Source organism: Klebsiella oxytoca NBRC 105695, from assembly GCF_001598695.1.
GTDB classification, from domain to species: domain Bacteria; phylum Pseudomonadota; class Gammaproteobacteria; order Enterobacterales; family Enterobacteriaceae; genus Klebsiella; species Klebsiella oxytoca.
In genome coordinates this window covers 284,636-399,978 of record NZ_BCZK01000003.1, presented here as the reverse complement: position 1 = coordinate 399,978, position 115,343 = coordinate 284,636, and the positions used below count along the sequence as shown (strand labels likewise).

General features: G+C 56.9%; 99 protein-coding genes and 1 riboswitch (2 of these 100 running past the window's edge). Of the genes, 45 read left to right on the top strand and 54 right to left on the bottom strand.

The window, feature by feature from the left end; all coding sequences use genetic code 11:
* The 3 genes in view from KO1_RS07670 to KO1_RS07660 are tightly spaced (at most 33 nt apart) and all read left to right on the top strand, a layout consistent with a single transcriptional unit that may run on beyond the window.
* Positions 1–333, top strand: the 3' end of a protein-coding gene (locus KO1_RS07670) for a dihydrodipicolinate synthase family protein (RefSeq protein ID WP_049593672.1). Its footprint begins 567 nt before the window's first position; 333 of the gene's 900 nt are visible here — the last part of the coding sequence; its start codon lies beyond the left edge, outside the window; the stop codon is at positions 331–333.
* An 18-nt stretch (positions 334–351) separates the two neighbouring features.
* Positions 352–1,662, top strand: coding sequence for an MFS transporter (locus tag KO1_RS07665; RefSeq protein WP_004116060.1), 1,311 nt, complete (start codon positions 352–354; stop codon positions 1,660–1,662).
* 33 nt (positions 1,663–1,695) lie between these two features.
* Complete coding sequence (locus KO1_RS07660) at positions 1,696–3,291, top strand: UxaA family hydrolase (protein ID WP_004116062.1); 1,596 nt, start codon at positions 1,696–1,698, stop codon at positions 3,289–3,291.
* 44 nt (positions 3,292–3,335) lie between these two features.
* Here the strand turns inward: KO1_RS07660 and livF are convergent, their stop codons facing one another.
* The 5 genes from livF to livK are packed head-to-tail and all read right to left on the bottom strand — an operon-like array spanning position 3,336 to position 8,201.
* Positions 3,336–4,049: a high-affinity branched-chain amino acid ABC transporter ATP-binding protein LivF gene (gene livF / locus KO1_RS07655; RefSeq protein ID WP_004126158.1), complete on the bottom strand. Its 714-nt coding sequence runs from the start codon at positions 4,047–4,049 to the stop codon at positions 3,336–3,338.
* 17 nt (positions 4,050–4,066) lie between these two features.
* On the bottom strand, positions 4,067–4,834 hold the full coding sequence (livG, locus tag KO1_RS07650) for a high-affinity branched-chain amino acid ABC transporter ATP-binding protein LivG (RefSeq protein ID WP_004106537.1): 768 nt from the start codon (positions 4,832–4,834) through the stop codon (positions 4,067–4,069).
* Positions 4,831–6,108 carry a branched chain amino acid ABC transporter permease LivM gene (gene livM, locus KO1_RS07645; RefSeq protein ID WP_004106539.1) on the bottom strand — a complete coding sequence of 426 codons (1,278 nt, stop codon included), beginning with the start codon at positions 6,106–6,108 and terminating at the stop codon, positions 4,831–4,833. Before livM ends, livG begins: the two co-directional genes overlap by 4 nt.
* Positions 6,105–7,031, bottom strand: a complete 927-nt coding sequence (gene livH, locus KO1_RS07640) for a high-affinity branched-chain amino acid ABC transporter permease LivH (RefSeq protein ID WP_004106541.1) — start codon at positions 7,029–7,031, stop codon at positions 6,105–6,107. The genes livM and livH overlap by 4 nt, the downstream gene beginning before the upstream one ends.
* Positions 7,032–7,091: 60 nt before the next feature.
* Complete coding sequence (gene livK / locus KO1_RS07635; RefSeq protein WP_023321723.1) at positions 7,092–8,201, bottom strand: high-affinity branched-chain amino acid ABC transporter substrate-binding protein LivK; 1,110 nt, start codon at positions 8,199–8,201, stop codon at positions 7,092–7,094.
* A 421-nt stretch (positions 8,202–8,622) separates the two neighbouring features.
* Here livK and panM point away from each other — a divergent pair, with 421 nt between their 5' ends.
* Positions 8,623–9,009: an aspartate 1-decarboxylase autocleavage activator PanM gene (panM, locus tag KO1_RS07630; RefSeq protein WP_004116081.1), complete on the top strand. Its 387-nt coding sequence runs from the start codon at positions 8,623–8,625 to the stop codon at positions 9,007–9,009.
* A gap of 385 nt (positions 9,010–9,394) precedes the next feature.
* Here the strand turns inward: panM and KO1_RS07625 are convergent, their stop codons facing one another.
* From KO1_RS07625 to KO1_RS07615, 3 genes are all read right to left on the bottom strand, one after another.
* Complete coding sequence (locus tag KO1_RS07625) at positions 9,395–10,498, bottom strand: branched-chain amino acid ABC transporter substrate-binding protein (protein WP_016807580.1); 1,104 nt, start codon at positions 10,496–10,498, stop codon at positions 9,395–9,397.
* A gap of 256 nt (positions 10,499–10,754) precedes the next feature.
* The gene (locus KO1_RS07620) at positions 10,755–11,999 is read right to left on the bottom strand and encodes an aromatic amino acid transport family protein (protein ID WP_004106549.1); all 1,245 of its coding nucleotides are present in this window, start codon (positions 11,997–11,999) and stop codon (positions 10,755–10,757) included.
* Positions 12,000–12,149: 150 nt separating this feature from the next.
* Positions 12,150–13,415: a 4-aminobutyrate--2-oxoglutarate transaminase gene (locus KO1_RS07615; RefSeq protein ID WP_023321726.1), complete on the bottom strand. Its 1,266-nt coding sequence runs from the start codon at positions 13,413–13,415 to the stop codon at positions 12,150–12,152.
* A 117-nt stretch (positions 13,416–13,532) separates the two neighbouring features.
* On the opposite strand from KO1_RS07615, the gene pdxR reads away from it, so the two are divergent.
* Positions 13,533–15,047: a MocR-like pyridoxine biosynthesis transcription factor PdxR gene (gene pdxR / locus KO1_RS07610; protein ID WP_004106553.1), complete on the top strand. Its 1,515-nt coding sequence runs from the start codon at positions 13,533–13,535 to the stop codon at positions 15,045–15,047.
* 32 nt (positions 15,048–15,079) lie between these two features.
* On the opposite strand, the gene rpoH is transcribed toward pdxR, so the two are convergent.
* The 4 genes from rpoH to ftsY all read right to left on the bottom strand — a co-directional run bounded on the left by rpoH (position 15,080) and on the right by ftsY (position 19,433).
* Positions 15,080–15,934 carry an RNA polymerase sigma factor RpoH gene (gene rpoH, locus KO1_RS07605; RefSeq protein WP_004106554.1) on the bottom strand — a complete coding sequence of 285 codons (855 nt, stop codon included), beginning with the start codon at positions 15,932–15,934 and terminating at the stop codon, positions 15,080–15,082.
* 256 nt (positions 15,935–16,190) lie between these two features.
* Positions 16,191–17,249 (bottom strand): permease-like cell division protein FtsX, encoded by a 1,059-nt coding sequence (gene ftsX, locus KO1_RS07600; RefSeq protein WP_024274786.1) that lies wholly within the window; start codon positions 17,247–17,249, stop codon positions 16,191–16,193.
* Positions 17,242–17,910 carry a cell division ATP-binding protein FtsE gene (gene ftsE / locus KO1_RS07595; protein ID WP_004106557.1) on the bottom strand — a complete coding sequence of 223 codons (669 nt, stop codon included), beginning with the start codon at positions 17,908–17,910 and terminating at the stop codon, positions 17,242–17,244. Before ftsE ends, ftsX begins: the two co-directional genes overlap by 8 nt.
* 2 nt (positions 17,911–17,912) lie before the next feature.
* The gene (gene ftsY, locus KO1_RS07590) at positions 17,913–19,433 is read right to left on the bottom strand and encodes a signal recognition particle-docking protein FtsY (RefSeq protein WP_064406866.1); all 1,521 of its coding nucleotides are present in this window, start codon (positions 19,431–19,433) and stop codon (positions 17,913–17,915) included.
* Positions 19,434–19,625: 192 nt separating this feature from the next.
* Between ftsY and rsmD the strand changes: the two genes are divergently transcribed.
* Together rsmD and KO1_RS07580 are read left to right on the top strand one after the other, a co-directional pair.
* A complete protein-coding gene (gene rsmD / locus KO1_RS07585; protein WP_004106572.1) occupies positions 19,626–20,222 on the top strand; it encodes a 16S rRNA (guanine(966)-N(2))-methyltransferase in 597 nt (198 codons plus the stop codon).
* Positions 20,212–20,490, top strand: a complete 279-nt coding sequence (locus tag KO1_RS07580) for a DUF1145 family protein (protein ID WP_004106574.1) — start codon at positions 20,212–20,214, stop codon at positions 20,488–20,490. The genes rsmD and KO1_RS07580 overlap by 11 nt, the downstream gene beginning before the upstream one ends.
* A 15-nt stretch (positions 20,491–20,505) precedes the next feature.
* Here KO1_RS07580 and KO1_RS07575 read toward each other — a convergent pair whose 3' ends face one another.
* Positions 20,506–20,865 (bottom strand): DUF2500 domain-containing protein, encoded by a 360-nt coding sequence (locus KO1_RS07575; RefSeq protein WP_004106576.1) that lies wholly within the window; start codon positions 20,863–20,865, stop codon positions 20,506–20,508.
* Positions 20,866–21,007: 142 nt separating this feature from the next.
* Here KO1_RS07575 and KO1_RS07570 point away from each other — a divergent pair, with 142 nt between their 5' ends.
* Together KO1_RS07570 and zntA are read left to right on the top strand one after the other, a co-directional pair.
* Positions 21,008–21,634: a lysoplasmalogenase gene (locus KO1_RS07570; RefSeq protein ID WP_004106578.1), complete on the top strand. Its 627-nt coding sequence runs from the start codon at positions 21,008–21,010 to the stop codon at positions 21,632–21,634.
* Between the two features lie 78 nt (positions 21,635–21,712).
* Positions 21,713–23,917: a Zn(II)/Cd(II)/Pb(II) translocating P-type ATPase ZntA gene (gene zntA, locus KO1_RS07565; protein WP_032744777.1), complete on the top strand. Its 2,205-nt coding sequence runs from the start codon at positions 21,713–21,715 to the stop codon at positions 23,915–23,917.
* Between the two features lie 111 nt (positions 23,918–24,028).
* Here zntA and tusA read toward each other — a convergent pair whose 3' ends face one another.
* Positions 24,029–24,274, bottom strand: coding sequence for a sulfurtransferase TusA (tusA, locus tag KO1_RS07560; protein ID WP_004106582.1), 246 nt, complete (start codon positions 24,272–24,274; stop codon positions 24,029–24,031).
* Between the two features lie 291 nt (positions 24,275–24,565).
* Between tusA and KO1_RS07555 the strand changes: the two genes are divergently transcribed.
* Both KO1_RS07555 and KO1_RS07550 read left to right on the top strand, forming a co-directional pair.
* Complete coding sequence (locus KO1_RS07555) at positions 24,566–25,231, top strand: 7-cyano-7-deazaguanine/7-aminomethyl-7-deazaguanine transporter (RefSeq protein ID WP_004106584.1); 666 nt, start codon at positions 24,566–24,568, stop codon at positions 25,229–25,231.
* 73 nt (positions 25,232–25,304) lie between these two features.
* Positions 25,305–25,862 carry a DcrB family lipoprotein gene (locus tag KO1_RS07550; protein ID WP_004106586.1) on the top strand — a complete coding sequence of 186 codons (558 nt, stop codon included), beginning with the start codon at positions 25,305–25,307 and terminating at the stop codon, positions 25,860–25,862.
* Here KO1_RS07550 and KO1_RS07545 read toward each other — a convergent pair whose 3' ends face one another.
* Entirely contained in the window at positions 25,863–27,083 is a 1,221-nt protein-coding gene (locus tag KO1_RS07545) for an MFS transporter (RefSeq protein WP_004106588.1), read from the bottom strand.
* Positions 27,084–27,215: 132 nt separating this feature from the next.
* Between KO1_RS07545 and KO1_RS07540 the strand changes: the two genes are divergently transcribed.
* A complete protein-coding gene (locus tag KO1_RS07540; RefSeq protein WP_004106590.1) occupies positions 27,216–28,265 on the top strand; it encodes an AI-2E family transporter in 1,050 nt (349 codons plus the stop codon).
* Here the strand turns inward: KO1_RS07540 and arnF are convergent.
* The 8 genes from arnF to KO1_RS07500 form a co-directional block, all read right to left on the bottom strand.
* Positions 28,262–28,645: a 4-amino-4-deoxy-L-arabinose-phosphoundecaprenol flippase subunit ArnF gene (arnF, locus tag KO1_RS07535; protein WP_004106591.1), complete on the bottom strand. Its 384-nt coding sequence runs from the start codon at positions 28,643–28,645 to the stop codon at positions 28,262–28,264. The two genes, KO1_RS07540 and arnF, sit on opposite strands and share 4 nt — an antisense overlap.
* Positions 28,645–28,983: a 4-amino-4-deoxy-L-arabinose-phosphoundecaprenol flippase subunit ArnE gene (gene arnE / locus KO1_RS07530; protein ID WP_004106593.1), complete on the bottom strand. Its 339-nt coding sequence runs from the start codon at positions 28,981–28,983 to the stop codon at positions 28,645–28,647. The genes arnF and arnE overlap by 1 nt, the downstream gene beginning before the upstream one ends.
* Complete coding sequence (arnT, locus tag KO1_RS07525) at positions 28,980–30,635, bottom strand: lipid IV(A) 4-amino-4-deoxy-L-arabinosyltransferase (protein WP_049591488.1); 1,656 nt, start codon at positions 30,633–30,635, stop codon at positions 28,980–28,982. Before arnT ends, arnE begins: the two co-directional genes overlap by 4 nt.
* Positions 30,635–31,537 (bottom strand): 4-deoxy-4-formamido-L-arabinose-phosphoundecaprenol deformylase, encoded by a 903-nt coding sequence (arnD, locus tag KO1_RS07520; RefSeq protein ID WP_004106597.1) that lies wholly within the window; start codon positions 31,535–31,537, stop codon positions 30,635–30,637. The genes arnT and arnD overlap by 1 nt, the downstream gene beginning before the upstream one ends.
* Positions 31,534–33,519: a bifunctional UDP-4-amino-4-deoxy-L-arabinose formyltransferase/UDP-glucuronic acid oxidase ArnA gene (gene arnA / locus KO1_RS07515; protein ID WP_004106604.1), complete on the bottom strand. Its 1,986-nt coding sequence runs from the start codon at positions 33,517–33,519 to the stop codon at positions 31,534–31,536. The genes arnD and arnA overlap by 4 nt, the downstream gene beginning before the upstream one ends.
* A complete protein-coding gene (gene arnC / locus KO1_RS07510) occupies positions 33,516–34,499 on the bottom strand; it encodes an undecaprenyl-phosphate 4-deoxy-4-formamido-L-arabinose transferase (protein WP_004106606.1) in 984 nt (327 codons plus the stop codon). The genes arnA and arnC overlap by 4 nt, the downstream gene beginning before the upstream one ends.
* 1 nt (position 34,500) lies before the next feature.
* A complete protein-coding gene (gene arnB / locus KO1_RS07505; RefSeq protein WP_016807571.1) occupies positions 34,501–35,640 on the bottom strand; it encodes a UDP-4-amino-4-deoxy-L-arabinose aminotransferase in 1,140 nt (379 codons plus the stop codon).
* A 399-nt stretch (positions 35,641–36,039) separates the two neighbouring features.
* Complete coding sequence (locus KO1_RS07500) at positions 36,040–36,546, bottom strand: phenolic acid decarboxylase (RefSeq protein WP_024274787.1); 507 nt, start codon at positions 36,544–36,546, stop codon at positions 36,040–36,042.
* Between the two features lie 97 nt (positions 36,547–36,643).
* On the opposite strand from KO1_RS07500, the gene KO1_RS07495 reads away from it, so the two are divergent.
* The 8 genes from KO1_RS07495 (at position 36,644) to KO1_RS07460 (ending at position 44,605) form a co-directional block, all read left to right on the top strand.
* On the top strand, positions 36,644–37,504 hold the full coding sequence (locus KO1_RS07495) for a LysR family transcriptional regulator (RefSeq protein WP_004116128.1): 861 nt from the start codon (positions 36,644–36,646) through the stop codon (positions 37,502–37,504).
* A 386-nt stretch (positions 37,505–37,890) separates the two neighbouring features.
* On the top strand, positions 37,891–39,459 hold the full coding sequence (gene nikA, locus KO1_RS07490) for a nickel ABC transporter substrate-binding protein (protein WP_047720540.1): 1,569 nt from the start codon (positions 37,891–37,893) through the stop codon (positions 39,457–39,459).
* On the top strand, positions 39,459–40,403 hold the full coding sequence (gene nikB, locus KO1_RS07485) for a nickel ABC transporter permease subunit NikB (protein WP_016807568.1): 945 nt from the start codon (positions 39,459–39,461) through the stop codon (positions 40,401–40,403). The genes nikA and nikB overlap by 1 nt, the downstream gene beginning before the upstream one ends.
* Positions 40,400–41,233 carry a nickel ABC transporter permease subunit NikC gene (nikC, locus tag KO1_RS07480; RefSeq protein WP_016807567.1) on the top strand — a complete coding sequence of 278 codons (834 nt, stop codon included), beginning with the start codon at positions 40,400–40,402 and terminating at the stop codon, positions 41,231–41,233. The genes nikB and nikC overlap by 4 nt, the downstream gene beginning before the upstream one ends.
* The gene (gene nikD / locus KO1_RS07475; protein WP_047720539.1) at positions 41,233–41,994 is read left to right on the top strand and encodes a nickel import ATP-binding protein NikD; all 762 of its coding nucleotides are present in this window, start codon (positions 41,233–41,235) and stop codon (positions 41,992–41,994) included. The genes nikC and nikD overlap by 1 nt, the downstream gene beginning before the upstream one ends.
* Positions 41,994–42,764 (top strand): nickel import ATP-binding protein NikE, encoded by a 771-nt coding sequence (gene nikE / locus KO1_RS07470; RefSeq protein ID WP_004116149.1) that lies wholly within the window; start codon positions 41,994–41,996, stop codon positions 42,762–42,764. The genes nikD and nikE overlap by 1 nt, the downstream gene beginning before the upstream one ends.
* A gap of 5 nt (positions 42,765–42,769) precedes the next feature.
* Positions 42,770–43,186, top strand: coding sequence for a nickel-responsive transcriptional regulator NikR (nikR, locus tag KO1_RS07465; protein ID WP_004106628.1), 417 nt, complete (start codon positions 42,770–42,772; stop codon positions 43,184–43,186).
* 165 nt (positions 43,187–43,351) lie between these two features.
* A riboswitch (M-box (ykoK) riboswitch) is annotated at positions 43,352–43,535 on the top strand.
* A 56-nt stretch (positions 43,536–43,591) separates the two neighbouring features.
* Positions 43,592–44,605, top strand: coding sequence for a magnesium transporter (locus KO1_RS07460; protein ID WP_017145286.1), 1,014 nt, complete (start codon positions 43,592–43,594; stop codon positions 44,603–44,605).
* Here the strand turns inward: KO1_RS07460 and KO1_RS26940 are convergent.
* The gene (locus tag KO1_RS26940) at positions 44,571–44,903 is read right to left on the bottom strand and encodes a LysR family transcriptional regulator (RefSeq protein WP_071786756.1); all 333 of its coding nucleotides are present in this window, start codon (positions 44,901–44,903) and stop codon (positions 44,571–44,573) included. The genes KO1_RS07460 and KO1_RS26940 overlap by 35 nt on opposite strands.
* A 333-nt stretch (positions 44,904–45,236) precedes the next feature.
* On the opposite strand from KO1_RS26940, the gene KO1_RS07455 reads away from it, so the two are divergent.
* The 5 genes from KO1_RS07455 to KO1_RS07435 all read left to right on the top strand — a co-directional run bounded on the left by KO1_RS07455 (position 45,237) and on the right by KO1_RS07435 (position 51,560).
* The gene (locus KO1_RS07455; RefSeq protein WP_004106636.1) at positions 45,237–46,190 is read left to right on the top strand and encodes a hydroxyacid dehydrogenase; all 954 of its coding nucleotides are present in this window, start codon (positions 45,237–45,239) and stop codon (positions 46,188–46,190) included.
* A 10-nt stretch (positions 46,191–46,200) separates the two neighbouring features.
* Entirely contained in the window at positions 46,201–46,899 is a 699-nt protein-coding gene (locus KO1_RS07450; protein WP_004106638.1) for an RraA family protein, read from the top strand.
* Between the two features lie 66 nt (positions 46,900–46,965).
* The gene (locus tag KO1_RS07445; protein ID WP_024274790.1) at positions 46,966–48,360 is read left to right on the top strand and encodes a DASS family sodium-coupled anion symporter; all 1,395 of its coding nucleotides are present in this window, start codon (positions 46,966–46,968) and stop codon (positions 48,358–48,360) included.
* Between the two features lie 12 nt (positions 48,361–48,372).
* The gene (locus KO1_RS07440; protein ID WP_004116160.1) at positions 48,373–49,536 is read left to right on the top strand and encodes a metallo-dependent hydrolase; all 1,164 of its coding nucleotides are present in this window, start codon (positions 48,373–48,375) and stop codon (positions 49,534–49,536) included.
* Positions 49,537–49,676: 140 nt separating this feature from the next.
* Positions 49,677–51,560, top strand: a complete 1,884-nt coding sequence (locus KO1_RS07435; protein WP_047720537.1) for a sigma-54-dependent Fis family transcriptional regulator — start codon at positions 49,677–49,679, stop codon at positions 51,558–51,560.
* Positions 51,561–51,594: 34 nt separating this feature from the next.
* Here the strand turns inward: KO1_RS07435 and KO1_RS07430 are convergent, their stop codons facing one another.
* Positions 51,595–52,791, bottom strand: a complete 1,197-nt coding sequence (locus KO1_RS07430) for a BaiN/RdsA family NAD(P)/FAD-dependent oxidoreductase (RefSeq protein WP_024274792.1) — start codon at positions 52,789–52,791, stop codon at positions 51,595–51,597.
* 229 nt (positions 52,792–53,020) lie between these two features.
* Here KO1_RS07430 and pitA point away from each other — a divergent pair, with 229 nt between their 5' ends.
* A complete protein-coding gene (gene pitA, locus KO1_RS07425; protein WP_004106648.1) occupies positions 53,021–54,517 on the top strand; it encodes an inorganic phosphate transporter PitA in 1,497 nt (498 codons plus the stop codon).
* A 67-nt stretch (positions 54,518–54,584) separates the two neighbouring features.
* Here the strand turns inward: pitA and uspB are convergent, their stop codons facing one another.
* Positions 54,585–54,920, bottom strand: coding sequence for a universal stress protein UspB (gene uspB / locus KO1_RS07420; protein WP_004106649.1), 336 nt, complete (start codon positions 54,918–54,920; stop codon positions 54,585–54,587).
* A 380-nt stretch (positions 54,921–55,300) separates the two neighbouring features.
* Between uspB and uspA the strand changes: the two genes are divergently transcribed.
* Both uspA and dtpB read left to right on the top strand, forming a co-directional pair.
* Positions 55,301–55,738 carry a universal stress protein UspA gene (gene uspA / locus KO1_RS07415; RefSeq protein ID WP_004106650.1) on the top strand — a complete coding sequence of 146 codons (438 nt, stop codon included), beginning with the start codon at positions 55,301–55,303 and terminating at the stop codon, positions 55,736–55,738.
* A 261-nt stretch (positions 55,739–55,999) separates the two neighbouring features.
* Entirely contained in the window at positions 56,000–57,466 is a 1,467-nt protein-coding gene (gene dtpB / locus KO1_RS07410) for a dipeptide/tripeptide permease DtpB (protein ID WP_024274793.1), read from the top strand.
* 138 nt (positions 57,467–57,604) lie between these two features.
* Here the strand turns inward: dtpB and rsmJ are convergent, their stop codons facing one another.
* The 5 genes from rsmJ to gntX all read right to left on the bottom strand — a co-directional run bounded on the left by rsmJ (position 57,605) and on the right by gntX (position 63,585).
* Positions 57,605–58,369 carry a 16S rRNA (guanine(1516)-N(2))-methyltransferase RsmJ gene (gene rsmJ / locus KO1_RS07405; protein WP_004106654.1) on the bottom strand — a complete coding sequence of 255 codons (765 nt, stop codon included), beginning with the start codon at positions 58,367–58,369 and terminating at the stop codon, positions 57,605–57,607.
* A 7-nt stretch (positions 58,370–58,376) separates the two neighbouring features.
* Positions 58,377–60,419 carry an oligopeptidase A gene (prlC, locus tag KO1_RS07400; RefSeq protein WP_004106656.1) on the bottom strand — a complete coding sequence of 681 codons (2,043 nt, stop codon included), beginning with the start codon at positions 60,417–60,419 and terminating at the stop codon, positions 58,377–58,379.
* Positions 60,420–60,629: 210 nt separating this feature from the next.
* Positions 60,630–61,946: a gluconate transporter gene (gene gntT, locus KO1_RS07395; RefSeq protein WP_004106658.1), complete on the bottom strand. Its 1,317-nt coding sequence runs from the start codon at positions 61,944–61,946 to the stop codon at positions 60,630–60,632.
* Between the two features lie 330 nt (positions 61,947–62,276).
* A complete protein-coding gene (gene nfuA / locus KO1_RS07390; protein WP_004106660.1) occupies positions 62,277–62,852 on the bottom strand; it encodes a Fe-S biogenesis protein NfuA in 576 nt (191 codons plus the stop codon).
* Positions 62,853–62,910: 58 nt separating this feature from the next.
* Positions 62,911–63,585 carry a DNA utilization protein GntX gene (gene gntX, locus KO1_RS07385; RefSeq protein WP_004106662.1) on the bottom strand — a complete coding sequence of 225 codons (675 nt, stop codon included), beginning with the start codon at positions 63,583–63,585 and terminating at the stop codon, positions 62,911–62,913.
* A 37-nt stretch (positions 63,586–63,622) separates the two neighbouring features.
* On the opposite strand from gntX, the gene bioH reads away from it, so the two are divergent.
* Both bioH and KO1_RS07375 read left to right on the top strand, forming a co-directional pair.
* Entirely contained in the window at positions 63,623–64,405 is a 783-nt protein-coding gene (gene bioH / locus KO1_RS07380; RefSeq protein ID WP_004106664.1) for a pimeloyl-ACP methyl ester esterase BioH, read from the top strand.
* Between the two features lie 110 nt (positions 64,406–64,515).
* A complete protein-coding gene (locus tag KO1_RS07375) occupies positions 64,516–64,785 on the top strand; it encodes a YdgH/BhsA/McbA-like domain containing protein (RefSeq protein WP_004106665.1) in 270 nt (89 codons plus the stop codon).
* A gap of 161 nt (positions 64,786–64,946) precedes the next feature.
* Here the strand turns inward: KO1_RS07375 and feoC are convergent, their stop codons facing one another.
* From feoC to greB, 5 genes are all read right to left on the bottom strand, one after another.
* Positions 64,947–65,183, bottom strand: coding sequence for a [Fe-S]-dependent transcriptional repressor FeoC (gene feoC / locus KO1_RS07370; RefSeq protein WP_004106668.1), 237 nt, complete (start codon positions 65,181–65,183; stop codon positions 64,947–64,949).
* A gap of 9 nt (positions 65,184–65,192) precedes the next feature.
* On the bottom strand, positions 65,193–67,511 hold the full coding sequence (feoB, locus tag KO1_RS07365) for a Fe(2+) transporter permease subunit FeoB (RefSeq protein WP_004106670.1): 2,319 nt from the start codon (positions 67,509–67,511) through the stop codon (positions 65,193–65,195).
* A 27-nt stretch (positions 67,512–67,538) separates the two neighbouring features.
* Complete coding sequence (gene feoA / locus KO1_RS07360) at positions 67,539–67,766, bottom strand: ferrous iron transporter A (RefSeq protein ID WP_004106673.1); 228 nt, start codon at positions 67,764–67,766, stop codon at positions 67,539–67,541.
* A gap of 409 nt (positions 67,767–68,175) precedes the next feature.
* Complete coding sequence (locus tag KO1_RS07355) at positions 68,176–70,506, bottom strand: Tex family protein (protein ID WP_024274794.1); 2,331 nt, start codon at positions 70,504–70,506, stop codon at positions 68,176–68,178.
* Positions 70,507–70,607: 101 nt separating this feature from the next.
* The gene (greB, locus tag KO1_RS07350; protein ID WP_004106676.1) at positions 70,608–71,087 is read right to left on the bottom strand and encodes a transcription elongation factor GreB; all 480 of its coding nucleotides are present in this window, start codon (positions 71,085–71,087) and stop codon (positions 70,608–70,610) included.
* Between the two features lie 237 nt (positions 71,088–71,324).
* On the opposite strand from greB, the gene ompR reads away from it, so the two are divergent.
* From ompR to gorA, 4 genes are all read left to right on the top strand, one after another.
* Positions 71,325–72,044: an osmolarity response regulator transcription factor OmpR gene (gene ompR / locus KO1_RS07345; RefSeq protein WP_001157751.1), complete on the top strand. Its 720-nt coding sequence runs from the start codon at positions 71,325–71,327 to the stop codon at positions 72,042–72,044.
* A complete protein-coding gene (gene envZ / locus KO1_RS07340) occupies positions 72,041–73,402 on the top strand; it encodes a two-component system sensor histidine kinase EnvZ (protein ID WP_004106678.1) in 1,362 nt (453 codons plus the stop codon). Before ompR ends, envZ begins: the two co-directional genes overlap by 4 nt.
* Before the next feature lie 183 nt (positions 73,403–73,585).
* On the top strand, positions 73,586–74,428 hold the full coding sequence (locus tag KO1_RS07335; RefSeq protein WP_017145277.1) for a 23S rRNA (adenine(2030)-N(6))-methyltransferase RlmJ: 843 nt from the start codon (positions 73,586–73,588) through the stop codon (positions 74,426–74,428).
* Between the two features lie 74 nt (positions 74,429–74,502).
* A complete protein-coding gene (gene gorA / locus KO1_RS07330) occupies positions 74,503–75,855 on the top strand; it encodes a glutathione-disulfide reductase (protein WP_047720536.1) in 1,353 nt (450 codons plus the stop codon).
* A gap of 51 nt (positions 75,856–75,906) precedes the next feature.
* Here the strand turns inward: gorA and KO1_RS07325 are convergent, their stop codons facing one another.
* Positions 75,907–76,530: a glutathione S-transferase family protein gene (locus KO1_RS07325; protein ID WP_004106681.1), complete on the bottom strand. Its 624-nt coding sequence runs from the start codon at positions 76,528–76,530 to the stop codon at positions 75,907–75,909.
* Positions 76,531–76,651: 121 nt separating this feature from the next.
* On the opposite strand from KO1_RS07325, the gene KO1_RS07320 reads away from it, so the two are divergent.
* The 4 genes from KO1_RS07320 (at position 76,652) to KO1_RS07305 (ending at position 80,816) form a co-directional block, all read left to right on the top strand.
* The gene (locus tag KO1_RS07320; protein WP_047720535.1) at positions 76,652–77,800 is read left to right on the top strand and encodes an iron-containing alcohol dehydrogenase; all 1,149 of its coding nucleotides are present in this window, start codon (positions 76,652–76,654) and stop codon (positions 77,798–77,800) included.
* A 266-nt stretch (positions 77,801–78,066) separates the two neighbouring features.
* Positions 78,067–79,719, top strand: coding sequence for an alpha,alpha-trehalase (locus KO1_RS07315; RefSeq protein ID WP_004106683.1), 1,653 nt, complete (start codon positions 78,067–78,069; stop codon positions 79,717–79,719).
* Between the two features lie 67 nt (positions 79,720–79,786).
* Complete coding sequence (locus KO1_RS07310) at positions 79,787–80,335, top strand: GNAT family N-acetyltransferase (protein WP_004106684.1); 549 nt, start codon at positions 79,787–79,789, stop codon at positions 80,333–80,335.
* Positions 80,336–80,387: 52 nt separating this feature from the next.
* Positions 80,388–80,816, top strand: a complete 429-nt coding sequence (locus KO1_RS07305) for a lysozyme (protein ID WP_004106685.1) — start codon at positions 80,388–80,390, stop codon at positions 80,814–80,816.
* On the opposite strand, the gene KO1_RS07300 is transcribed toward KO1_RS07305, so the two are convergent.
* Together KO1_RS07300 and KO1_RS07295 are read right to left on the bottom strand one after the other, a co-directional pair.
* Positions 80,813–81,421, bottom strand: coding sequence for a response regulator transcription factor (locus KO1_RS07300; protein ID WP_004106686.1), 609 nt, complete (start codon positions 81,419–81,421; stop codon positions 80,813–80,815). The genes KO1_RS07305 and KO1_RS07300 overlap by 4 nt on opposite strands.
* A 359-nt stretch (positions 81,422–81,780) precedes the next feature.
* Positions 81,781–82,539, bottom strand: coding sequence for an SDR family NAD(P)-dependent oxidoreductase (locus KO1_RS07295; protein ID WP_004106687.1), 759 nt, complete (start codon positions 82,537–82,539; stop codon positions 81,781–81,783).
* A gap of 119 nt (positions 82,540–82,658) precedes the next feature.
* Here KO1_RS07295 and KO1_RS07290 point away from each other — a divergent pair, with 119 nt between their 5' ends.
* The 3 genes from KO1_RS07290 (at position 82,659) to KO1_RS07280 (ending at position 86,452) form a co-directional block, all read left to right on the top strand.
* Positions 82,659–83,567 (top strand): LysR family transcriptional regulator, encoded by a 909-nt coding sequence (locus tag KO1_RS07290; protein ID WP_004106688.1) that lies wholly within the window; start codon positions 82,659–82,661, stop codon positions 83,565–83,567.
* Between the two features lie 260 nt (positions 83,568–83,827).
* The gene (yhjD, locus tag KO1_RS07285) at positions 83,828–84,859 is read left to right on the top strand and encodes an inner membrane protein YhjD (protein ID WP_004106689.1); all 1,032 of its coding nucleotides are present in this window, start codon (positions 83,828–83,830) and stop codon (positions 84,857–84,859) included.
* Between the two features lie 270 nt (positions 84,860–85,129).
* Complete coding sequence (locus KO1_RS07280) at positions 85,130–86,452, top strand: MFS transporter (protein ID WP_004106691.1); 1,323 nt, start codon at positions 85,130–85,132, stop codon at positions 86,450–86,452.
* A gap of 49 nt (positions 86,453–86,501) precedes the next feature.
* Here KO1_RS07280 and KO1_RS07275 read toward each other — a convergent pair whose 3' ends face one another.
* Complete coding sequence (locus tag KO1_RS07275) at positions 86,502–88,553, bottom strand: AsmA family protein (RefSeq protein ID WP_004106693.1); 2,052 nt, start codon at positions 88,551–88,553, stop codon at positions 86,502–86,504.
* A 195-nt stretch (positions 88,554–88,748) separates the two neighbouring features.
* Here KO1_RS07275 and kdgK point away from each other — a divergent pair, with 195 nt between their 5' ends.
* Positions 88,749–89,678 (top strand): 2-dehydro-3-deoxygluconokinase, encoded by a 930-nt coding sequence (kdgK, locus tag KO1_RS07270; protein ID WP_004106695.1) that lies wholly within the window; start codon positions 88,749–88,751, stop codon positions 89,676–89,678.
* Between the two features lie 204 nt (positions 89,679–89,882).
* Here kdgK and KO1_RS07265 read toward each other — a convergent pair whose 3' ends face one another.
* The 9 genes from KO1_RS07265 to bcsR all read right to left on the bottom strand — a co-directional run bounded on the left by KO1_RS07265 (position 89,883) and on the right by bcsR (position 106,007).
* On the bottom strand, positions 89,883–91,388 hold the full coding sequence (locus tag KO1_RS07265; protein WP_024274798.1) for a M16 family metallopeptidase: 1,506 nt from the start codon (positions 91,386–91,388) through the stop codon (positions 89,883–89,885).
* A 219-nt stretch (positions 91,389–91,607) separates the two neighbouring features.
* The gene (locus KO1_RS07260; protein ID WP_004106699.1) at positions 91,608–92,894 is read right to left on the bottom strand and encodes a dicarboxylate/amino acid:cation symporter; all 1,287 of its coding nucleotides are present in this window, start codon (positions 92,892–92,894) and stop codon (positions 91,608–91,610) included.
* Between the two features lie 154 nt (positions 92,895–93,048).
* The gene (gene hmsP / locus KO1_RS07255; RefSeq protein ID WP_024274799.1) at positions 93,049–95,055 is read right to left on the bottom strand and encodes a biofilm formation regulator HmsP; all 2,007 of its coding nucleotides are present in this window, start codon (positions 95,053–95,055) and stop codon (positions 93,049–93,051) included.
* A gap of 469 nt (positions 95,056–95,524) precedes the next feature.
* A complete protein-coding gene (gene bcsC / locus KO1_RS07250; protein ID WP_024274800.1) occupies positions 95,525–99,010 on the bottom strand; it encodes a cellulose synthase complex outer membrane protein BcsC in 3,486 nt (1,161 codons plus the stop codon).
* Positions 98,992–100,098 carry a cellulose synthase complex periplasmic endoglucanase BcsZ gene (bcsZ, locus tag KO1_RS07245; RefSeq protein WP_016807547.1) on the bottom strand — a complete coding sequence of 369 codons (1,107 nt, stop codon included), beginning with the start codon at positions 100,096–100,098 and terminating at the stop codon, positions 98,992–98,994. The genes bcsC and bcsZ overlap by 19 nt, the downstream gene beginning before the upstream one ends.
* Positions 100,099–100,104: 6 nt before the next feature.
* Positions 100,105–102,444: a cellulose biosynthesis cyclic di-GMP-binding regulatory protein BcsB gene (gene bcsB, locus KO1_RS07240; RefSeq protein ID WP_004106707.1), complete on the bottom strand. Its 2,340-nt coding sequence runs from the start codon at positions 102,442–102,444 to the stop codon at positions 100,105–100,107.
* A 10-nt stretch (positions 102,445–102,454) separates the two neighbouring features.
* The gene (gene bcsA / locus KO1_RS07235; protein WP_004106709.1) at positions 102,455–105,073 is read right to left on the bottom strand and encodes a UDP-forming cellulose synthase catalytic subunit; all 2,619 of its coding nucleotides are present in this window, start codon (positions 105,071–105,073) and stop codon (positions 102,455–102,457) included.
* The gene (gene bcsQ, locus KO1_RS07230; RefSeq protein ID WP_004106711.1) at positions 105,070–105,807 is read right to left on the bottom strand and encodes a cellulose biosynthesis protein BcsQ; all 738 of its coding nucleotides are present in this window, start codon (positions 105,805–105,807) and stop codon (positions 105,070–105,072) included. Before bcsQ ends, bcsA begins: the two co-directional genes overlap by 4 nt.
* Positions 105,808–105,818: 11 nt before the next feature.
* Positions 105,819–106,007, bottom strand: coding sequence for a cellulose biosynthesis protein BcsR (gene bcsR, locus KO1_RS07225; RefSeq protein ID WP_004106713.1), 189 nt, complete (start codon positions 106,005–106,007; stop codon positions 105,819–105,821).
* A gap of 167 nt (positions 106,008–106,174) precedes the next feature.
* Here bcsR and bcsE point away from each other — a divergent pair, with 167 nt between their 5' ends.
* The 3 genes from bcsE to bcsG are packed head-to-tail and all read left to right on the top strand — an operon-like array spanning position 106,175 to position 109,598.
* Positions 106,175–107,731, top strand: a complete 1,557-nt coding sequence (bcsE, locus tag KO1_RS07220) for a cellulose biosynthesis protein BcsE (protein WP_004106714.1) — start codon at positions 106,175–106,177, stop codon at positions 107,729–107,731.
* The gene (bcsF, locus tag KO1_RS07215) at positions 107,728–107,925 is read left to right on the top strand and encodes a cellulose biosynthesis protein BcsF (RefSeq protein WP_004106715.1); all 198 of its coding nucleotides are present in this window, start codon (positions 107,728–107,730) and stop codon (positions 107,923–107,925) included. The genes bcsE and bcsF overlap by 4 nt, the downstream gene beginning before the upstream one ends.
* Positions 107,922–109,598 (top strand): cellulose biosynthesis protein BcsG, encoded by a 1,677-nt coding sequence (bcsG, locus tag KO1_RS07210; protein ID WP_004106716.1) that lies wholly within the window; start codon positions 107,922–107,924, stop codon positions 109,596–109,598. Before bcsF ends, bcsG begins: the two co-directional genes overlap by 4 nt.
* An 84-nt stretch (positions 109,599–109,682) precedes the next feature.
* Here the strand turns inward: bcsG and KO1_RS07205 are convergent, their stop codons facing one another.
* The 5 genes from KO1_RS07205 to KO1_RS07185 all read right to left on the bottom strand — a co-directional run.
* A complete protein-coding gene (locus KO1_RS07205; RefSeq protein ID WP_032692263.1) occupies positions 109,683–109,790 on the bottom strand; it encodes a type I toxin-antitoxin system toxin Ldr family protein in 108 nt (35 codons plus the stop codon).
* A gap of 369 nt (positions 109,791–110,159) precedes the next feature.
* A complete protein-coding gene (locus KO1_RS07200) occupies positions 110,160–110,267 on the bottom strand; it encodes a type I toxin-antitoxin system toxin Ldr family protein (protein WP_064406865.1) in 108 nt (35 codons plus the stop codon).
* 264 nt (positions 110,268–110,531) lie between these two features.
* The gene (locus KO1_RS07195) at positions 110,532–111,530 is read right to left on the bottom strand and encodes a family 8 glycosyl hydrolase (RefSeq protein WP_016807736.1); all 999 of its coding nucleotides are present in this window, start codon (positions 111,528–111,530) and stop codon (positions 110,532–110,534) included.
* An 11-nt stretch (positions 111,531–111,541) separates the two neighbouring features.
* Positions 111,542–112,018 carry a cellulose biosynthesis protein BcsD gene (gene bcsD / locus KO1_RS07190; protein ID WP_024274803.1) on the bottom strand — a complete coding sequence of 159 codons (477 nt, stop codon included), beginning with the start codon at positions 112,016–112,018 and terminating at the stop codon, positions 111,542–111,544.
* Positions 112,018–115,343: the 3' portion of a cellulose biosynthesis protein BcsC gene (locus tag KO1_RS07185; RefSeq protein WP_004106722.1), read on the bottom strand. 727 nt of this gene lie beyond the right edge of the window; the window shows 3,326 of its 4,053 coding nt (coding positions 728–4,053); the start codon falls outside the window, past its right edge; the stop codon is at positions 112,018–112,020. The genes bcsD and KO1_RS07185 overlap by 1 nt, the downstream gene beginning before the upstream one ends.

Genomic DNA, 115,343 nt, shown 5'->3' with positions numbered 1-115,343 from the left:
TATGACAATAACTTCGCGCACAATGTCCTGGCGGGGGGCGATGGATGTATCGGCGGGTTATCCAATATTTGCCCTGAAATATTCCGCGACTGGATGCTGGCATTTAACGATAACGATTTGCAGCAAATTTCGCGGTATCAGCAAAAAGTGGATGGGTTAATGGATATTTACGCGGTTAACGATCCGTTCATTCCAACATTTAAAAAAGCGCTACAGCTGCGCGGAATTATTCAGTCCGACCGCTGCACGCCACCGTTTAGCTCACTCACAACCGGCCAGACCGAAAGTATTTTGCGGATACTTTCCCGTGCTGGTATTGAAATTAATGCCTGACCCCCACGCGGAGGTATTATGAAAACCATCACAGCTTACGACAATCCGGCCCTCAATTCCGCGATTACGAAATCATGGAAGCGCCTGGTGCCACTGATGTTTATTTTGTACTTCATCGCCTTTATCGACAGGGTGAACGTGGGATTCGCTAAAGAGGCGATGCAGGTGGATATTGGGCTCTCCAATTCCGCCTTCGCCCTCGGGGCAGGGATCTTTTTCGCCGCCTATGCGCTATTTGGCATTCCCGCAAACCTGATCCTGAATAAAATTGGCGCGCAGAAATGGTTAAGCATCACTACTGCGCTGTGGGGCGTTCTCTCTGCCCTCACCGGACTGGTGCAGACGGAAACCCAGTTTATTGTTCTGCGTTTTTTACTGGGATTAGGCGAAGCCGGTTTTTATCCCGGTATTCTGCTGCTGGCCTCCATCTACTTTCCCAATAAAGTTCGCGCATCCGTCGTCGGTATCTTCGTACTCGGCGTACCGCTGGCGCTGACCTTAGGCTCGCCCATCTCCGGCGCGCTGCTGGAAATGCACGGTTTCCTTGGTAAACCCGGCTGGTTCTGGATGTTCTTTATTGAAGGCATTCCGGCGGTCATCATGGGGATCTTCGCCTGGTTCTGGCTCGACGATACGCCGGCCAAAGCGCGCTTCCTGAACGAAGAAGAGAAAAAGGCGCTGATTGCCCAGCTACAGCAGGAGCAGCGGCAGACGGAAACCAGCAGCGTTGGTACCGCGCTGAAAAGCCTTAAAGTCTGGCACCTGGCGCTGATCTACGGCACCATCCAGATCAGCGTGTACGGACTGATGTTCTTCCTGCCTTCGCAAGTCGCCTCGCTAATGGGTTCCACGCTCGGCTTTAAAGAGTCGCTGGTCGCCGCCATTCCGTGGGCCTGCTCCGCCGTCGGCGTCTATTACATTCCGCGTCTGGCGGACAAAATGCCGGCTCGCCGGGTACTGATTTCGGTCATCTGCATGCTGGCTGCGGCGCTGGGGCTGTTTGTTTCTGCCTGGTCCGGCCCGGTGCTCGCCATTGCCGCGCTCTCGCTGTCGGCCATCGGCTTTCTCTCCGTGCAACCCATTTTCTGGACTTTCCCGGCGCAGATTGTGTCAGGCTCGGCGCTGGCCGCCAGTATCGGCTTTTGCACCACCATGGGCGCGTTTTGTAGCTTCCTGGCGCCGCTCATTCGCGTTGAGGTCGATACCTTCTTCGGCAATGATTCGGCGGGCCTGGTCGCACTGTCGCTGATTACCGTCTGCTGTGCGCTGCTGATTGCCGCTCTTGCCGGCAGAAAAGCGACAAACGGCGTTGCGGTTACCCATCACTAAGTCCTGATGCGCTTATAACAAAGGATAAATAACATGCAGACCATCTTAAAGATTGACCCTACTGATAACTTAATCGTTGCGCTGCAGGACTTACGCAAAGAACAGCGGGTTCACTGGAACGATGAGGCCTACGTTCTGCGTAGCGATGTCAAAGCCAAACATAAATTTGCCACCGAGGATATTGCGCCCGGCGATATCGTTTCGCTGTACGGCGTACCGGTCGGTAAAGCGACGCGCCCCATCACCCGGGGCGAAGCCATCACAACGGAGAATATCAAACACTACGCGGCCCCGGTTACGCTTGACGATGTCGCCCCCTATGACTGGCAGCAGCCGGATATTTCCGCCTGGCAGCAGCGGACGTTTAAGGGAATCGTGCGTGAAGATGGCCGGGTCGCCACCGCAAACTACTGGCTGGTCATTCCGCTGGTATTCTGTGAAAACCGCAACGTTCAGCGCGTCACCGATGCGCTAAACGACGCCCTTGGCTACGCCAATAACGGCCTGAAAAATTTTGCTCGCCAGGTGACATCGGCAGGGGCTTTAAACGATACCCGACATCTGCCCTTTCCGCATCTTGACGGTATTCGCTGTATTACCGTTAATTCCGGCTGCGGCGGCGCCACCTCGGACAGCATGACGATGTGCGACGTGCTGGCCGCCTATTCCGATCATCCTAACGTTCTTGGCGTGACGGTCTTCGCCCTCGGCTGTGAAAAAGCGCGAATTGTTGATTTCAACGCCGCGCTGGCGAAGCGCAACCCGAACTTCAGCAAACCGATTATTTACTTCAGGCAGCAGGACTGGAGTAGCGAAGAGAAAATGATGCAGGATGCGTTAACCGAAACTTATAACGCGATCCGCGAAGCCCCCGTCGCCGAGCGGCAGGACGTCCCGCTCTCCCACCTCAAAATCGGCGTGAAGTGCGGCGCTTCTGACGGGTTCTCGGGGATCAGCGCAAACCCGGCGATGGGCGAAGTGTCAGATCGTCTCGTCGCCCTCGGCGGCGCATCGGGGCTGGCGGAATTCCCCGAGCTGTGCGGCGCGGAAGGGGATATCGTTCAGCGCTGCGCGACCCGGGAGCTGAAAGAGAAGTTTTTGTCGCTGATGAAAAACTATGAGCATGTCGCGAACTTCTTCGGCACCACCATCGCCGATAACCCCAGCCCGGGAAACATTGCCGATGGGCTGATCACTGACGCGATAAAATCCGCCGGCGCGGCGAAAAAAGGCGGCAGAGCGCCGGTTAGCGCGGTATGCGACTATGCCGAACCGATGGGAGAAAGCGGCCTTTCGCTGGTCTGCACGCCGGGCAACGATGTGGACGCGGTAACGGGCCTGGTCGCGGCGGGGTGCAACGTGGTGATCTTCTCAACCGGGTTGGGTACGCCGACGGGGAACCCTATCGTTCCGGTTCTCAAAGTTTCAACCAACACCGCGCTCGCAAAAAAGATGCCGGATATTATCGATTATGACTGCGGGCCGATTATCGAAGGCACGCCGCTGGCGGATATCGCCGACGGCCTGTTTGAGAAAATCATCGCTACCGCCAGCGGAACCTGGCGCACCAAAGCGGATGCGCTCGAACAGTATGATTTTATGCTGTGGAAACGCTCTCTGGAGCTGTAGGAGTCAAGTAAAACGCCCGGCAGATGCCGGGCGTTTTGTCTTCACTACCCGCCCAGATAGGCGCTGCGTACCGCTTCATTCGCCAGCAACGCGTCGCCGGTATCCTCAAGCACCACGTGACCGTTTTCCAGCACGTAGCCGCGGTCGGCCAGCTTCAGCGCCTGGTTGGCGTTCTGCTCGACGAGGAAGATAGTCATCCCCTGCTCGCGCAGCTGTTCGATGGTATCGAAGATTTGCTGAATGATAATCGGCGCCAGGCCGAGCGAAGGCTCATCCAGCAGCAGCAGGCGCGGCTGGCTCATCAGCGCGCGCCCGATGGCCAGCATCTGCTGCTCGCCGCCGGACATGGTGCCCGCCCGCTGAACCCGGCGCTCATGCAGGCGCGGAAACAGCTCATACACCCATTTAATACGGGTCTGAAACTGGTCGCGATCGGCAAAAAAACCGCCCATCGCCAGGTTCTCTTCCACCGTCATCCGCGAGAAGACCCGGCGCCCTTCCGGCACGATCGCCACCGCTTCGCGCATGATTTTCGCCGTCTGCCAGTCGGTAATATCTTTACCGTCGAAAACCACGCGGCCGCTGGAGGCGCGCGGGTCGCCGCACAGGGTACCCAGCAGCGTGGTTTTCCCCGCACCGTTGGCACCAATCAGGGTGACAATTTCTCCCTGATTGATATGCAGACTGACGTTGTGCAGCGCCTGGATTTTGCCGTAATGCGCGCTGACGTTGTCAAAAGATAACATCACTTTTTCCATCTTATGCGTCACCACCATTATGCTTCACCTAAATAGGCGCGGATCACGTCCGGGTTGTTGCGGATCGCTTCCGGCGTACCGTTGGCCAGCGGCGTGCCCTGGTTTACCACGTAAATACGGTCGGAAATGCCCATCACCAGCTTCATATCGTGCTCAATCAGCAGGATGGTGGTGTTGTGATGGCTGCGTAGCTCGACGATCAGCTCATCCAGCTCTTTGGTCTCTTTCGGGTTTAGCCCCGCGGCGGGCTCATCCAGCATCAGGATTTCCGGCTGGGTCACCATGCAGCGGGCGATCTCCAGACGGCGCTGGTCGCCGTAGGCCAGGTTACTGGCCTGGCGGTTGGCGTGTTCGAGCAGGCCAATACGCTCAAGCCAGGTCGCGGCGCGATCGAGCGCTTCGCTCTGGGCGCGGCGGAAGGATGGCGTCTTCAGCAGGCCGGAGAAAACCCCGGTTTTCAGCTGCTGATGCTGTGCCACCAGCAGGTTTTCAATCACCGTCATTTCGCGGAACAGACGCACGTGCTGGAACGTTCGCACTACGCCCATGCGGGCAATCTGCTGGCCCGGCAGCCCTTCCAGATGCTGGTCACGCAGCATAATAGTGCCGCCAGTGGGCTTGTAGAAACCGGTCAGACAGTTAAAAACGGTGGTTTTGCCCGCGCCGTTCGGGCCGATAAGCGAGACAATTTCCCGCTCGCGCAGCTCCAGCGACACGTTGTTAACCGCCAGCAGACCGCCGAAACGCATCATCAGACCGTTTACGGATAATAATGGCTGACTCATGCCTGCTCTCCTTTTGCCTGACCGTTTTTCAGCTTCAGCTGCGGACGCGTCATCGGCAGAAGCCCCTGCGGACGCCAGATCATCATCAGTACCATCAGCGCGCCCAGCATCAGCATGCTGTACTCATTGAAATCACGCATCAGCTCGCGCGAGACCACCAGCAGAACCGCCGCCAGGATCACCGCAAACTGAGAGCCCATACCGCCGAGAACCACAATCGCCAGCACAAAGGCCGACTCGGCGAAGGTGAAGGATTCCGGGCTGACGAAGCCCTGACGGGCGGCGAACAGCGTTCCGGCAAAACCGGCAAACGCGGCGCTGATGGTAAAAGCGGTCAGCTTGATGCGCGTCGGGCTGAGGCCCAGCGAGCGACAGGCGATTTCATCTTCGCGCAGCGCTTCCCACGCGCGGCCCAGCGGCATACGCAGCAGACGGTTAATCACGAACAGACTTAACACCACCAGCAGCAGAGCGACCAGGTAGAGAAAAATGACGCGATCGGAGGGGTCGTACTTCACGCCAAAGAAGTTGCTGAACGTATCCCAGCCGCCTTCACGGGCGCTGCGGCTAAATTCAAGGCCGAAGAGCGTCGGTTTTGGGATCTGGCTAATGCCGTTCGGGCCGCCGGTTATTTCGGTGTTGTTAAGCAGCAGGATGCGCACGATTTCGCCGAAGCCGAGCGTGACAATCGCCAGATAGTCGCCGCGCAGACGCAGGACCGGGAAGCCAAGCAGGAAGCCCGCCGCCGCCGAAACCAGCCCCGCCAGCGGCAGGCAGGTCCAGAAGCCCAGGCCGTAATAGTGGTTCAGCAGCGCAAAGGTATAGGCGCCGATGGCATAAAAACCGCCGTAGCCCAGCACCAACAGGCCGGAAAGTCCTACCACCACGTTAAGACCCAGGCCGAGGATGATATAGATCATCGTCAGCGTGGCGATATCCACCGTCCCGCGCGACACCATAAACGGCCACGCCACGGCGATAACCAGCAGGGCGATCAGGAATAGCTTCTGTTTTACCGTCGAACCGTCGATAGCCGGCAGAATAAACTTCGGCCCGGAGACGTTCTTCATGGTTTTCTGAAAAATGGGACGCAGCAGCTGGAAGAAGAAAACCACTGCGGTTCCGATAAAGATCCACTGCCAGCGGATATCGGCGGCGGTATCCACCACCAGCTTCGTGCCGTCAAGCTCCAGCTGCACGCCCATAAAGACGCCCGCCAGGATAAAGAACATAACTGCCGACAGCAGCGCCATCGCAAAATGCATCGGTTTCATACTTTTTCTACCTCCGGACGGCCCAGGATGCCGGTAGGCATCACCAGCAGAACCAGGATCAGCAGCGCGAAGGAGACCACGTCTTTATATTCCGTGCTGAGATAGGCAGAAGAGAGCGCTTCGGCAATACCGAGGATCAGCCCGCCGATCATCGCGCCAGGAATGCTGCCGATGCCGCCCAGAACCGCAGCGGTGAAGGCCTTCATCCCGGCCATAAAGCCGATGTAGGGGTTGATAACGCCGTAAAACTGTCCGAGCAGAACGCCGGCAACCGCCGCCATTGCCGCGCCGATCACAAAGGTCAGCGCAATCACGCGGTCGGTGTTAATCCCGAGCAGGCTGGCCATTTTCAGATCTTCAGCGCAGGCGCGGCAGGCGCGCCCCATGCGGGAATAGCGAATAAACAGCGTCAGCGCCAGCATGGCGATAAACGTCACCACCCAGATCACCAGTTGCATGGTGGTAATGGTCGCGGAGAAGTTGTCGCTACTGCCCACCGTCCACTGGCCGTTAAACAGGCTTGGCAGCGCGACATCGCGCGAGCCTTCCGTCAGGCTGACGTAGTTTTGCAAGAAGATCGACATCCCGATGGCGGAGATCAGCGCAATCAGGCGTTTTGAGCTGCGCACCGGCCGGTAGGCCACGCGCTCGATACTCCAGCCGTAAGCGCTGGCAATCACGATAGCGCCGACGAATCCAGCGGCAACCAGCAGCCAGCTGGTATCAATACCCATCATCATCAGGGCGGCAATGATCATGAAGGAGACGTAGCTGCCAATCATATACACCTCGCCGTGGGCGAAGTTGATCATGCCGATAATGCCGTACACCATGGTATAGCCGATGGCAATCAGCGCATAGGTGCTTCCCAGCGTGACGCCGTTAAACATCTGCTGCAAAAAATAGAGAAACTGCTCGGACATAAGGTAACCTTTTTCAACCCGCCCGCTTTGCACGGGCGGTGGGATAACTTGTCTTATGGCTTATTTCGCGAGGGTGGATGACCCATCCGCGTGCCACTGGAAGACACCAAACTCAAATCCCTTCAAATCGCCTTTTTCGTCCCAATTCAGCGGCCCAATCACGGTTTTCGCGCCGTGAGCTTTCAGATCTTTGATTAAATCCAGCGGCTCCTGGCTTCCGGCCCGGTCCATCGCCTGCGCCAGTGACTGTACGGCGGCGTAGGTGATCCAGACATACGGACCGCTCGGGTCCTTCTTCTCCGCTTTGAGCGCGTCAACGATAGCGCTGTTAGCCGGGTCCTGGTCATAGCGTTTTGGCATCGTGACCAGCATGCCTTCCGCCGCATCGCCCGCGATATTGGACAGCGACGCGTTACCCACGCCTTCCGGGCCCATAAACACGGTTTTCAGCCCTACGGAACGCGCCTGGCGCAGCATCTGACCCATTTCCGGGTAGTAGCCGCCGTAGTAAACGAAGTCGATATTCTCTTTTTTCAGGCGCGCCAGCAGCGCGGAGAAGTCTTTTTCGCCAGCGGTGATGCCGTCGAAGAAGACGATATTCGCGCCGCCTTTTTTCAGGCTCTCCTGAACAGAGCGCGCTAAGCCTTCACCGTACTGCTGTTTATCATGAATGATAGCAATACGCTGCGGTTTGACGGTTTCCATGATGTATTTAGCGGCGGTCGGCCCCTGCGAGGAGTCCAGACCCGCAGTACGCATGATGTACTGATAACCGCGCTGAGTCAGCTCCGGGTTAGTCGCTCCCGGGGAGATCATCAGAATACCTTCATCTTCGTAGATATCGGATGCGGGCTGAGTGGAAGAAGAGCAGAGATGGCCGATAACATACTGGATGCCGTCATTGACGATTTTGTTCGCCACCGCCACGGCCTGTTTCGGGTCACAGGCGTCATCGTACTCTACGCCGACCAGCTTATCGCCCTTAATGCCGCCCTGAGCGTTAATGTCTTTGATTGCCTGGCGCGCGCCGTTAAATTCCATATCGCCCCACTGGGCTACCGGGCCAGACATCGCGCCAACAACGGCGACCTTAATATCTTTGGCAAAAGCCGTCTGGGACATCGCCAGTGCGACTAACCCCGCGATAACCGTTTTCGCGTTCCTTTTCATGCTGCAGAATCCCGTTCGTGATGTGGTGTAAATATTTTGTATTTTTATGGTTAAAAAGCATTCTGTGCTTTTATTAAACAACGCTACTTTTACCATTATCTTTAATGGTTTAGCGAGGTTTTTTGCCTGAATCCAGAGTAAATTCTCTATTTTTCAGGCGATTAAGCAAAGATAATATTCTGTATTTACGGGAAGATAAACAAAAAAAGTCCAGCAAACAGCATAAAATAACGATACATAAGGCGGAATAAAACGCTATATATCAGGTTAAAATTCTGCTTATTTTTCGATCCATGATGAATTGCTCTACCCTGTTCCTTCCAGGAAAACGAATCCCCTGATGACCAGGCAAAAAACGGCGCTCCGCCTGGCGGGGAATTTGGATACACTGACGCATCCGTTTTAACTGGACTCACCGAGCATGAAATTGACCATTATTCGTTTACAACACTTCAGCGATCAGGATCGTATCGACTTAGGGAAAATCTGGCCGTCGCAGGATCTCGCGGCACTGGCGATAGATGAGAGCCATCGTATTTACGCCGCCCGCTTCAACGAGCGTCTGCTGGGAGCGGTACGTATTACGCTGAATGGCGTTGAGGGCGAACTCAGCGCGCTGTGCGTGCGTGAAGTGACCCGCCGTCGCGGCGTCGGGCAATATTTAGTGGAAGAAGCGCTAAAGGATAATCCAGAAATCACCAGTTGGCGGATTGCGGATGCCGGCGTGGAAGACCGCGGCGTGATGGCGGCGTTTATGCAGGCGCTGGGCTTTAGCGCGCAAACGGGCGGTTGGGTAAAAAATCAGTAAATAGACGAAAGAAGGCTGAACATTCCCGGATTGCGGCCGAACGCCTTACCCGGGCGACAAAAAACCAGACCGCACCAGCCTGTAGCCCGGGTAAGCGCAGCGTGACCCGGGAAGAAACCGCACCAATGCATCAACCCCGGTGCATTCCCCGGGTTGCGGCTGACGCCTTACCCGGGCTACCGACTAAAAAAGGCAACTTACGTTGCCTTTTTGCTTTTACCTTTCTCCTCGCCTATGCGAAGAGGCAAGGATCAACTGATTTAACCCTGCATTTCGCGCTGCAGAAAGGCGTCAAGACCCGAAATCCCCGGGAGCTTACATCAGTAAGTGACCGGGGTTGAGGGGCGCAGACAACGCCTCTGCGGCGCGAAAGGCGCAGGTTAAATTATTTGGCGTCGGTCGCTGTGCCATTGGCATGCCAGGTAAACACACCGAATTCGAAGCCTTTCAGGTCGCCCTTCTCGTTCCAGGAGAGCGGCCCCATCACGGTCTCAACCGTTGCCCCTTTCAGGTATTTCGCGATTTCAGCCGGATCGTCAGACTGATTCAGGCCCGCTTCCAGCGACTGCAGCGCGGCATAGGTGGTCCACACGAACGCGCCGCTCGGATCCTGTTTCTTCGCCTTGATCGCATCCACAATCGGTTTGTTCGCCGGAACCTGGTCGTAGTTTTTCGGCTTGGTGACCAGCATACCTTCCGCAGAAGCGCCCGCGATATTAGACAGCGACACGTTGGCGACACCTTCCGGCCCCATAAACTGCGTTTTCAGGCCAGCGGCGCGAGACTGACGCAGGATCTGCCCCATCTCCGGGTGATAGCCGCCGTAGTAAACGAAGTCGATATTCTCTTTTTTCAGACGCGCCACCAGGGTGGAGAAGTCTTTCTCGCCGGCGGTGATGCCATCAAAGAACACCACGTTGGCGCCACCCTTCTTCAGATTATCCTGTACAGCACGGGCCAGGCCTTCGCCGTACTGCTGCTTATCGTGAACAATCGCGATACGCTGTGGTTTCACGCTTTCCAGAATATATTTGGCGGCGGTTGGCCCCTGGTCGGAGTCCAGGCCGGTAGTGCGCAGAATCAGGTGATAGCCGCGAGCTGTCAGCTCCGGCGCGGTGGCCGCCGGGGTGATCATCAGCACGCCTTCATCTTCATAGATATCAGACGCCGGCTGGGTGGAAGAAGAGCACAGGTGGCCGATAACGTATTTGATACCGTCGTTAATCACTTTGTTGGCGACGGCAACCGCTTGTTTCGGGTCACAGGCGTCATCGTACTTTACCATCTGCAGCTTATTGCCTTTGATACCGCCTTTAGCGTTGATATCCGCAATAGCCTGCTCTGCGCCAGTGAACTCCTGGTCGCCGTACTGCGCTACCGGACCGGACATCGCGCCAACAACGGCCACTTTGATATCCTCGGCCATTGCCGCACCGCTCATGATTAAGGCAATACATCCTGCCAGTAACGCTTTACCCTTCATATTCATCCTGAGGCTCCCCATTATTATGGTTTTTGCATTTGTTGTGATGTTGTTTATTAGCGCATTATTCTAATTAGACACATAAGTAAAGCATATGATAGTTAGATTAGGGTCTGCCGCCTGCGCTTTTGCAGCACACTATGCTAAACATACCGTCATTCAGGAGAATTGGAAACGATAAAATTGCGGAGTATGTAACAGATAAGTGACAAATAAAAACCCGCGCCGGAATAAACCGAACGCGGTGGCATGAGCGACGGTACTACCAGCCCGCAGGCAGGTAGCCAAAGGCGGAAGCAATGGCGTAGGCGGCGCTGCAAAGATAGAGCAATACGATGAAGATCTGGATTAAAGGATGCGTAATCAGCGCCGGGCAGGTCCAGCCGGGATTGATATCACCCTGCCTGCGCGAGCCTTTAAGGATCAGGATCGGCATGATAGATAAAATCACCCCGCTAAATACCCCGGCAAAATAGAGCGCATTCACGAAGGATACCATCCCACTGTAGGCCAGAATGAAAGGCGGTACGGCGACCACTAACAGCACCTTAAAGCGTTTCAACGGCTGCTCGTCGTTGCCAAGGCGAAACTGATCGAAGATATTGGTCAGGAAGCTGCCGCCCAGCCCCCAATAGGAGGTCAGCATCGCGCAGAGCGCAAAAAGGTTTGCCGAGAAGAAGGCCCACTCGCCGAGCGCACGGCCCCAGGAAATGGTCGCCACATCAGAAATATTATCCAGCCCGCTTAATGCAATCACCGAGAGCGGGACCAGCGCCAGCAGGCAAAAGGTTAATAACATCCCCACCATAATGGCCTTCGGCAGTTTCTCCGGTTTATCAGCGAAACCGCGCGCCATTTCCGGCACGATATACTGCGCGGAGAAGCAGAACGCGACAACGTTAAATACCGGCACCATATACAGCCAGTTACCATCCAGCAAATAGCCGACGCTGGCGGTCTCTTTCAGCAACGTCGCGGCGACAAGTATGGTTATCATGACGACCATGCCGATACTGATAAATTTCTCGCCCCGGCCAATCGCCTTCAGGCCAAGATAAAGTACCCCGGCCGCCGGAATAAAAAACAGCGCGCTGCCGAGAGCCGGCGAGATACCGAATAACGAATGCAATAATTTACCGCTGCCGGTCATATAGGCCGTCAGCGCGCCGACGCTGTTGACGCAAACAGAGAGGAACATCATCAGCGCGCCAAAGCGGCCAACGTAGCGCTGCGACAGGCCGCTAAGCTGCAGATGCTTGCGCGTGCGCAGCGTCGACTCCGCTACGTAGAGCATGGTAATGGTCGTCAGACTACCGACCACAATCAGCCAAAACAGCAGCGGCAGAAAGCCCGCTTTGCTGGAGGCATAGGCGATGGATAGCACCCCTGCGCCGATATTGGTGCCGACGATCATTGACACGCCTTCAATGAAACTCAGGGATTTTGCAGGTACAGCGGTACGCTCCCGGCTCGTCAGAACCGAAGAAAAGGTGGAGTTGTCAGACATAATATTTTCCGTTTTATTCCGGCAGCGTGCGCTGCCGGAAAAAAGGTGATATCAGGGTGATAAACCACTCACGCTGAGCATGAATAACCAGTCTGCGGCCTCCTGTTTCTGTTCGGCTTCCGTGCCGCCGCAGCCTGACCGGACGAAAAGTTAGCGCTTCAGCACGCGGGCCAGAATATCCAGCGCTTTCGTAAACTGCGCATCCGGAATCGTTAACGGATAGAGGAAGCGAATAACGTTGCCATAGACGCCGCAGCTCAGCAGCAGCAGGCCGTTCTCCTGGGCTTGTTGCTGGATTTGACGGGTGATCTCCGCCGACGGCTCCCCGGTTTGCGGATCGTTAAACTCCACCGCCACCATCGAGCCCTGACCGCGAACGTCAGCAATGGCCGGGCAGCTTTGACGCGCCTGATTCAACACCTCTTTCAGATGGCTGCCTAAGCGCTCAGCGCGCTGGCACAGCTGTTCTTCTTCAATCACGTCCAGCACAGCGTGCGCCGCCGCGACCGCCAGCGGGTTACCGGCATAGGTGCCGCCCAGGCCGCCCGGCGCAGGCGCATCCATCACCTCGGCGCGACCTACCACGCCGGAGAGCGGGAAACCGCCGGCCAGGCTTTTGGCCATCGTCATCAGGTCAGGCTTCACATCATAGTGCTGCATCGCAAATAGCTTACCGGTGCGCGCAAAGCCGGTTTGTACTTCATCGGCAATCAGCAGAATGCCGTGGGTATCGCACAGCGCGCGCAGCGCCTGCATAAAATCAGGCGGGGCAACGTTAAAGCCGCCTTCCCCCTGAATCGGCTCCAGCACAATCGCCGCCACCTGATCGGCCGCGATATCCGCTTTGAAAATGCGCTCCAGGCTCTTCATCGCGTCGGCGGTGGTAATGCCATGGGCGGCGTTAGGGTAGACGGCGTGATAAACCGAGCCCGGGAACGGGCCGAAACCAATCTTGTAAGGCGCCACTTTGCCGGTCAGCGCCATGGTCATAAACGTACGACCGTGGAAGCCGCCGCCGAAGGTAATCAACCCCGGACGGCCGGTATAAGCGCGCGCGATTTTCACCGCGTTTTCAATGGCTTCCGCCCCGGTGGTAAAGAACGCCGTTTTTGCCGGACCGTCAATCGGCGCCAGTTCGTTAATCCGCTCGGCCAGCGTGACATAGCTTTCGTACGGGACAATCTGGTAAGCCGTGTGGGTAAAGGCCTGCAGCTGCTGTTCAACGGCGGCAACGATTTTTGGGTGGCGATGGCCGGTATTCAGCACCGCGATGCCGGCGGCGAAATCGATCACCTCATTCCCTTCAATATCCCACAGCGTAGCGTTCTCCGCTTTCTCAACAAAGTAGCTGCACATCACCCCTACGCCGCGTGGAGTCGCCTGCTGGCGACGCTGATTCAGTTCTGAACTTTTCACCGGGAATCTCCTGTCATGTGTGTCACGTTATCGCAACAAATCCGAAACTATGTCGTTTATTTACACAGGATTTGGCCCTATAATCGAGTACCAATTCAGATTATCTGAGGGATCCAATTGCGTTCGCTTATCGCAGACCTGGTGCTGGTCAGATTGCAGAAAGAAACCGATCCGCTCCTGCACAAGCGCCTTTACAAGGCGATTCGCCACGCCATTCTGGATGGTTCTCTCCCGCCCCATAGCCGACTGCCGCCGTCGCGGGATCTGGCGGGGGAACTAGGAATGTCTCGCAACACAATTTTAACAGTTTACGAACAACTCCTGGCTGAGGGGTACGTTGTGTCCCGTCGCGGCAGCGGCACTTTCGTGGCGAAAACGCTGCCCGATATGTTTCTTCCCGCCAGCAGCGCCAACGAAAGCCATCCCGCGCAGCCCCCCAGCGGGACTCTTTCCCGTCGCGGCCAACATCTGCTGGGGCACATCAGCGCCAGCCCGCGTCAGTGGGGGGCGTTTATCCCCGGCGTACCGGACGTCAATGCATTTCCCCACCCGCTGTTCAGTAAAATTCAGGCACGCATCAGCCGCCGTCCAAAACCCGAACAGCTCAGCTATAGCTGTAACGGCGGTACCGCCGAGCTGCAGCACGCGTTGGTGGACTATCTGAGAGTAGCGCGCGGCGTTCTGTGTCAGGCAGATCAAATTCTTATTACTGAAGGGATCCACCAGGCCATCGACCTGATCACCCGCATGCTGTGCGACCGCGGCGATCTCGCCTGGGTGGAGGAGCCTTCCTACTGGGGCATTCGCCACGTGTTGGCGATGAATGAAGTGCGGGCTGAGCCGATTGTGGTGGATGCCAGCGGCCTGTGCCCGCCCGAAAGCGTAGCCGAAGCGCCGCGGCTGATCTTCGTTACGCCATCCCATCAGTATCCCCTCGGCGCGGTAATGAGCCTTGAACGCCGACAGCGCCTGCTCACCCTGGCCCATCAGCACGGCAGCTGGATTGTGGAAGATGATTACGACAGCGAGTTTCGCTTTTCCGGCCAGCCGATCCCGGCACTACAGGGCTTAGTCCCCGAAGCGCCGGTGGTCTACGTCGGCACGTTCAGTAAAACGCTCTACCCGGGGCTGCGGCTGGGCTACGTCGTGCTGCCTCGACCGCTTGCGGCTGAACTCAAAAACGCCCATGCCGAGCTCTACCGCGGCGGCCATTCGCTTATCCAGCTGGCGCTGGCGGAATTTATCAATGCCGGTCATTACTCGGCGCACATTCGTCGCATGCGCCTGCTCTACAGCCGCCGTCGCGTCTTTTTGACCGAACTGATTCAGCGGCACTGCGGAGCGCATGCGCTGTCGGACTTCAGCGACAATGCCGGACTGCATCTGATTCTGAATTTGCCGGATGAGGCAGATGACGTGACGATTGCCCGCGATGCCAACGCGCGCAATATCTTAGTGCGTCCGCTGTCGCGCTATTACCTGACGGCGCAGCGGAAGAAAGGACTGTTGATGGGGTTTGCTTCGCAGCCGGAAACGCAGATGGAGCCGGCGTTCAACGTGCTGCTTGAGTGTCTGAACAGGCACTGCCCGCAGGCGCTGACGGAGGCAGAAAAACAAAACGCCCCAACGTAATGTGGGGCGTTATCGCGGGACTGGCGCGCAGATTAGGCTTCGATAGCGGCGCGCAGTTTTTTCATGGCGTTCTTTTCAAGCTGCCGTACTCGCTCGGCCGATACGCCGTAGCGATCCGCCAGCTCCTGCAGCGTGGACTTATTGTCTTCGTCCAGCCAGCGGGCGCGGATGATATCCTGACTACGTTCGTCAAGCCCCTGCATTGCGTCGGTCAGCTTGTTCGCCGCCTGCTCTTCCCAGTTATCGTCTTCAATACCGTCGGCAAAGTTAGACGTTTTATCCTGCAGATAGAGCACCGGCGCCATCGGCTGGCTATCGGATTCATCATCCGACGACATGTCGAAGGTCATATCCTGCGCCGCCATACGTGACTCCATCTCACGCACGTCTTTGCTCGATACGCCCAGCTCGCGAGCCACCATTTCGACTTCGTCCTGGTTGAACCAGCCCAGACGCTGCTTAGTTTTACGCAGGTTAAAGAACAGCTTACGCTGCGCTTTCGTGGTCGCGACCTTCACAATACGCCAGTTACGCAGAACGTATTCATGAATCTCCGCTTTGATCCAGTGCACGGCGAAGGAAACCAGACGCACGCCCACTTCCGGGTTAAAACGGCGCACGGCTTTCATCAGGCCAATGTTGCCTTCCTGAATCAGATCCGCCTGCGGCAGGCCATAACCCGAGTAGTTACGAGCAATATGAACAACAAAGCGCAGGTGAGACAGGATCAGCTTTTTCGCTGCTTCCAGATCGCCCTGGTAATGCAGCTTTTCAGCAAGCTCCCGCTCTTCATCAGCCGACAACATCGGCCAAGTGTTAGCAGCCCGGATGTACGATTCCAGGTTACCAACGGGGGCTAAGGCTAAAGTTTGCATATCTTTGGTCATTCAAATCCTCTCAATCGATATCTTCTGGCACCATTCTGTCCTCACAGCGGAGCAACAAACATGCCAGCATTGATGAGCAACGAGAATATCACTCACATTAGTATCAGACAGTGATTTTATCCACAAGTTCCATGCAACGATGTGAATAGATTACGCACAAAATGTGACATGGTTATGAAGTTTAGGGAAGCGTCGACAGGGACTCTTTCCCTGCAGAGAGATATTCAGTGCAGGGAAAGATTATACCAGATTTTTACTACTCGGGAGTAAAGTGACGTAAATGTTGTACGGTTGCCAGCCAGGCGGCGACCCAGCCAATCATTGAGCAAACAATCAGCATCAGCAGGCACTCATCAAAGCCTAAGCCGCTGAGTTCAAACTGCGTGCCGAAGACTTTCGCCACTTCGGTGACCGCCGACGAAAGGCGCATGACCATAATTTCCGACAGGATCAGCGACAGAAACGCGCCGGAGAACCCCAGCAGCGCACCGCCGTAAAGAAAAGGACGCAGAATAAAGCCGTCGGTTGCGCCAATCAGTTTCTGCACGTTAATGGTATCGCGGCGGGCGAAAATGCTCAGACGCACGCTGTTGCCGATCACCAGGAACACCGCCGCCACCATCAGTACGCCGATCATCGCCGACACGCGTCCGACCAGCCCGGTCAGCGACGAGAGGCGCGCAAACCAGCTATCATCCATACGCACTTCATCAACGCCCTGAACGTGACTCACGCGGTCGCGCAGCGTGTTCAGCGCTTCGACACTCTGGAAATCAATTTTCGGCACGACGATCGCCACCGCCGGCAGCGGGTTCTCTTCCAGCATATCCAGCGCGCCGCCGAAGCCTGACCAGTTGCGGAATTCGCCAAGGGCTTCATCGCGCGACAGATAGTTGACCTTCTCGACGCCCTGCTCCGCCTGCAGCTGACCGACTACCCGCGCAGCGGCATCGTCATCCAGCGTTTTCTCCAGATAGACGGTGATTTGCGGCGTGGGATAATACTGCGACGCCGCGGTGCTGACGTTTTTGTAGACCATATAGCACACGCTTGGCAGGGTCAACGAAATGGCGATAACCATCACCGTCAGGAACGTCGCCAGGGGCGTGCTTTTCAGATCCTGCACCGCACCATGCCAGGCATAGCGCACCTGTTCATTGAACACGTTGCTCTTGCGGGAAGCCGGATTCGGCGCCGCCTTAGGCCGCTTCGACGTATTGCGTCCACCGCTGCCGCCCGCTCCGCCCGCATTGCGGAAACGATCGAATCGATTGCCGAACCGGCGAATGTGGTTCATTGCCTCGCGCTTATTCACCGATATGGCCTCCATGCATATGCCCCTCGCTGAGGGACAGAACGCGATACGGACGACTGGAGATAAGCCCCAGATCATGCGTCGCCATCAGCACCGTCACCCCAACGCGGTTAAACTCTTCAAACAGACGTAAGATCCCTTCCGACAACGCTTCGTCGAGGTTACCGGTCGGTTCATCCGCCAGCAGGACCGCTGGTTTGTTGACCACCGCGCGGGCGATACCCACGCGCTGTTGTTCCCCGCCTGAAAGCTGAATCGGCAGGTTTTTCGCTTTGTCCAGCAGCCCGACTTTATCCAGCGCCGCCGACACGCGACGGCGAATGTCATCGCCGCTGGCGCCGGCGATAATCAGCGGGATCGCCACATTATCGTAAACGGTACGGTCCATCAGCAGATGGTGGTCCTGGAAAATCATGCCAATCTGACGGCGCAAAAACGGCACTTCGCGGCTCTTCAGGCGGCTAATGTCATGGCCGCCGAAAAGGATTTTGCCGGCGCTGGGCCGCTCGATACCGCAGATAAGCTTCAGCAGGGTACTTTTCCCCGCGCCGGAATGGCCGGTCAGAAACGCCATCTCACCCGCCTGCAGGTGAAAAGTCACCCCCTGCAGCGCTTGTCTCCCACCGAGATAGGCTTTGCTGACTTGTTCAAAGCGAATCATTTTTAATCCTCTCGGGCAAAAAGTGCCTCAATAAAGTCGCCCGCATTAAACGGACGCAGATCTTCAATACGTTCGCCAACACCGATGTAGCGAATCGGAATACCGAACTGATCGGCAACCGAGAAGATAACCCCGCCCTTGGCGGTACCATCCAGCTTAGTCAAAGTGATACCGGTCAGTCCAACCGCCTCATGGAACAGTTTGGCCTGGCTAATCGCGTTTTGCCCGGTGCTGGCGTCAATGGTCAGCATGACCTCATGCGGCGCATCGACATCCAGTTTTTTCATGACGCGGACAATCTTCTTCAGTTCTTCCATCAGGTGCGATTTATTCTGCAGACGACCCGCAGTATCGGCAATCAGGACGTCAATGTTGCGCGCCTTCGCCGCCTGGATGGCATCGAAAATAACCGATGCCGAATCCGCGCCGGTATGCTGGGCAATCACCGGAATATTGTTGCGTTGACCCCACACCTGAAGCTGCTCTACCGCCGCCGCGCGGAAGGTATCGCCCGCGGCCAGCATCACCGATTTGCCCTGCTGCTCAAACTGACGCGCCAGCTTGCCGATGGTGGTGGTTTTACCGACGCCGTTGACGCCAACCATCAGAATTACAAATGGCGCCTTGCCTTCTACGTTCAGCGGCTCGTCCACCTTCGCCAGAATATCGCCCATCTCTTCTTTCAGCAGGCCGTACAGCGCCTCGGCGTCGCGCAACTGCTTGCGGCTGGCGTCGTTGGTAAGATTAGTGATGATCTTACGGGTGGTTTCCACGCCGACATCGGCAATCAGCAGCTGCTCTTCCAGCTCTTCAAACAGATCATCGTCGATTTTCTTGCCGCGGAACAGACTGATAAATCCGGAACCGAGGTTCTGCTTGGTTTTTATCAGGCTGCGTTTGAGGCGAGCGAAGAACCCTTCTTTGGTGGGTTTTTCCTGCTCTAACGGCGTCACCACGGTTTCGTCCGGCACCACTTCCACGGCATTTTCCGCCGCATCGGCTGCAGCCAGCGCCTGCGCTTCCAGCTCTTCGTCAGTGATTTCGGCTTCTTCTACCGGCTCAACGATTTCCGGCTCTTCAATGACAGCCTCTTTACCCTTTTCAACAACGACAGCTTCCGGTTCGGCAATCACCTCTTCCGGCGTCAGCTCAACTATAGCTTCAGCCACTACCGGCTCGGCGATAGCTTCTTCAACTACAGGCTCAGCGACAATTTCCTCAACCACAGGCGGTTCTGCAATCGTCTCAACTGCCGGGGAGTCGACAACCGCCTGCGGCTGTTCGCTCTCCACAACCTGCCCGGTCACCTCGACCACCTCGGCGGCAAAGGCTTCGGCATCCTGGTGCTCCGTCGCCGGCGCGTCGACCGTTTCCGGCGCAGCCGCAGGCGTTTCGCTTTCCGGAGCCTGTTCTTCAACCTCTTGCTGGGCTTCTACTTTTTGTTCTGCGTCGGTTTCCTGCGCCTGTTCTTTTTGACCAAAGCCCAGCCAGGAAAAGAAGCCACGTTTTTTGTCTTTCGCCATTTGCGACTACACTCCTCGCTGTTAATTCATGGCACAGCTTCGGCCTGTTGATAGCGGAAGCTGAAAAATGATGAAATTAGTCGGATAGTCTACCACTTAACTTAACTCGCATCACCGCCCCCGGATTAAGGTTTCGTCAACCGCTGGCGATCGTTAGAATAGCAGCCCGGAAGTTGAGACTTGAGCAAAGAAATGAAGAAACCAAACCACGCAGGCAGCGGTCAGATCCGTATTATCGGCGGGCAATGGCGAGGCCGTAAATTACCGGTGCCGGAGAGCCCGGGTCTGCGCCCGACCACCGACCGGGTGCGCGAAACGCTATTTAACTGGCTGGCGCCGTCGATCGTTGACGCGAGCTGCCTCGATTGCTTCGCCGGCAGCGGCGCGCTGGGCCTTGAAGCCCTCTCCCGCTACGCGGCTAACGCCACGCTGCTGGAAATGGAACGCGGCGTCGCGCAGCAGTTGCAAAAAAATCTGGCGACTCTCAAAGCCAGCAACGGCAAAGTCGTGAATACCAATACCTTAGCGTTTCTTGCTCAGGCGGGCACGCCGCATCACATCGTGTTTGTCGATCCCCCGTTTCGCAAAGGGCTGCTTGAAGAGACGCTAAAGCTGCTGGAAAACAACGGCTGGCTTAGCGATGAAGCGCTCATCTACATTGAAAGTGAAGTTGAAAACGGGTTACCGCCGGTGCCTGTAAACTGGCATCCGTACCGTGAGAAAGTGGCCGGACAGGTCGCCTACCGTCTCTATCAACGTGAGGCACAAGGAGAAAACCATGCTGATTAACTTTGGCCGCTTGCTGATGCTGTGCGTGTGGGCGTTTTTATTGCTGAATCTGTTCCAACCGTTCCCAAAGCCGCTCAATATCTTTGTTAACGTGGCGCTGATCTTTATGATTCTGATGCACGGCCTGCAGCTCACGCTGCTCAAGGCGACGCAGACGAAAGAGATGCCGCCGCTGGGGCGCTTCGAGCAAATTCGTATTTTCATCTTCGGCGTGTTCGAACTGGTCGCCTGGCAGAAAAAGCTCAAGGCGACCCTGAAGAAGAAATAAGGCCGAATAAAAGGTTCAGGGCTCGGGCGTAAAACCCATAAACCGCGAACCTTTATAGCTCAGTACGCCCTTATCGCCGACGCTTAGCGCATGATACTGCGGCGCCTGCAGACGAAAAACCACTTCCAGCCCGCCGCTTTCCGGCCTGAAGCTTGCTTCATAACGCATTTCGCTGCCGGCAGGCGTCACCGTCTGCTGGCGCGAACGGCGATCGTTAATCACCTTCTCCCGCTTATTGCTCACCACCACCCGTTTTTGCAACAGCGGCGCGGCATCGTTATCCATTTTTTCCCGACGCTGCTGCACATAGCGATACGACGCGGCAACCGCAATGATGGCAACGGCAACCATAAAAAACAGCGGAACTTTACTCATTCACCTTGCCCCCAGGAATTATCAGGAATAAGCATACTGTGGCTTGATTATCATTGTCATCTTCCTCTGCAAACCACTACACTGAGATTCAGTACTGTAAGTACAATCACTTACGTAATGATAACAGATACAGGGACTTACTATGCTTTGGTCATTTATTGCTGTCTGTTTCTCCGCATGGCTTTACGTCGATGCGTCTTATCGTGGGCCTGCCTGGCGTCGCTGGGTGTTTAAACCCGTCACGCTGATCCTGCTTCTGTTACTGGCCTGGCAAGCGCCGATGTTTAACGCCATCAGCTATCTGGTGCTGGCGGGGCTTTGCGCCTCGCTGGTCGGCGACGCGCTGACCCTGCTGCCGCGGCAGCGGGTAATGTACGCCGTGGGGGCATTCTTTCTCTCGCATCTGCTCTACACCATCTGGTTTGCCAGCCAGCTGACGCTATCTTTCTTCTGGCCGCTGCCGCTGGTGCTGCTGATCCTCGGCGCGCTGCTGCTGGCGATTATCTGGACGCGTCTGGAAGAGATGCGGATGCCGGTGTTTACCTTTATCGCGATGACGCTGGTGATGGTCTGGCTGGCCGGGGAGCTGTGGTTTGCCCGCCCGACGGATACCGCCCTGTCCGGCTTCGCTGGCGCGGCATTCCTGCTGCTCGGCAACGCGGTCTGGCTGATCAGCCATTATCGCCGCCGCTTCCGCGCTGACAACGCGATCTCCTCGGCATTTTACTTCGCCGGGCACTTCCTGATCGTCCGCGCGCTTTATTTGTAATTAAGCGCTTGACTCTGGAGTCGACTCCAGAGTGTATCCTGCGGGTAATGAGAAAATTATCATTACCCGGAGGGTCCTATGTCGGCTCCAGAATCGCAGGATAAAAAAGTCCCACACTTCTCATCGTTAAAATTTACCCCTGCCGCGCAGCCGGCGGAAAGCTGCTGCGCGGACCACGCCTGCCGCAGCGAAACCACCGAGGAAAACGAGGCTCTGAGGCACGCACGCTTTAGTTGGCTGGTAGAAGGCATGGATTGCGCAGCCTGCGCGCGCAAGGTCGAAACCGCCGTTCGCCAGGTACCGGGGGTCAGCCAGGTGCAGGTACTGTTCGCCACCGAAAAGCTGCTGGTCAATGCCGAGGGCGATGTTGGTCCGCAAATCGAAAGCGCCGTGCGCGCCGCGGGCTATCAGCTGCGTGATGAAAACGCGCCACGGGCAGAGGAGTCCACCTCGTGGCTGCGCGAGAATCTGCCGCTCATCACGCTGGTCATCATGATGGGACTAAGCTGGGGGCTGGAGCAGTTCAGCCCGCCTCTGGGCGAAATCGCCTTCATCGCAACCACGCTGGTCGGCCTGTGGCCGGTCGCCCGGCAAGCGATACGCCTGATCAGAAGCGGAAGCTGGTTCGCCATTGAAACCCTGATGAGCGTCGCAGCCATCGGCGCGCTGTTTATCGGCGCCACCGCCGAAGCGGCGATGGTCCTGCTACTGTTTTTAATCGGCGAACGTCTTGAGGGATGGGCTGCCAGCCGCGCGCGGCAAGGCGTCAGCGCATTGATGGCGCTGAAGCCCGACACGGCAATCCGCGTGCGCGATGGCGTGCGTGAAACCGTAGCCCAGCGCGACCTGCGCCCCGGCGACGTGATTGAAGTCGCCGCCGGAGGCCGCCTCCCTGCCGATGGCCAGCTACTCTCCCCCTTCGCCAGCTTCGATGAGAGCGCTTTGACCGGTGAATCCGTACCGGTAGAGCGTAACGCCGGGGAACGCGTAGCGGCCGGCGCCACCAGCGTCGATCGTCTGGTACAGCTGACGGTGATCTCCGAACCGGGCGACAGCGCTATCGATCGTATTCTTAAGCTGATTGAAGAAGCGGAGGAGCGCCGCGCGCCGATTGAGCGCTTTATCGATCGCTTTAGCCGCATCTATACCCCGGCGATTATGGTCGTCGCCCTGCTGGTGGCCATTGTTCCGCCGCTGCTGTTTGCGGGCGCCTGGCTGCCGTGGATCTATAAAGGCTTAACGCTGCTGCTGATTGGCTGTCCGTGCGCGCTGGTGATCTCCACCCCGGCGGCAATTACCTCCGGGCTGGCGGTAGCGGCACGACGCGGCGCGCTGATTAAAGGCGGCGCGGCGCTGGAGCAGCTCGGCCGCGTGCGCCAGGTGGCGTTTGATAAAACCGGTACCCTGACCATCGGCCAGCCGCGCGTCACTGCGGTGATGGCGACCGCAGACATCAGCGAAAACGATCTGCTGGCGCTCGCGGCCGCCGTGGAGCAAGGCTCCAGCCACCCGTTAGCCCAGGCTATCGTGCGTGAGGCAGAACAGCGCCGGCTGGTCATTCCGTCGGCAAGCGATCAGCGCGCGCTGGCCGGATCCGGCATTGAGGCTCAGGTTGAAGGACGCCAGGTGCTGATTTGCGCCGCCGGTAAAACTCGCGATCCGCAGTACGATGAACCTATTCAGCAGCTGGAGAGCGCCGGGCAAACCGTGGTGCTGGTAATGCGCGATAAGACGCTGCTGGGGATTCTGGCGCTGCGCGATACGCTTCGCGATGATGCCCGTCAGGCGGTGGATGAGCTCCATCAGTTGGGCGTTCAGGGAGTGATACTGACCGGCGATAATCCACGTGCGGCGGCGGCTATCGCTAACGAGCTGGGACTGGCGTTCCGCGCCGGGCTGCTGCCCGCGGACAAAGTGCAGGCGGTGATAGCGCTTAATGCCCAGTCGCCGCTGGCCATGGTCGGCGACGGTATCAACGATGCGCCGGCGATGAAAGCGGCGACGATAGGTATCGCGATGGGCAGCGGCACCGACGTTGCTCTGGAGACCGCCGATGCGGCATTGACCCATAACCGCCTGACCGGGCTGGCGCAGATGATTTCGCTGGCGCGCGCCACCCACGCCAATATCCGGCAGAACATCGCCATTGCTTTGGGTCTGAAGGGCATTTTCCTCGTCACCACCTTGCTCGGCCTGACCGGCCTGTGGCTGGCGGTGCTGGCTGATACCGGGGCGACGGTGCTGGTCACCGCTAACGCGCTGCGGTTGCTGCGTAAAAAATGAGGGCAAGCCCCGGGGGCGGCGCTTGACGCGCCTTGCCCGGGCTACAGGTTAGTGCGGTCTGGTTTTTTGTAGCCCGGATAAGGCGTCAGCCGCGATCCGGGGAGGCCTGGCTCAGTGGCTTTTACGAATCAGATAGCGGTACGGCAGCGCCTCGGTTTCCTGCGCCAGTAGCTCATGCTCCATAAAGCGGCAGAAACCGGGAATATCGCGGGTGGTCGCCGGATCGTCGGCCACGATTAGCAGCGTCTCGCCCACCGGCATCGTACGCACGGTCTTGCGCACCATCATCACCGGTTCCGGGCAACGAAGCCCCTGCGCATCAAGCGTATGGTCAGGGCTGGAGAAAAGTTCGCTCATTTTCATCTCACATTAACAAAACGGCCCTAGTTTACCCCCAGTTCGCCAGTACGCAAGCCAGGTTAACGTTTGCGCGAAAAACAACCATTGCATTACGCACGCAACGCAGTATCATGCAGCCGTTTTTATTGGGTTCCCTCACCCCAACTCTCTGGCCCTAAATCATTCGAGTTGCAGAAAGGCGACGACGCAGCGAATTTCCAGGAGCTTACATCAGTAAGTGACTGGGATGAGCGAGGAAAGTTAACGCATCTGCAGCTTGAAGAATAACGGGCATAAAAAGGTCACAATATGAGTCCGTTTACTACCGTACAGCGTAAAAAAGCGCTGATCTGGCTATCGCTTTTCCATCTGCTGGTCATCACTTCCAGTAACTATCTGGTGCAGCTACCGATCTCCATCTTTGGTTTTCATACCACCTGGGGCGCGTTCAGCTTTCCGTTTATTTTCCTCGCCACCGATCTGACGGTACGCATTTTCGGCGCTCCGCTGGCGCGACGCATTATCCTCGCGGTGATGATCCCGGCGCTGCTGATCTCCTACGGGGTTTCCGCGCTGTTCTACATGGGCGAGTGGCAGGGCTTTGCCGCCTTAACCAGCTTTAACCTGTTTGTCGCTCGTATCGCCGCCGCCAGCTTTATGGCCTACGCGCTGGGGCAAATCCTTGACGTCCACGTCTTTAACCGCCTGCGTCAGAGCCGCCGCTGGTGGCTGGCGCCCACGGCATCCACCCTTTTCGGTAACATCAGCGATACGCTGGCCTTCTTCTTTATCGCCTTCTGGCGCAGCCCGGACCCGTTTATGGCGGCGCACTGGGGGGAAATCGCCATCGTCGATTATTGCTTCAAAGTGCTGATTAGCATCGTATTCTTCCTGCCGATGTACGGCATGTTGTTGAATATGCTGCTGAAAAAACTGGCAGATAAATCTGATTTATCCGCATTGCAGCCAGGTTAAGAGTACTCGCGAAACGATGTGATAAGATAAGCGAATGAGCCGTTAATGGCCGTTTATCGAAAGGAAGATGTCAATGCGCAATTTGGTTAAATATGTCGGTATTGGCCTGCTGGTTATGGGGCTTGCTGCCTGTGATAACAGCGATACCAAAACGCCGACTGCCGGGGCTGCTGCGGAAAGCAACGCCAGCGGGCAACCTATTAGTCTGCTGGATGGCAAACTGAGCTTCTCCCTGCCTGCCGGTATGACCGACCAGAGCGGCAAGCTGGGCACCCAGGCCAACAATATGCACGTCTACTCTGATGCCACCGGACAAAAAGCGGTGATCGTGATTGTTGGCGACAATACCAACGAAGAGCTGGCGGTGATGAGCCAGCGCCTGGAAGAGCAGCAGCGCAGCCGCGACCCGCAGCTGCAGGTCGTGAGCAATAAATCCATTGAGCTCAAAGGCCACACCCTGCAACAGCTGGACACCATCATCTCCGCTAAGGGCCAGACCGCCTGGTCTTCCGTGCTTCTCGGCAAGGTTGATGACAAACTGCTGACGCTGCAGATCACGCTGCCAGCGGACAACCAGCAGCAGGCTCAGACCGAAGCGGAAAACATTATCAACACCCTCGTCATCCAGTAACTACTGGCCTGATGCCGCGGCCTCCGGTTCATTGACCGGGGGCCGTTTTTTTAATCGCCATCCCAGCAGCAGCGCTACCGCGACCAGCCCCGCCGTCGCCAGATAGATCGATGAAATTCCCGCCCACGCCATCAGCAGCCCGGCCAGCGGGCCGGTGATCCCCAGCGAGAGATCCATAAATACCGTATAGGTTGCCAGCGCCGACCCCTGGTTGTGCTGCGGCACCGCCTTCACCGCCACCACGCCAAGCGCCGGGAACACCAGCGAAAAACCGGCTCCGGCAAAGAAAGTACCGATTTTCGCCATCAGCGGCGTCTCCGCCAGGCCCACTAACAGCAGCCCGATAATCTCGACGACAAAACAGATCATCGCCACGTTCAGCCCACCGAGGCGATTAATTCCGTTGGGAAACAGCAGGCGAGTGCCGACAAAGGCGCAGCTAAACAGCGTCAGGGCGAAGGCCGCGCCGTCCCAGCCTTTGGCATCATAAAACAGGGTGATAAAGGTGGCGATAACGCCGAAACCCGCCGATGCGAGGGCCAGCGCCATGCCGTAGAGCCAGACGCGCCCCAGCACCGCGCGAAACGACATCGCTTTCCCCTTACCCGCTTTTACCGCCGCCCGCGGCAACGCGCACAGCACCGCCACCAGCGCAACCACCATAATCGTCAACGCCAGACCGTGCAGGCCAATCAGCGAGTAACAGAGCACCCCGAGCGGCGCGCCCATCGCCATCGCCCCGTAGGTCACAATCCCGTTCCAGGAAATAACCCGCCCGATATGCAGCGAACCGACTACCCCTACGCCCCACAGCGTTGAGCCGGTGCCCGCAAAGCTCTGCCCGATGCCGAGAATAATGCGCCCCAGACACAACAGCGCCAGACTAACCACGGGCCAGCCGCCGCATAACGCCGCCAGCAGATAGCACAGTCCGCTCAGAAAGCAGCCGCACAGGCCAAAAACAACGATTTTTTTCGGGCCCAGCAGATCGGCATAGCGCCCGGCGTGAGGGCGGCTGAGCAGCGTAGCAAAATACTGCAGGCTAATCACCAGCCCGGCCCAGAAGGCGCTATACCCCATTACATCATGAACATAGCCGGGTAATACCGCCAGCGGCAGGCCTATGGTCAGGTAGCTGGCAAAGTTAAAGATAACGACAGAGACAATCCGCAGATTGAGGCGCAATCCATTAAGCGCCGGTTCAGCGACGGTTTCGGGCATCGGGTTCCACCAGATTTTTACAACAGTGTTTCATTTCTACCACGCCGCACGTTATAAATCAGCAGCCAGATTAGGATTCCTGGCAGCAAGCCAGACGCTACACTTAATGAAAATCATAGAAAGGAAGAGTGAATGACAACCCCTCAGCCCGATAAAACGGGCATGCATATTCTGCTCAAACTGGCGTCACTGGTGGTTATCCTCGCCGGTATCCACGCCGCGGCAGATATCATCGTGCAGCTATTACTGGCATTGTTCTTCGCCATTGTCCTGAATCCGCTGGTCACCTGGTTTATTCGCCGCGGTATCAGACGTCCGGTAGCCATTACCATCGTGGTCGTGGTGATGCTGATCGTACTTACCGCGTTAATTGGCGTGCTGGCCGCGTCGGTTAACGAATTCGTCGCCATGCTGCCAAAGTATAATAAGGAGCTGACGGCGAAAGTCCTGCGCCTGCAGGAGGCGCTGCCGTTTTTGCATATTCACATGTCCCCGGAACGTATGCTGCAACGCATGGACTCCGACAAGTTAATGACATTCACTACCGTCCTGATGACTGGCCTCTCTGGCGCCATGGCCAGCGTTATTTTACTGGTCATGACCGTGGTCTTTATGCTGTTTGAAGTCCGTCATGTCCCCTATAAACTCCGCTTTGCACTGAACAACCCGCAAATCCATATCGCCGGTCTTCACCGGGCGTTAAAAGGCGTCTCGCATTATCTGGCGCTGAAAACGCTGCTCAGCCTGTGGACAGGGGGGATTATCTGGTTAGGACTGATGCTGATGGGGGTTCAGTTTGCGCTGATGTGGGGCGTGTTGGCTTTTCTGCTGAACTATGTGCCTAACATTGGCTCGGTGATTTCCGCCGTCCCGCCAATGATCCAGGCGTTACTTTTTAACGGTTATTACGAATGCCTGCTGGTTGGCGCGCTCTTTTTAGTCGTGCATATGATTATCGGCAATATTCTCGAACCGCGCATGATGGGCCACCGGTTGGGCATGTCTACGCTGGTAGTTTTCCTCTCATTGCTGGTCTGGGGGTGGCTGCTTGGCCCGGTGGGAATGCTGCTGTCGGTGCCGTTAACCAGCGTCTGTAAAATATGGATGGAAACCACTAAAGGCGGCAGTAAGTTAGCCATCCTGCTCGGGCCCGGACGCCCGAAAAGCAGGCTGCCGGGCTAGCCCTGCCGCTTCACCGGCCAGAAGATCGTCAGCACCCCGGCGACAATCAGCAGCACGCCCAGCAGCGATTGCCAGTGGAAAGGTTCATGCCAGCCGGGGAGCCAGATGGCGGCGGCCCAGACCAGAATGTAGCTCAGGCTCAGCAGCGCGTAGGCTTTCGCCAGCGGCAGCTGATGCAGGGCAAAGTACCAGCAGACCATCGACAGCAGGTAGCCCAAAAGACCAAACGCCAGGCCAAAGGTGCCCGCCCGCAGATGCAGCAGATGGTTGAGGAAGGTAAATAGATCCGTCAGCGGCGGCAGCTCGACCATCGCGCTGCGCAGCAGCAGCTGCGCGCCGCTCACCAGTCCGACGCTGAATAACGCCCAGATTAAGCCCATCAGATGCGGCTCCCCAGAATAACGATCCCAACGACGATAAGCGCCACGCCAAACCAGTGGCGGCGTGCGACCGGCTCGCGCCAGATCCCCCATGCTGCCAGCGTCACCCAGACAAAGTTCAGGCTCAGCATAGGGTAGGCGATGCTGACCGGAATCGACTGCAGCACGCTAAGCCACAGCAGCATGCTACAGCCCAGAGAGAGCAGCGCCAGCCCCAGCCAGCCAAGAATATGGTGCCCGCGCCGCCCGGATTTGGACGGGCGGGTCGCCTGTTTCTGGCACAGCTGTCCGGCGCAGCTCAGCAGGCTGGCGAAAACCAGACAGATCCACACGCTCATTGCGGCAGGTACTGGATAAACACTACCCGCCCCAGCTCATAAGAGCTATCCGGTTTCGGTAGCGGTAGATCGGCCATACTCTCTCCTTTATCCATCAGCAGAACCAACGAGATCGGCCCCTGCTGGCGGTGCGCCGTTAACCAGTCAGCAAATTGCACCTTATCGACAAACTGGTGCTGCGCATCCGGCCAGGAGAGACCATATTTCAGCTCGCCCTGCTTGTCGAACAGGATAATATCGCTGCGCTTGAGCTCCCAGGACAGTCCGCCGGCAATACCGACGTTATTGGTCAACACGTAGCGGCTCGGCGTCAACGATTCGCTCACGATATCCACCATAAACTGCGGCTGCTTGCTGTCGATAACCCGGTCGGGAATCGCGAAACCCACCAGCAGCGCCAACCCCAGCGGGCAGCACGCGGCAAGCGTCCAGCGGCGACCGTTATTCTTCATCGCCAGCCATCCCATCAGCGCCCAACAGCCGAATATTAGCGCCGCCAGCAGGCATTTATACAGCTCAATATGGCTCCATACCGGCTTGTGCATAAAGCCCCACGGCGAAACCACCAGCACCGCTACCAGACCAATCAGGCCAAAAGCCAGGTTGATCGCGCCGTTAATTTTCAGCGCTTTCGCCCCCGCCTTTGCCGCATCCAGCGCGTAGCGCGCCATCAGAATCGACAGCGGCGCGAAACACGGCAGGATGTAGGTCGGAAGCTTACCCTTAGCAATGCTGAAGAACAGAAACGGCATCGCCACCCATCCGAGCAAATAGAGCGCCCCGCGCGACTCGTCGCGCTCGGTCCAGCCGCGCTTGAGCGCTCCCGGCAGCAGCGCCAGCCACGGCAGGCTTCCGGCAATCAGGAACGGGATGTAGTACCAGAACGGCGCTTTATGCTGGGCATCTTTTTCCGCGAAACGCTGGATATGTTCAACCCAGAAGAAGTAGCGCCAGAAGTCCGGCTCTCGTTTGGCGATGGCCAGCCCCCACGGCAGAACCACCAGCGCGCAGACGCCCACCGCCAGCCACCCGTAAGTCAGCACTTCACGCCAGCGTTTACGCGCAATGACCCATGGCAGCACTCCAACCACCGGCACCGCCAGCGCGAGGAAGCCTTTGGTCATCACCCCCATCCCGCAGGCCACGCCCAGCAAGACGTAGCCGAAGATTTTACCGCTGTGGCTTTGAGCCTGCGCCGCACCCCAGAAGCTGCACATTGCCAGCGCCAGCCACATGGTAATCATCGGGTCGAGCACCGCATAGGTGCCGATACCGTAGACCAGCAGCGCGGTCAGGAATATCACTGGCGACAAAATCGCCAGGCGTTTATCGCGGAAAATACGCCATGCCAGCCAGGCCACCAGCAGGGCGGTGACGGTAATGGAGAACACCACCCCAAAGCGGACGGCAAAATTATTATGACCGAATAGCCACTGGCCGATGCTGTTGATCCAGTAGCCGGCAATCGGCTTCTCAAAGTAGCGCAGACCGAGGAAGTGCGGCACCACCCAGTCGCCGGTCGCCAGCATTTCGCGGCTGATCTCCGCGTAGCGGGTTTCATCCGGTTGCCACAGCAGGCGGAAGTTGAGGGGGAGTAAATAGTAGAGGACAAAAAGGGCGACCAGAGAGGCGCCGTAGCGAATGCTTTTCATCAAACACCCGAATTCAGTAATTGTTCACGCCCAAGCCAGCCTTCCCGGCCGGCTAATTCACCACGAACCACCTTGCCTCGCGGCAGCGCGCTAAAATCGGCGGGCAGCAGCTGGCTTAGCGGGCAAAAACGGATCTCTTGCTGAGCGGCCATGGTCAGCAGCTCGTCAAACTGTTGCGCAAAGGCGATCCCTTCCACTTCAGCGTGGATGGTATAGACCGGGGTGCCCTTATCGCGGTGGATGCAATCCAGCAGATAGCGATTGAAGCCCGCAATATCGACCGCGCTGCCGACCACTTCATCCCAGGTGGGTAAGGTGACCGGGATCTGCACGGTCCCGGAAGCGCCGTTACCGAGCTGCGGCAGAAAAGGGGCGATTCCCCGGCAGTCGCTGTTGTAGAGGAAATCAAACGCCTCTTTGGCTTTAATGACCCGCTGATCGGCACGCCAGCCGGCAACGGCGGAGCAGGTCACCGGACGACCGATGATCCGCTCCAGCTCCAGCAGCCCGCGCTCCACCTCCAGCGTCAACTTCTCCTGCGGCCAGACTCCGCTCCACGTTTGCCAGCTATAGTGATCCCAGGCGTGCAGACCGACTTCATGCTCCTGCGCGGCGGCGCGGATAACCTCTTCATTGCCCGCGCCGATCCTGCGCCCTGGCCAGGCGGTACCTGCCAGCAGGATATCCCAGCCGTACAGCGAAGCGGCCTTTGAGCGCAGCATCTTCCACAGAAATTTCGGTTTTATCAGGCGCCATAAATGACGCCCCATATTGTCCGGCCCGACGCTGAAAAAGAAGCTTGCCTGAATCCCGTGCTGGCTCAGCAGAGCCAGCAGCCGCGGGACCCCGTCCCGCGTGCCGCGAAAGGTATCGACATCTATGCGTAAGCCGACCTGTTTCATGATTTGCCGTTGTCCGTCAATTCAACCGTGCGCAGGAAGAAGTCCAGGGTATGTTCCACGGTCTCTTCCATTTCGACCGTCGGCACCCAGTTCAGGCAGCGTTTCGCGTTGCGAATGCTGGGCTTACGGTGCTCGACGTCCTGATAACCCTTCCCGTAATAATCGCTGCTTTCCACTTCGCGGAAACCGGCAAACGGCGGGAAACGGTCGCGCAGCGGATGACGTTCAAAGCAGGCCAGCAGCATTTCCGCCAGCTCTTTGATGCTCGCTTCGTTATCCGGGTTACCGATGTTGATGATCTGCCCGTCGCAGCGGCCGTCTTTGTTCTCAATGATGCGGAACAGCGCTTCGATACCGTCGCTGATATCGGTGAAGCAGCGCTTCTGTTTCCCGCCTTCAATCAGCTTGATCGGCGAGCCTTCTACCAGGTTGAGGATCAGTTGGGTAATGGCGCGAGAGCTGCCGATACGCGCGGCGTTCAGGTTATCAAGGCGCGGCCCCATCCAGTTGAACGGACGGAACAGGGTAAACTTCAGGCCGTTCTTATCGCCGTAGGCCCAGATCACGCGATCCAGCAACTGCTTGGAGACCGAATAGATCCAGCGCTGTTTGTTAATTGGCCCGACGACCAGATTAGAGGCATCTTCATCGAAATTGTTGTCGGTGCACATGCCGTACACTTCCGAGGTCGACGGGAAAATGATGCGCTTATCGTACTTCACGCAGTCGCGGATAATCTTCAGGTTCTCTTCGAAATCCAGCTCAAACACGCGCAGCGGGTTACGGGTATATTCGATTGGCGTGGCAATCGCCACCAGCGGCAGGACCACATCGCACTTCTTGATGTGATACTCGATCCACTCGGAGTGGATGCTGATATCGCCCTCAACGAAGTGGAAACGCGGGTTGTCGAGGAAGCGGCTGATGGCGTCTGAGCCAATGTCCAGTCCGTAAATCTCGTAGTTGTCGTCCTGCAGCAGACGCTCGGTCAGGTGGTTGCCGATAAAACCGTTCACCCCGAGGATCAGCACGCGGGTACGCCGCTTAATCGCCACGACCGGTTTGCTGCTCAGCACCGCTCCGGCTACCAGCCCCAGCGCCTGCGCCAGCTGCGTACCCTGCATATAAACGCCGCGCTCGGTCTGCCCGGTGACGATTTCTAATGCCCCTTCCTGACAGGCGACGACCAGCGGCGTGACGGAAAGCACGGTCCCCGCTTTGGCGGCGGGTAGATCGTCACGTACGCGGGACTTCCAGACGATAAACTTGTTCGCGCCGGCATAGCCGAACGCGCCCGGCCATGGATCGGAAACCGCGCGCACAAGATTATGCAGGCTCCGGGCGGAGTGCTCCCAGTCGAGGCGACCGTCTTCCGGCGTGCGGCGACCGACCCAGGTCGCCTGGCTTTCATCCTGCGCGCGCTCTTCGATTTTGCCATCGCGGATCGCGGGCAGCGCCTGAGCCAGCAGGTCCGACGCCGCAGCGCAGAGTTTACGATGCAGGGCCAGCGCCGCCTCATCCTCGCCGATAGCTACGCTTTTCTGCGCTACGATATTCCCGGCATCGGCGCGGCTCACCATGCGGTGCAGCGTCACGCCAGTTTCGCTTTCGCCGTTGACCAGCACCCAGTTCAGCGGCGCGCGGCCGCGGTATTTCGGCAGCAGGGAACCATGCAGGTTAAAAGCCCCCTGCGGCGCGATATTCAGAATGTCCTCGCACAGCAGATTGCGGTAATAGAACGAGAACAGCACGTCCGGTTTTATCTCACGGAGACGTTCGATCCACAGCGGATGATTCACATCTTCCGGCGCCCATACCGGAATACCTTGTTCCGCGGCAATGCGCGCCACAGAGCCAAAGAAATGGTTTTCGCCAGGGTTATCCGGATGGGTAAAAATGGCGGCGATGTCATAACCGGCATCCAGCAGAGACTGAATACCTGCACAACCCATATCGTGATAAGCGAAGACTACGGCTTTCATGAACGATCTTCCTCTTGAGATGCCGTTTCCGGCTGGCGAACAACACGTTGAATAAAGTAGCGGGGACGGGCGCGAACGTCGTTATAGATACGGCCGATATACTCCCCGAGCAGACCCATACCGACGAACTGGGCGCCGATAAACATAAACAGCACCGCGAACAGCATGAACACCCCTTCCGCCGCCCACTGCGGGCCAAATACCAGGCGCAGCACCACCAGCAGCAGACCGAAGGCGAAGCCCAGCAGAGCGATGGCGCTGCCGAACAGGCTCAGCAGGCGCAGCGGCGTGGTAGTCAGGCAGGTCACCAGGTCATACATCAGGTTAATCAGACGCATAAAACTGTATTTGGAATCACCGAACTCGCGCTCGGCGTGCATCACCGGGATCTCCACCGCGCGACGGGCAAAAGTATTCGCCAGAATCGGGATAAAGGTACTGCGCTCATGGCAGTTAAGCATCGCGTCGATAATATGGCGGCGATAGGCGCGCAGCATGCAGCCGTAATCGCCCATCGCTTTACCGGTGGTGCGCTGAATCAGACGATTGATCATCCTGGAGGCGCTTTTACGGAACCAGGTATCCTGGCGATTCTGACGCACGGTACCGACAACGTCGTAGCCTTCGTCGGCCTTCTCCACCAGGCGCGGGATCTCTTCCGGCGGGTTTTGCAGGTCAGCATCAAGGGTGATGATCAGGTCGCCGGTGACGTGGCTAAAACCCGCCATAATTGCCGAGTGCTGGCCGTAGTTGCGGTTCAACAGTACCGCCACTACATGGCTGCCTTCGGCTTCAGCGGCTTCGGTCAGCATTCGCGCCGAGTCATCGCTGCTGCCATCGTCGACCAGCAGAATTTCATACTGCCGACCGAGCGTCGCGCAGGCGGTATCGGTACGGCGGATAAGCTCCGGCAGGCTCTCCTGCTCGTTATAGACAGGAATAACGACCGAGACCTTTTTCACGGGAGGATAGCTAAACATATCAACGTCCTGACAGCTGGTGCAGTGCGGAAATGACCCGAGTGACATCGTCGTCGGTCATATCCGGGAACAATGGGATGGAACAAATGCGCGCGCTGTTCCATTCCGTATGCGGTAATGAAACGTCGGGGAAACGCTCGCGGTAATACTTTTGCGTATGCGCGGCGCGGAAGTGCAGACCGGTGCCAATGCCCATGGCCTTCAGTTTTTCCATCAGGGCATCGCGGCTGATACCGCAGGCGGCTTCATCAACGCGGATAATAAACAGGTGCCAGGCGTGCTGATGCTCCCATGACGGCACCGCCAGCGGCCTGAAAGGCGTATCCGCCAGCTCGCGGAGATAGCGTTGCGCAATGGCGGCACGGCGCTGATTGGCGGCGGCAAGCTTGTCCAGCTGCACCAGCGCCAGCGCGGCGTTGATATCCGCCAGATTGTATTTAAAGCCCGGCGAAATCACCTCCGCCTGCGGGGCGCGGCCCAGGGTCTGCCGATCGTAAGCATCTACGCCGAGGCCGTGGAACTTCAGGCTGCGAATACGTGCGGCCAGTTCATCATCGTCGGTTACAACCAGCCCGCCTTCGGCGCAGGTCATATTTTTGATCGCATGGAATGAGAAAATGGCGGTGCCGCGCCAGCCGACGTGACGGCCTTTGTAGTACGTCCCTGCCGCGTGGGCGGCATCTTCAATCACCGGAATAGCGTGACGCTCGGCAATCGCGCGGATGGCGTCGATATCCACCGGCGCGCCCGCATAGTGCACCGGGACGATCGCCTTGGTCCGTGGAGTGATCGCCGCTTCAACCGCTTCGGGAGTAATCATCAGGTTATCGGGATCGACATCGATCATCACCGGCGTCGCGCCGAGCAGGCAGATCATGTTCAGCGTGGAGACCCAGGTCTGCGAAGGGGTGATCACTTCATCGCCGGCGCTGATACCCAGCGCCATCAGCGTAACGTGCATGCCGCCGGTCGCCGAACTGACGGCGATGGCGTGGCGGTTGCCGGTTAATGCGCAAAACGCTTCTTCCAGCGCCTGATTTTTCGGTCCGGTGGTGATCCAGCCGGATTGCAAAACTTCACGCAGCGCAGCCAGCTCTGCGTCGCCCATCGACGGGCGCGAAAACGGCAAAAAATCGCTCATCATTTTCCTGTTCTGTAATTGACCCGACTAAACACGGGGTCGATAAGAAATATCCTGCACCTGCTGACTTAAACAAAATGAAAATGAAAGCAAATCAGTCCGATGCCGCGTTTCATTACTTTGTATTCAGATGTTATTAAATCTAGACAGGTTTGCTTAGGATAATATTAAGAAATTAATATTAATTAATTTATAATGATAATTATGTTTAAATTCAATCAGGTAGGAAAAATTTCAGCGTGAGAAAGGGATGTGTAGCGTTCCCGCCATATGGCGAAATAGCGGGAACGCAGTGGGGAAAAGTAAACGGAGGTTAAACCACTTTTCAATTAGCCATTTTTAAACATGGATGACCAAATATAAAAAATCCAGTCGAATCACTAAACTATTTCAAAATTATTACAGATTGCCAGGAAAATTTTCAGGCAATTCATTAGCCGGGCAATTAATCACTTCGTCATTATCCGCGCCGCAATCGCGCACAAAAGTGATAGTGGCAAACTCATCAATCACCTCCGTCGGATACGCCGGGCCGGCTTCACGGTAGGAAACCATCAGCGGGATATGATCGTTCTGGAAGCAGACGGTTTTTTCCGGATTATTCATCACCCAGCGTGGGAAAAAGATAGTGCCGTGGAACAGTTTGTCGCCGAGGTTTACGATCAGGCTGACGTCGGTACCGGTCGGTTCGGTCCAGGAAATTTTGTAGATGCTTTCACCAACGCGAACGATGTAAGCCTGTTGATCTTTCACCCAACGATTCGCGACGATGCCGCTGTGAATGCGGTAATCCAGAGTGGTGGCGTTTTTCACGTAAATTTCGTAGTTCCAGCCATTATCATAGGTATAAACCAGATGTTTACCGATAAAACCGCTCAGGTCATGTTTGTCGAATGTGCTCATAATTTGTTCTCCTCTATTTGTTGAGAACAAGCATACTGCTTTAAAAAATGGATGAATAACGCTATGTTTGGATTAAACTCATTCACTTTTTAGATGAATCATGCACAAGACTACGCTGGAACAATGGGCGCTGCTGGAAAAGGTGGTCGAACTGGGTAGCTTCGCGAAGGCGGCGGAAGAGACCCACCGCAGTCAGTCGTCGGTGAGCTATAATCTCGCGCTGCTGCAGGAGCGCCTCGGCGTCACGCTACTCACGCCATCGGGCCGTCGCGCGGTGCTGACCCCGGCGGGTGAGCTGCTGCTTGGCCAGGTTAAACCGCTGCTGCAGGCCTTCGCTTACGTCGAAACCCATGCCGCCACCCTGCGCGACGGCACGCGGACCCGACTGGACCTGGTGGTCGACAGCATTTTTCCGCGCGAGCGGCTGTTCGCCATTCTGCGCCAGTTTCAACAGCGCTATCCGCAGACCCAGGTCAGGCTGACCGAAGTGCTGGAAAACGTTGAAGAGGAACATCCGGCCCGCAGCGAGGCGGACGTGATGGTGCTGACCCGCCGCCAGGATATTACCGGCCGCGGAGAATGGCTGATGAATATTGATTTTGTCGCCGTCGCCCATCGCGAGCATCCGCTCTCCGCGCTGCAGGGACCGCTGGATGATAACGCGCTGGCCCCCTGGCCGCTGGTGCGCATCGCCGATCGCAGCAACGACCCGCAATCCTCCCGCGATGCATGGACCTTTTCCACCATTGATGCCGCCATTGATGCGGTGCTGTACCAGGTCGGTTTCGGCTGGCTGCCGGAGGAGCGTATTCGCCCTCAGCTACAGCAAGGAGTGCTGAAGATGCTGCCGCTGGGACACGGCGCGCGGCGCGCCACGCCGCTGCATTTGATCGTTAAGCGTGATTTAACGCCCATTGATGAGCAGGTCGCCACGCTGCTGGATCTGTTCAGAACCCCCTGAGGGTCTGATAGCCCGGACAGATGCGCAGCATCGCCTCCGGGAAACTCTGCTGCACTGTGCGCTCTGCTCCCGGGGGCGGCGCTTAACGCGCCTTGCCCGGGCTACAGATTCATCACCGTCTGCGGGCCGGTAGCCCGGACAGATGCGCAGCATCGCCTCCGGGAAACTCTGCCTCATTGTGCGCTCTGCTCCCGGGAAATACACCGAAGCTGATGCTTCAAGGCTTGCGCTACGCTTAGCCAGGCTGCAGGCGGGTTCACAATCGCATACAGCCGAAAGAGACATACCATTTTCTTATACTTTCAGCCCCTATATTGATCCAGCTTACGTCGAAAGTATGATGAATTATTAAAATCGTCATACTTTCCTGTCGCTGAGAAAATGCTTTGTCTATCATCCGCACCACCCTGCTGGCGCTATTCGCCTGCGCTCCGTTGCTGGCCTGCGCCGCGCCCAATGAACTCACCACCGCATGGCCGGTCAACGTGGGGCCGCTTAATCCTCACCTCTACACGCCCAACCAGATGTTCGCCCAGAGCATGGTCTATGAACCGCTGGTAAAGTATCAGGCGGATGGCTCAGTAAAACCCTGGCTGGCCAAAAGCTGGACCCACTCGGCGGACGGCAAAGTCTGGACCTTCACCCTGCGCGATGATGTGACATTTTCCAACGGCGAAGCGTTTGACGCCCATGCCGCCGCGGAGAACTTCCGCGTGGTGCTCGATAACCGCCAGCGCCACGCCTGGCTGGAGCTGGTCAATCAGATTGTCGATGTCAAAGCGCTCAGCCAAAACCAACTGCAAATCACCCTGAAAAGCGCGTATTACCCGTTCCTGCAAGAGCTGGCCCTGCCGCGCCCTTTCCGCTTTATCGCCCCGTCGCAGTTTAAAGACAATGAGACCCTGCACGGCATTAAAGCGCCGATTGGCACCGGCCCTTGGGTACTGAAGGCATCAAAACTCAATCAGTACGACGTGCTGGTGCGTAACGATCGCTACTGGGGCGAAAAGCCGCAGATTGAAAAGATTACCGTCAAGGTGATCCCGGACCCGACGACCCGCGCTGTAGCTTTTGAAACCGGAGATATCGACCTGCTCTACGGCAACGAAGGGCTGCTGCCGCTCGACACCTTCGCGCGCTTTAGTCAGAACCCGGCGTACCGTACCCAGCTTTCCCGGCCAATAGAGACGGTGATGCTGGCGCTAAATTCCGCCAAAGCGCCCACTAGTGAGCTGTTGGTGCGTGAAGCGCTGAACTACGCGGTGAATAAAAAATCGCTGATTGATAACGCTCTGTACGGCACGCAGCAGGTTGCGGATACGCTGTTCGCCCCCACCGTGCCTTATGCCGACATAGGCCTGACGCCGCGCCGGTACGATCCGCAGCGGGCGAAAGCGTTGCTGGAAAAAGCGGGCTGGCTACTGCCTGCGGGAAAAGAGATTCGCGAGAAAAACGGCCAGCCGCTGCGCGTTGAACTGTCGTTCATTGGCACTGACGCCCTGAGCAAGTCGATGGCGGAAATCATTCAGGCCGATATGCGGCAGATTGGCGTGGACGTGGCGCTGGTCGGCGAGGAAGAGAGCAGTATTTATGCCCGCCAGCGCGATGGTCGCTTCGGCATGATTTTCAACCGCACCTGGGGGGCGCCGTACGATCCGCACGCCTTTATGAGTTCGATGCGCGTGCCGTCGCACGCCGATTTTCAGGCGCAGCAGGGTTTAGCCGACAAGCCGCTGATCGATAAAGAGATTAGCGAGGTGCTGGAAACCACCGACGAACCCCACCGTCAGGCGTTGTACCGCGACATTTTGACCCGTCTGCACAATGACGCGGTGTATCTGCCTATCAGCTATGTCTCGACGATGGTGGTCGCCAGACCGGAGCTGGGTGCTATTCCTTACGCGCCGATTGCGTCTGAAATTCCGTTTGAACAAATTAAACCGGTGAAACCCTGATGCTACGTTACGCGCTACGGCGGATCTCGCTGCTGATCCCGATGATCTTCGCCGCCTCGGTGATTATCTTCCTCATGCTGCGCCTGGGCACCGGCGACCCGGCGCTCGACTATTTGCGTCTGTCGAACCTGCCGCCAACGCCAGAGATGGTCGCCTCGACCCGCGTGATGCTGGGACTGGATCAGCCGCTTATCGTCCAGTACGGCAGCTGGCTGTGGCAGGCGCTGCATCTGGATTTCGGCATCTCGTTCGCCACTCAGCGTCCGGTGCTGGATGACATGCTGAACTTCCTGCCCGCCACGCTACAGCTGGCGGGGGCTGCGCTGGTGTTGATTCTCCTCACCTCCGTACCGCTCGGTATTTGGGCGGCGCGGCATCGTGACCGCCTGCCGGATTTTATTGTGCGGGTTATCGCCTTTCTTGGCGTGTCGATGCCCAACTTCTGGCTTGCCTTTCTGCTGGTGATGTTCTTTTCAGTTTACCTGCAATGGTTGCCTGCGATGGGCTATGGCGGCTGGCAGCACATCATTCTACCGGCGGTGTCGATTGCCTTTATGTCGCTGGCGATCAACGCTCGTCTGCTGCGCGCCAGTATGCTGGAGGTCGCCGGGCAGCGCCATGTGACCTGGGCCAGACTGCGCGGTCTGAACGAGAAACAAACCGAACGTCGTCATATTTTGCGTAACGCTTCGCTGCCGATGATCACCGCCGTAGGAATGCATATCGGCGAGCTGATTGGCGGCACGATGATTATCGAGAATATCTTTGCCTGGCCCGGCGTGGGGCGTTATGCCGTTTCGGCGATATTTAACCGCGACTATCCGGTGATTCAGTGCTTTACGCTGATGATGGTGATTGTTTTTGTGGTTTGTAACCTGATGGTTGATCTGTTGAATGCCGCGCTGGATCCGCGCATTCGTCGCCATGAAGGAGCGCACTCGTGAACGTTTTCCTCTCTTCGCGCTGGTCTGTCCGCCTCTCTTTCATCATCATCGCCCTGCTGGCGGTAATTGCGCTCACCAGCCAGTGGTGGTTGCCGTACGATCCGCAGGCGATTGATCTTCCTTCGCGCCTGTTGACCCCTGATAGTCAACACTGGCTGGGCACCGATCATCTGGGGCGCGATATCTTCTCGCGCCTGCTGGCGGCAACACGCGTATCGCTTGGCTCGGTGATGGCCTGCCTGCTGCTGGTGCTGGCGCTGGGATTGATCGTCGGCGGCAGCGCGGGGCTTATCGGCGGTCGCGTCGATCAGGTCACCATGCGCATCGCGGATATGTTTATGACTTTCCCGACCTCGATCCTCTCTTTCTTTATGGTCGGCGTGCTGGGAACCGGGCTGACCAATGTGATTATCGCCATCGCCCTGTCGCACTGGGCGTGGTACGCACGGATGGTGCGCAGCCTGACCCTCTCCCTGCGCCAGCGCGAATTTGTGCTCGCTTCCCGGCTTTCCGGCGCGGGCCATGTTCGGGTGTTTATCGACCATCTGGCCGGCGCCGTGATTCCGTCTCTGCTGGTACTGGCGACGCTGGATATTGGTCACATGATGCTGCACGTCGCCGGGATGTCGTTCCTTGGCCTCGGCGTCACCGCGCCCACCGCCGAATGGGGGGTGATGATTAACGACGCGCGCCAATATATCTGGACCCAGCCGCTGCAAATGTTCTGGCCGGGGCTGGCGCTGTTTATCACCGTGATGGCCTTTAACATGGTGGGTGACGCGCTGCGCGATCGTCTGGACCCTCATCTGGTTACGGAGCATACCCACTGATGCCGCAACAAATTGAACTGCAAAACATCGCCTTACGGGCCGAGCGTCCGCTGGTGCACGGCGTTTCATTGACGATCAAACGCGGGCGCGTGCTGGCGCTGGTTGGCGGCAGCGGCAGCGGCAAATCCCTGACCTGCGCCGCGGCGCTGGGCATTTTGCCTCCCGGCGTACGCCAGACGGCCGGGATAATCCTTGCCGACGGCCAGCCGGTTTCTCCCTGTGCGCTACGCGGCAGCAAAATCGCCACCATTATGCAGAATCCGCGCAGCGCTTTTAATCCGCTGCGAACAATGGCCGATCACGCCCGGGAAACCTGCCGGGCCCTGGATAAAGCCTCAGACGACGCCACGCTTATTGCGGCGCTGGAAGCCGTCGGGCTGGAGAACGCGCCGCGCGTGCTCAAGCTATACCCGTTTGAGATGAGCGGCGGCATGCTGCAGCGAATGATGATTGCTATGGCGTTGCTGTGCGATGCGCCCTTTATCGTTGCCGACGAACCCACCACCGATCTGGACACGGTGGTCCAGGCACGCATTCTCGATCTGCTGGTAAGTATTATGCAAAACCGCGGCCCCGGCATGCTGCTGGTGACGCATGATATGGGGGTGGTGGCCAGGCTGGCGGACGATGTCGCGGTAATGGATAGCGGCAGCATTGTGGAACAGGGCGATGTGGAATCTCTGTTTCGCGCCCCGCGACACGACATCACCCGCGGGCTGGTGGCGGCGCATCTCGCCCTTTATGGTCTGGAGCTAAGCTGATGACATTACTGACCGCCTCGACAATTACCCATCACTACCCGGACTTAAAGGTGCTAACAGAGGTCTCTTTAGCGCTGAAAAGCGGTGAAACCGTGGCCCTGCTGGGGCGTAGCGGCTGCGGCAAAAGCACGCTGGCGCGCCTGCTCGTCGGCCTGGAATCCCCAACGCAGGGTCGCATCTGCTGGCGGGGAGAGCCGCTCTCCAGGCTCAATCGCGCTAAACAAAAGGCGTTCCGTCGGGATATTCAGATGGTGTTTCAGGACGCCATCAGCGCGGTCAATCCGCGTAAAACCGTACGCGAGATTCTGCGCGAGCCTATGCGTCACCTGCTATCGTTGACGAAAGCGGAGCAGCTGGCCCGGGCCAGCGAAATGCTCAGGGCGGTGGATCTTGACGATAGCGTGCTGAATAAGCGCCCCCCGCAGCTGAGCGGCGGGCAGCTACAGCGCATCTGCCTGGCGCGGGCGCTGACGGTAGAACCAAAGCTGCTGATCCTGGATGAGGCGGTTTCTAACCTCGACCTCGTGATCCAGGCGAGCGTTATTCGTCTGCTCAAAAAGCTCCAGCAGCAGTTCGGCACCGCCTGTCTTTTTATCACCCACGATTTACGCCTGGTTGAGCGCTTTTGCCAGCGGGTGATGGTGATGGATGAGGGGAAAATCGTGGAGATACAAACCGTGGGCGAGGCATTAACTTTTTCCTCTGACGCCGGTCGCGTGTTACAAAATGCGGTACTTCCCGCCTTTCCCGTGCGCCGAAATAAGGTTTAAGCCAGATGCAACGAATTACCATTACTCTCGATGACGATTTACTCGATACGCTGGATAGCCTGAGCCAGCGCCGTGGCTACAACAACCGTTCCGAAGCGATCCGCGATATTCTGCGCGGCGCGCTGGCCCAGGAGGCCGCTCAGGAGCACGGTACCCAGGGCTTCGCGGTGCTCTCTTACGTCTATGAACATGAGAAACGCGATCTCGCCAGCCGTTTAGTCTCCACCCAACATCACCACCACGATCTCTCCGTCGCCACTCTGCATGTGCATATTAATCACGACGATTGTCTGGAAATTGCCGTGCTGAAGGGGGATATGGGCGACGTTCAGCATTTTGCCGATGACGTTATCGCCCAGCGCGGCGTGCGCCACGGCCATTTGCAGTGCCTGCCGACGGAGAAGGAATCCCCCCACTCATAAACTGTGCGCGGCGATAAACGGCTTTTTAACTCGCGAGTGGGGCTAACGCTATCATGCTGGCTCGTTAGCCCATGCGCCTCGCAGCGGTTTTTCTCAACCATTAATAAACGACATGAATTATACGTTTGGTTAATTATTTCACTTCGCTAATAATCACGTCTCATTTAACGATCTCGTTATGGCGAGGCTCCTGCATAAACATAAGTTACCGCCCTGTTGGTATCGAGAGAGACCACTCAGGGAAATACAGGCTTCCATCGAATCAAGGTGTTGCCAAGGTAACTTCTGACGGCGTTCATGTCGGACAGATACGTTGTGCAGTGCTAAAACCAGGACGTAGGGATCTGCCTGTGCTCATCCTGTCTTGTTCGCCCCTATGAGTGATTTTTTATAGGGAATTACACCATGTCTTCCATTCAACTGTGCGCCGCACACCAGGCGACTTCGACTTTCGACGGCGACGCAATTGCCCAGTACATGCGTACCGATTTTATTACCCTGCCGGAGCATCTCAGCGTTCATGAGGCGCGAGAACTGTTCGTTTCTCAGCTGGCCAGCGATGAGATCCCCGGCCAGGTTTTTGTCGTCGCCGGAAAAAAACTGCGCGGCAGTTTATCGATTAAAAAGCTGCTGCAGGAGAGCGATACCGCGCAATCCATCCGTTATTTAATGGATAGCTGTCTGTTTCGCGTCAGGCCCGACGACCCGCGCCCGCAGGTGGTCGCCGAACTCGGCGAGCGCGGGCTCGATCTGGTGCCGGTGGTCGAAAAGGGTAAGCTGGTCGGCTGCCTGATGGAAAAAGAGATCGCTCATCTGCTGGAAGATGACGTGACCGAGGATGCTCAGCGCCAGGGGGCGACGCTGCCGCTGGAAAAGCCCTATCTGGAAACCAGCCCGTGGGCGCTGTGGAAAAAACGTTCGGTATGGCTGCTGCTGCTCTTTGTCGCCGAAGCCTACACCAGCAGCGTGTTACAGCATTTTGAAGAGGCGCTGGAATCGGCTATCGCGCTGGCCTTTTTCATACCACTGCTGATTGGTACCGGCGGCAACAGCGGAACGCAGATAACCTCTACGCTAGTACGTTCGATGGCGCTCGGGGAAGTGCGACTGCGCGATATGGGACGCGTGATCCGCAAAGAGGTCTCAACCTCGCTGCTGATCGCCATCACGCTCGGCCTGGCGGGCTGCCTGCGCGCCTGGATGATGGGCATCGGCATGGAGATCACCCTGATTGTCAGTCTGACGCTGGTATGCATCACCCTGTGGAGCGCGGTGGTGTCGTCGGTGATCCCCCTGACGCTTAAGCGCGTCGGCATCGACCCGGCGGTGGTGTCAGCGCCGTTTATCGCCACCCTCATCGACGGTACCGGATTAATTATCTATTTTAAAATCGCCCAGTATTTTCTTGGCCTGAATTGATTATTGCACCCGGCGGGCACGTCTTGCCGGGCTGTTTTATTCCCCCACGAATATCAGCAATCGCATTAAGCAATCTCAGTAAATCTGGTGCAAGTCGATAAAAAGCGTGCCCTTTCTCCGTTAAAATAACTTTTCTGATATTCCTGCCACGCGTAATCAGGTTAAAACCCAGTTCATTTTCAAGCGCACATATGCTGGTTGTTATTAGCGAAGGGGCAATACTCAGCCGCTGCGATGCAAAGTGAATACTCCCCTCCCGAACCATAAGCATGAATATCTCCACCTGTGATTTATTCATTGCCGAAATTTCTCCCGATTAAACCTTTGGCTTACGTTTTAAGTTGTCCAGTACGCAATGTCAATCGGTACAAACGGCCCCTCCGCCCCTACAAATAAAATAAAGTGTGAAGCTGACCGCTAGCGCATTTAATTATGCATTTCAGCCATTTCATTATTAAATATCCAGTCTCGCGGCGGCGTCTGCGGATGTGAACGACATCACTATAAGCCAGCCAACCAAAAAACAAAATATTCATACTTATCAAATAATTAAAGAAAACGCGCTTGCTGAATTAATTTATGGCACACGCCATGCAATTACCTCCACGTAATCAACACTGGAGATAGTTAAATGACGTACAAAATTTTACTCCCGCAGGAAATCATGGCTGAAGGGAGAGAATACCTGGAAAGTCGCGGTTATCAGCTGATTAACGGATCAGGGATGGAAGAAGAAGATATCATTCGCGACATCGGGGACTGCGACGGTATTATCGTACGCCTTTCAAAAATGTCCGATCGCGTATTTGAGGCGGCTAAAAAGCTGAAAGTCGTTGCACGACACGGTGCCGGTTACGATACGGTCGATCTGGAGTCAGCGAAACGTCACGGCGTAGTCGTATTAAATGCGCCAATTGCTAACAGCATGTCCGTTGCCGAACTGGCCATATTTTATATGCTGCACTGCTCGCGTAATTTCAAGCTGGTACAGGAAAAGATGCTTGAAGATTATTACTGGGCAAAACTGCGTACGCCAAAAGTGGAGCTGGATGGTAAAACGCTGGGCCTGATTGGCGTGGGAAATATCGGTTCACGCGTGGCAATCAAAGCGCTGCATGGCTTTAATATGAAAGTTATCGCCTACGATCCGTATAAAACCCAGCAGCAGATCCCCGAAGGCGTAGAACTCACCGACGATTTTGACCGTATTTTCAAAGAGAGCGACTTCGTTTCTCTGCACTGCCCGACGACCGCGGAAACCACCGATTTTGTCGGTGAGAAACAGTTTTCCATGATGAAGCCCACCGCCTACTTCATTAATACCGCACGCGGAAAGCTGGTTGATGAAAAAGCGCTGTATCACGCCTTGAGCACCCACGCTATCGCCGGAGCGGGCGTGGACGTCTTAAAGAAAGAGCCGTTTGATGCCAACGATCCGATTTTCTCGCTAAGCAATATCGTGATTGCCCCGCACATTGGCGCCGCCACTATCGAAGCGACCGACAGAGCCTCGCTCCATTCCGCGATTGGCATTGATGAAGTCTTATCCGGTAAGAAACCATCCTGGCCGGTGCCGGGTTTTTAAGGAGAAAAACATGACTATTGGTAACCGTATTTTTTTAAAACGTCCGGCCTGCAGCGTCGATCTTCTGAAAGAATTTGAACAGCTCCCGGCGGCGAATATTGCTGACACCATGAATCGTATTGCCGTACTGGGTAACGGGATTAAACGTATTTCTTCGCCGAAAAAACCGATTATGGCGGGCTTCGCCATCACCGTAAAAGTTCGTGCGGGCGATAACCTGATGCTGCACGCCGCGCTGGATATGGCGGGTGAGAACGATGTGATTGTGGTCTCCAACGAAGGCGACCGTTCGCGAGCGCTGATGGGCGAGATCATGGTGGCCTACGCCCACTGCATGAAGAAAGTCGCCGGTATCGTGCTGGACGGGCCAATCCGTGACATCGATGCGCTGTCGGTTCTCGATTTTCCACTGTTCGCCACCGGCTCCAACCCCGCAGGCCCGTTTAAACAAGGTCCCGGCGAGGTGAACACGCCGATCGCCGTTGGCGGCGTCGCGGTTTGTCCGGGCGACCTGATCGTCGGCGATGCGGATGGCGTCATTGTTATCCCCCTCGGCGACGCAGAAGCCGTACTGAATAAAGCCAAAGATTATGCAAAATTCGATGCAAGCAAAGTAGAGGCCGCGAAAAACGGCACCGCGAATCGCCTTTGGGTCAAAAAATCACTGGATGAGACAGGCGTTGAGTTTATCGACGACATGTATCGTTAATTTGATTAAATAATATCAGGCCGCGGTGCCCTGACGGGCCGTGGCTTTAAAGCAAAGGTAATAAAAATGCTTTATTTAAAACTCTTGCCCATTATCTTTTTTCCCGTTTTATTTTGGATAATACCGCACCCGGAAGGCGTCGCCTCGCCGACCTGGCATATGGTTGGCATCTATCTGGCGATGCTGTGCGGACTGGTTTTACGTCCGTTTACCGATGCGGTCATTATGCTGATTATTCTCGGGTTTGCCTCTCTGGTTCTCGACCCTGCTCCTCTGTTTGCGGGTTTTGGTAGCCCGATGGTCTGGTTTATCATCAGCGCCTTTATTATTTGCAAAGCGTTTGTCATTACCGGTCTGGGTAAACGTATCGCCTATCTGCTGCTAAAACGCTACGGTAAAAATACCCTCACCCTGGGCTATCTGATGATGGTGACGGATACCGTACTGGCCCCGGCAACAGGTTCAAATATGTCCCGTTCCGGAGGCATCACCTATCCCATCTTCAGGAACATCGCCGAAGCGCTGGGCTCGAAGCCCGACGACGGTAGCCGGAAAATCGGCGCCTATCTGACCATCCTGATGTACGTCGTCTCAATGGGAACCTCCAGCCTGTTTCTGACGGGGATGGCGACCAACTCAATTACCGTCTCGCTGGCTAACGAGATCATGAAAGTGAATCTCGAATGGATGACCTGGTTTAAAGCCGCCATTGTGCCCGCCGGACTGGTGCTGCTGCTCGCGCCATGGATTCTGTATAAAATCTACGCCCCGGAACTCAAAGTTATTGATAACGTCAACGAAATTGCTGAAAAAGGCCTGCGTGAACTGGGTCCGGTAAAGCGCGAAGAGAAGCTGTTGATCGTATTCTTTATTCTGGGCGTACTCGGCTGGATGACGGGCTCCATTACCGGCATCGCCTTTATTCCCGTCGGCCTGGCTTTCCTCGCCTGCCTGCTGCTTTTCGGCGTCCTGAGCTGGAACGACGTGGTGAGCGAAAAATCGGCCTGGCAGACCTTCGTCTGGTACGGCGCGTTTTATGGATGCGCGGTTGCGCTATCAAAAGGCGGGTTCTATGTCTTCCTGGTCGACGTTATCAAAAACTATCTTGACCTGTCGCACCTGAATGAAATCAGCGCGATTGCCGTCCTGGTCTTTATCAGCCTTGCTGTCCGCTATTTCTTTGTCTCTAATAGCGCGTTCGTGGTCTCATTCTACCCGGTACTTTTTACCCTGGGAATGACGACTCAGGCGCATCCTATGTACGTGGCGCTTTCTCTGGCCTTCTCCGCAGGCTATGGCGCATTGCTGACGCACTATGGCAACGGCGCTGGCGTATTTACGTTCTCCAGCGGCTACGTGCCGCAAAAAACATTCTGGATGCTGGGCACCATCATGGTGGTGGTCAACGTATTAATCTTCTTCCTGATCGGTATTCCCTACTGGAAGTTTATCGGCATTTAACAGGAGCATAATATGAAACTGGATATTCTGATTAAAAACGGTCTGGTCGCCGATCTTGATAGCCGCGATTATATTAATCGCAATATTGGCATCATCGGCGATCGTATCGTTGACTTAAATGCCGTTGATGATTTACAGGCCGAAACGGTTATTGATGCCGCAGGTTGTATCGTACTGCCTGGCTTAATCGACTTCCATGGCCATGTTTTTCATGGCGGGACCGCCATCAGTGTTAACCCTGATATCGTATGCTTGCCAAATGGGGTCACCAGTATGGTCGATGCCGGCAGCAGCGGCTGGGTAAATTATCAGCTTTTTCGCAATAGCGTGATTCATCCTGCCATGGTGAAAATCAAAAGCTATCTGAACGTGGTCAACGTCGGACTTTCTACCCTCGGAGGCGGGCCGACCGGTTATCTGGAAAATACCAACCCGGCAAATTACAACGAGGAGAAGATAGCGCAAACGCTGAATGGCAACAGAGACAATATTCTCGGCCTGAAACTACGCTACAGCCAGGATATCGCTAAAGGGAAACAGTACGCCAGCGACCCTCTTCTCTCTACCGTCTCCCTGGCGCGTAAACTGGATACCACGATTTGCGTTCACGTCACGGACTCTCTTCTCTGCGCCGATGAACTGATCCGCTATTTTAATGCCGATGATATTTACGCGCACTGTTTCCACGGCACCGGCCACTCGATTCTCAATGAACAGGACGAGGTCTATGCGGCGATAAAAGAGGCCCAGTCCCGGGGCGTTATCTTCGACTGTTCAAACGGCGTGGCCCACTTTGATTTTCACGTTGCCAGAACCGCCATGGCGCAGGGATTCTATCCTGATATCATTAGTACCGATCTCACTTTAAGAAATAGCTTACGGACGGATAAGGTCTACAGTCTGCTCCACGTCATGTCGAAATATCTCAACATGGGAATGTCCTTCTTCGATATTGTTCGCGCGGTAACCGCTACGCCGGCCCGCCTGATGAAGATGCAGGGACAAATTGGTACCCTGGCGCCCGGCGCGTTTGCTGATATTTCGATTGTTAAACTGCAAAAAGAGAAGATTGTTTTTGAAGATACTCAGGGCGTTAAAATTGAAGGCGACCGTTACATTGATAACTGCGCTACCCTGTGTAATGGTCAAATTGTCTACCGCCGCCTGCGCTTCTAATCGCTAATTATTAAGCCTTACGTCTACCTCGGCGTAAGGCTTTTATTCTGAATCGCGTATAATATGACTTCACTCATTGATTCTCCTCGCGCTCATCATATACTAAGGCTTGCCTACCCTGCTGTCTGCGAGAATAATGCATGAATAATAATGAAATTGTTATCTTTTCAGTTTCCAGGACAATAACCCAACGAATCATGAATGTCCTTATTGAAAGGAAACTCGACATCCCCGTGTATGAATTTCGTTATTCAGAAGTTCTCGACAAAGCCCATGAGATGATTCAATCCGGCACTAAGATAATTATTAGCCGAGGCGGTACCGCCGCACTCCTGCGTAGCAATATTACTATCCCCGTCATTGAAATAGCCCATGATTTTCATGGCGTTTATCGCATCTTACAAGAAGCGAATAGTAAGTCGCAAAAAATCGCCGCCGTTGGTTTCCCGCAGTTTTGCAGCGCCTTACGCCATTACCAGAACATGACCAATGAAGATTTTAAAATTTGTCAGGTTTATAATCATCACGATATTGAAAATGTTATAAAAAATCTTTCGGAGAATAATTACCATACCGTAATCGGCGGACTGACCGTTGCTGAAATGGCTCAAAAATATCACCTCAATGCTATTATGGGGGATACTGATAACATTTCCATTGAGCAGGCCATCAATGAAGCTCACAGTTTATTGAAATACATTAATCGTGAAAACAGCAAACTGATCATGAGCCACTCAGCATTGAATCAGGCGCGTGAAGGTATTATATGCATCGATCAGCTTGGTGAAATTATCAATATCAACGCTACCGGCGTGGCATTATTCCAATGTCAAGCCGGAGATAAAATATTCAAAAAAGAAGCGTTTAAAGAGATCTACGCCAGTATTATTAATGAATTAGACATCAAAGAGCAGGCTATAGACATCAACGGCGTAACGATTCATATTTCCGTGCGCCACTTTTCTAACCGAAAAATATCTTATGCCGTTATTACGGGGCTAAGCCAGGAGAGCACGCTTTGGCAAAACAGCGTCAACAAAAAAAGTAAGCTGCGCGGTTTTTCCACAACCTGGTCTTTCGACGATATTATTGGCCAGTCGCCGGCCATCCTCGATGTTATAAAAAAAGCCAAACTGTGCGCCCGCCACGAACTGCCGATTCATATTTTAGGTGATACCGGCACGGGCAAAGAACTTTTCGCCCAAAGTATTCACCACTATAGCGCCAGAGGCCATAGTCCTTTTATCGCGATTAACTGCGCGGCCATCCCCGAGAGCATTCTGGAAAGTGAACTCTTTGGCTATGCCGACGGCGCCTTTACCAGCGCGCGGAAGGGCGGCAAACCTGGGGTGTTTGAAATGGCGATGAACGGTACGGTGTTTATCGATGAAATCAGCGAAGCGCCGCTATCGGTACAGGTTAAGCTGCTGCGCGTATTGCAGGAAAAGCAGTTTTCTCGTCTCGGCGGCGATACGCTTATTACCGCCGATTTTCGCCTGATCACCGCCAGCAATAAGGATCTGCGCCAGCTCGTCGCCAACGGTGAATTCCGGCAGGATCTGTACTACAGAATCAATATCCTTGAGTTGACGCTACCGGCCTTACGCCAACGACCGGGCGATATTATGCTGTTAATTCAGCACTTGCTTCATCAGCAGGGTAAGCAAATTACCTTTACCCCCGACGCGGTGGATTTTTTACATAGCTATCGCTGGCCCGGCAATATTCGCGAACTCCAGGCGGTGATCTACCGACTCATTGTGCTGCTCGATATAGACAGGGTGAACAAGGAGATTTTACTCCAGGTTAGTCAAATTACACCCGATGACCATCAGCAACTCGCTCACTCCCCGGCTGTGAGCGTCTCATCCGATGAAACCGATCTATTAAAGAAACAAGAGAAACAACTGATTACCAGCGTAATAGAAAAAACCGACGGAGACAGAACCAGAGCATCGGTCATGCTGGGTATTAGCCCCACCACCCTGTGGCGCAAATTAAAGCAGCATAATATCAGCGGATAAGTCGAAGCCTGCTCCGCTGATACAGAGCAGGCGATTATTTCTGTTCCGCTAAAGCCTGCGCGCATGCCCAGGCTGACGCCCATGCCCACTGGAAGTTATAACCTCCCAGCCAGCCGGTAACGTCCATCACTTCGCCGATAAAGTAGAGCCCGGGCACCTTACGGGCCTCCATGGTGCGCGAAGAGAGTTCGTTAGTATCTACGCCGCCGAGGGTCACTTCCGCCGTACGATAGCCTTCGGTGCCATTCGGCTGGACGCGCCATGCGGTCAGCGTCTCAACCAGCGCCTGCTGCTCGCGGACGTTAAGCTGTTTCAGCGTGATATCCGGGAGTTGGCCCAGCTGCTGCAGGCACTCAACCAACCGTTTCGGCAGCTGCATCGCAAGCGTGTTTTTCAGGCTCTGATTAGGATGCGCCGCGCGCTGTTCGTTGAGGAAATCATCAAGATGGCACTCCGGCAGCAGATTGATGCTGACGAATTCTCCCGGCTGCCAGTAGCTGGAAATTTGCAGTACCGCCGGCCCGGACAGCCCGCGGTGGGTAAAGAGCAGATTTTCCCGGAAGACGGTCCCGTTTTCCGCCGTGATGGTTGACGGCACCGAGACGCCGGAAAGCACCTGCAGCTGCTCAAGCAGCGGCTTATGCAAGGTAAACGGCACCAGGCCCGCGCGGGTCGGCAGTACCTTCAGGCCAAACTGCTCGGCAAGCTTGTAGCCGAACGGCGAAGCGCCCAGACCGGGCATGGATAACCCGCCGGAGGCCACCACCAGCCTGTTCGCCGCCACCGTCTCGCCGTTAAGCTGCAGCATGTAGCCCTCATCATCCCGCTCAACGCTGATAATTTCGCTACGCAGGCGAATTTGTACGCCGCCCTTTTCACACTCCGCCAGCAGCATGTTGACGATTTGCTCGGCGGAATCATCGCAGAAAAGCTGGCCCAGGGTTTTCTCATGCCAGGCAATACCGTGTTTGCTAACCAGATCGATAAAGTCCCACTGGGTGTAGCGCGCCAGCGCGGATTTGCAAAAATGCGGGTTTTGGCTGAGATATGCCGCGGGTTCGATATACATGTTAGTAAAGTTGCAGCGTCCGCCGCCTGACATCAGGATCTTGCGCCCGGGCTTTTTGCCATTATCGAGCAGCAGCACCCGGCAGCCTGCCTGCCCTGCCTGCGCCGCACAAAACATTCCCGCCGCTCCGGCGCCGATTACGATGGCATCAAACCTTTCCACACAACATTCCTCATATCCCGATTGTCGGGAATTGTAAATTTTTCACTCTGGTCGCACCAGCATGAAAAAAACAGATTTACGTACCTCATTGAAAGATATAGGAATACTCCCAACAAGGTAAAACTTAAACAGGAAGAAAATCAAAAAAAGTCTATATTTCACTTTGCCCGCGCCGCTAAAGTCACTGATAATGCGCCGCGTTCATGTCCTCAAAATGGCGTAACGTCCTATGCTACATTTATTTGCCGGTCTGGATTTACATACCGGGCTACTGTTATTGCTTGCTCTGGCTTTCGTGCTTTTTTACGAAGCGATCAATGGTTTTCATGATACCGCAAACGCTGTTGCAACTGTGATCTACACACGCGCAATGCGGTCGCAGCTTGCTGTGGCGATGGCGGCTCTTTTTAACTTCTTCGGCGTTCTGTTGGGCGGTCTCAGCGTAGCCTATGCCATCGTGCATATGTTGCCGACCGACCTGTTGCTTAACATGGGTTCAGCACATGGCCTCGCCATGGTCTTTTCCATGCTGCTGGCGGCAATTATCTGGAACCTCGGCACCTGGTACTTCGGCCTTCCGGCCTCCAGCTCGCACACCCTGATCGGCGCGATCATCGGTATTGGTTTAACCAATGCGCTGATGACCGGTACGTCGGTGGTGGACGCGCTGAACATCCCGAAAGTCATGGGTATTTTTGGCTCGCTTATCATCTCGCCAATCGTTGGCCTGGTCGTGGCGGGCGGCCTGATTTTCATCCTGCGTCGTTACTGGAGCGGAACCAAAAAACGCGCCCGTATCCACCTGACCCCAGCCGAGCGTGAAAAGAAAGACGGCAAGAAAAAGCCGCCGTTCTGGACGCGTATTGCGCTGATTCTCTCCGCCATTGGCGTTGCGTTCTCCCACGGCGCGAACGATGGTCAGAAAGGCATTGGCCTGGTCATGCTGGTTCTGATCGGCGTAGCTCCGGCTGGCTTCGTGGTCAATATGAACGCTTCCGGCTACGAAATCACCCGTACCCGCGATGCGGTCAACAACGTGGAAACCTTCTTCCAGCAGCGTCCTGAGCTGTTGAAGAAAGCGACCGGCGCTGAGCAGCTCATCCCGTCTCCGGACGCGGGGGCAGCCGCAAATGGCGAATTCCACTGCCACCCGGCAAACACCATCAACGCGCTTGACCGCGTGAAGACGATGCTGACCGGAACCGAAAGCTACGACACGCTCTCCGTTGAGCAACGCAGCCATCTGCGCCGCATTATGCTCTGCATCTCCGATACCACCGATAAAGTGGCGAAGCTGCCGGAAGTCAGTGCCGACGATAAGCGTCTGCTTAAAAAGCTGAAAACCGATATGCTGAGCACCATCGAATACGCGCCAATCTGGATTATTATGGCGGTTGCGCTGGCGCTGGGTATCGGCACCATGATCGGCTGGCGTCGCGTGGCGACCACCATTGGCGAGAAAATCGGTAAGAAAGGGATGACCTACGCACAGGGTATGTCAGCTCAGATGACCGCAGCCGTATCGATTGGTCTGGCGAGCTATACCGGTATGCCGGTTTCCACCACCCACGTGCTCTCCTCCTCGGTTGCGGGGACAATGCTCGTCGATGGCGGAGGTCTGCAGAAGAAGACCGTCACCAGTATTCTGATGGCATGGGTACTCACCCTGCCCGCGGCGATTCTGCTCTCCGGCGCGCTATACTGGCTCTCGCTGCAGATTATCTAAGCCGTCTCGGTAATAAGACAGATAAACGGGTCAGGAAACTGGCCCGTTTTTTTTACCCGCAGTGTCACTAGTGCCAGATAGCCAGGGCAATCATGCTCACCATCACCAGGCCGCAGAGGGCGCTGGTAAGGATAAACTGCCGACGAACCCGCTCGCAGCGGCGGATGAACTCATCGTCGTGATGATCGCGGTAGCGCTGAGCGTAGATATACCACACCAGGCGCATCTGTTTGCTGGGCTGTCCATGCGACGTAAAAAAACCGCCGCCGTCGACATATTGATAGAGCAAAGGGTCACAACCACGTAGCACAACAAGCAATGCACGCAGCGACGAGAAGTAGCGTGCCATATTCACTACACATACGATACACAGGGCCCAAAACAGCGCAACAGTGCTGATCATACCTCCTCCCCGGCGACCCGTCCTCGGAGGCTCCCTCCGGGACTACCGCTCCCCAATATCAAACCGACTGTACTGTGAAAGAGTGCGATTCCGATCACGTTTATTTATCCGACCGGCTCATTAAATAGTGTAGGAGATCAGTTAATTTTTTTACCACAACGTTAATCATTATCAATGCATAAGTCGGATATATTTGTTTAACTATTTGCTGAACAAGGTAGATTGACGGATCGCGAGGGGCGCTATAAGGTAGAAATATCTTCTACAATTAGGTCCTTAAGGACTACCCCCCGCGAATGTGGCACGCAGGACGCGGGCGAAGCGGCAGCGCTGGCTGTCAGGTCCAACGGTCATCGACAACTTATGGAAGGAGTAACACTATGGCTTACAAACATATTCTTATTGCAGTAGACCTGTCCCCGGAAAGCAAAGTACTGGTAGAAAAAGCCGTTTCTATGGCCCGTCCCTACAATGCAAAAGTTTCCCTGATCCACGTAGATGTGAATTACTCCGATCTCTACACCGGCCTTATTGATGTTAACCTGGGCGATATGCAGAAACGCATCTCCGAAGAGACTCACCACGCGTTAAGCGAACTCTCTACGAATGCGGGCTATCCGATCACTGAGACCCTGAGCGGTAGCGGCGATCTCGGCCAGGTGCTGGTCGATGCGATTAAAAAATATGATATGGACCTCGTGGTTTGCGGTCACCATCAGGACTTCTGGAGCAAGCTGATGTCCTCCGCGCGTCAGCTCATCAACACCGTTCACGTCGATATGCTGATTGTCCCGCTGCGCGACGAAGAAGAGGAATAACAGGACGTTATTTCATTTCGCTGATGACCAACGCCCGCCCATGCGGGCGTTTTTATTTCTCACTCCCCGCCGAAAAGAAAGAATATAAATCCATAAAATCCGCAAATTGCCAGATTGATCAACCAACAAAATCGCCATTTATCCATATAATCATTCGCCAAAGCGTATAACCATCATATCATTGCGCAAAATTAAGGTTTTTAAGCGCGTTTTGGCATACGCGTGCATACTTTTTCGGACAGGACTAAAAGGCGAAGCAATATGAACTCCACCGCACCCACAGGCTTGCTGCAGCAACCTCGCCCATTCTTCATGATCTTCTTTGTGGAACTATGGGAACGATTTGGCTATTACGGCGTTCAGGGCATTCTGGCCGTTTTCTTTGTTAAACAGCTCGGCTTCTCGCAGGAACAGGCGTTTATAACCTTTGGCGCGTTTGCGGCGCTGGTATATGGCCTGATCTCCATCGGCGGCTATGTCGGCGATCATCTGCTCGGCACCAAACGTACGCTGGTGCTGGGCGCGATTGTCCTCGCCGCGGGCTACTTTATGACCGGCCTGTCGCTGCTCAAACCCAATCTCATTTTTATCGCGCTGGGAACCATTGCGGTGGGAAACGGGCTATTTAAAGCCAACCCGGCGAGCCTGCTCTCCAAGTGCTATCCGCCAAAAGATGCCCGCCTCGACGGCGCCTTCACGCTGTTCTATATGTCGATTAACATCGGTTCGCTGCTGTCGCTGTCGCTGGCGCCGGTGATTGCCGATAAATTCGGCTACGCGGTGACCTACAACCTGTGCGGCGCCGGCCTGATTGTCGCCCTGCTGGTTTACTTCGCCTGTCGGGGTATGGTGAAAGATATCGGCTCTGAGCCGGACCACAAGCCGTTGAGTCTGCGCAATTTACTGTACGTGCTGGCAGGAACGGTGGTGATGATTTTTATCTGCGCCTGGCTGATGCATAATGTAAAAATCGCCAATCTGGTGCTAATTATCCTCTCAGTGGTGGTGACGATTTTCTTCTTCCGCGAAGCCTTCAGGCTGGATAAAACCGGGCGCAATAAAATGTTCGTCGCCTTTATCCTGATGCTGGAAGCGGTGCTGTTTTATATTCTGTACGCGCAGATGCCGACCTCACTCAACTTCTTTGCCATCAACAACGTCCACCATGAAATACTCGGTTTCGCGATTAACCCAGTGAGCTTTCAGGCGCTAAATCCGTTCTGGGTGGTGGTGGCCAGCCCGATCCTCGCCGCGATCTACACACGTTTGGGCAATAAAGGCAAAGACCTGAGCATGCCGATGAAGTTCACCCTCGGCATGTTCCTGTGCGCGCTGGGCTTTTTAACTGCCGCAGCGGCGGGAATGTGGTTTGCCGATGCCCAGGGATTGACCTCGCCGTGGTTTATCGTGCTGGTCTATCTGTTTCAGAGCCTGGGAGAACTGCTGATTAGCGCCCTGGGGCTGGCGATGGTTGCCGCACTGGTACCGCAGCATCTGATGGGCTTTATTCTGGGGATGTGGTTCCTGACGCAGGCCGCCGCGTTTCTGCTGGGCGGCTACGTCGCAACCTTCACCGCCGTACCGGACAACATTACCGACCCGCTACAAACGCTGCCGATATACACCAACGTATTCAGTAAAATTGGCCTGGTGACCCTGGGCGTCACGGTGGTCATGGCGATCATGGTGCCGTGGTTGAACAGGATGATTAATACAAAGAGCGCGTAAAAACGGTGCGGTCGACGAGGTTTCCCGGATTGCGGCTAACGCCTTATCCGGGCTACAGAACCCCCAGATCGCAAGAACCTGTAGCCCGGGCAAGGCGCATCGCGCCGCCCCCGGGGAAATAGCCCTGATGCAGCTTGTTTACCCCTGCGGCTCAACCGCCGTTCCGGCATAGATATCAAAGCGATGGCCTTTGGTCACCACCGCGTTAGGGGTCGCAACATTCGCCAGCGGCGGCGCGTAGTCCGGGCGCTTAACCACCACCCGCCTGGTCGCCAGCTGACGCGCCGGCGCCAGCAGACCGTCGGCGTCTAAATCCGGCCCCACCAGCGACTGAAATACCCGCATCTCTTTCTTCACCAGCGCGCTTTTTTGCTTATGCGGAAACATCGGGTCGAGATAGACCACCTGCGGACGCGGGGTAATATCGGTCAGCGCCGTCAGGCTGGAGGCGTGAATCAGCAGCAGGCGCTCCTGCAACCACGAGCCGATTTCAGCGTCGGCGTAGCCACGCGCCAGGCCATCGTCGAGCAGCGCGGCAACCACCGGATTACGCTCCAGCATCCGTACACGACAGCCGACTGACGCCAGCACAAAGGCATCCCGCCCCAGACCGGCGGTCGCATCGACGACATCCGGCAGATAGTCGCCTTTGATTCCCACCGCTTTCGCCACCGCCTCGCCGCGGCCGCCGCCGAACCTGCGCCGGTGAGCCATCGCCCCGCCGACAAAATCCACGAAAATGCCGCCGAGCTTCGGTTCATCGCGCTTACGCAGCTCAAGATGCTCCGGCGTCATCACCAGCGCCATCGGGTTGTCATCGTCCTGCTCCAGCCCCCAGCGGTCGACAAGAACAGATAAGGCGCCGTCTCCGGCGCCCGTTTCATCAATTAAACAAATTTTCACAACAGCATTAACTCTTAATACCGTAATGCTCAAGCATCGCGTCCAACTGCGGCTCGCGACCGCGGAAGCGTTTGAACAGGACCATTGGCTCTTCCGAACCGCCGCGGCTAAGAATGTTGTCGAGGAACGACTGGCCGGTTTCGCGATTGAAGATCCCCTCCTCTTCGAAGCGCGAGAAAGCATCCGCCGCCAGCACATCGGCCCACAGGTAGCTGTAGTAGCCCGCCGCGTATCCACCGGCAAAAATGTGGCTAAAGGCATGCGGGAAGCGGCCCCAGGACGGCCCGGGAATCAACGCGACCTGCTGCTTGATTTCCGCCAGCGTTTCGAGGATTTTCGCCCCCTGCTGCGGGCTAAATTCCGCATGCAGGCGGAAGTCGAACAGGCCGAACTCCAGCTGACGCAGAATAAACATCGCCGCCTGATAGTTCTTCGCGGCCAGCATTTTCTCCAGCAGCTCCTGCGGCAGCGGCTCGCCGGTTTCGTAGTGGCCGGAGATAAACGCCAGCGCTTCCGGCTCCCAGCACCAGTTTTCCATAAACTGGCTCGGCAGTTCGACTGCATCCCACGGTACCCCGCTGATACCGGAAACGCCGGCGGTATCGATGCGGGTCAGCATATGGTGCAGACCGTGGCCAAACTCGTGGAACAGCGTGATCACTTCATCGTGGGTAAACAGCGCCGGTTTGCCGCTGACGGGACGGTTAAAGTTACAGGTCAGATAGGCAACCGGCTTTTGTAGCGTGCCGTCAAGCTTGCGCATCTGGCCAACGCAATCATCCATCCACGCCCCGCCGCGTTTATGTTCGCGAGCGTAAAGGTCGAGGTAGAAGCTGCCGCGCAGCTCGTTATTTTCGTCGTACAGTTCAAAGAAGCGCACTTCCGGATGCCAGACGTCGACGTCAGTACGCTCTTTCGCAGTAATGCCGTAAATACGCTTAACGACTTCAAACAGGCCGTTAACCGCTTTGTTTTCCGGAAAGTACGGGCGCAGCTGTTCATCGCTGATGCTGTAAAGATGTTGCTTCTGTTTTTCGCTGTAGTAAGCGATATCCCACGGCTGCAGTTCATCCACGCCGAATTCGGCTTTGGCGAAGGCGCGCAGCTGAGCCAGTTCTTTCTCACCCTGCGGACGGGCGCGTTTAGCCAGGTCGCTCAGAAAGTCGAGCACCTGCTGCGGATTCTCCGCCATTTTGGTCGCCAGCGACTTATCGGCATAGCTGTCGAAGCCCAACAGCTGAGCCAGCTCGTGGCGCAGGGCGAGGATTTCCGCCATTACCGGACTGTTATCCCACTTACCGGCATTCGGCCCCTGGTCAGAAGCGCGGGTGGAATAGGCGCGATACAGCTCTTCACGCAGCGCCTGGTTATCGCAGTAGGTCATTACCGGCAGATAGCTCGGGATATCCAGGGTCAACAGATACCCTTCCTGCTCTTTGGCTTCAGCCTGAGCTTTCGCCGCAGCAAGCGCGCTTTCCGGCATCCCGGAGAGCTCGGATTCATCGGCGATCAGCTTCGTCCAGCCCATGGTGGCATCGAGGACGTTGTTACTGTACTGATTGCCCAGTTCAGACAGGCGTGCGGCGATTTCGCCGTAGCGTTTCTGCTGCTCTTTGGCCAGGCCAATACCGGAGAGTTCAAAATCACGTAGCGCGTTATCCACCGCTTTTTTCTGCGCGGTATTCAGGGTGGCGTAATGGTCGCCATCGCGCAGGTCGCGGTACGCTTTGTACAGACCTTCATGTTGCCCAACCCAGGTGCTGTATTCGGAGAGCAGCGGCAGAGTTTGTTCGTAGGCTTCACGCAGCTCAGGGCTGTTTTTAACCGAGTTCAGGTGGCTGACCGGGGAAAAAATACGCCCCAGCACGTCGTCCACTTCCGCCAGCGGCTGGCAAAGGTTTTCCCAGGTATACGGCGCCCCTTGCGCCACCGCGCGTTCGACCGCCGCCCGGCAATCATCCAGCGCTTTGGTGACCGCGGGGACCACGTGCTCGGGTTTGATTGCAGAAAAGGGCGGGAGCGAAAAAGGCGTCAGTAATGGATTGGTCATATGCGCAGTCCTGTTGAATTGGGTGAATGAAGCGCGCGTCCGGCGCTATAGCATGAGATCTAGAATGGGGGATAGTTTGCTGAATTTCAATGTCAGGCGCCGCGCGCAGGCGGGTATTACTGCGATAAGTCTGGCCGTGGTAGCCATTGCGCATAAAAAAAGCCGGGTTCGCATCGCGGCGACCCGGCTCGTTTCAGACTGACGACCAGCTTATACCACCATCCCCAACAGCAGGCAGCCAATCAAACCGCACACTGAGATGATGGTTTCCAGCATCGACCATGACTTGATAGTCTCGCCAATGGTCAGGTTGAAATATTCCTTAAACAGCCAGAATCCCGGATCGTTAACGTGAGAGAAGATAACGCTACCGGAGCCAACGGCGATAACCATCAGTTCCGGGCTCACGCCGGTGGTGGCGATCAGCGGCGCGGCGATACCGCCCGCGGTAATGGCCGCAACGGTGGCGGAACCCAGCGCGATACGCAGTACCGCAGCAATAGACCAGGCCATAAACAGCGGAGACATATTGGATTCGTGCATGATAGACGCAATGTACTTATCCATGCCGCTATCGACCAGCACCTGCTTGAAGGCGCCGCCGCCGCCGATGATCAGCAGCATCATGGCGATAATTTTGATCGAGGAGGTCAGCGTATCGTTAATCTGCTCCATGGAACGACCGCGGTTGAGGCCGAAAGTGAACATGGCGATCAGCACTGCGATCAGCGTTGCCATCACCGGGTCGCCAAAGAATTCCGCAATCGGCAGGAAAGCGTGGCCTTTCGGCAGCACCATTTCGGCGACGGCGCGCATGGCCATCAGAATCACCGGCACCAGAGAAGTCCAGACGCTGACGCCAAAACCCGGCATCTCTTCTTCAGTGAACGTCTTCGGGTTGTGCAGGCCTTCCGGAATCGGCTTATCGATGCCTTTCAGGAAACGTGCGTAAACCGGTCCCGCAAGAATAACCGTCGGAATCGCCAGAATCGTACCGAACAGCAGGGTCTTACCCATGTCGGCATGGAAAATAGTAGCAATCGCGGTCGGGCCCGGATGCGGAGGCAGGAATCCGTGCGTGACCGAGAGCGCAGCCGCCATCGGTACGCCGATATAGAGTAGCGGAATACCGGCGGAAGCAGCGATGGTAAAGACCAGCGGCAGCATCAGTACAAAGCCGACTTCATAGAACAGCGCAAAGCCGACGGTAAAGCCGGTCAGCACGACCGCCCATTGAATATGTTTTTTACCAAATTTGGCAATCAGCGTGGTGGCGATACGCTGCGCACCGCCGCAGTCCGCCAGCATTTTTCCGAGCATCGCGCCGAAGCCCATGATCAGCGCGAGGCTGCCGAGGGTTCCCCCAACGCCGTTTTTGATGGATACGATAACTTTATCCAGCGGCATACCCTGCATAAGCCCGACGGCAAGCGCCACCAGAACCAGAGCGATAAACCCGTTAAGCTTGAAACGGATCATCAGCAACAATAACAGGGCAACCCCGATAGCAACGATGACTAATGGCATGATTTACCTGGCCTTAATTTGTTATGGGTAACGTCATAGTTTCAACATTGACTTCATCCGTTCCGACCGGAACAAAAAATGTCTGACGCCGTAGAAGCTGGCTTTATCCTTACCCAGAGAAAGGATAGCTGGCTATTTTTTTATCTGTGGCGCCTGATGCGAATGATACGGGTAACATGACGAGTTTGAGAATCACCTGGGCGGTGAAAATTTCAAATATGAGACTTAAGTCATACTCTTTCCCGGGTTTCTGGCGGGTCGCTTAGCGGGGAATGTTGCGCGGTAACATGAAGAGAGTTGCCCGGCAGCGGAAAGCTGCCGGGCGGGGAATCAGTAGTAAGAGTGCTCGCCGCGCTGATGCTCGGTGAGATCGCGTACGCCTTTCAGTTCCGGGAACTCGTTCAACATCTGTTTCTCGATCCCTTCTTTCAGCGTTACGTCGACCATCGAACAGCCGTTACAGCCGCCGCCAAACTGCAGAATCGCCAGGCCATCATCGGTGATTTCCATCAGCGTGACGCGCCCGCCGTGGCCGGCCAGCTGCGGGTTAATCTGCGACTGCAGCAGATACTCGACGCGCTCCATCAGCGGGGCATCGTCAGAAACTTTGCGCATTTTGGCGTTGGGCGCTTTCAGCGTCAGCTGGGAGCCCAGCTGGTCAGTAACAAAATCGATTTCAGCGTCTTCCAGGTACGGCGCGCTAAGCTCATCGACGTAGGCGGTGAGCTGCTCAAATTTCAGCGCAGTATCGGAATCTTCCACCGCATCCGGTGGGCAGTAGGACACGCCGCACTCGGCGTTAGGGGTGCCGGGATTGATCACAAATACGCGAATTTGTGTCCCTTCTTCCTGATTTGCCAGCAGTTTGGCAAAGTGCGCTTGTGCAGCATCGGAAATACGGATCATAGCGTTGGCCTAATAGTTGACTATTTTACTGGGTTATTATACGCCCATCAGCAGGGGTCTACAAGGTACGGCATATACACCATACCTGAACCGTCGCGGCGCCGTTTCGCAAAAGCAGGCGGGATATCTCAGCGACGGTGCTTCCGGTTGTGACGACATCATCCACAATGGCGATATGGTGCCCCTGTAGCGACAATTCAAGCTGGAAGGCGTTTTTCAGGTTCTGTTTGCGCAATCTGGCGCTGAGCTGATGCTGAGTGGCGGTGCGGCGTCTGCGGGTCAGCGCATCGCTACGCCAGGCGCAGCCCAGCCAGCGGGATAGCGGTCGGCACAGCAGGTCGCTCTGATTAAACCCTCTCCTCCACTGGCGGCGCTGCCAGAGCGGCACGCTAATTATCCGGTCCGGATGAGGAAGGTCCGGGCTGTGACGTATGCGCATCAGCAGCAGACGCGCCAGAGCGGGCGCCAGCTCGGGCCGCTTATTGAATTTCAGCTGGTGAATCAGGCCGCTCAGCGGCGGTCGATAGTCATTAACCGTTACCAGCCGCTGCCACGGCGGCGGTTTTTGCAGGCAGCGTCCGCAGGGCAGCGTGTTGGACTGGGCCGGCAGTCCGCACTGAGGGCATAGCGGTTCGCAGGCCAGCAGCGCCGACGCGCATCGCGAACAGATCCCCCAGCGGGCGATGGCCAGCGGCATTTGGCATAGCCAGCATAAGCTGTGTGCTGTTAGCATATTTCCCCTCATATTGGTGGAAAGAGAACAGTAACTGATGAACGCGATCGAGTGGCAGACCATGGGCGAAGGGAATTGTCATCTTGTGCTGCTGCACGGATGGGGGCTGAATGCCCAGGTGTGGGATTGCATCACGCCGCAGCTGAGCTCGCATTTTACGCTGCACCTCGTCGATCTTCCTGGCTACGGCCGCAGCGGCGGCTTTGGCGCTCTGTCGCAGGAAGAGATGGCGCAGCGGGTGCTGGAGAAAGCGCCGGAGCGCGCTATCTGGCTAGGCTGGAGCCTCGGCGGGCTGGTAGCAAGTCAGGTAGCATTATCCCATCCCGATCGCGTGCAGGCGCTGGTTACCGTGGCTTCTTCCCCCTGTTTTAGCGCTCACGACAGCTGGCCTGGCATCAAGCCCGAAGTGCTGAGCGGATTCCAGCAGCAGCTGAGCGAAGATTTTCAACGCACCGTCGAACGCTTTCTGGCGCTGCAAACCATGGGTACCGAGAGCGCACGCCAGGATGCGAGAATGCTGAAAAGCGCGGTGCTGTCGCTACCGATGCCATCATCGGAAGTCTTAAACGGCGGGCTGGAGATCCTCAAAACCGCCGACTTACGCCAGCCGTTATCTACCCTCAAAATGCCGTTTTTGCGCCTGTACGGTCGGCTGGATGGCCTGGTACCGCGTAAAATCGTCCCGATTCTCGACGCCATGTGGCCCGGCAGCACGTCGTTCGTCTTTGATAAAGCCGCCCATGCGCCGTTCATTTCGCATCCGCAGGCGTTTTGCGCTCAACTGGTCGAACTGAAGCGTGAGGTCAGTAAATATTTTTAGCGGGACGTGGTAAAAACGCAGGGTGCAGCAATACTTAGGTTGTTGCGGAGGTTGACTATTTCACGCCGGACCCGCGACCTAAAAAAACAACCTAATGGAGAGTAGAGGCTATGAAACTTGTTACAGGAATTGTTGCATCTCTGGTGATTGGCTCCCTGTCCTTTGGCGCGTTCGCCGCCAAGGAGATCCAAAAAGACGAAGTGGCTAAGATGAACCTGACTAAAATCGGTTCCATTACGACCTCAAGAACAACCTCTCCGATGGATGCAAAGCGCGATCTGTCGAAAAAAGCGGATGAGCTGGGCGGCACTTATTTCGTGGTAATTGCCGGCGAGAAGAACGAAAAAACGGTTCACGCTAACGCGGACGTCTACAAGTAAGCCAGAAAGCGGGTCTCACGACCCGCTTGCACCCGAGGGCGCAGAGGCTTCCCCGGAGGCGGCGCGTTGCGCCTGTCCGGGCTACCAAACCCAAAACCGCACAAACTCGTAGCCCGGACAGATGCGCAGCATCGCCTCCGGAAAAAACACCGGAAAACATCTCAGCGCAGCGACCACCACTCCCGCAGGCAGGCCTTGCCTTCCGGGCAGCTTTTACAGCTGCCGGAGAGGCAGCCATCGGCATCTTCGGTGGTTTTCACCGCTTTACCCATTGCTTCCAGGCGGCCCAGCATGGCGTCGATTAACGGCTGCGGCGCACGCAGGCGGGCGCTGATCTGCTTTGCTTCCATCCTTCCCTGCAGGGCGAGCATATCGCGAACTTCAATTAACGACGCCATCATCGCTCCTTAGTGGCAATCGCCAGCAGGACTCTGGCAGCAGGAAGACGGCGTTTTGCGCGTCGCCAGCAGCGAAACGTCCACCCGGCTACGCGCTCTGCGCAGCAGGCCAAAGACCACGATATTGAACAGCACCACCGCCAGAATGCATACCAGGCTGTAGCGCGGATGCTGGCTAAAGCTGACGGTCTGGTAGTACAGCGTAGAGAGCGAATAAGCGATATTCAGCCCCCACAGGACGGAGAACATCATCCAGCCGCGGCTCGACTCGCGGGCAATCGCCCCCATAACCGAGATGCAGGGAATATAGAGCAGGACGAAAATCAGGTAGCTATACGCCGCCGCAGCGCTGCCGAATTTGCTGCCCATCACGCCCATCGCACCGGTTTCCATTTCGCCGTCGCCTTTACTGGCTTCGATGGGGTTGGCCAGCACGCTCAGGCTGAACGTATCTTTCAGGCTCTGCCAGGTCTCGTCCACTGCAGCCAGCAGCTCATCGCCGAGGCTAAACGTCTGCGGATTGAACTCTTCGTTCTGGATATCTTCGGCGGTGTAGAGGGTGTTCAGCGTCCCTACCACGACTTCCTTGGCCATCGCGCCGGTGAACAGTCCGACGGTCGCCTGCCAGTTATCCTCATGTACGCCAATCGGTTTAAACACCGGGGTAATCACCCGGCTGACCGACGCCAGCGCCGAGTCGTTGATGTTATCGACAATCTTACCGCTCAGCGAGAAGCTGTTCAGCGCGCTGAGGAAGATACTAACGATAACGATCACTTTACCCGCGCGCAGCACGAAACCTTTCAGGCGCTGCCAGGTCTGAATAATCAGGCTCTTCACGTGCGGAACGTGGTACACCGGCAGCTCCATGACGAACGGCGAAGCTTCGCCGCGCATAATGGTATGCTTCAGCATAAGACCGGTGGCAATCGCCATCACGATACCCAGCACGTACAGCGAGAAGACCGCCAGCGCGCCATTCTGGCCGAAAAAGGCGGCGGCAAAGACGGCAAAAATCGCCAGCCGCGCGCCGCAGGACATAAACGGCGCCATCATAATGGTCATCAGACGCTCACGCGGCGCATCAAGCGTACGCGCGCCCATCACCGAAGGAACGTTACAGCCAAAACCCACGATTAACGGCACGAAGGATTTCCCCGGCAACCCCAGCGCCTGCATCAGGCGGTCCATCACAAACGCCGCCCGCGCCATATAGCCGGAATCTTCAAGGAAGGAGAGGAACAGATACATCATGCCGATTTGCGGCACCAGCGGCAGCACGGTATTGATCCCCCCGCCAATCCCCTGGGCGAGGAAAACGGTCAGCCAGTCCGGGAAATGCAGGGTATAGCCAATCCACTGAATGCCGTGGATAAAGATCGCCACGGAACCGGCGTCGAAAATGGGCTGCAACGCGCCGCCGATATTGATCGCCAGTAAGAACATCAGATACATAACGAACAGGAAGACCGGCAGTCCGAGAAAACGGTTGAGGATGACTTTATCCATCGCTGCGGTAAAGCGGCTGGGCTCGGCGGTAAGCGTGTTACTGACCGCATCGCAAATAGCAGCAATGCTTTGGTAACGGGCATCGGCGATATGCAGCGCGGGATCATCCAGCTCTTCGCTCAGGTGCGCCAGGGCCACGTCCAGCTTATGGGCGGCATCACCGGCGTAGGCGCGGCTGTAAATATCGCCTTCAAGCATCTGTAAGCCCAGCCACCGACGCTGGCGCTGCGGGATCTCCCCGGACATCACCTGCGCCAGCTTGTCCGCTTCGCGCAGCAGCGGCTGCGGATAGTGCACCAGTTCTACAGGCTGATTTTGCTGATGGCGATCGATCGCCATTTTCAGGGCTTCAATACCGCGTCCGCGGGTGGAAACCAGCGGGATAACCGGGCACCCGAGGCGGGCGGCCAGCGCGTCGACATCGATACGGATGTTCTGTTTTTCCGCGATATCGAGCATGTTCAGCGCGACGACGCAGGGGATGCCCAGCTCCAGCAGCTGCAGCGTCAGATAGAGGTTACGTTCCAGATTGGACGCATCGACCACGTTAATCAGCATGTCGGCGTCGCCGCTGAGAATATAGTGGCAGGCAATCTGCTCATCCAGCGAGGTTTGCGAGGAGATAGTGGTTAGCGAATAGGTGCCCGGAAGATCCACCAGCGTGACCTGATGATCGGTGGTGTTGAAGCCCCCCTCTTTACGCTCAACGGTCACCCCCGCCCAGTTACCAACGCGCTGGCGCGCACCGGTGAGCTGGTTAAACAGGGTAGTCTTACCGGAATTAGGATTACCAATTAAACCAAGGGTTAATTTTTTCATATTCATGCTCTTAGTGCCGGTCAGGCATTATTGTGCAACCGCTTCCAGCTCAATTAACGCAAGATCCTTTTTACGTAATACCAGGCTCACGCGTCGGGTTTCAATATGGATAGGGTCGCCGAGCGGCGCCACGCGAACCACATTAAAAGATGAACCCGGCAGCATTCCGAGGGACAGCAGTTTCTGCCGATACGCCGGACTAATATCGCGGGAGAAACCAATGATTTTCCACGCACTATCAGGTGTGAATTGCATAGGACCTACTTGTGTATCGCCAACTGAAAAAGAGTTTTCCGTACGCGCCGAAGATGCGGCGCAAGGGACCGTAGCCAACGAAGAATAAAAAATATTCAATGCAAATAATGATAATGAGAATAGTTTTTATCATCAATACATATAATGCGGTCGATTGTTTTTTTAAACAGGAGATTGAGCTTTTGTTGATATTGAGCAAACTCTATTTTGTAACAGGTGTCGAAATAATAATAATTCTTAATGACCAAATGTTTAATTAAGGTTTCGATAGTTAACGAAATGAAAATAATAATCTCACCGTCCGCATTTCGCGCTTATTACGACGTTATAAGAAAATACTGATGCTTGTTTGCACAATATGGCGAATGCCGGAAGAAATGCGGCCCCTCGACAAAAGGGGCCGGAGAGTTTAGCGTTTTTTACCCATCGCCGCCGCCAGCGCGTCCATCATCGCGCTGTTGCCCGCAGGCTGCGTCTCACGACCGCGAGGTTTAGCAGCCTTCGCCGCCGGGCGGTTGCCATGAGGGCGATCGTTCCCACCGCCGCGGCGCGCGTTGCTGTCGCCGGGCTGTTCATCCAGACGCATCGTCAGCGCGATACGCTTGCGCGGCAGATCAACTTCCATCACTTTGACCTTCACGATATCCCCCGCTTTCACCACCGTATGCGGGTCTTCAACGAACTTGTTCGAAAGGGAAGAGATATGCACCAGGCCGTCCTGGTGAACGCCGATATCAACAAACGCGCCGAAGTTGGTGACGTTGGTCACCGCGCCTTCGAGGATCATCCCCGGCAGCAGGTCGTTCATCGTTTCTACGCCATCGGCAAACTGGGCGGTTTTAAACTCCGGGCGCGGGTCGCGGCCCGGTTTTTCCAGCTCTTTGATGATGTCGGTGACCGTCGGCACGCCGAATTTCTCATCAGTAAAATCAACGGCTTTCAGATGACGTAGCTCGCTGCTGTTGCCCATCAAATCTTTCAGCGCCTGCTGAGTCGCCGCCAGAATGCGCTCCACCACCGGGTACGCTTCCGGGTGCACGGTTGAGGCATCCAGCGGGTTATCGCCATGGTTGATACGCAGGAAGCCCGCGCACTGTTCAAAGGCCTTCGGCCCCAGACGGCTAACCTTCAGAAGCTGCTGGCGGTTCTGGAACTGACCGTTCTCATCGCGCCAGGAGACGATATTCTGCGCCATCATGCGGGTCAGGCCGGCAACGCGGGTGAGCAGCGGAACGGATGCGGTATTCAGATCGACGCCAACGGCGTTCACGCAGTCTTCCACCACCGCGTCCAGCTTACGCGCCAGCTGGGTCTGGCTGACGTCATGCTGATACTGGCCGACGCCGATGGATTTCGGGTCGATCTTCACCAGTTCGGCCAACGGGTCCTGGAGCCGGCGGGCGATAGAGACCGCGCCGCGCAGGGAAACGTCGAGGTCCGGGAACTCCTGCGCCGCCAGCTCGGAGGCGGAATACACGGATGCGCCCGCTTCGCTGACGATGACCTTCTGCGCGGTCACTTTCGGGAACTGCTTCTGGACGTCGAGGAAGAAGCGCTCGGTTTCACGCGAAGCGGTACCGTTGCCTATCGCTACCAGCTCAACGTTGTACTTTTCGCACAGTGCGGCAACCGCTACCGCCGCTTTGGCGGCCTGTCCGGTATGCGGGTAGATGGTATCGGTAGCCACCAGTTTGCCGGTGCCGTCAACGACGGCGACTTTTACGCCGGTGCGCAGGCCAGGATCGAGCCCCATGGTGGCGCGTAGTCCGGCCGGCGCGGCCATCAGCAGGTCGTGCAGGTTGCGGGCAAAGACGTTAATGGCTTCGTCTTCCGCGCGTTCGCGCACGGTGCCCATCAGCTCGGTTTCCAGGTGCATCAGCACCTTGATACGCCACGTCCAGCTCACCACGCCCTTACGCCAGCCGTCGGCCGGAGCGTTATTCAGGCGCAGGCCGAGATGGTCGATAATAATCTGCTCGCCGTGGCTCTCTTTCGGCGGCTCATCAAACTGCGGGTCAGCGTTCAAAGAGAGCTGCAGCACGCCTTCGTTACGGCCGCGGAACATCGCCAGCGCGCGGTGCGACGGCACGGTGGAGATCGGTTCATGGTGATCGAAGTAGTCACGGAATTTCGCGCCTTCCTCTTCTTTGCCGCTAACGACGGTGGCCACCAGATGGGCGTTTTTCCACAGATAGTCGCGCACTTTCGCCAGCAGGCCCGCATCTTCAGCAAAGCGCTCCATCAGAATATAGCGCGCGCCATCGAGGGCAGCTTTGCTGTCCGCGATGCCTTTATCAGCGTCGATATATTTGGCAGCTTCGGTTTCCGGGTCATGAGAGGGCTCGTTCCACAGCAGCTCGGCCAGCGGCTCCAGCCCGGCCTCAATGGCGATCTGCCCGCGAGTGCGGCGCTTCGGCTTGTACGGCAGATAGAGGTCTTCGAGCTCGGTCTTACTCAGCGTCCCGTTGATGGCTTTTTCCAGCGCCTCGGTCAGCTTGCCCTGCTCGCCGATGGACTTCAGGATCGCCTGACGACGGTCTTCGAGTTCTCGCAGGTAACCCAGGCGGGTTTCCAGATTACGCAGCTGCGTGTCATCCAGACCGCCGGTGACTTCTTTACGATAGCGTGCGATAAACGGCACGGTATTCCCTTCATCAAGCAGGCGAACGGCAGCTTCTACCTGTTCAGCCCTGGCCTGAAGTTCACCCGCAATAATGCGGCAGAGCGAATCATTCATCATCGGTTTAATTCATCTTTAGGATCAAAAATCAGGGGGATAGTTATACGGACTGGCACGCTAAAATGCCAGCCGCGACCCAAGCCTCTCGGAATGTTCCGCACCTATTTAGCTTTGACGTATTCAATTTCGTTCACGTACCAGGCAGCCTCGCCCGCGGGCGTGTTAACGATAGCTAAATCGCCGACCTCTTTTTTCAGCAGCGCGCGCGCCATTGGCGAATCAATGGAGATGTAGTCATTGCGGCCAAAGATTTCATCGTAGCCGACAATCCGAAAGCGCTTCGTCTCGCCCGCATCGTTTTCAATCTCTACCCAGGCGCCGAAAAAGACCTTTCCTTCCTGCTGCGGCGAATAATCGACGATTTTCAGCTGTTCGAGGCATTTGGTCAGATAGCGCACCCGGCGGTCGATTTCACGCAGGCGCTTTTTATTGTACTGATAGTCGGCGTTTTCGCTGCGGTCGCCAAGGCTCGCCGCCCAGGTCACTTTTTTAGTGACTTCCGGACGTTCTTCGCGCCACAGGGTATCCATCTCTTTCTTCAGTTTTTCATACCCTTCACGGGTGATCAGCGGCGTTTTCATCGAAGGTTACGGCTCCTGATTACAAATCTTTGTGCAATGCTGCGCACAATTCGTCGCGCGTCATAATAGCAACAGGATAAATAATGCGTCTTATGCTTAAATGTATACTTAAGCTGCTGTTAAATATGCTTTGTAACAATTTAGCCTGGAATATATACCAGATTTCGCTGGTGGGCGACCCGGGCTTTTTTGAGAATACGTACTGACAATTGCAGTGAACCTTTGGGAGTATAAACAATGCAAGAGAATTATAAGATTCTGGTTGTCGATGACGACATGCGCCTGCGTGCGCTACTCGAACGTTATCTGACCGAGCAGGGCTTCCAGGTTCGTAGCGTGGCGAACGCTGAACAGATGGATCGCCTGCTGACCCGTGAATCCTTCCACCTGATGGTGCTGGATCTTATGCTGCCGGGCGAAGATGGCTTGTCCATTTGCCGCCGCCTGCGCAGTCAGAGCAACCCGATGCCGATCATCATGGTCACGGCGAAAGGGGAAGAAGTTGACCGAATCGTGGGCCTGGAAATCGGCGCCGACGACTATATCCCAAAACCGTTCAACCCGCGCGAGCTGCTGGCCCGTATCCGCGCCGTGCTGCGCCGTCAGGCCAACGAACTGCCGGGCGCGCCCTCGCAGGAAGAGGCGGTTATCGCCTTTGGTAAATTCAAGCTGAACCTCGGCACCCGCGAAATGTTCCGTGAAGATGAACCCATGCCGCTGACCAGCGGTGAATTCGCGGTGCTAAAAGCGCTGGTGAGCCATCCGCGCGAACCGCTGTCCCGCGATAAGCTGATGAACCTCGCCCGCGGCCGTGAGTATTCAGCCATGGAGCGTTCCATCGACGTACAAATCTCACGCCTGCGCCGCATGGTGGAAGAAGATCCGGCGCATCCTCGCTATATCCAGACCGTATGGGGCCTGGGCTACGTTTTCGTCCCGGACGGCTCTAAGGCATGAAACGCGTGCGCTTTTCGCCGCGAAGCTCGTTTGCCCGTACCCTGCTACTGATCGTCACCCTGCTGTTCGCCAGCCTGGTGACGACCTATTTAGTGGTGCTGAATTTCGCGATCCTGCCCAGTCTCCAGCAGTTTAATAAGGTTCTGGCCTACGAAGTGCGTATGCTGATGACCGATAAACTGCAGCTGGAAGACGGCACCCAGTTGGTGGTTCCGCCGGCGTTTCGCCGCGAAATTTACCGCGAGCTGGGCATTTCGCTCTATTCCAACGAAGCGGCGGAAGACGCAGGCCTGCGCTGGGCGCAGCATTATGAATTCTTAAGCCAGCAGATGGCGCACCAGCTCGGCGGGCCGACCGAAGTGCGGGTTGAGGTCAACAAAAGCTCCCCCGTGGTGTGGCTGAAAACCTGGCTCTCCCCCAATATCTGGGTGCGCGTACCGCTGACCGAAATCCACCAGGGCGACTTCTCGCCGCTGTTCCGCTACACCCTGGCGATCATGCTGCTGGCGATTGGCGGCGCCTGGCTCTTTATTCGTATACAGAACCGACCGCTGGTCGATCTGGAGCACGCCGCGCTGCAGGTCGGGCGAGGGATTATCCCTCCGCCGCTGCGCGAATACGGCGCATCAGAGGTGCGTTCGGTGACACGTGCCTTTAACCATATGGCCGCAGGCGTTAAGCAACTGGCGGACGACCGTACGCTGCTGATGGCCGGGGTGAGCCACGATTTACGGACTCCGCTCACGCGTATCCGTCTGGCGACGGAAATGATGGGTGAAGAGGACGGCTACCTCGCCGAGTCGATTAATAAAGATATCGAAGAGTGCAACGCCATTATCGAGCAGTTTATCGACTATCTGCGCACCGGTCAGGAGATGCCGGTGGAGCTGGTGGACCTGAATGCGGTGCTGGGCGAAGTGATTGCGGCGGAGAGCGGCTATGAGCGGGAAATCGCTACCGATCTGCAGCCGGGAGAGATCCCGCTGCGCGTGCATCCGCTCTCCATCAAGCGCGCGCTGGCGAATATGGTGGTCAACGCCGCCCGCTACGGCAACGGCTGGATCAAGGTCAGCAGCGGCAGCGAAGGTAACCGGGCCTGGTTCCAGGTCGAAGACGATGGACCGGGAATCAAGCCGGAGCAGCGCGAACATCTGTTCCAGCCTTTCGTTCGCGGTGACAGCGCCCGAACGATTAGCGGAACCGGCCTTGGGCTGGCTATCGTTCAGCGCATCATCGATAACCATAACGGCAAGCTGGAACTTGGCTCCAGCGAACGCGGCGGATTATTAATTCGCGCCTGGCTGCCGGTGCCGATGCATCGCGCCCTGCCGGCGGTAAAACCCACAAAAGAGAGCTAATTCCGCAATCATCAGCTGGCTGCGGGCCGGTAGCCCGGACAGGTGCGCCAGCACCGCCTCCGGGGAGTCGCTTCTCACACAACACCAGCAGGAATTAAAACAGCACGGTACCGCAGCGGTAATCCAGGCGGATCTGCGGTAAACTATCGGTTATCTTGTTTAATTCCCGGAATCACCGCATCCATGCTCAGTTATCGCCACAGCTTTCACGCAGGCAACCACGCCGACGTTCTAAAACACACCGTTCAGAGCCTGATCATTGAATCGCTCAAAGAGAAAGAAAAACCGTTTCTCTATCTGGACACCCACGCCGGCGCTGGCCGCTATCAGCTGAGCAGCGAACATGCCGAGCGCACCGGTGAGTATCTCGAAGGTATCGCCCGCATCTGGCAGCAGGATGACCTGCCCGCCGAGCTGGAGCCGTATATCTCCGTGGTCCAGCACTTCAACCGTAGCGGCCAGCTGCGCTACTACCCCGGCTCTCCGCTGATTGCCCGCCAGCTGCTGCGCGAGCAGGATAGCCTGCAAATGACAGAACTGCATCCCAGCGATTTTCCGCTGCTGCGCGCGGAGTTTCAGAAAGACGACCGCGCCCGGGTTGAAAAAACCGATGGCTATCAGCAGCTGAAATCTAAGCTGCCGCCGGTATCTCGTCGTGGCCTGGTGCTAATCGACCCGCCTTATGAAATCAAAAGTGACTACCAGGCGGTGGTCACCGGAATTCATGAAGGCTACAAACGCTTTGCTACCGGCACCTACGCGCTGTGGTATCCGGTCGTACTGCGTGCGCAGATTAAGCGCATGATCAAAGAGTTAGAGGCCACCGGCATTCGCAAAATTCTGCAAATCGAGCTGGCGGTGCGTCCGGATAGCGACCAGCGCGGGATGACCGCCTCCGGGATGATCGTCATCAACCCGCCGTGGAAGCTGGAGCAGCAGATGAACAACGTTCTGCCCTGGCTACATAAAAAGCTGGTGCCGACCGGTATCGGCCATGCCACCGTCAGCTGGATCGTGCCTGAGTAACAATCACAGCAATCGGTGGAACCTGGTGATTTCAGGTATACAATCGCGCCAATCAGACATTAAGGATAAGACTCATGAGCAAGCATTATGACTATATCGCCATTGGCGGCGGCAGCGGCGGTATCGCCTCCATTAACCGTGCCGCTATGTACGGCCAAAAGTGTGCGCTGATTGAAGCCAAAGACCTGGGCGGCACCTGCGTGAACGTCGGCTGCGTACCGAAGAAAGTGATGTGGCATGCGGCGCAGATCCGTGAAGCCATCCATCTGTATGGCCCGGATTACGGTTTTGATACCACAATTAATCACTTCGACTGGGATAAGCTGGTCGCCAGCCGTAGCGCCTATATCGATCGTATCCACACCTCTTACGATAACGTGCTGGGCAAAAACAAGGTCGATGTCATTAAAGGCTTCGCCCGTTTTGTCGATGCGAAAACCGTCGAAGTTAACGGCGAGACGATAACCGCCGACCATATTCTGATCGCCACCGGCGGCCGTCCGAGCCATCCGAGCATTCCCGGCGTCGAGTACGGTATTGATTCCGATGGTTTCTTCGAACTGCCGGCGCTGCCGAAGCGCGTTGCGGTAGTCGGCGCGGGCTATATCGCCGTTGAGCTGGCGGGCGTGATTAACGGACTGGGCGCGGAGACCCATCTGTTCGTGCGTAAACACGCGCCGCTGCGTAGCTTCGATCCGCTGATCGTTGAAACGCTGGTTGAGGTGATGAACGCCGAAGGCCCACAGCTGCATACCCATGCCATTCCGAAAGCGGTAGTGAAGAACGCCGACGGCAGCCTGACCCTGGAGCTGGAAGATGGCCGCAGCCAGACCGTGGACTGCCTGATTTGGGCGATCGGTCGCGAACCGGCAACCGATAACTTCAATCTTGCTGCTACCGGAGTGGAAACCACCGATAAAGGCTATATCGTCGTCGATAAATTCCAGAATACCAACGTTCCGGGTATTTACGCCGTCGGCGATAATACCGGTGCCGTCGAGCTGACTCCGGTCGCCGTTGCCGCCGGCCGCCGTCTCTCCGAGCGTCTGTTTAACAACAAGCCGGACGAACATCTGGACTACAGCAACATCCCGACCGTGGTATTCAGCCATCCGCCAATCGGTACCGTCGGTTTAACCGAGCCGCAGGCGCGCGAGCAGTACGGCGATGAGGCGGTAAAAGTGTATAAATCCTCTTTCACCGCCATGTATACCGCCGTCACTTCACACCGCCAGCCGTGCCGCATGAAGCTGGTCTGCTTCGGCCCGGAAGAGAAAATTGTCGGCATTCACGGTATCGGCTTCGGTATGGATGAAATGCTGCAGGGCTTCGCGGTGGCGCTGAAGATGGGCGCAACCAAGAAAGACTTCGACAATACCGTGGCGATCCACCCAACCGCAGCGGAAGAGTTTGTGACGATGCGGTAACACGCGCACCGTACATGAAAAAGAAGCTCTCCGGAGCTTCTTTTTTTATCTTTACGCCACGCCGTTATTGCCGTGGCGCTTAAACGCCGGGCGCTGATTCAGCGCCATATACCAGCGCTCCACTTCGGCCATTTCCGGATGCGCGAACGGCGTCATTTTCCAGCGATGCACCGACAGTCCCAGGACGATATCCGCGAGCGTAAACTGGCTGCCGGCAACCCATGCCCCGGTTTGCTGAAGCTGCGCATTGAGGATCTGCACGCAGCGGGTCCAGGCGACAATGCTCTCTTTGATAGCCGTCGGTTCCTGAAAACGCGGGTCCTTGCGCACCAGTCCCATAAAGGCGTAGCGCCAGGCAGTATTGAATTCCGTTGCCTGCCAGTCCATCCAGCGCTCAACCTCGGCGGCAGCCTGCGGCGCCGTGGGGAGCAGGTCTTCCCGCCCGGCTTTGCGCGCCAGATAGCGGCAGATGCTGTTTGACTCCCACAGCACAAAATCGCCATCCAGCAGCACCGGGACCAGGCTATTCGGATTAAGGGCGCGAAACGCCGGAGTCTCGATGGACTGGAACCCGCTACCGTAATCCTCCTGCTGATATGCTATTCCCGCTTCTTCACAGGTCCACAGTACCTTACGCACGTTAATTGATGAGCGTTTGCCCAGTATTTTTATCATTGTCAGCAATTCCTCAATCAAAAGAGATGGTTGTTTCACAATACTGCATCGGCGGCTCATGTACAGCCGGATAATGTGTATAGTGGATTGCACGATTTTTCTCCAGGACAGGTTACCCGACATGTTGACCTCTTTTAACGTTTTAACACCGGGCAATATCCGCTTTGGGCGCGGCCTTGCTCTAAGCGCGGCCCCCTGGCTCGCCGGGCGCTCGACAAAGATTCTGCTGATTCACGGCGCCACCCCGCAGCGCGCGGAATGCTTGCTAAGCGAACTCCACGCGCTTCGGCTGCACGTCACCACACTCTCTATCGCCCATGAACCCTGCCTGCAGGATATTGAACGGGGCGTGAGTCTGGCACGGGAAAAAGGCGTCGGCGCCATCGTCAGCCTCGGCGGCGGCGCGGTCATTGATGCGGGCAAAGCCATTGCGGCGCTGGTTCCCGCGCAGGGGCCCGCGATCGAATACCTGGAAGTGGTGGGTAGCGGCCGCATATTAGAGGCCAATCCGCTGCCGTTCGTCGCCATTCCCACGACGGCCGGTACCGGCGCGGAAGTCACAAAGAACGCGGTGATTAACGTCCCCGAGCAGCAGCGCAAGGTCAGCCTGCGTGACGACCGCATGCTGCCGGACCTGGCGATTATCGACCCGTCCCTCACCGACAGCGCGCCGCGCGCGGTGACCTTAGCCTCCGGTCTCGACGCTATCACCCAGGTGATTGAGCCCTGGCTATGCACCCGCGCGAATCCTTTTACCGACGCACTCTGTCGGGAGGCGATCCCGCGCGGCATGAAAGCGCTCAGAACGCTGATGGAACAGGAGTGTCCGGATAGCCGCGATGAGATGGCGTGGGTCAGCCTGTGCGGCGGACTGGCGTTAGCCAATGCCGGACTCGGCGTGGTTCACGGCCTGGCAGGCCCGCTGGGAGGCCTGAGCAACGCTGCCCACGGCGCACTTTGCGGTAGTCTGCTCCCCTTCGGCCTGGCGCTCAACGAAGCACAAATTAGCGACGAATGCCTCCGCCAGCGTTTTGCGGATGTACGCCAGTGGCTGGCCGCTGGACTGGATTCCGATCCTGACAGCGCATGGGAGAGCCTGCGCGAGTGGAGCCAGCGCGCCGGTCTGGGTAATCTGCGCGATCTCGGCGTCCCCCGCGAAGCGCTGGAGCCTGCGGCCCTCGCCGCCAGCAGCTCCTCATCCATGAAGGCTAACCCGGTCACGTTGACCAGCGAGCAGCTGCTGGAGCTGCTGGAAGCCGCGTGGGAGTAATGGCTGAATAGCGGCAGCGCCCGGGAATTTAGATTTTGTTGCAAAACGAAATCTCCGAATTTTTCGACGCAATACGCAGCGGTTAAAACGGTTTTAATCCGGTAGATCAAAAAGTTAAAGCAAAAACTCCGAACCGATTGTTCAGAGGAAAGCGTGATCTACCGCACACTTCTCTTTTCGTTTCCCGCTGCGAATGTCTAAGCTTATTAGACAGGTCGGGCGTGCCCGGCATCCTCTACTGACGCAATCCGGAGGTCCGTACCCCTATGTTCAGCCAGAAATTACGCAACGTTGATGACGATGAGCTCAGGATCGACACCGATCCGTGCTACGAAGCCGATCCGTATGAGTTAAAGCTGGATGAAATGTTCGACGCCGAACCTGAACCGGAGATCATTGAAGGGCTGCCCGCCTCGGATGCCCTCACCCCTGCCGATCGTTATCTGGAGCTGTTCGCCCACGTCCAGAAATCGCGAATTTTCGCCGATAGTAAAACCTTCCCGGACTGCGCGCCGAAGCAGGATCCGCTGGATATCTTGATTCACTATCGTCGCATCAGGCGCACCCCCGGATTCGATTTACGCCAGTTTGTGGAAGATCATTTCTGGCTGCCGGAAAGCCGCGCCGAGGACTACGTCTCCGATCCCACGCGATCCCTCAAGGAGCATATTGATAATCTGTGGCCAATCCTCACCCGCGAGCCGCAGGATCATATTCCGTGGTCGTCGCTGCTGGCGCTGCCGCAGTCATATATTGTTCCCGGCGGACGCTTTAGCGAAACCTACTACTGGGATTCCTACTTCACTATGCTGGGGCTGGCGGAAAGCGGCCGCGAAGACCTGCTGAAATGCATGGCTGATAATTTCGCGTGGATGATCGAAATCTACGGCCATATTCCTAACGGCAACCGCACCTACTATCTCAGCCGCTCGCAGCCGCCGGTCTTTGCCCTGATGGTCGAACTGTTTGAAGAAGATGGCGTCCGCGGCGCTAAACGGTACCTTGACCACCTGCAAATGGAGTACAGCTTCTGGATGGACGGCGCGGAATCGCTGATCCCCAATCAGGCGTATCGTCACGTGGTGCGTATGCCGGACGGCTCTTTGCTGAACCGCTACTGGGACGATCGCGACACGCCGCGCGATGAGTCGTGGCGGGAAGATGTTGAAACGGCGAAGCGCTCCGGGCGCCCGCCGAATGAAGTTTATCGCGACCTGCGCGCGGGGGCGGAGTCCGGCTGGGATTACTCCAGCCGCTGGCTGCGCGATATCACCCGACTGGCAAGCATCCGCACTACCCAGTTTATCCCCATTGATCTGAACGCCTTGCTGTTCAAGCTGGAGAATACCATCGCCAACCTCTCCGGCCTGAAGGGCGACCGGGAAACCGAGGCCGCTTTCCGCCAGAAGGCCAGCGACCGTCGGGCGGCGGTGACCCGCTATCTGTGGGATGACGAAAGCGGTTGTTTCCGCGATTATGACTGGCGCCGCGAGCAGCTGGCGCTGTTTTCCGCCGCCAGCATCGTCGCGCTCTATGTCGGTATGGCGACCCACGATCAGGCCGACAGGCTTGCCGATGCGGTACGCGCCCGCCTGCTTACCCCCGGCGGTATTATGGCGACCGAATATCAAAGCGGTGAACAGTGGGATAAGCCCAACGGCTGGGCGCCGCTGCAGTGGATGGCGGTACAGGGTTTTAAAATGTACGGTCAGGATCCGCTCGGCGATGAGATAGCCCACAGCTGGCTGCAAACGGTGAATCATTTCTATAAACAGCACTTTAAGCTGATTGAAAAGTACCACATCGCCAGCGCCACTCCCCACGAAGGCGGAGGGGGTGAGTACCCGCTTCAGGACGGCTTCGGCTGGACCAATGGCGTGGTGCGCCGGCTTATTGGTCTGTACGGCGAACCGTTGTAACGGCAGACTGTTCCGGCAGTCGATGTCCTGCTATGTTCATGGCATCGACTTTTGCCGGAACCCTGCTATGCCAGAATTGATGACCCCACGTCTGCGCTGTTCCCCGCTGCAGCTTGACGACTGGCCTTTTTTCCTCGCCCTCCAGCAGGATCCCCAGGTGATGCTTTACGTCGCGGATCCTCGCCCGGTCGCCGACATTCGTGAGGCTTTTGATTCGCGGCTCCCCTTATGGTCCCCGGGCGCGGCCCACTGGCTGTGTCTGGTCGTGCGCGATCGCTTCACCCATGCTCCCCTTGGCCTCACCGGCTACCAGCATCACGCTGGCGATAGCGCTGAAGTGGGTTTTCTGTTCGCTCCCCACGCGCAGGGGAAGGGGTACGGCAGTGAATCGCTGCGCGCGCTGTGCGAGTACGCGTTGACTACGGGCGGTATCCGGCGGCTGACGGCGACCGTCACCGCGGGTAATCTTGCGTCAAAAAATCTGCTGCTAAAGGTTGGTTTTCATCAGGAAGGCGAGCTGCGTGAATGCTACTGGCTCAACGGTCGCTGGCACAACGATTGGCTTTTCGGCCTGCTGCGCCGCGAGCATAACCAGCCTGGGCCATCTGGCGAATAGGGCGCGGTTAACTTTTCCTCTACACTGCGGGCCAGCCAAAGAGGAAGAGAACATGTCCCCCATAACACCGTCGCTAAGCCCGCAGGGCCTGGACTTTATTAAACGAACTCAGGGATTAGCACTCGCCCCCTATCGGGACGAGAGCGGCCTGCGCGTGATTGGCTATGGCCACGTTCTCAACGATTATGAAACGTTCAACCACTTCACGCGCGAGATCGCGGAGACCTTGCTTACCGTCGACCTGGTGCAATGCCAGCGCCAGCTTAAGCGCAACCTGCGGGTGAGGCTTAACCCATCGCAGTATGATGCGCTGGTCTCTTTAGCCTTTAGCTGCGGCCCGGCGTCTCCGGAGCTTGATATTGTTTTAACTCACCTTAACCATCAGCGGTTTGCTGAGGCGCTGACCGCCTGGGAAAATATTCGCAGCGGCCACGAACAGCGGCGTGAAGAGTGCGCAAGATTCAAGGCGACAACCGATTAAGTTTCGCTGACGCCATTAAACACCATCGCCGCCTGGGTACGATTCTTCACATCCAGTCGGCGATACAGCGACTCCAGATGCGCCTTGACCGTGCCCGCGCTAATATTTAAGGCGCGGCTAATCTCTTTATTGGAATCTCCCGCCGCCAGCAGCTGTAAAATCTCGCGCTGACGCTGGCTTAAATGAACCAATTTATTATCCCGCGCTTCCGCCGTCATTAGCCAATCGCCCGGCAAACAGAGCAGGCCATGCATGATGCTGTTGATCGCCTGGGCGAATGTTTGCAGGCTTTCCCTGCGTTGAATGATCCCGCGCACATTCCAGGAAAGCGCGCGCTGTAGCCAGCTTTTATTATCGTCGGACACGATCAGCAGCACCTGAGTCGCCGGGAAGCGGAGCTGCTTTTCCTGCAGTAGCCAGCAGCAAAACTCGCTGTGCATATCGCCATCCAGAATGAGCAGTGCTTCAGGATTCGCCGTTAGCTTCTGCCAGAGCTGATCCGCCTGACAGGTGCCAAAAATATCAAGTTCAGGAATGTGTTGCTGGAGGCCAATTTTCATTCCGTGAATAAATATCGACTGCCTGTCAAACATGATTACCTGCATGGATTTATCTCCAACAAAGAAATGCCCGATTAAAAGAGGGGGAAGGGTAATATCAGCAAGATAAAATAAGAACTCGCTGTTTGGCCTGGGGCATTTTACCGATAGGGAGGATTATCTAAACATCATAACAATGAATAGTTACAGGCCTTATTCACGCCATTACTTATTCACAATATTTATTACATTTAAATTAAGGAAATCCTTAATGAACCAGGCAGGTAAAAATAAATATAATATTATTTTTCTATTTTAAACGAACCCGCAAACGCAGGCGATGGCAAAGCGGGGAAAGTGTGTTACGGAGTAAGAAAGCGCATGAAATGCGTATACCCCTTCATGATCCATGAAGGGGCTGGGGATTACAAAAACATTCCGCCAGAGACCTCAACGCGCTGGGCGTTCATCCAGCGCAGATCGTCGCTGAGTAGCGCGGCGATAGCATCACCAATATCATCCGGCTGCCCCACTCTTCCCAGCGCCGTTTGCCCGGCGATATGCTGATTCACCTGCGGGTTATCGCGTACCACGCCGCCGCCAAAATCGGTTTCAATGGCGCCAGGAGCAATGATATTGACCGAAATTCCGCGTTCCCCAAGCTCCTTCGCCTGATAGCGCGTCAGTACCTCCATCGCGCCTTTCATCGCGGCATAGGCCGCATAACCCGGCAGAGCAAAACGCGCCAGTCCGCTGGAAACGTTGAGGATGCGTCCCCCATCCTGCAATAGCGGTAACAGACGCTGGGTAAGGAAGAACGGTCCCTTAAACTGGATGTTCATTAATTCATCAAACTGCGCTTCGCTGGTTTCGGCAAAAGCGACGTTCAGGCCAATACCGGCATTGTTTAATAAATAGTCGAATGTCTCCCGCTGCCAGCGTTGTTGAAGCACTTCCCCCACCTTGTGTGCAAAACCATCAAAACTGGTGATATCGCCGACATTTAACGGTAATGCTGCGGCTTTTACGCCTTTTTTCTCAATTTCAGCTACCACGTCAAGCGCCGCCTGCGGGTTGCTATGCCAGGTCAGAATAATATCGGTTCCCTTCTCCGCCAGCTTCAGGGCGGCGTTTTTCCCCAGCCCGCGGCTGCCGCCGGTCACCAAAGCGATACGTTGTGTCATCAGAAAACCCCTTTTCGGTTGCGTTTGCCTCGTTAAAGAGCTTATTAGCTGCTATAAAAACAATAAATACTGAAAATTACGCTTTACTGTTTCATTAAGAGCAACAAAAGGTCTGCGGAATGGATAAAATTCACGCAATGCAGCTGTTCATCAGAGTAGCGGAGCTGGAGAGTTTTTCCCGCGCTGCGGATACGCTTGGCCTGCCTAAAGGGAGCGTTTCGCGCCAGATTCAGGCACTGGAAAACCATCTTGGCGTTCGTCTGCTGCATCGCACCACCCGCCGGGTGCAGCTGACTCAGGATGGTATGGTCTACTACGAACGCGCCAGAGACCTGCTCAGCAATCTCGATGAGCTGGACGGGATGTTTCAGCTCGATCCCTCCAGCATTAGCGGACGCCTGCGGGTCGATATGCCGGTCGCCGTGGCGAAAAAACTGGTTATTCCGCAACTGCCGGCATTTCTGCAGCAGTATCCCGGCATCGAACTGGAGCTCAGCAGCAGCGACAGGTTGGTTGACGTAATCCGCGAGGGTTTTGATTGTGTGATACGCGTCGGTACGCTGAAAGATTCCGGGCTGATTGCGCGACCGCTGGGCAAGCTCACGCAAATCAACTGCGCCAGTCCTCAATATCTCACCCGCTTTGGCTACCCGCAGTCGCTGGACGATCTCGCCGATCATGCGCTGATCCACTACGCCAGCAATCTGGGCGTGCGCCCGCTGGGATTCGAAGTGGTTAGCGATGGCGCCGTCCGCTGGGTCAAAACCGGTGGCGTTCTGACGGTTAACAGCACCGAAACTTATCAAGCCTCGTGCCTGGCGGGGCTGGGGATTATTCAGGTACCCCGGGTGGGCGTTCGTGAAATGCTGCGCACCGGGGAGCTGATAGAAATTCTGCCCCACTACCGCGCCGAGCCGCTGCCGGTTTCGCTCATTTATCCGCACCGGCGCAACCTTTCACGTCGGGTACATCTGTTTATGGAGTGGCTGGGCGGGCTCATGAAAAACTATGTTGATGAGTCCGCATGATGAAAAATCCGTATTTGTGGGAGTAGCGGTATTTTATGTCGGGTAGCAGCTAACGCCTTATCCAGGATAAATATAGATAACTATCAGTGAATTATGAATTTTCCGCGGCCCTGCGCAAACAAAATGCCGGCGAGCGATTAGCGCAGAACAGGCGGCAAACAGGAACGTATTCATGCCTCCGATGACCCCGGCACGCCTTATCCGTGATTTTACGTATATAATTTTGATGAATATCGCTGTAAAAAAGGAAGAAATAATTTATGACGCCGGAAAACGACGCCCAACGACCAGCCCAGGATCCGGGCCAGCAGCCGGATGAAAATAAAAGCGCCCTGGCTGCGATAAATGACTCCACCGTGGCGAAAAAAGCCAACCAGGCGCTAAAAAGCGTCACCGGAACGGCGGAAAAAGTCCAGCGTAACCCCATTATTGCGCACCTCATCCGCGCCGCAGAGCGTTTCAACGACAGGCTGGGCAATCAGTTTGGTGCGGCGATCACCTACTTCTCATTTTTATCGATGATCCCGATTCTGATGGTCTCTTTTGCAGCAGCCGGTTTTGTTCTGGCCTCGCATCCTACGCTGCTACAGGACATCTTCGATAAAATCCTGCTTAACGTCAGCGACCCGACGCTCGCGGCAACGCTGAAAAATACCATCAATACCGCCGTACAGCAGCGCACCACCGTCGGCATCGTCGGTCTGCTGGTGGCGCTCTATTCCGGCATTAACTGGATGGGCAACCTGCGTGAGGCAATTCGCGCCCAGTCCCGCGACGTCTGGGAGCGTACGCCGCAGGATCAGGAAAAAATTTGGGTGAAGTACTTTCGCGACTTTATCTCGCTAATCGGCCTGCTGGTGGCGCTGGTGATCACCTTGTCAATCACCTCCATCGCCGGGTCGGCTCAGCAGATGATTATCTCGGCGCTCTATCTGGACTACATCGAGTGGCTGAAACCGGCGTGGCGGCTTATTGGCCTGGCCATTTCCATCTTCGCCAACTATCTGCTCTTTTTCTGGATTTTCTGGCGACTCCCGCGCCACCGCCCGCGCCGTAGGGCGCTGATTCGCGGCACCCTGATTGCGGCGGTCGGCTTTGAGATAATCAAGATCGTCATGACCTGGACGCTACCGTCGCTGGTCAAGTCGCCGTCCGGGGCGGCATTCGGCTCGGTGCTGGGAATCATGGCCTTCTTCTATTTCTTCGCCCGCCTGACGCTTTTCTGCGCCGCGTGGATTGCGACCGCCGAGTATAAAGACGACCGCCGGATGCCGGGCAAAGCCCACGACTAAACCATCACTGGGCTGAATAAAAGACGCAAAATTCAGCCCAACCTGGCATTTCAGCAGATAAATCCAATATGTAACTTTTATTTAACCTAAACCTGGTTTTATCAACCATTATTTGAATTGTGTGAAGCATTTCATAGAACTTATTTTTCTGGCACAGAAATTATTCACTTTTTGCCTGTTTTTTAGCCTCCCCGTCCCCTTGTTACAGATTGAAATGTCCCCAAGGCTGTGGCTATATGGCCTTTCGTTCGCAAAAAATAAGAAAGATCTATGCAAGCCACAGCCACAACACTCGACAATGCTCAGGAAACCGTTCCGGTTAACTCACGCAACAAGGTCGTCGTCGCTTCGCTCATTGGCACCGCCATCGAGTTCTTCGACTTCTATATCTATGCCACCGCGGCGGTCATTGTATTTCCGCATATTTTCTTCCCGCAGGGCGATCCCGCCGCCGCGACGCTACAATCGCTGGCGACCTTCGCCATCGCGTTTATTGCCCGCCCTATCGGTTCTGCGGTATTCGGCCATTTCGGCGACCGCGTAGGCCGTAAAGCGACCCTCGTGGCCTCGCTGCTGACGATGGGGATCTCAACCGTAGTTATCGGCCTGCTGCCCGGCTATGAAACCATTGGCATTATGGCGCCGGTGCTGCTGGCGCTGGCCCGCTTTGGCCAGGGGCTGGGCCTTGGCGGCGAATGGGGCGGCGCGGCGCTGCTGGCGACGGAAAACGCCCCGCCGCGCAAGCGCGCGCTGTATGGCTCATTCCCGCAGCTGGGCGCGCCTATCGGCTTCTTCTTCGCTAACGGCACCTTCCTGCTGCTCTCCTGGCTGCTGACCGACCAGCAGTTTATGGAATGGGGCTGGCGTATGCCGTTTATCTTCTCCGCCGTGCTGGTCATTATCGGCCTGTACGTCCGCGTTTCGCTGCACGAGTCGCCGGTGTTCGCAAAGGTAGCCGCCGCGAAGAAACAGGTCAAAATCCCGCTGGGCACCCTGCTGACAAAACACGTACGCGTCACCGTTCTCGGCACCTTTATCATGCTGGCGACCTACACGCTGTTTTACATCATGACCGTCTACTCCATGACCTTCAGTACCGCCGCCGCGCCGATTGGTCTCGGCTTGCCGCGCAACGAAGTGCTGTGGATGCTGATGATGGCGGTCATTGGTTTTGGCGTGATGGTGCCGGTGGCGGGCCTGCTGGCGGATGCCTTTGGCCGTCGTAAGAGCATGGTCGTGATCACGACTCTCATCATCCTCTTCGCGCTGTTTGCCTTTAAACCGCTGCTCGGCTCCGGCAATCCGCTGCTGGTCTTTGCCTTCCTGCTGATTGGCCTGAGCCTGATGGGGCTGACCTTTGGCCCTATGGGCGCGCTGCTGCCGGAGCTATTCCCGACCGAAGTTCGCTACACCGGCGCCTCGTTCTCCTACAACGTCTCGTCGATCCTCGGGGCGTCCGTAGCGCCGTATATCGCCGCATGGCTGCAGGGCAACTACGGTCTGCCCGCGGTTGGGCTCTACCTCGCCGCCATGGCGGCGCTGACGATGATCGCGCTGCTGCTGACTCACGAAACGCGTCATCAATCGCTGTAACTCTCCGTCCACTCCCCCGGCCATCCGGCCAGGGGAGTCTTCTTCCCGACTATTTTTTCATCTGCGACAAGATTGCCCGACACTGGTTCGCCTCGCCTTCGGCAGGTGATATCAGCGCCAGCAGCGCTGCTGCCGGCGTCACCAGCGTCGCCAGCGCTGCCGCTACCGCGCCGCGGGCAATCAGCGGCCCCGCCTTCACGCCCGCATTCGGCGACTTAAAGCTGCCGCGAACGTACAGCGGGGAGCGCAGGGTGATAATACGAAAGCCCTTACTCTCCGGATCGATAGTGAGGTCCAGCTGCTCCGACGCAAAGCTGGCGGTCCCGGTCACGTTGATCAGCGCGTTTTCGGTATCAAACGCGAACACCTGCGGCCGGGCGACGCCGTTGACCACGTCGATATTCGCCGCCGCGCAGTTCACCCGCACCTCATCATCGCCAAAGATCTGGCCGATAATAAAGTTACCGACGTTCAGGCCGAGGATCTCCATCAGGTTACGGCTAATCAGCCCGTCGTTCATCAGCAGCTTCAGGTTACCGTTACTGTTGCCCAGCAGCGCGGCGACGGAGTTACCGGTGCCGCGAAGCTCAACATCGCCGTTCATTTCGCCGAGCGTTTTCTGCATCATCTCCACGTTTGGCATCAGCGCTTTGAGCTTCAGGCGGCGCGCCTGCAGGTTGGCCGTCCCCTGCAGCGGTTTTTTATCCCCTTCAAGATGAATGCTGCCGGCGAGGGTACCGTTAGCCAGCCCCAGACGCAGCGGCTGCAGGCGCAGGTCGCCTCGCTGCAGGATGATGTGCGTAGAAAGGTCGCTGATGGGTAGCGTGCTGCCGTGCTCAATCCGCCGTCCTTTGAAGCGCACATCGGCATCCATTACCTGCCACTTGTCGGTTTCAAAGCGGTCATACGGCAACACTTTTCCGGCTGGCTGCGGAGAAGCTTCACCTTTACGCCGTTCAGTCTGGCTGCCTTTGCCGCCGGAATCGACGCCAATCAGCGGCCCCAGATCCGCCAGCCGTAGCTGCCTGGACTCCAGATCGCCCTCCAGCTTAGGCCGGGGTTTACCGGTGGTGTAGATCAGCGACCCGTGGATATCGCTCTCGCCAATACGGCCATTGAAATCCTGATAGGCGAAGCGTGAACCGTTTTTCTCCTTAAAGGTGGCGCGCAGATGGCCGTCGGTAGAGAAAGTCGGCGTATCCGGCAGCAGTACGCCGGTCAGATCGTAGAGATCGCCCAGCGAATCACCGGAAAACTTGAGGCGCAGATCGACGCCGCCGAGATTGAGCGGATCGCTGACCGTGCCGGTAAAAGCGACCCGGGTATTGCCGGAACGAAAATCCCCCTGCAGCGGGAACGGCGTCCCTTCGCTGCGCAGCGCCAGCATGCCGCCGATTTTGCCGTTACCGGAGAGCGGCTGCCCGTTGTAGCTCCCTTTCGCCTGCAGGCCGAAGACGTAATCGCCCACTTTCTGCGACGCTCCTTTCCCTTTTTCGCCGGTCACTTCACTAAACGCCAGCGGTTTACCGAGCGGATCAACCACGATCGTCACATCGGCGCGCGATACCTTGTCATCGATAGCAATCTTGCCGCGATCGAAAAGAATATTGTCGAGTCGGAAAGACCAGCTGGAAGGCGCCGCATCTTTCTCAGACGCTCCCGCCGAAGCCAGGTCGAAAGTCCAGTTGTTGCTCTTCTCCGACAGTCGAATCAATCGCGCGTCCGGCTGTTCAAGCTTAATCCACGGTAGATAGACCGTTTTGCTGAGCAGCGCCAGCGGGGCGAGGGTCGCCTCAACGCGCGGCAGGTGAACCATGGTGACCTGCGGGATGTCAGGCGGGTTGCCGAGGATAATATCTTCGGCATGCACGTGCGGCCAGGGTATCCAGCTTCGCCAGCCTCTTTCGCCGGGCTGGCGCTCCCACACGACGCCCAGATCGCCGCGAATCGCAAACGGACGGTTCAGCTCGGCCGACACTTTCTGATTAATCGTCGGCTTCAGGCGATTCCAGTCAAAGGTCGCCACCACAATAAAAAACAGAACGATCAGTACGACTATCGTTCCAAGGATAATAGCCACGGTTTTACGGGTTCTGGTCATCCCTTCTGCACTCCTTTTGCGTCTCGTCAGTCATGAATATAGTTGAGAAACGTCAGGTGCTCTGCCAAATGCGCTTTTCGTCACATAATCCGCGTCAGGTCAAAAAAATAATGGAACGTTGTTTTAATATCATTGACCATAAAAGCGGCCCAGCGCACACTAGGGTTAATATTGATTTAATTTCAGGTCATCACTATGTCTAAGAAAATTGCCGTCATTGGCGAATGCATGATTGAGCTGTCAGAGAAAGGCGCGGCGGTAAATCGCGGCTTTGGCGGCGACACCTTAAACACTTCCGTCTACATTGCCCGCCAGACCGACGCCAGCGAGCTGGGCGTACACTATGTTACCGCCCTGGGCACGGACACCTTCAGCCAGCAGATGCTCGAATCCTGGCAGAGTGAGAATGTCCAGACGGACCTGATTCAGCGCATGGCCGACCGTTTACCGGGCCTCTACTACATCGAAACTGACGATACCGGCGAGCGTACGTTTTACTACTGGCGTAATGAAGCCGCAGCGAAGTTCTGGCTGGAGAGCGAGCAGTCTGCAGCCATCTGCGAAGAGCTGGCGACCTATGATTATCTTTACCTCAGCGGCATCAGCCTGGCGATCCTGAGCCCGACAAGCCGCGAGAAGCTGCTGACCCTGCTGCGGGAATGCCGGGCAAACGGCGGTAAAGTTATCTTTGATAACAACTATCGTCCGCGCCTGTGGAGCAGTAAAGAAGAGACGCAGCAGGTTTATCAGCAGATGCTGGCCTGCACCGACATTGCGTTCCTGACCCTTGATGACGAAGACGCGCTGTGGGGCGAGAAGCCGGTGGCAGAGGTGATTGCCCGCACTCACGCCGCTGGCGTTGAAGAAGTGGTGGTGAAGCGCGGCGCCGACTCCTGCCTGGTAGCGATTGCCGGACAGCCGCAGCTGGAAGTCCCGGCCGTTAAGCTGGCAAAAGAGAAAGTCGTTGATACCACGGCAGCGGGCGATTCATTCAGCGCCGGCTATCTGGCCGTGCGCCTGACCGGCGGCGATGCCGAATCGGCGGCAAAACGCGGCCACCTGACCGCCAGCACGGTGATTCAGTATCGCGGTGCGATTATCCCGCGCGAGGCGATGCCGCAGTAATTTCGATGGGGTTACGCCCGCCGGCGAGAATCCCGGCTTGCGCTGCGCTTAGCCGGGCTACGGGTTTACCGCCATCTGCGGGCTGGTAGACCGGAGAAGGCGCGCCAGCGCCGCCTCCGGGAAAATCACCGGGCCAATCCCGAGCAATAGTTAAAACAGACAAGCCATAAACCTCACCGGATAGCCACGCTATCCGGTTTTGCTTTACTGCGCAGGCGGGATATCCGTCGCTTCGCTACGTCCTTGCGCAACATCACCGGCGCTGTTCGACGCCGCGGCGGCCGCTGGCGCTGGCGCCATCAGCTTTTCCCACGTCGCCTGCAGGTCCTTCATGTTGTACTCCGGTTCGCCCTGCGGCTGCTGCAACACCAGCGCCATATCCTGCGAAAGCTGCTGACGCAGGTACTGATTCAGCATGTCAACCGTCAGCGAATTGAGGAACTCCTGACGCAGCTTCTGATACTGCTCGGGAGCGATATCCACCACCTGATTTTGCAACGAACGCATCCGCTGGCTAATCAGAAGATAGGTATCCGTACGGGCATAGGTGGCAAACAGCTTCTGCAGTTCAAGGTTTTTCTGCGCAATCAGGGCATCAAACTCATCCTGCGGCAGACCGTTATCGCGCACTTTCGCCAGCTCGCGCGCCACGGTCGTTAAGTTGGCGTTCAGCCGCTCACCCGGCGATTCGATATTGATCGCGCACTGGGCGCGCTGGTAAAGCACGCGGCAGTCAAAGCCCAGGCCGATATCCTTGATGTTACTTTTGCTCAGATTCTGCTGAACGTGCCAGAACAGCGCTTCTCTGGCGAGGTCATCTCGCCAGTAGCGCTGCAGCGCGACCGAGTCACGAATCGGCTGCCACGGCGCATCCCACATCAGCGACAGCTTATCCTGGCGCACTGCATCGGTCATGATGCTGACCGGCGTCGTCGGCAGCGGCGACAGGGTAGGAACCGCCACCGGCGTTTCGCGCTTGCCCTTCAGGCCGCCGAAAGTTTTGTTAATTTGCTCCGCGACGCTGCGGCTATCGACGTTGCCGACCACAATCAGGGTCATGGCATCCGGCGTGTACCACTTGTGGTAATAGTCTTTAAGCTGAGCAATATCCACCGGCTGCTTCAGCGGCGCCGCCGGGTCATGCCCCAGCATGGTGGAGCCTTTCAGCCGATAACGCCACCAGCCCTCTTTAGTATCCGCAGGCCAGGTGGCCACCATATCTTCGCCCTGCAGCGCATGGTTGACCGCTTCCGGAGTGATCGACATTTTACCGCTGGCGCTCGCCAGCCAGCTCAGCGCCTCTTTCAGCAGGTCGTTACGGTTATTCGGTAAGCTCAGGTTAAACAAACTGTAGTCATAAGAGACGATGGCGGGCGGCAGAGGACGTTTCGGGTCAATACTCTGCTGCCATAGCGAACGGGCCTGCATGGTCGGGAGGCCACCGTTTTGCGTCAGCGCGAGGCGCGGGATAAAGTGGCTAAAGCCGCTCTGCTGAGTGCTTTCGCTCAGCGAGCCAATATTCACGGACAGGCGAACTTCGATACGATCGCTGGGACGCTGCGGGGTGGCTAAAACCTGCCACTGAAACCCGTTTGCCAGTGTGCCCTGTTGCCAGGCCGGGTCCGGCTGGAGCGCTTCTGCCTGCACATAACCGACCGTCGCCAACATCAGCAAACCACCGGTTAAGAGTCGAATTTTTGTGCCCTGCATGTGAACCCCTGATGAACAATCCTGGTTACAACAGCGGCCCACGGGAGGGCCGCCGAAAAAATGGTGAGTTAAGTACGTCGGTTAGACCACACGGAGACGAAAATGTCGCATGTTGACGTGAAATAATCATAAGGGTCACCGCCGCGCATGCGGCAGCGACCCCTAATTATGCGCAGGAGCCCATAGTCCAGCAAGGGACTATGGACCTAACAGATGGATTTATGAGGATAATTCGTGCGATTTGTCTACCGGCGTACGGTTATTCAGCACATCATCGAGCTGCTGTGAGTCCAGCTCTTTAACCCATTTTGCGACCACAATAGTCGCTACGCCGTTACCCACCAGGTTGGTCAGCGCGCGCGCCTCGGACATAAAGCGGTCAATGCCGAGGATTAACGCCAGGCCGGCGACCGGCAAATGACCGACGGCGGAGATGGTCGCCGCCAGGACGATAAAGCCGCTGCCCGTCACGCCCGCCGCGCCTTTCGAGGAGAGCAGCAGCACCACCAGCAGGGTAATCTGATGGAAAATATCCATATGGCTGTTTGTCGCCTGGGCGATAAACACAGCCGCCATCGTCAGGTATATTGAGGTGCCATCGAGGTTAAAGGAGTACCCCGTCGGGATCACCAGCCCCACCACCGATTTACGGCAGCCCAGCTTCTCCATCTTATCAAGCATCCGCGGCAGCGCCGACTCGGACGAAGAGGTTCCCAGGACGATCAGCAGCTCTTCGCGGATATAGCGGATGAACTTAAAGATGCTGAAGCCGGTGGCTTTGGCGATCGAGCCCAGTACCACCACGACAAACAGGATACAGGTGATGTAGAAGCAGACGATCAGCTGACCAAGCTGCACCAGCGTACCGACGCCGTATTTCCCGATAGTAAAGGCCATGGCGCCGAATGCGCCAATCGGCGCCAGGCGCATGATCATATTGATGATGCCGAATATAACCTGCGAGAAGCTTTCGATAACGTTAAAAATCAGCTGGCCTTTGCTGCCCAGACGATGCAGCGCAAAACCGAACAGCACGGCAAACATCAGCACCTGCAGAATGTTGCCGCTGGCAAACGCGCCAATCACGCTGCCGGGGATAATATCGAGCAGGAACGCCACGATACCCTGATCTTTCGCCTGTTCGGCATAAACCGCCACGGCCTTCGCATCAAGGGTGGCCGGGTCAACGTTCATACCCGCGCCGGGCTGCACCACGTTAACAATGATCAGACCGATGATCAGCGCGATGGTGCTCACGACTTCAAAATAGAGCAGCGCCACCGCCCCGGTGCGGCCGACGGCCTTCATGCTCTCCATCCCGGCAATCCCCGTCACAACGGTACAGAAGATAACCGGGGCAATAATCATTTTAATCAGCTTAACGAAGGCATCGCCGAGGGGTTTCATCTGCGCACCCAGCTCCGGGTAAAAATGGCCCAGCAGAATACCGATCGCTATGGCCGATAAAACCTGGACATAGAGGCTTTTAAAGAAAGAGATTTTCATAGGGTGTCCTTTGGAGATAACCACAGACTGTGAGGGGGTATTGCGTCTGTGGCTTAAAAATAACACCCATGAAACATTTCAGAAATAACGAGTGATGAAATTGCAATGCAATTGTTAATTTATTTGAACTGACTCGCATAAGCTAACAATGTTGTTACAAACTTGCATCCTCAACAACAGCCGGTAAAAAGCGGGCCTTAAAAGCCTCAGGCGGCATGGCGCAGCCAAAAAGATAACCTTGCACCGTCTCGACACCCGCCTCCTGCAGCCAGCGATACTGCTTATCGGTTTCAACGCCCTCCGCGACGATGTGCAGATTCAGCCCCCGCGCCAGCTGGATAATCGCGGGCACCATGCTGATGTCATCAGGTAGCATATCGATAAAGACTTTATCGATTTTCAGGATATCCACCGGCAGCGATTTAATATGCTGCAGTTGACGCAGCCCGGCGTAGCCCATACCAAAGTCGTCCAGCGCGATCCGCACGCCCGCTTCACGCAGCGGACGCAGCAGAGAAATCATGGCCTGCGGGTCGTCTATTCGACGGCTTTCGGTGACTTCGAGGATCAGCGTGCCCGGCGCGATACGATAGCGCGCGAGCAGCGCCAGCATCTCCGCGCCGCGATCGTGATGCAGCAGCTGTAGCTGCGACACGTTGACCGATAGCGGCAACATGATCCCCTGATTTTGCCAGGCGGCAAGCTGTCGGCAGGCCTCTTCCATCACCCAGTAGCCGACCGGGACGATCAGCCCGCAGGCTTCGATACGCTCAATCAGATCGCCAGGCAGCGACCAGCTCCCGTCAGCCTGACGCTGACGCAGCAGCGCTTCTGCACCGCAGACCTCGCCGCTGATAGTATCCACCTGCGGCTGCAGCCAGATGGCAAACTGCTGATTATCAAGCGCCGTTAAAATATCGTGCTCTTCCATCAGGCGGCGCTGCGCTTTTTCCATCTGTTCCGGATCGAAGAACTCAATCTGATTTTTACCTTTACGCCGCGCGGTAACGGCGGCGGAAAACGCCCGGCGATAGAGCTGTTCGCCGTTAATTTCGCCGTTAAACATCGCAATGCCGACGCTGGCGCAGGGGCGCAGCTGGATGCCGTGCAGGGGTAAACGTTCGCTTAAGACAGTAAGTACTTGCTTACTTAACGTCACCGCCTGCCAGGGCTCGGTAATTCCGTGGGCCAGAATCGCAAAGTCGTAGCCGCTCACCTGGGCCAGGACCATCTGCGTCGGGATAACCGCCCGCAGTTTTTCAACGAGCGTCAACAGCAGCATTTCGCGCTGCGTCTCTTTGAGTACGCCAGCGGTATCCTGCAGCGTTTCGCAGGCGACAATCAGCAGCGCAGACGCCTGCCCACGGGCGACGGTTTGCTCCAGCATCGCCATCAAAAAGGCTTTATTTGGCAGCTCGGATACCGGGAAACGGGTCGATTGCAAAGAGAGTTCATCGTGCAGGCGCAGCAGAGTCTGCTGGTTACGGTTATAGCTGCGCACCAGCATGCCGATTTCATCGTCATGATGTAAGCGCGGTATAGAAAGCTGATGGCCAAGACGCTCCTGCTGCGGGACATCATTCAGCTCGCGGGCGATTTTACGCAGCGGTCGTACCATCAGACGGTTGATGCACCAGGTGATGGCTACCGTCAGCATCAGCACCAAAAGTAAGTAAGCAGTCACTAATGTTGCCAGGGCGCTCATCACGAATTTATACATGCGATATGAATCGGCTTGCAGCACCAGATAGGCCAGCGGCTGTGGGTTAGCGGGCCGCTCAAGGGAGTAGATAGGCAGCGAAATCTGTACCGGCAGTTCAAACATGCGGGTGATGGTTACCGGCACCGGACGCTCGGGGATAAAGCGCATCCGCAGCGCCTGGAACTGATTAGGCAGGACAACATCCGCCCGGCTGACGATGCCAGCAGGCTGAATGCGGCTCAGAATGGCTTCCGCCTCCGGGATATCGGCTTTCAGAATAGCCGCTGACAGCGGTTCGCGGACGGAACGCGCAATGCTCTCTAACTGCGTGGCCGTGGTATAGCGACTCTGCTGAACAAAATGGAACAGCAAAATAGAACAGAAGACGAGTACAAACGCCATGGACACGCTCGCGACCATTGCCATCTGTTTAATTGTAAGTGAACGGCTGACGCGCAACGGGGTTCTCCACTGAAACTGAACGCATACCCGGTTTAGATCCATCATCTCCGGTCGTTTTCAGGCTGATTATATACTCAAATTGTTCGCTCACGCCCGCAAGGCGCGAAGCAATGCCATCGGGAGGCTTTCCCGGCGGCGGCACAGACGTGTAAGCATAGCGCGACCCGGGGACAATTCCCGGGCGGCGGCTGACGCCTTACCCGGGCTACAAAACGACAAAACCGTCCGGGGGACAAGTTCACCACCGCCATCGGGTCGGTAGCCCGGACAAGGTGCCTCTGGCACCGCCTCCGGGATACAGCGCGCAATGCAGCTTCGCTAGCTCTCCCCAGTGGCGCCGCGCTTACCGGAGCTAAAGGTTCACAATCGCCACCGGAGGGGAAATCGGGCTGTATGGCCGGAGGCAACGAGTATACGCGAAGAGCGCCGTGGAGTGACGCCCTGTCGCATAATTCAGCCTAATCTGCTACCAGTCGGCGTAAGGGACCAGCGGCTGCGGCGGCATATCCATATCGCCCTGCCAGCCGGAAGCCGAATAGCGGACGTACAGCAGCGCATGGCTCGGGGTATAATCCTTCGCCTGCTGAATATCCACCGCCGCCCCGACAAACCAGTTGCTGGTTACCCGTCGTTCAATCAGCGCCCGCGCGGTATAGCCGACGCCAGAGCTGCTGCTGCCTTCTTCCGTAAGCTGGCTGGCATCATGACGATACTGAGAGGGGATCAAATTGAGCAGCGGATAGCGCGCCTCGGTTTTGGTCCGCGAGTGGGACCACGACACCGAGCCCCCCAGCTCCCATGACCAGTTCTCCGTCCGCTGACGCCAGGTCACAGGTACCGAGAAGGAGACATATTCCTGCGGACTGTAATATCCCCCCTGACCCAGGGTATAGCCGCTCAGGTCTTTATCGTAGTGCCAGAGCATATTGTTCAGGCCGACGGTGACCCGGCGGTTATCTTCGTTGATCGCTTTATAGTAGTAGCCGGTCATCCAGCGCACGCGCCAGTTGTCGGCAACGTTTTTCCCGGTCAGCTGGTCGACGCCCAACGAAGACCAGACCCCGTTGGCCTCGCCTTTATCGTAGCTCAGACTCACACCGCCGCCGTCGGCGCGCACCCCGCCCCAGGTCTTGCCAGTATGGCCGCCGTTAGGGTTATCTTTCTGCCCGCCGAAGGCCAACAGCGAGCTGGAGATGGGTCGCCGATGAAGATTAACGGTGTAGCCCAGCGGGCCAACGTCGCTGCTGTAGCTCAGGCCGCCCACCACATCAACGACGTTAAAGCCCATCGGCGTGGTGCCGATATCGCCGCTCCAGGTCTCGTTCTGCCAGCCCACCGCTACGCTGGCGCCGCTGTCGCTCTGATGTTTGCTGCCGCCGGTACAGGCGATTTCGCCGCAGGTGCCCCAGCTCGGCGCATAGCTGCCGTCGTTATTGGTAGAAAAACTCCCGGCATCCATATTAACCAGATCGGTACGGAAGAACATTCGCCCGTCGGCCAGCGGGGCATCTACGTGTAACATGGTGGTATGCGCTTTCAGATCGGAATAGCCGCCGGTACCGCTGGAGCCCCAGTAATCATGCTCGAGGGTGACGTTAAGATCCTGCTGGCGATAAAGATCGGCGGCATCACTGCGGATCCCGCGCTTGAGCCAGTCATCGCTGCTGTCGTTACGCGTTAAGCGCGTAAAGGTGTCGTTATCCTGCGGGCGCTCGCGAGTAACCCCGGAGGCCACCATGGCATCCTTATAACCTTCCAGCGCCTGCTGCGGCTCGCCGTTCTGCGCCTGGAAACGCGCGGCGTCGCGCAGCACCAGCGCGCTTTCCATCGACGGCGGCTGCGCTTTCGCCTGGGGCACGATGCGGGCGAAGGTTTGCTGCGCCTGAACGCGATCGCCCAGACCGGCCTGCGCGAGGGCAATACGCCGCTGCATATTGATAGAATCGATGTCTTCGCCCTTGAGCTGCGCCACCTGAGCGCGGGCAGCATTCTTATCGCCGTCGGCAAGATACACTTCCGCGAGTCCCAGACGCGCATCGCCGTTATCCGGCTGCTGGCCAAGCACCCGCTGATATTCCGCTATCGCAGTCTGGCTGTCGCCGCGCTGCTGCGCCCAGTCCGCCAGCGTGAGCGCGTAGCGCACCGACGTCGGTTGCTGTTTAATCAGCGCGATAGCCTGGGCCTCCTGGCCGCTATCGCGCAGCTGGTTTGCCTGCCGCAAGATCCTGTCGCTTTGCAGACGCGCCTCCAGCTCGCGAATATTGTCCGTCCACTGCCCTTGAGGCAGGGCGTTTATCTGCGCCAGCGCCATCTCATCCTGATTATTACCGGATAAATAGAGGCCGTAGGCGTAAACACGATCAGCATCGCCAGGCTGGCGGTTGACCATCGCGCGCATCAGCGCGTCAGCCTCGCTGCGGCTGCCCGCGCTGACCAGATCCCGCGCCAGGCGGTAGGTTATCCACACGCTATCCGGATCCAGCGCCAGCCGACGGCGCTGCACTTCCGCCGCTTGCGCCCAGTTCCCCTGGCTCTCCAGCGCTTCGGCCTGTTTCTCCAGGCGTTCGTTCGTCAGGCTACGTTCAATATCATCAATGCTGCGCCGCTGGGCCGGCGACAGGCTGGCGATATACGCGCTGGCTTTTTCCGGCGATTCGCCGCGATACAGATTCGCCAGACCGCGTACCGCCAGGCTATTGCCGCGATCCATTCGCAGCGCGCGCTGGTAGTAACGCTCCGCCGCGGCGTTTTCTTTACGCGCCGCGGCCACGTCACCCAGCCCCAGCACCGCATAGCTATCGGTAGTGTCTATCCGCTGCGCCTGAGCGTAAGCATTTTGCGCTTGCGCCAGCTGGCCGCTTTTCAGAGCGCTATCGCCCTGCTTGATCAGCAGCCAGTAGCGGTTAGTCTTGAGCAGGCTGTCCCACTTATCGCGGCTCGGGCTATCCGGGGCCATTTTGATAGCTTTACTCAACTGAGCAACCGCCCGCGCCCGATCGCCGCGCTGGGAGTACGCCTGCCCCAATGCGCCAACCGCGTCGCTGTCTTTGGCATCCGCCCGGACAGCCTGTTGTAAATCGGCCACGGCCACCGAACCTTTCCCGGCCTTCACCGCCGCCAGCCCCTCCGCGCGATCGCGGAACGTCGGATCTTTGAGCTGGGTCTGCTGCTGATCGAGCAGAACGCGGGCATTTGCCGAGGTGGAACCGGTGGGGAATTGCACGATAAACCGCTGTAGCGCCTGTACGCTGGCCCGGCTCACCGGCATGCTTTTCACTTCGTTAAACCAGATGTCTGCTGCGATGCCACGACCCGCCGCCGAGCGCGACATCTGTTCAAGATACGCAAATCCCTCTTCCGACTTATTATCGCCAAACATCTGTTTCGCCAGCGCCGTTTGCAGCTGGATGTTGTCCGGTAAGCGGGCGTTGAGTTTTTTCAGCTGATTGATGCCTTCGTTATGTCGGGCGGGCAGGCGCGCCACCAGCGTCCAGTACTCAATCGCCGCCTCATCATCATCCGGGACGCCGTTAAACAACTTCTCGTAAGCGGCGATGGCCTCGTCAACTTTCCCGGCCACGCCCAGCAGGCGCGCCTGCTGCAGCTCCTGGCGGCCATCGCCGGTGCTGCTTTTCATCTCGTCGCGCGAAGCTTTCAGCTCCGCCGATTCCGGCGCCAGCTTCGCCAGACGCGCCAGCTGCTTCTGCGCCCCGGCCGTATCGCCCTGGCGGAGAAGATAGCGCACTCGCGCGGCGACAACGTCCGGATTGTTCGGATCGATCAATTCCAGGCGGTAGAGCGACTGACGCACCAAATCCTCTCGTTTGCTGGCCTCGCCGAGGCGCACCTGCTCCAGCAGATGCTCCTGAACAGGCGTGTTCACGGCGTGAGCCAGCGGCATCAGCGCGACGCTTAGGGAGAGCGTGAATAAGCTTAATGAGAACTTGTGCATTCCTGGTTCCAGTCAGGCCGTAATTCGCCACCGGCAGTGAAGCGAAAACGGTGTTGATCCCATCCCTGGCCGAAAAGGGTCAGGACCGTGCTGTAGTAAGCATCCGCGCCGGGATAGTGGTCGGCGACGCGCTGCCGCTGAATGGCCCGGGCATCTTCATTCTGCAAGAAAGGCAGTAGCGCCGCGGAGAAGCCCACCGGACCGTTGCCGGTGGTTTTACCGGTCGCAACGTTGGTTTTTTCCGGCGGCACACCCTGCTCTACCGTCCGGGCCGCCATCGGTTTAAAGCGCGTCAGCAGGCGGGCTTTTTGCTTATCGCCGTCATCGAGCATACCGGCCCACAGATAGACGCGAATGGCGTCATAGCTGCCGATAATGGGTTTCTCCGCCTTCAACTGCCAGCCTTTGCCTTTTTCGTAACGGACCCAGTCAGGCGAAAAGCCTTTCGGCGCGGTCTCCAGCAGCAGGCGCAGATTGCCGTCGCGTATCTTTGGCCAGGGAGCGCCAAACGCCGCAAAGTAGGTCGCCAGCTGCGGCGGCAGATAGCTGGGATTAAAACGCCAGCCGCCGTCATCGACGAAGCCGACTCTCCCCGGCAAAATCATCGGCCCCAGCCCCGGTACGGTAGCCACTTCTTCATCAGCAATACGCGCCAGCAGCGCTTTGCCGACTTCCGTATACTGGGGCGTTTCCCACAGTCGTCCGGCCTCCAGCAGCGCCCAGGCTATCCACAGGTCGGAATCCGAGGCGGAGTTGTTATCGAGCACCGTCCATTCGTCATCGCTCTTTTTCCCCCACAGCCATCCCGGCAGATGCGCGCGCAGATCGCCCTCGGCAAGGTTGTTTTGCGTCCACTCGAACAGCTTGCGGAAGCCTTCGCGGTCGTTGGCCGCCAGGGCAAAGAACAGCCCGTAGCTTTGTCCTTCCGAGGTGGTGATTTTTCGTGAATCGCTGGGGTCGATAACCCGCCCTTCGGCGCTGACGTACTCTTGTTTAAACTGCTCCCAGGCCGGCCACCGGCAGGCGGCGCTCGCCTGCGCCGCCGCCAGCATGCATATCGACAACACCACTGCACGTACCGCGTTCATCAGCAACTACTCATCATCAAGGTGGAGGCGACGGCGGCTGATAATACGCAGCATGCGCCACAGCACCCACGCCAGTAGTACGATGCTTAATGCCGCCAGCACCGCCAGCAGTACCGGGTGGCTGGAGAGCGCAAACCAGATGCGTTCGAACCACGGCAGATGCCCGATATAGTAAACATCACCTACCCGCAGGCTGTTGACGCCCGACTCGCGAATCACCGAGACGGAGCCAAACATCGCCGCGCGTTTACCGCTATCGTTAAGCGCCTGGGTGAGCAATTCGTTACCGCGAGGGCTATCGGCCAGCAGCGCCACGACGCTGCGTTGATCGTTGTAAGGCGACTGGAAGCCGATTATCGCCGCCATCGACCCGGATGACGTGATATCAGTGCGGGTATTCGGCGTTCTGGCTTCGGTATCGGGGTAGATGCTCGCCAGGTCGTAATGGCGCATCGGCATTTTCACCCAGCTTTTGGTCGCTTCAACCAGCAGGTTAATTTTCGTTTCGTCCTTCAGCGCCTGCGGAATAGAGCCAATCAGCAGCAGGTCGGCGTCTTTGTCCTTAATCTGGCTGCCGTCATCGGTCATGCGCAGGTTAATCGCCGCCAGGCCGGTTTGCGCGCCGATGCCGCCGGCCGTTTCCAGCAGCGTGGCCACCTGGCCCTCGGTCGGCGCTTTCGGCACCACGACTAAGGTATCGGAGAGATCGGCCATCCGGCTGTAGGGGAAGCCCGCGTTAGCAAACACGCGCAGATCCGGCATGGCCATAAAGTGATAGTACTTCGAGAAGTCGATGGTCGAGTCGTCCCCAATCACCACATGATTCTGCACCGGCTGGAAGGTAATACAGTTATCGATAGAGCCGCCGGGCATCGGGTTCATATACTGAAAATCGAAGCGCAGCTGGTTCATCGCCCCAAGGCGCAGCGCCGGGATTGTCACTTCCGTTTTGCCATCCAGCAGCCCCTGCAGCACCGGCAGGCGCAGAATCAGCTTATTCACATCCTGCGAACTGTTGAGGCTGAAAGACTGTAAGAACTGATCGTTCAGGCTGATATCCATGCGCGAGCTGTCCTTGATCGGCGGCATGGTGTAGCGATAGTTCAGGTTCATATCGATGCCGTTGGCGCGCAGCAGGTAGAGATCCGGCGGCAGGTTCAGCGCGACGTTAATGGAATCCGGCACCAGGCCGCTGGATTGCAGCTGCTGTTCGTAGGTTTTCAGCTCGGCAAAGGTCACCGCGCGATCGGTGCGCACCCAGTTTGGCGCATCGTACGGTTTACGCGCCTGCAGTTGTTTGACATCGTCAACCGTCACGCTGCTGCCGCGGAACAGAATATTGCCCTGCGCTATCCCCTTCGCCGCCTGCAGCAGGTCTTTGTCATCTCGCCCAAAGACCACCAGTAGCTTAACGTACGGATTATCCGGATGGTCGATCATTTCAATAGTCGGCGCGTTAACCGGTGGATGCTCGCGCAGGAAGTCCGGGCGCTTATCGTTGGTCGCAAAAACAACGGCGTTGCGGTCCGGCAGCGCATTGAACTGCACCGGGAACTGCTGACCGCGCCAGCCCGCCTTGCTGCCGAACCAGGAGGCAACGATCGCCGCCGCCTGCTGCTGAAGGACACCCGGCGAGGAGGCAAAGACCATCGGTAGCGTCAACTGGCGGTTATCACGCGAATCGTAGAACGGCACAGGAAAATGCGAAAGATCGTTGCGCACGTTCAGCGACTGATAGGTTAAATCCAGATAGCTTTCGCGACCGACGTCCAGCCACAGGGTACTGCTGGCCGGGTTTTCACAGACGTCGCGATAGTGGCCGACGAACTCAAGGCGCACGCGGTTAAAGTCGGTGATATAGAGAGGATCGATTGGGATCTGCGCGCTGACTTTTTTGCCCAACTGCTCTTTGGTGACCGGCAAAACGCCCATCAGCTCATCATTAAGATAAACCTTCAGCTGCGACTGCACCGGCAGCAGTGACGGAGAGGGGGTGTAGTCGAGATTAAGCAACGCTTTCGCCACCACCTCATCGCTGCGCATGCCGAACTCGACCGAACCCTCGGGGCGCGCGCCGCGCAGTACCATGCTGCCGGGAGGCGGAGCGATTTTGGCGAAGGTCAGCTTCACGTCGCGGCTCGGGGCGTTATCGAGCACCACCACCGGTGCCGCCGGATCGGCAAGGGTCGCCGTTGGCTGGCCGTCCGCTACCGTACCGGCAATACCGGGCACGGTTGTCGTCTGCGCCGCTGCCGTTGCCGCTGTCGGTTCCGCATACGACGCGAAGGAGGACCAGCCGCCAATGCCCACCGCTACTGCACAAATCAAAGAGAGTTTTCTGTTCATCGCATTATCATCATTGTTGGGCCATCGCCGGTTCTGCCGAGAGTGTCGCCGCAGCGCGTTCCGGACGGCGCGGAATAAACGAAACAAACCAGGCCACCAGCATGGTGAGCGAGCGGAAAATAACCTTCACCGACGGCGGGGAGAACTCCGCCAGGTGACGATATCCACGGAACCCCAGCTTCAGGATGTCCAGCAGGCTTTCCATCGGCTTATCTTCCGGGAAGCTATCCTGCCAAAGCGCCCACGTATCTGCGCGGGCAAACGTACACTGCACAAAATCAATATGTTGTTGATTGCTTAGCGGCAGCAGCTGTAGCCCAACCTCACTGCCGTTGACCCGCGCGACCCGCACCGGGAAGGCATACTCCTGCTGCCCGCGTTTCAGCAGCAGCTTAACGTGCTGGCTTTCCAGCACCTGCGCCTCGCCGTGAATTCTGACGCCGAGGCCGCCGTCGGAGTAATCATGGACGGTACAGGAGAACAGGTGCCCGTCCTCGCGGGCAATCGCCGCCGGCATTGACATCTCCACGCGATGCGAGCGCCGCACCTGCTTGCTTTCAACCGATACCGCCACCGCGCCGCCGAGAATAATCAGGTTATAGAACACCCAGATAATGCTGACCCAGACGGTCAAAATTTCGTTTTCCGGGCCGTACATAAAGCGCCAGATACCCACGCCAACGCCGACCAGGTTCAGCAGCACGAGGTAGATATAGGGACGCGAGATCACCCAGTCGACGTACTCGTCCTCCACCAGGCCGCCTTTTGCCGTCACGTTGAATTTGCCCTTATGCGGGTTAATCAACGCGACAACGGTCGGCGGCGCGATATACCACGCCAGTACCGTTTCATAGATCTCACTCCAGAAAGAGTGGCGGTATTTACCCTGAATCTTCGAGTTAGTCAGGCTGGCGTGAATCATATGCGGTAGCACGAACAGGGCGATCATCAGCGCCGGCGCATAGATGATATAGGCGTGGAGGAGCAGAAACGCCAGCGGCGCGGTCAGGAAGATCAGCCGCGGAATACCGGACAGGAAGTGCAGCATCGCGTTGACGTAGCAGATGCGCTGCGCCAGCTTCAGCCCTTTACCAAACAACGGGTTATCAAGGCGGAATATCTGCACCATCCCGCGCGCCCAGCGGATGCGCTGGCCGATATGCGCCGACAGGCTCTCCGTCGCCAGGCCGGCCGCCTGCGGAATACGCATATAGGCCGAAGTGTGCCCGCGACGGTGCAGGCGCAAAGAGGTGTGGGCGTCTTCGGTGACCGTTTCCACAGCAATGCCGCCGATTTCATCCAGCGGGCCGCGGCGGATCACCGCACAGGAGCCGCAGAAGAAGGTGGCATCCCACATGTCGTTGCCGTCCTGCACCAGGCCATAAAACAGCGTGCCTTCGTTCGGCGTTTTGCGAAAACGCCCCAGGTTACGTTCAAACGGGTCCGGAGAGAAGAAGTGGTGCGGCGTCTGCATCATCGCCAGCTCTTTCTCCTTCAGGAACCAGCCCATGGTCATCTGCAGGAACGAGCGGGTCGGCACGTGGTCGCAGTCGAAAATCGACACAAACTCGCCTTTGGCGTACTTCAGCGCATTGTTGATATTCCCGGCTTTCGCGTGTTCGTGCGTGGTGCGCGCGATGTAATGCACGCCAACGTCTTTGGCGAACTGGCGGAACTCTTCGCGCCCGCCGTCATCGAGGATCCAGATATTAAGCTTGTCCTTCGGCCAGTCGATCCCCTGCGAGGCGTAAATGGTGTTTTTCACCACGTTGAGATCTTCGTTATAAGTCGGCACGAAGATATCGACCGTCGGCCATTGCGCCATATCTTCCGGCAGCGGAACCGGCTGACGGTTCAGCGGCCAGACGACCTGGAAATAGCCCAGTACCAGCACCACCCAGGCGTAGGTTTCAGCGAACAGCAGGATTATCCCGCACACCAGGCTTACGGGGTCGTCCCAGTTTAGCGTCGAGGTGTAGCGCCACCAGATATAGCGGCACGAGACCGTCAGCGAAAGCACGATCAGCATCAGCGCCGAGAAGCGCCCGGGGATGCGCCGTACCAGCAGCGCCACGCCCCACAGCAGCAGCAGAAAAATAAACTGCGAGAGCGGATTAAACGGCTGGGTAATACAGAGTAGCGCCAGGATCAGCGAGAAAAAGGTTATCGTGCCAAGGAGAAGCCGCCGCACTTTTGGATGCAGATGCCCCAGCTCCTTATGCTTATCCAGATGACCGGTGCGGGCGTTGACCTTTTCCGGTAGCTTTTCCAGCCACTGCGCATAGCGCCCCTGCACGCCTTCCAGCGCCGCCAGCGAACGCCAGTTGATCTTTTTATCCGGCTCCGGCACCCGCGTCACCAGCAGCCACAGGGCTTGCAGCAGATAGCGAATCGGGTCCAGCGGGCGCGGTCGATGCGGATTAATATGCGGGAAAAACTCGCCATGATGTTCGCGAATTGCCTGCCAGCGCGGGGTTTCCAGCGGCATAAACGCCCATGCCAGAGATGCCCACAAGCAGCCCAGCGCGGCCGCCAGCCGCGACGCGCCGTGCTGGCGATAATCGCGATAGCGTTCGCTCAACCGCTCTCCAACCGGCGGCGCCAGCAGTAGCGTACTCAGGCGAATCATTCCGCGCCCCTTCCGGCGTAGTGCAGCAGGCACCAGTTGGCCAGCGTCAGTATCTCTTCCGCCGCCAGCGAGTCCTGGCGATATTCGCCGAGCGGTTGCTTCGCCGCCAGACACTCCGCCATCGCTTCATCACGATGAATAGTCACCGGCAAAATGCGGCGCTGGCTCTCCAGCCACAGCTGATAGAGATCCTCCTGCAGCTGGCTGCCGACGCGCAGATCGTTAATCAAAATATCGCTATTGACCGGCAGCGCCTGCTGATGCAGGCGAATATGGCTGTTGCCGTCCGGATGCACCACGACCAGCGTGCGATCGCAGACGTCAATCAGGGAGCGGGTCAGCGGTGAGAACCCGTCCGGCAGATCAATCAGCAGCCAGCGGTGATCGCCCTGCTGATGGAGCTTCTGCACCATCCCGGCCATCGGGGCCAGCGGCGTCTGAAGCTGGTCAATATTCTCGCGCTCGCCCGGCGTTAGCTGGCCAAAGGGCAGCAGATCGATATGCGAGGTGTAGCGCAGCCCGGCGTCTCGCCAGTCGTTCCCGTCGATGAGGGCGCGCGCCCAGCCCGCGTTGTGGCGGTAATCGACGTTGAAAAAGAAGCGCAGCATGTTATCCGGGCTGGCGTCCACCACCAGCACGGTTTCCCCGAGTAATTGCAGCGCCCAGGCCAGCGCAGCGGTGATCGACGTGGTGCCGGTGCCGCCGCGCACGCCTTGTAATCCCAGAATAGCCATCGATGGCTTCCTTACTTTTTCTCTGCTAATTCAGCCAGTAGCGGCCAGCGTTTCAGCGCCGCGGTTAACTGCTCGCGTCGGGAAATATCATGATAATCAATATCAGGCAGGGAAAATGCCCGGCTTAACGCCAGGAAATCATTTTGAAACGTATAGCCCAAAGTCGCATCGGTGGGTACAGCAGGCTCTTTTGCTGGCATTTCTCTGTCCGTTGGAAAAATTAATAAATTATACCGAGAGGCGTTCGTTCATCCTTAAAATAGGTTTACATGCTAAAACTGATGTCCTTTAATTTCAATGTTAGGTTTACTCTGTCGCTTTCGCTAGTAAACTAATCAAGTGTAAAACAGGTCTCACGAGGGACACCGTGGATATCGTATATTCTTTGGGTATTTCATCATTATGGGACGAAGTGTGCCATATGCCCGTTGGCGGCGTGTGGTGGCTCAATGTCGACCGCCATGCGGACGCGGTAAGCTTGCTTAATCATACGCTTGCGGCCCAGGATAAACAGGCTCGCGTTGCGACGATAGCCATGGGTGATAACCCAAATGAAATCATAAAATTAGAAAAAGATCGCGGGCCTGAGAAAATCGCATTATTTACCATGCCGAACCGCTTTGAAGGGCTGGAAGAAATGCACCGCGATTTAGTCTGTTCCCTCGAACCTGGCAATTATTTGTTTATTCTGCTATGTGCTGAAAATGCCTGGCAGAATATTAAAAGCGAACAATTATGCAATTGGGTTGAGAAATCATATCGATGGACTAATTATCATCGTTGTTCATTATTAGTGCTTAATTCCGGGCACGATATCGATAAGCAACTTTCCCCTTTATTACGCGAGTACCGCTCGCTTTCCGGACTGGCAAGTATACGTTACCAGGGAGATAACCACCTGTTCGATATTGCCTGGTGGGGCAGCGAAAAGGGCATCAGCGCCCGGCAGCAGCTCATTGTTTTACACGATGAAAACGGCTGGCGGTTGGCGCAGGACGAGGAAACGGTGGTACAACCGCGCAGCGACGAGAAAACCATCCTCAGCAACCTGCGCGTACTGGAGGGGGCGCCCGCGCTTTCCGAATACTGGACGCTGTTCGAAACCAATGACGCCGTTTTCAACGCCGGCAGAATGGCGCAGGCGGCGACGCTGATTTTCTCCATTACCCAGAACGAACAGATTGAACAGCTGGGACGCTATATCCACACCCTGCGCCGCCAGCGCGGTAGCGCGCTGAAAATTGTCGTGCGCGAGCAAACGCCAAGCCTGCGCGCCACCGATGAACGCCTGCTGCTGAGCAGCGGCGCCAATATGGTTATTCCCAGCGGCGCACCGTTATCGCGCTGCCTCACGCTTATAGAAAGCGTTCAAAAACAGCAGTTTACTCGCCATATTCCGGAGGATTTTAATACTCTGCTGAACTGGAGCCAGCCGCTGAAGCTGCGCGGCTACCAGAAGTGGGATGCCTTCTGCGAAGCGGTGCACAATATTATGGCCAACACCATGCTGCCCGCCGACGGCAAAGGGGTGATGGTGGCGCTGCGCCCGGCGCCCGGTCTGCGCGTAGAGCAGGCGCTGACGCTGTGTAAGCCTAATCGCATGGGCGACATCATGACCATCGGTAATAATCGCCTGGTGCTGTTTCTGTCATTTTGCCGGGTGAACGACCTCGACACCGCGTTAAACCATATCTTCCCTTTACCTACCGGCGATATTTTCTCTAATCGTATGATTTGGTTCGAAGATAAGCAGATAGCGGCTGAAATCCTGCAGATGCGCGGGATTATGCCGGAGAACTGGAATACGCCGCTGCCTGTTTCGCTTGCCAAAAAAACGCCTATCAACGCGACCCACGACGGACGTAGCTGGCGGCGAACCCCCGAGCCGCATCGTCTGTCCATCGACGGGGAGCCAACCTTATGATGTCGATTGCCGATATTATTCAGCTGGTCGTCCTGTGCGCCCTGCTGTTCTTTCCGCTGGGTTACCTTACGCGCCACTACCAGCGGCGAATTCGCACCACGTTAAGACTGATGTTCTTTAAACCCCGTTATGTCAAACCGGCTGGCGTGCTGCGCCGGGAAGCGGCATCCAGGCAAGGCAAATCAACGAAATGACCAAACCTAAAACCCCCTCAGCGTCGCTTCCGCTCTGGCGCTACTGGCGCGGCCTATCTGGCTGGAACTTCTACTTTCTGGTGAAGTTTGCCTTGCTATGGGCGGGATACCTCAATTTTCACCCCATGCTAAACCTGGTGTTTCTGGCCTTTCTGCTGGTGCCGATTCCGCAATATAAGCTGCACCGTATTCGCCACTGGATAGCGATCCCGCTGGGCTTTATGCTGTTCTGGCACGACACCTGGCTGCCCGGCCCGGAAAGCATCGTCAGCCAGGGTTCGCAGATTGCCGGCTTCAGCGCCGACTATATCTGGGATTTGGTAACCCGCTTTATTAACTGGAATATGATTGGCGCGTTCTTCGTGCTGCTGGTTCTGTGGCTGTTTATCAGCCAGTGGCTACGGGTAACGGTATTTGTCTCAGCAATTATGATCTGGCTGGTCGCCAGTCCGCTGCTGCCCTCGTTTACCCTTTGGCCGGCAGGTCAGCCGACGACCGCGGCGGCGAATAACGCGCCGAATACCGGTGGCGGGGCAATCGTCGCGACCAACGCCGCCCCGGCGAATAACGATATCCCTGCACAAACGGAGCCGCCGACATCGGCCAATCTGACCAACTGGCTGAATACCTTTTACGCCTCTGAGCAGAAACGCAAAACCACGTTTCCTGATGCACTCCCGGCCGATGCCCAGCCGTTTGATGTCTTGATCATCAACATCTGCTCGCTCTCATGGTCGGATATCGAAGCAGCGGGATTGATGGAGCATCCGCTGTGGAAGCATTTTGACCTGCTGTTCAAAAACTTTAACTCGGCGACCTCTTACAGCGGGCCGGCAGCGGCGCGTCTGCTGCGCGCCAGCTGCGGCCAGCTCTCTCACGCCAACCTTTATCAACCCTCAGGCAGCGAATGCTATCTGTTTGAAAACCTGGCGAAGCTGGGCTTCACCCAGCAGCTGATGCTCGGTCACAACGGTGTCTTCGGCGACTTCCTGAAAGAGCTTCGTTCGTTGGGCGGTATCCAGAGCCCATTGATGGATCAAAGCGGCCTGCCGGTCATTCTGCAGGGCTTTGACGGCTCACCGGTCTATGATGACCAGGCGACGCTGAACCGCTGGCTGCAGTCGCTGGATAAACTGAATACGCCGCGCACGGCGACCTTCTACAACACGCTGCCGCTGCACGACGGCAACCACTATCCGGGCCAGAGCAAAACCGCGGACTATAAAGCCCGTGCGCAGAAGTTCTTCGACGAACTGGACAGTTTCTTTACTGAGCTGGAGAAATCGGGACGCAAGGTGATGGTCATCGTCGTGCCTGAACACGGCGCGGCATTAAAAGGCGATAAAATGCAGGTCTCCGGTCTGCGCGATATTCCCAGCCCATCCATTACCAACGTGCCGGCGGCGGTGAAATTCTTCGGCATTAAGGCAAGACATCCCGATGCGCCGATTATCATCAGCCAGCCAAGCAGCTACCTGGCGGTTTCTGAGCTGGTGGTTCGCGCCCTCGACGGCAAGATGTTTGATGAGAATGACATCAACTGGCAGCAGTACATTGCCAACCTGCCGCAGAGCGCGGCGGTGTCGGAAAACTCCAACGCCATCGTCATTCAGTATCAGGGTAAACCGTATGTTCAGCTGAACGGCGGCAGTTGGGTACCTTATCCGCAATAAAACGAAAAAGGCCGCAGGATGTTACCCCTGCGGCCCCGTTCGGGCGCATGCTGCCACTTAGGCAGACAGATGCCCACCGGTCGTCTACTTGCGATTATCCATCCAGCTCACGATGATGCTGACCAGAATGCCAGCAATGATCGGAGCCGCCAGATCCTCCCACAGCAGCAGACCCCACTGAGCGAGCGTCATACAGCCGCCTTATTGCAATGGCAACCGTTCGCGGCTATCCTCGAATTGTCTAGGTTCGAGATTAGCCCCCGAAACGTTGCCAGGTTATACCAAACAACGTGCGGGGGTTTTCTCTTTCCAGCAACCCATCAATCGATGCCGCCGGGGTTCAAGCCCCCGCAACATTGCGCCTCACCGGGCGAGCCCGGCTTGCCGACGATTCTACTGGCCCGATCGGCTACCCGCACTCCGCCATTACGCACCATGCGAGACGCATTCCAGGAAAGTGTTTTGTTGCTGCAACAAAACGAAAAAGGCCGCAGGATGTTACCCCTGCGGCCCCGTTCGGGCGCATGCTGCCACTAAGGCAGGCAGATGCCCACCGGTCGTCTACTTGCGATTATCCATCCAGCTCACGATGATGCTGACCAGAATGCCAGCAATGACCGGAGCCGCCAGATCGTCCCACATCAGCAGACCCCACTGAGCAAGCGTCATACAGCCGCCTTATTGCAATGGCAACCGTTCGCGGCTATCCTCGAATTGTTGAGGTTCGAGATTAGCCCCCGAGACGTTGCCAGGTTGATACCAAACAACGTGCGGGGGTTTTCTCTTTCCAGCAACCTATCAATCGATGCCGCCGGGGTTCAAGCCCCCGCAACATTGCGCCTCACCGGGCAAGCCGGCTTGCCCACAATTCTACGGCGCCCTTCAGATCTCAGCACCCGGCTCGACTGCGTTATTCGAGGCGCATTCCACAGTTTACGACCGTTCTTTCTTTGCCAGCCATACCAGCAGCTTCAGGCTGGCGGAGTAATAGTCGTCCTGGGAATTAATCTGCGGCTCAGCCTGCTCTTCACCAAGGGTTAAATCGCGTACCGCCAATAGCCCGCCGGTCATAAACCACGGCGCGGCCTCATTGGTATTGACGTTTATCCAGGCCGGCGTCTGCAGACGCGGATAGCGCTGAAACCAGTTTTTCCACGGCGTCAGCAGGCTGCTTTGCGGGTCGTCCCAGTAGACATACATAGGAATGCGGATAGCATCGAAGCTCATCCGCGTCGGCCACTCTTTTGCCGGCTCCATCTTGCCGTCCGCTCTTAAGGCGACCCAGTCGCTGGGTAGCTGCGATTTCCCCCACGCCATCTTCCCCAGCAGCGCCTGAGCATCACTCTTCAGCTTTCGCCAGGCGGTCAAATGAGTACGCGCCGCGAAGGCCTGCCAGGCGGGAAAGATAAAGTAGGATGGATTCAGATTCAGATGGTCGTTGAGATAAAATCCCTTTGCGCCCGGGAGCATCACCTGACGGTCGGCGAAGGTCACCACCGTATGCTTCAGCAGCGAAGCGGTTATCGCATCCGAAGCGGTACCGTAGGTTTTTTCATGCCACTGCTGCTGCGCGCGCAGCAGCGCCCAGGCAATCAGGGTATCGCCATCGGTGGCGTCATTTTTATCCGCCACCGGATCGGGCGCCACCGGGTTATAGCGCCAGTAAAACAGCCCGTTATCTTTGTTGCGCAGGGTTTTATCTGTCCACTGCCAGAGCTTGTCAAAGGCGGGACGATCGTCGTTGGCCACCGCTAACAGCATGGCAAAACCCTGCCCTTCAGTATGAGAGACGTTGCCGTTACCGGTATCAACAATACGCCCGTCCGGCATCATAAAACGCGATTTATAACTTTCCCACGCCGTATCGGCCCACGCGTGGGGAAGCATCATCACCGTCGTTACCACGACTGTCGCTAAAGCACGCAAGGACATAAATTCACCCATTAGGGATGGAAGTAAAGAAACTGAACGTCAGAGACTGAAAACAGCCGCTCACGCTGTAAAACCACGTGCGCCGCGCCGCCCTGTCCCTGTAACCAGCGGGAATAGAGCCCCTCGAGTATGGCACAAAATGCATTACACCAGCGGATGCGCCGCGCTTCATCGCGGCTGACCGGCAGAGCCTGATGGCGTAATCGCAGGCCTTCATCGTTCACCTCGACGCTGACGAAGCCCCACTGAAAGCGGCTTAGCAGCGCATTCATGTTGGTCTCCAGCTGGCCGAGAGTCTCAGACTCCGGCAGCGGATGTTCATCGGCCAGCGCCTCGCCCATCTGCCGCAGAAAGGGCTGGCTCTCCAGCTCACCCGCGTTGTTGACCATACCATCAACCATAATGAGCAGCAGATCGAACCATCCGGCAGGCGTTTGCTGCTGCTGAAACCACGTCATAACCTGCGCGTTATTATTGTCCGTCACGATCAGTTATCTCCCAGCATGTAGCGGATATAGAGACCAGCGGTGCTCTCGTTATAATCGCCGAAGGTGTCATAGCCAACCTGACCACCGAGCGTCATTTGTTTGTTGACTTTGTAATCTGCGCCGGCGCGTAGGGTATAGCCGATACCGCTCTTCGAAGTGGCTGAATAGTAGGCTTCTTTGGCAAAACCGTTGCTCACTGCGGTCTCGAGGGCCTGCTGCCACCCGGCGTTAGTCGGGAAATAAGCGCTCTTATCCTGGCTATAGGATTGATAGCCCACCGAGCCGCCAAGTTTCATCGTCCAGTTGTCATATTTTTCCGTCAGGCTCACCGGCAGCGATACGCTGACGTAGTTCTGCGGGCTGAAGTAGCCCCCTTGCCCGTAGGTGAAGTAGCTCAGGTTTTTCGAGTAATCCATGTAACTCATGCTCAACCCGGTCTGCAGCTGACGATACTCATCGTGGTAAGGCCGCAAATAAACTCCGGCGTTGGCGTTTATGCTGGTATTGCTGGCGACGTTTTGTCCCAGGTAGCTATAGCCCCCGCCGCCGACGTAGAAACCGGCATCGCCGTCGTCATAGCTTAGCTGCAGGGTACCGCCGTTTTTGGTCACCTGCCCCCAGGTCTTGCCGGAATAGGAATCCTTCAGCCCTACCCAGGAGAGCAGACTGTCGGTCAGCGACCGACGCTCGCCGGTAAAAATCAACGACAGATAGTTGGTCAGCTTCGGCGACCACTTTACGCCGCCCACCACGGTATTTAGATCCTGGCCCAGAGGCGTGCTGCCGATATCGACGCGGTATTCGTCGCCGCTCAGCGCCAGAGCCAGCTCCACGCCGTTGGCTTTTTGTGAATCGGTTGAGCCGCTCGCCTGATCGACATTCGGCTTCAGGCTGGAAGAGGCCAGATAGCTGGCGACCTGCCCGGAATCGTAAGTTCCGAGTTTCGCCAGATTCTCCATGCCGCTGCTGGTGGTGGCATTAAAGTCAGAGGCCTTGAGCGTGCCCAGACCGCTCAAGGCTTCCGCCCCCGGATTGTTGGCAAAGTACGTCGTGCGCTCGGTCGCGGTCATCGCCGCAATCGCCGCCTGCTCGCTGGTCGCGGTGGAAATCATATTGGAGACTGCATTGGATAGCGGGTTCGCGCCGTAACGCCGCCAGGCGTCGCCGGTCGCCGTCCCCGCGTTCAGCGTAATCGGCGTAACGGTAAAATCGAAACGCGAATCACCAAACGGCGATGAGGACCAGGTGAGCGGGGTTTTTATCTCGCTGAGCTTACTGGTGCCGGATTCGCCGTCGCGACCGCGAACCTCCATGCCCCCCTGCAGCCAGGTGCCGGTTTTTTCCTGCAACGTCTCCATCATGGTATCCACCTGGCGCAGCATCCGGGTCTGGGCGGTTTCGACCGGCAGATCGGTGCGCTGGATCCCCGGCAGCGCGCCGCCATCCCCGGTCGATACCTGAGAGACCTGCCACGGCATATATTGCCCGTAGGCGGAGGCCGCACGCGTCGCCCCGGGGGTACGCGAAACGCCGACAAACGGATTATCCGCCGCCAGCGCGCCGCCCACGGTCGGCGTTTGCGCGCCATTGCTGCTCTGTTGTCCCAGCAGCCTGCCGCGGGCGCTGCGCAGGTAAGTCATCGCCTGCTGATGATGCCCCTGCGACTCGGCAACGCGCGCCAGCAGCAGCAAACGGTCCGGCGAATTATCCGGGCGCAGTCCACCCGCCAGCTGCGCCGCCCGTTCGCTATTCCCCGCCGAGAGTGCGACATCAATAGCCCCGCTGCGCGCATCCTGCGTCGGCGTATCGCGGGTCATCAGATAGTCATAGACGACACCGGCCTCTTTGTTCATTTTGCCGCTCTGATAGAGCCGCGCCATAGCGAACATCAGATCGGTATTTTGCGGGTCGTTCTGCATCGCGCCCATCAGCTTGTCATACGCTGCCGCGTAGTTGCCCTGCTCGCGCAGATGGTCCGCTTCGTTAATCACATAACCGTTGCGAATACTGGCCAGCTGCGTCGGCGTACTGCTTGCCTGCAGCTGCGGGTTAGTGAGCAGACTCTGCGCTTCGGTTGTCAGGCCCGCCTGGTTAAGTACCGTCACCTGATCGGCATAATCCCCGGCATTACCTGAGATACCGCCGTTAATATTGTTGCGCACCAGCGATACCGCGGTGGTGACATCGCCACTCTGGGCCAGCAGCCGCGCCAGTTTACCCACATACGCCGGGGCTTCAGGCGGCGTTGCGGTCATCGTCCTGAGCGTATTAGCAGCGGCAACGGTATTGCCCTGCGCCAGATAGCTCTCCGCCGTCGCCAGCTGCAGGTTGTAGTTCACCCGTTGTTTCAGGTCGCGCATCTGGCTGGTCTGACTGGCGGGGGGAATTCTTGCCAGCAGGGTTTGCGCCTGCTGCCAGCCGCCGTTCTCGCTGGCAAAAAGTGCCGCAGCGTACAGCGAGCTGGCGCCGGCGCCGGGACGCCAGGCGGCGCCCATAACCGCATTTGCCTCACCGTCGTTACCGGCTTTTTGCAGCATACGGGCCAGATCGAGGCGCATCCACGCATCGTCCGGATAGCGAGAAAGCCCCTGGCGCAGCATGGCGATAGCCGCCGTCACGTTACCGGCGCTGGCCTGCTCCTGCGCCTGGCGACGCAGCGAATCGCCGGGCTGTCCGATGACCACCCGCGGCTGCAGTTTTTGCTGCAGGCTTTCCGGCAGCGTGCGCAGCATCGCCTGCGCTTCTGCCGTTTTATTCTGTTCGCGCAGAACGTAATAGAGATTCTCCCGCGCCGGGCCGTTTTGCGGCTGGTCGTTGAGCAGCGCCCGTAGCGTTTGTTCGGCCTGCGGCAAATCTTTGTTATGGCGCAGAACGTCGGCGCGGAACAGCTTCGCCGCCGTGCCCTGCGTCCCGCTCTGCTGCGCCAGCGGCGCAGAGAGCGCCAGCGCCTGGCTAATATTCCCTTGCTTGTAAGCCTGCTGCGCCTGAGCGAGCTGCCCGTAAAACAGCGCATCCGCCGCCTGCTGACGACGGGTTTCCGAGCCATCGCCGCCGAGATCCGCCGCCCGGCTCAAATACTGAGAGGCCGCCTGAAAATCGCCGCTGCGCTGGGCGATATAGCCCATTCCGGCCAGCGCGTCAGCGTCCTGCGGGTTGCTTTGCAGAACCTGTTCAAACTGCTGCTTCGCCGCGGCGGTATTGCCGCTGTTGAGGTCAGAATAGCCCTGGCCGCGCGCCTGACCGCTGCGCCGTTCGCGAAAGTAGTTCTGGACTTCAGTATCCTGCGGATGACGCTGCATCCAGGTGTCGTAAAACGGCTCATCCC

Bases quoted from the DNA above. Each gene is read 5' to 3' on its own strand.
- KO1_RS07665 (WP_004116060.1), top strand. From the start codon at position 352: ATGAAAACCATCACAGCTTACGACAATCCGGCCCTCAATTCCGCGATT.
- KO1_RS07660 (WP_004116062.1), top strand. From the start codon at position 1,696: ATGCAGACCATCTTAAAGATTGACCCTACTGATAACTTAATCGTTGCG.
- livF (WP_004126158.1), bottom strand. From the start codon at position 4,049: ATGGAAAAAGTGATGTTATCTTTTGACAACGTCAGCGCGCATTACGGC.
- livG (WP_004106537.1), bottom strand. From the start codon at position 4,834: ATGAGTCAGCCATTATTATCCGTAAACGGTCTGATGATGCGTTTCGGC.
- livM (WP_004106539.1), bottom strand. From the start codon at position 6,108: ATGAAACCGATGCATTTTGCGATGGCGCTGCTGTCGGCAGTTATGTTC.
- livH (WP_004106541.1), bottom strand. From the start codon at position 7,031: ATGTCCGAGCAGTTTCTCTATTTTTTGCAGCAGATGTTTAACGGCGTC.
- livK (WP_023321723.1), bottom strand. From the start codon at position 8,201: ATGAAAAGGAACGCGAAAACGGTTATCGCGGGGTTAGTCGCACTGGCG.
- panM (WP_004116081.1), top strand. From the start codon at position 8,623: ATGAAATTGACCATTATTCGTTTACAACACTTCAGCGATCAGGATCGT.
- KO1_RS07625 (WP_016807580.1), bottom strand. From the start codon at position 10,498: ATGAATATGAAGGGTAAAGCGTTACTGGCAGGATGTATTGCCTTAATC.
- KO1_RS07620 (WP_004106549.1), bottom strand. From the start codon at position 11,999: ATGTCTGACAACTCCACCTTTTCTTCGGTTCTGACGAGCCGGGAGCGT.
- rpoH (WP_004106554.1), bottom strand. From the start codon at position 15,934: ATGACCAAAGATATGCAAACTTTAGCCTTAGCCCCCGTTGGTAACCTG.
- ftsE (WP_004106557.1), bottom strand. From the start codon at position 17,910: ATGATTCGCTTTGAACAAGTCAGCAAAGCCTATCTCGGTGGGAGACAA.
- ftsY (WP_064406866.1), bottom strand. From the start codon at position 19,433: ATGGCGAAAGACAAAAAACGTGGCTTCTTTTCCTGGCTGGGCTTTGGT.
- rsmD (WP_004106572.1), top strand. From the start codon at position 19,626: ATGAAGAAACCAAACCACGCAGGCAGCGGTCAGATCCGTATTATCGGC.
- KO1_RS07580 (WP_004106574.1), top strand. From the start codon at position 20,212: ATGCTGATTAACTTTGGCCGCTTGCTGATGCTGTGCGTGTGGGCGTTT.
- KO1_RS07575 (WP_004106576.1), bottom strand. From the start codon at position 20,865: ATGAGTAAAGTTCCGCTGTTTTTTATGGTTGCCGTTGCCATCATTGCG.
- KO1_RS07570 (WP_004106578.1), top strand. From the start codon at position 21,008: ATGCTTTGGTCATTTATTGCTGTCTGTTTCTCCGCATGGCTTTACGTC.
- zntA (WP_032744777.1), top strand. From the start codon at position 21,713: ATGTCGGCTCCAGAATCGCAGGATAAAAAAGTCCCACACTTCTCATCG.
- tusA (WP_004106582.1), bottom strand. From the start codon at position 24,274: ATGAGCGAACTTTTCTCCAGCCCTGACCATACGCTTGATGCGCAGGGG.
- KO1_RS07555 (WP_004106584.1), top strand. From the start codon at position 24,566: ATGAGTCCGTTTACTACCGTACAGCGTAAAAAAGCGCTGATCTGGCTA.
- KO1_RS07550 (WP_004106586.1), top strand. From the start codon at position 25,305: ATGCGCAATTTGGTTAAATATGTCGGTATTGGCCTGCTGGTTATGGGG.
- KO1_RS07545 (WP_004106588.1), bottom strand. From the start codon at position 27,083: ATGCCCGAAACCGTCGCTGAACCGGCGCTTAATGGATTGCGCCTCAAT.
- KO1_RS07540 (WP_004106590.1), top strand. From the start codon at position 27,216: ATGACAACCCCTCAGCCCGATAAAACGGGCATGCATATTCTGCTCAAA.
- arnF (WP_004106591.1), bottom strand. From the start codon at position 28,645: ATGGGCTTAATCTGGGCGTTATTCAGCGTCGGACTGGTGAGCGGCGCG.
- arnE (WP_004106593.1), bottom strand. From the start codon at position 28,983: ATGAGCGTGTGGATCTGTCTGGTTTTCGCCAGCCTGCTGAGCTGCGCC.
- arnT (WP_049591488.1), bottom strand. From the start codon at position 30,635: ATGAAAAGCATTCGCTACGGCGCCTCTCTGGTCGCCCTTTTTGTCCTC.
- arnD (WP_004106597.1), bottom strand. From the start codon at position 31,537: ATGAAACAGGTCGGCTTACGCATAGATGTCGATACCTTTCGCGGCACG.
- arnA (WP_004106604.1), bottom strand. From the start codon at position 33,519: ATGAAAGCCGTAGTCTTCGCTTATCACGATATGGGTTGTGCAGGTATT.
- arnC (WP_004106606.1), bottom strand. From the start codon at position 34,499: ATGTTTAGCTATCCTCCCGTGAAAAAGGTCTCGGTCGTTATTCCTGTC.
- arnB (WP_016807571.1), bottom strand. From the start codon at position 35,640: ATGAGCGATTTTTTGCCGTTTTCGCGCCCGTCGATGGGCGACGCAGAG.
- KO1_RS07495 (WP_004116128.1), top strand. From the start codon at position 36,644: ATGCACAAGACTACGCTGGAACAATGGGCGCTGCTGGAAAAGGTGGTC.
- nikB (WP_016807568.1), top strand. From the start codon at position 39,459: ATGCTACGTTACGCGCTACGGCGGATCTCGCTGCTGATCCCGATGATC.
- nikD (WP_047720539.1), top strand. From the start codon at position 41,233: ATGCCGCAACAAATTGAACTGCAAAACATCGCCTTACGGGCCGAGCGT.
- nikE (WP_004116149.1), top strand. From the start codon at position 41,994: ATGACATTACTGACCGCCTCGACAATTACCCATCACTACCCGGACTTA.
- nikR (WP_004106628.1), top strand. From the start codon at position 42,770: ATGCAACGAATTACCATTACTCTCGATGACGATTTACTCGATACGCTG.
- KO1_RS07460 (WP_017145286.1), top strand. From the start codon at position 43,592: ATGTCTTCCATTCAACTGTGCGCCGCACACCAGGCGACTTCGACTTTC.
- KO1_RS26940 (WP_071786756.1), bottom strand. From the start codon at position 44,903: ATGAATAAATCACAGGTGGAGATATTCATGCTTATGGTTCGGGAGGGG.
- KO1_RS07455 (WP_004106636.1), top strand. From the start codon at position 45,237: ATGACGTACAAAATTTTACTCCCGCAGGAAATCATGGCTGAAGGGAGA.
- KO1_RS07450 (WP_004106638.1), top strand. From the start codon at position 46,201: ATGACTATTGGTAACCGTATTTTTTTAAAACGTCCGGCCTGCAGCGTC.
- KO1_RS07445 (WP_024274790.1), top strand. From the start codon at position 46,966: ATGCTTTATTTAAAACTCTTGCCCATTATCTTTTTTCCCGTTTTATTT.
- KO1_RS07440 (WP_004116160.1), top strand. From the start codon at position 48,373: ATGAAACTGGATATTCTGATTAAAAACGGTCTGGTCGCCGATCTTGAT.
- KO1_RS07435 (WP_047720537.1), top strand. From the start codon at position 49,677: ATGAATAATAATGAAATTGTTATCTTTTCAGTTTCCAGGACAATAACC.
- pitA (WP_004106648.1), top strand. From the start codon at position 53,021: ATGCTACATTTATTTGCCGGTCTGGATTTACATACCGGGCTACTGTTA.
- uspB (WP_004106649.1), bottom strand. From the start codon at position 54,920: ATGATCAGCACTGTTGCGCTGTTTTGGGCCCTGTGTATCGTATGTGTA.
- uspA (WP_004106650.1), top strand. From the start codon at position 55,301: ATGGCTTACAAACATATTCTTATTGCAGTAGACCTGTCCCCGGAAAGC.
- dtpB (WP_024274793.1), top strand. From the start codon at position 56,000: ATGAACTCCACCGCACCCACAGGCTTGCTGCAGCAACCTCGCCCATTC.
- prlC (WP_004106656.1), bottom strand. From the start codon at position 60,419: ATGACCAATCCATTACTGACGCCTTTTTCGCTCCCGCCCTTTTCTGCA.
- gntT (WP_004106658.1), bottom strand. From the start codon at position 61,946: ATGCCATTAGTCATCGTTGCTATCGGGGTTGCCCTGTTATTGTTGCTG.
- nfuA (WP_004106660.1), bottom strand. From the start codon at position 62,852: ATGATCCGTATTTCCGATGCTGCACAAGCGCACTTTGCCAAACTGCTG.
- gntX (WP_004106662.1), bottom strand. From the start codon at position 63,585: ATGCTAACAGCACACAGCTTATGCTGGCTATGCCAAATGCCGCTGGCC.
- bioH (WP_004106664.1), top strand. From the start codon at position 63,623: ATGAACGCGATCGAGTGGCAGACCATGGGCGAAGGGAATTGTCATCTT.
- KO1_RS07375 (WP_004106665.1), top strand. From the start codon at position 64,516: ATGAAACTTGTTACAGGAATTGTTGCATCTCTGGTGATTGGCTCCCTG.
- feoC (WP_004106668.1), bottom strand. From the start codon at position 65,183: ATGGCGTCGTTAATTGAAGTTCGCGATATGCTCGCCCTGCAGGGAAGG.
- feoB (WP_004106670.1), bottom strand. From the start codon at position 67,511: ATGAAAAAATTAACCCTTGGTTTAATTGGTAATCCTAATTCCGGTAAG.
- feoA (WP_004106673.1), bottom strand. From the start codon at position 67,766: ATGCAATTCACACCTGATAGTGCGTGGAAAATCATTGGTTTCTCCCGC.
- KO1_RS07355 (WP_024274794.1), bottom strand. From the start codon at position 70,506: ATGATGAATGATTCGCTCTGCCGCATTATTGCGGGTGAACTTCAGGCC.
- greB (WP_004106676.1), bottom strand. From the start codon at position 71,087: ATGAAAACGCCGCTGATCACCCGTGAAGGGTATGAAAAACTGAAGAAA.
- ompR (WP_001157751.1), top strand. From the start codon at position 71,325: ATGCAAGAGAATTATAAGATTCTGGTTGTCGATGACGACATGCGCCTG.
- envZ (WP_004106678.1), top strand. From the start codon at position 72,041: ATGAAACGCGTGCGCTTTTCGCCGCGAAGCTCGTTTGCCCGTACCCTG.
- KO1_RS07335 (WP_017145277.1), top strand. From the start codon at position 73,586: ATGCTCAGTTATCGCCACAGCTTTCACGCAGGCAACCACGCCGACGTT.
- gorA (WP_047720536.1), top strand. From the start codon at position 74,503: ATGAGCAAGCATTATGACTATATCGCCATTGGCGGCGGCAGCGGCGGT.
- KO1_RS07325 (WP_004106681.1), bottom strand. From the start codon at position 76,530: ATGATAAAAATACTGGGCAAACGCTCATCAATTAACGTGCGTAAGGTA.
- KO1_RS07320 (WP_047720535.1), top strand. From the start codon at position 76,652: ATGTTGACCTCTTTTAACGTTTTAACACCGGGCAATATCCGCTTTGGG.
- KO1_RS07315 (WP_004106683.1), top strand. From the start codon at position 78,067: ATGTTCAGCCAGAAATTACGCAACGTTGATGACGATGAGCTCAGGATC.
- KO1_RS07310 (WP_004106684.1), top strand. From the start codon at position 79,787: ATGCCAGAATTGATGACCCCACGTCTGCGCTGTTCCCCGCTGCAGCTT.
- KO1_RS07305 (WP_004106685.1), top strand. From the start codon at position 80,388: ATGTCCCCCATAACACCGTCGCTAAGCCCGCAGGGCCTGGACTTTATT.
- KO1_RS07300 (WP_004106686.1), bottom strand. From the start codon at position 81,421: ATGCAGGTAATCATGTTTGACAGGCAGTCGATATTTATTCACGGAATG.
- KO1_RS07295 (WP_004106687.1), bottom strand. From the start codon at position 82,539: ATGACACAACGTATCGCTTTGGTGACCGGCGGCAGCCGCGGGCTGGGG.
- KO1_RS07290 (WP_004106688.1), top strand. From the start codon at position 82,659: ATGGATAAAATTCACGCAATGCAGCTGTTCATCAGAGTAGCGGAGCTG.
- yhjD (WP_004106689.1), top strand. From the start codon at position 83,828: ATGACGCCGGAAAACGACGCCCAACGACCAGCCCAGGATCCGGGCCAG.
- KO1_RS07280 (WP_004106691.1), top strand. From the start codon at position 85,130: ATGCAAGCCACAGCCACAACACTCGACAATGCTCAGGAAACCGTTCCG.
- KO1_RS07275 (WP_004106693.1), bottom strand. From the start codon at position 88,553: ATGACCAGAACCCGTAAAACCGTGGCTATTATCCTTGGAACGATAGTC.
- kdgK (WP_004106695.1), top strand. From the start codon at position 88,749: ATGTCTAAGAAAATTGCCGTCATTGGCGAATGCATGATTGAGCTGTCA.
- KO1_RS07265 (WP_024274798.1), bottom strand. From the start codon at position 91,388: ATGCAGGGCACAAAAATTCGACTCTTAACCGGTGGTTTGCTGATGTTG.
- KO1_RS07260 (WP_004106699.1), bottom strand. From the start codon at position 92,894: ATGAAAATCTCTTTCTTTAAAAGCCTCTATGTCCAGGTTTTATCGGCC.
- bcsC (WP_024274800.1), bottom strand. From the start codon at position 99,010: ATGCACAAGTTCTCATTAAGCTTATTCACGCTCTCCCTAAGCGTCGCG.
- bcsZ (WP_016807547.1), bottom strand. From the start codon at position 100,098: ATGAACGCGGTACGTGCAGTGGTGTTGTCGATATGCATGCTGGCGGCG.
- bcsB (WP_004106707.1), bottom strand. From the start codon at position 102,444: ATGAACAGAAAACTCTCTTTGATTTGTGCAGTAGCGGTGGGCATTGGC.
- bcsA (WP_004106709.1), bottom strand. From the start codon at position 105,073: ATGATTCGCCTGAGTACGCTACTGCTGGCGCCGCCGGTTGGAGAGCGG.
- bcsQ (WP_004106711.1), bottom strand. From the start codon at position 105,807: ATGGCTATTCTGGGATTACAAGGCGTGCGCGGCGGCACCGGCACCACG.
- bcsR (WP_004106713.1), bottom strand. From the start codon at position 106,007: ATGCCAGCAAAAGAGCCTGCTGTACCCACCGATGCGACTTTGGGCTAT.
- bcsF (WP_004106715.1), top strand. From the start codon at position 107,728: ATGATGTCGATTGCCGATATTATTCAGCTGGTCGTCCTGTGCGCCCTG.
- bcsG (WP_004106716.1), top strand. From the start codon at position 107,922: ATGACCAAACCTAAAACCCCCTCAGCGTCGCTTCCGCTCTGGCGCTAC.
- KO1_RS07205 (WP_032692263.1), bottom strand. From the start codon at position 109,790: ATGACGCTCGCTCAGTGGGGTCTGCTGCTGTGGGAGGATCTGGCGGCT.
- KO1_RS07200 (WP_064406865.1), bottom strand. From the start codon at position 110,267: ATGACGCTTGCTCAGTGGGGTCTGCTGATGTGGGACGATCTGGCGGCT.
- KO1_RS07195 (WP_016807736.1), bottom strand. From the start codon at position 111,530: ATGTCCTTGCGTGCTTTAGCGACAGTCGTGGTAACGACGGTGATGATG.